Here is a 115,343-nt window from a genome sequence, read left to right as displayed (position 1 = left end):
GGCCGGCATCGACCCGAGCGGCCGCCAGGTGATCCGCCAGGTGGTCCGCGACCTGCGGGCCGAGGGGGTGTGCGTGGTGCTCACCACCCACGACCTCGACGAGGCGGCGCGCCTGGCCGACCAGGTCGTGATCATCGACCACGGCCGCCTGCTGGCCGAGGGCACCCCCCACGACCTCATGAACGACGACGGTGGCGCGCAGGTGCGCTTCGGGGCCCCGGGCGGGCTGGACATCACCTCCCTCTCCGCCCACCTCGACGCCCGGGTCACCGAGGTGACGCCGGGCGAGTACCTGGTCGACGCCCCGCCGGCGCCGGCGACCGTGGCCGCCCTGACCGCATGGCTGGCCGAACACGACGCGCCCCTGGCCGACCTGCGGGCCGGGCGCCAATCGCTCGAGGACGTCTTCTTGCGCCTCACCGCCGACGCCGGCCGCGACCGCGAACCGGACCCGGACCCGGACCCGCCCGGGCGCGGAGCACGACGGAGGTCACGCCGGTGAACGCCCTCACCGCTCAGACCCGCACCGAGCTCACCCTCAGCCTCCGCAACGGCGAGCAGGTGCTGGTCAGCCTGGCCATCCCACTGCTGTTGCTCGTCTTCTTCTCCCTCGTCGACGTGTTGCCCCTCCCCGACGGGGTCGACGAGGCGGTGGCCTTCCTCACGCCGGGCGTGCTGGCCTTGGCCGTCATGTCCAGCGCCATGGTGAGCCTGGGCATCGGCACCGGCTTCGAGCGCCAGTACGGCGTGCTCAAACGCCTCGGCTCCACCCCGCTGGGTCGGGGCCGATGGGTGGCGGCCAAGATCGCCATGGTCCTGGCCCTGCTGGTGCTGCAGGTGCTGGCGCTGGTGGTGGCCGCGCTGTTGCTCGGCTGGTCGCCGGGCGGCACGCCGCCGCTGGCGGTCCCCGCCATCGTGCTGGGGGCGGCGGCGTTCGGTGGCATAGGGCTGTTGATGGCCGGCACCCTCAAGGGGACGGTGACGTTGGCTGCGGCCAACGGGCTGTACCTGGTGCTGTTGCTCCTCGGTGGCATGGTCGTGCCCCTCACCGAGCTGCCCGGCCCGCTGGCCGCCTTCGGTGGAGCCCTGCCCTCGGGGGCGCTGAGCGAAGTGCTGCAGAGCTGCCTGCGCGACGGCGCTCCCTCGGCGGGATCGTCGTGGGTGGTGCTCGGCGTCTGGGCGGTGCTGGCGCCGGCCGCGGCCGTGCGCTGGTTCCGCTGGGAGGCCTGACCGGCGCCGTCCGGGCGTGTTCCAGGGCTGCGGCCGCGGCGGCCTGTGTCGGTGCCACCGCAGGGTGAGCCCCAGGGCCACGACGCGGTCGCGGTGACACTGACGGTCGGCCCCGACGAGGTCGACGGTGTGGCGGTACGCCTCGCGTCCGCACCCGGGCCTGGCGCACCGAACCAGGCCACGGAGACGTGGACCGAGCGCCCGGCCCGCTGCGTGGGCAGGAGGCCGGGACCTGGCTCAGGCGATGGCCCGACTCAGGCGGCGGTTCGAATCGGATCCCCGTCCCGCCCAGATCCGATGTCCGGGGCGGACCCCCCAGTCCGGGTCACGTCCCCGGCTGGGTCGAGGCCTCGACTGGGTCAGGCGCCGGTCTGGCCCGGCTCGACGTCCTGGGCGCCCGGCCACCAGATGCGGAAGGCGGTGAGCATCCCGAGGTACACCAGCACCGCGGTGATGAGCCCGGCGTAGAAGGCCCAGGTGAGGATGGGCTTGTCGAACTTGAGGTGCATGAAGATCCAGGCCACGGCGAAGAACTTGACCGCCATGAGGATGAGCAGCACGGGCACCAGCATCGGGCCGGACCACAGCACGAAGTCGACCTCGACGACGGCGACCTCGAGCGCGGTCAGCACGGCCAGGAAGACGGCCGTGAGCACGTAGACCTTGTCGCGGGAGTACGGCTTCTCTGCGCCGTCGAGCAGCTCGGTGGGGACCGGGTCGTGGGTGGAGACGGTGGTCACTGACGTGCTCCTACGGGATGAGGTAGACGATCGCGAAGATCAGGATCCACACGATGTCGACGAAGTGCCAGTACAGGCCGACGACCTCGACGGTCTCGGACCTGTGCTCGGGGAGGCGCCCACGGATCGAGAGCATGACGAGCACGACCAGCATGATGATGCCGACCGTGACGTGGACCCCGTGGAAGCCGGTGAGCGTGTAGAAGGCGGAGCTGAAACGGCTGGTGGTGAAGCCGAGGCCCTCACGGTAGAAGGCGGTGAACTCGTAGATCTGACCGGCCACGAAGGTCGAGCCGAGCAGCGCGGTGGAGCCGAGCCAGATGCGCATGCGGTGATGGTCGCCCCGCTCGATGGCGGACACGGCGAGCACCATGGTGAGCGAGCTCATCAGCAGCACGAACGACGACGCCGACGTGAAGGGGATGTCGAACAGGTCGGCACCCGAGGGGCCCTCGAGCGGGTTCTTGTACAGCAGGTAGGTGCTGATCAGCCCGCCGAAGAGCAGGCACTCCGAGGCCAGGAACAACCACATCGCCAACTTGGTGTTGGAGATGCCGGTGTTGGTGTCGTGCTCGATGTGGGCCACGGGAGCGTGGGCATCGGCTTCGGCCACGGTGGGATGGGCCGTGAGCGGCTCAGCCAACGGTCTCGACCTCCTTGTCGGCGGCGACCTCGTCGTCGGCCTCTTCGCTCACGTCGGCGGGAGCCACCTCACCGCCGGAGGCGGAGTGGTCGTCGGGGGCGTGGTCGTCGTCGTGGCCGGCATCGGGATCGTCCGGCGGCTCGAGGGCCCAACCGAAGAGACCGCCGACCGTGATCAGACCACCGATGAGTGCCAGCCAGAGGGTGTAGAGCAGGCCGTAGCCGACGATGGGCAGGCCGATGGCCACGACCAGAGGCCAGTAGGAAGGCGACGGCAGGTGGATGCCCTTGCCGTCGGTGCGCTTCTGGACGACGTCGTCGGTGGCGGCGATGCGCACGAGCTGGCCGTCCTTGGTCTCGCCGTACTTGCGGTACCAGAAGTCGTCGACCCGGCTGACGGTGGGGATGGGGTCGAAGTTGTAGAACGGCACCGGCGAGGGGGTCATCCACTCGATGGTGCGCGAATCCCACGGGTCGGCACCCACCGCGGGGAGGGACTTGGCCTTGGCCTTGCTGTAGAAGATGTTGAACAAGAAGATGGCCACGCTGGTCGCCAGGACGAACGACCCGATGGTGGCGACCTTGTTCCACAGCTCGAAGCCGTAGCCCTGGTCGTAGGTGTAGATGCGTCGGCTCATGCCCTGCAGGCCGAGCACGTGCATGGGTGCGAAGGTGAGGTTGAAGCCCAGCAGCATCAACCAGAAGTTCCCCTTGCCGATCTTCTCGTTGAGCAGGTAGCCGAAGACCTTGGGCCAGTAGTAGTAGAAGGCCCCGACGAAGCCGAAGAAGGCGCCGCCGAACAGCACGTAGTGGAAGTGGGCGACGATGTAGTAGGTGTCGGTCTGCTGGGTGTCGGCGGGGGCCACCGCGTGGGTGACGCCGGACAGGCCACCGATGGTGAACATGGTGACCAGGCCGATGGAGAACAGCATCGGGCTGGTGAACTGCAACTTGCCGCCCCACATGGTGGCGGTCCAGTTCAGGATCTTCACACCCGTCGGCACGGCGATGAACATCGTGGTGAGGGCGAAGGTGGTGACCGAGATGGGCCCGATGCCCGAGACGAACATGTGGTGGGCCCACACGCCGAAGCCCATGAAGCCGATGGCCACGCCCGAGAAGACGATGAACGGGTAGCCGAAGATGGGCTTGCGGGAGAACGTGGGCAGCATCTCCGACACCAGGCCGAAGGCGGGCAGGATCATCAGGTACACCTCGGGGTGACCGAAGATCCAGAACAGGTGCTGCCACAGCAGCGGGTTGGCGCCCTTGGCGACGTTGAAGAAGTTGGCGTCGAAGAGGCGGTCCATCATGAGCAGGACCTGGGCGACGGTGAGCACCGGGATGGCGAACAGCAACAGGAACTGGGTGACCAGGGTCATCCAGGTGAACACCGGCATGCGCATGAGGCTCATGCCCGGGGCCCGCAGGTTGAGCACCGTGGTGATGAGGTTCACCGCACCGGTGAGCGACCCGATGCCCGTCATGATGAGGCCGAGGTTCCAGAAGTCGATGCCGTTGCTCGGCGAGAAGATCACGCCGTTGTTGGGGGCGTAGTTGAACCAGCCGCCGTCGGCCCCGCCGCCGAGGAACCAGCTGGTGTTGAGGAAGATGCCGCCGGTGAGGAAGATCCAGTAGCTGAACGCGTTGATGCGCGGGAAGGCGACGTCTCGGGCGCCGATCTGCAGGGGCATCAGGTAGTTGGCGAACGCCGCACCGATGGGCATCACCACCAGGAAGATCATGGTGGTGCCGTGCATGGTGAAGACCTGGTTGTACAGGTCGGCCGAGAGCAGCGTGCCGCGGGGGGCCCACAGCTGGACCCGGATGAGCAGGGCCTCGATGCCACCCACCAACAAGAAGAACAGGGCGGTGGCGCCGTACATGACGCCGATCTTCTTGTGGTCGACGGTGGTCACCCACGACCGCCAGCCCTTGGTGGTGTTGGGGCGGGCGAAGACGCCGCCCGGGCGGTAGGTCGGCTCGCCGCCGCCCGAGGGCAGCGCGAGCTGGGTGGAATCAGACATGGCCATGGGGTGCTCCGGAAGCGGCGAGGGAAGCGGAGGAGGTCGTCGTCACGGTGGGGCGGGAGGTCACGGGCGCTAGTTGAGCGTGTAGAGGTAGGCGACCAGCTTGTCGATCTGGTCCTCGGTGAGCCCGAGGTCGGGCATGCCCCGGCCCTCGTCGGCGGCGGCCGGCTTGAGCGCCGGGGCGTTGCGCAGCCAGTCCTCGAGGATGCCGCGGTTGACCCGCCCTTCGTCGACGGGCCCGCCGGTGAGGGCCTCACCCGGGTCTCCGGGGTTGGCCACCTCTTCGGGGTTGCCGCCGATGGGCTCACCGTCGGGGGCGTAGAGGTTGAAGATCGACCCGGCGAAGGTGCCTCGGGTCATGAGGTGGGTGAGGTCGGGCGCCACACCCGCCACCAAGGGCACGTCCTCGGGATCGCTGACCCCGTCGACGAGGTGGCAGGCGGCGCACTGCTGGGTGAAGATCTCACGCCCCTCGGCAGCGTCGGGATCGGTCGGCTCCGCCGACTTGTCGGTGAGCTGGTTCTCGAGCCAGGCGTCGTAGGTGTCCTGGGACACCGAGCGCACCAGCATCCGCATGTTGGCGTGCGACAGACCGCAGAACTCGGTGCACTGGCCCAGGAAGACGCCTTCGACGTCGGCCTCGAGCTTGATGGGGTTCAAGAGGTTGGGCACGGCGTCCTTCTTGCCGTTGAGGCCCGGGATCCAGAACGAGTGGATGACGTCGTTGGAGGTGGTGACGATCTCGATCTCGCGGCCGACGGGCACCACCAGCTCACCGGCGGTGGTGAGGTCCTCGGGGCCCTCGAAGTTGCCGTCGTTGTTCAGGTCGTAGTGGAAGCTCCACCAGAACTGCTGGCCGACGACCTTGACCGGGATGGCGTCGTCGGCGCGCTTGTCGAGGTTGATGATGGTGATGACCGTGCCCACGGCCACGCCGGCGAGGATGAGGGCCGGGAGGATGGTCCAGCCGATCTCGAGGCCGGTGCGCCCGTGGACCTGCTCGGGGAACTGCTCGGGATCGTCGTCGTCGCGCTGGCGGAACTTCATGATGATGAAGCCGATCGCCCCGAAGACCCCGACGAACACGATGCCGGCCACGAGGAAGACGGGCCACACCAGGTTCTGGATGTCCTGGGCGGCCGGTCCCTCCGGGCGCAGCGTGGTGAGCGGCTTGCCATCGTTGAGGAAGCTGTCGATGATCAGCACCACGAAGAGCACGGTCACGACCACGAGGGTCACGACCTGCAGGATCCGGACGAGGACGGAACGGCGGGGCATTTACTCTCCTCCGAGGGCGGTGACGGCCTCGACGTGGGACGAGGGGATCGGGCCCGAACCAACGACCTCGACACGAGTACGACCGGCGATGACGCAGTTGAAGTGTCGCCCACGGGCCGACTGCCGCGCCATTCCGGGCACGGGTCCGCGGACGCAGAGCGAAGGGGTTGCCGCGAGGACGGTCATGAGGGGCCGACCACCAGCGGAGCCAAGCCGGATTCGGTGGCGCCGCCGGTCTCCTCGGCGCCGTGCTCGCCGCCGTGGTGCTCGAAGTCGCGCTCTCCGGCGACGGCTCCGATGACACCCCCGGCGATGACCAGCAGCGCTCCGGCAACCACGAGGCCGGTGACCACGTAGCGGCCCGACTTCGGCACGAGAGCGAGCAGGATGGTGATGCCGAAGATCACGGTGGCGATGACCGAGAACACGATCACCGAGCCGGTCTTGGAGACCGCCAGCAGCACCCGGGAGACGCCGAGCACGACGATGGCGATGGCGACGACGGACACGATCGGGAGGCGCAGCGGGTCGATGAAGCGGTGGTAGAGCTCGGCGTTGGTGGTGTCGTCGCCGGTGGCCCGCTCGGCCCAGGCCCGCAGCATCCAGGTGAGGCCGACGGCCACGAGGGTGGCGACGGCGGCCAGGGCCAGGCCGGTGTTGGCCGTGCTGGTGCCGATGAGCGCCACGACGACGGCGACCGCGGCGATGGCCGGGAGGTAGTTCATGCCGGCCGGAGCCCGGGTGAGGGGCACGCTCTCGGCCCTCAAGACTTCGGCGTCGGCCTCGGGGTCGGCGTCGCGGAAGGCCACGAGGATGCCGGCGAGCCCGGCGGAGACCCCGAACAGGCCGACGAAGAGGGTGTAGGCGACGTGGTTGCCGACGCCGCCCTTCCAGCCCATGGTGAGCGGGCCGAGCACCCGGTCGATGGGGGCTTGGGCCTCGCTGGAGAAGCCGACCACGAAGGCGGCGACCAGCGAGAAGACCGCCAGGCCGGCGAAGAACCGGAAGGCAGGGGTGAAGGCGCGGGATCGGAGCATCAGTGGCCTACTTGGTGATGTAGATGGCGAGCCAGATGACGAAGAAGATGGCGACCTGTGCGTGCCAGGCCAGGGCGGCGGCGGACACGCCGTCGTGCTGGCGGCTGGTGTACTGGCCGGCCAGGGCCCGGAAGGACATCAGCGCCAGGAAGACCATGGTGCCGATGAGGAACGCCAGGTGGCCGCCGGTGATGGCGTAGAGCAGCACGCCCTGGGGGCTGGCGGCGATCTCGAGCTCCATGATGCTGTAGAGGTAGGTGGTCATCACGATGACCATGAACCCGAAGAGCATGGTGAGGCCGAGCGCCATGTAGGCGTTGATCCGGTCGTCGCGGGCGATGGCGTAGACCGCCCACTGCACCGCCACCGACCCCATGAGCAGGGTGGACAGCATGATGTTGGGCTGGCTCAGCGGGATGGTGACGCCGTCGGGGAGCCAGGTGTCGCCGGCGGCCAGCACGGCGCCGCGCTGGGTGAGGTAGACGCCGAGCATCCCCAGCAGCACCATGATGGCGGCGGCCGAGGCGAAGGCGGTGCCCACCATCAGCACCCGGGGCCGCTGCAGGGGCGGGGCCGGGGGAAGGGCGTGGGTGGCGGCTTCCATGCTCAGGCCTCCTGGGTCTCGGGCGCGTCGAGCAGCGGCTCGGAGGATCGGACGACGGCCAGCTCACCGAAGTTGCCGGGCACGGGGGGTGAGGCGGTGGCCCACTCGAGGGTCTGGCCGGTGCCCCAGGCATCGTCGGCGGGGGTGTCGCCGGATGCGGTGAGCAGGGCGCCGATGGTGGCGAGCAGGGCCAGGGCCATGAGGGCGGCGCCGGCAACGGCGATGCCGTTGAGGGCGTCGGAGGCGTCGGCCAGGCCGTCGAAGCGGTTGGCGAAGCCGAGTACCAGCAAGGGCAGGCCGGCGAGGGCGCCGCCGCCGAGCACGGCGAGGACCGACAGCTTGGCCAGCGCCTCGTTGGCGAAGCGCCCGCGGAGCTTGGGCGACCAGTAGTAGATGCCGGCCATGCCGCCGGCCAGGCCGGCCGCCACGACGAGGGCGAAGTGGCCGGCGGAGAAGGCGCCGGACTGGCGCAGCTCGAGCGGGGTGATGACGTAGAGGGCCCCGGCCACCACGGCGAGGAGGAGCAACAGCACGGCCACGCCGGCGGCGCCCACCGCGGCCTTGGCGGGGGGACGGGCGCCCTTGAGGGTGGCGGCCCAGCCACCCACCAGCAACAGGGTGGGCAGCACGATCAGCAGCGACATGCCGGCCCAGAGGGCCTGGTCGGCGACGTCCGGGTAGAAGAACGGCTGGGCGTAGGCGCCGAAGCTGAGCGCCCCGAAGGCACCGATGCCGAAGAGCACGAAGCCCCGGTTGGCCTGGCGGACGCCGCCGAGCGTGGTGAACACGTCGGTGGTCATGCCGAGCACGGGGATGACGAAGGCGTAGATCTGGGGCTGGCCGACGAGCCAGGAGACCTGGGCCCACTGGTTGTCGGCGAGGCCGAACTCGCTGGGCCCGCCGTAGCGGTGGTCGATGTAGATGAGCAGCACGTTGGCGGCCAGCACCGGGAGGGTGAGCAGCCAGAGCGATCCACCGACGAGGGTGGCCCAGGTGGTGGCGGGGACCCGGTCGAGGCTCATGCCGGGGGTGCGCAGCGTGATGGCGGTGGTGAGCAGGCAGATGGTGGCGACCATCAAGGCGAAGACGAGGCCCAGCAGCGAGGCGAGCATCATGTCGTTGGCTTCGATGCGCCCCCCGCCGAAGCCGCCGTCGATGGTGTTGGCCACGACGAGGACGCCGGCCGAGATCAGCCAGGTCCAGAAGGCCATGGCTGCGGCTCGGGGGAAGGCGAGGGTGTTGGCGCCGACCTGCAGCGGGACCACCAGGGTGGCGATGCCGAGCAGGAGGGGCACGACGACCAGCAGCACCAGGCCGACGCGGCCGAGGGTGAACATGGTGAAGGCGGCATCCGCGCTGAACACGTCGGCGTCGCCGATCTCGTGGACGCCGACGAGGGCGGTGAGGACCCAGCCGGCGATGCCGAGCAGGAGGGCGGCACCGATCCACATGCGCCCGAGGGTCGTGTGGTCGCCGGTGCCGAACACCGTGTTCGGCGATGTCGTGATCGCCGACGCTTCCGCCTCGGGTGCGACCTCGGGTCTCGTGTCGGTTATGGCCATAGCTGTGGGGACCTCGCTCGAGCGACTGCACTCGGGCCGGTTCGGGGACCGGCGGCACCAGACCGAGCGTCCGAGGACGCGGTACGGCGATGGACTCTACACACGGGGATAAGGGCGATCGAAAACGCCTGGGAGCACCCGATGGGGCTCACAGGCCGTTGCGAACCAGCACGTCGAGGGCCATGGCCCCGAACAGCAAGGTCACGTAGGTGATGGAGAAGGTGAACAGGCGCATGGCGACCGCGCTCGAGCCGGTGCGCAGCAGCTGCACGGCGAGGGCGGTGAACACCGCACCGAGCACGACGGCGGACACGACGTAGATCCACCCCACGCCGGCGACGGGCGCGAAGACGAGCGTCAGGGCCCAGACGAGCACCGTGTAGGCCAGGATCTGGATCGAGGTGTCCCGGAAGGTGGCGACCGACGGCAGCATGGGCACGTCCGCGGCGGAGTAGTCGTCCTTGTAGCGGATGGCGAGGGCCCAGAAGTGCGGCGGGGTCCAGAAGAAGATGATGGCGAACAGCACCACGGGGGGCCACGCCAGCGAGTCGGTGACGGCGGACCACCCGATGAGCACCGGTGCCGCGCCGGCGGCGCCGCCGATGACGATGTTGCTGGTCGAGCGGCGCTTGAGCCAGAGCGTGTAGACGAACACGTAGAACAGGCAGGCGGCCACGGCCAGCACCGCGCTCAGCAGGTTCACGAACAGCCAGAGCCAGGCGAAGGCGACCACCTCGAGCCCGACGGCGAAGGTGAGGGCGGCCCGGGGGGTGAGCACCCCGGTGACGAGGGGGCGCTTCGCGGTGCGCTTCATCAACGCGTCGATGTCGCGGTCGACGTACATGTTGATGGCGTTGGCCCCGCCGGCGGAGAAGGTGCCGCCGATGACGGTGGCCGCCATCAGCCACACCGACGGGAGCCCCTCCTCGGCCACGATCATGGTGGGGACGGTGGTGATGAGGAGCAGTTCGATGATGCGGGGCTTGGTGAGCGCCACATAGCCCTGCAGACGCGTACGGAATGAGGCTCGCGCCGCAGTCTTCATCGCACACCGATGGTAGGTCGCCCCCCTCTCGGGCCGACAATCGCGGCGGCGCGGCGAGGTGAGCCCGGCCTGATTGGGGAGCCCCAGGGGCCCTCCCGTACCATCTCGGGCGTGCGCCTGCCGCGTCTCTCCCCCCGGGCCTACCAGCGCATCACCCTGCTGGCGGCGCTGGCTCTGGCCTTCATCATCGTCACCGGCGCGGGTGTGCGCCTGACGGGCTCGGGCCTCGGCTGCTCCACGTGGCCCAAGTGCGAGGAGACGCAGTTCGTCGCCCCGCTCGAGTACCACGCCCTCGTGGAGTTCGTGAACAGGCTCATCACCGGCCTGGTGTCGGCGGCGGTGGCCCTCGCCGTGCTCGGCTCGCTGCTGCGCACCCCGCGCCGCCGGGACCTGACCTGGTGGTCGCTGGGCCTGGTGGCCGGGGTGCTCGCCCAGATCGTGCTCGGTGGCCTCACGGTGCTGTTCCACCTCTCGCCGCCGTTCGTCATCGGCCACTTCCTGCTGTCGATGGTGCTCATGTGGAACGCGGTGGTGCTGCACGAGCGGGCCGGCCACGACGGTTCCAAGGGCCTCCCGCTCGTCCCGCGGCGCGTCCGCATGCTCGGGCGGACGCTGGTGGCGGCTGCCGCCGTGGTGCTGGTGTCGGGCACCATCGTCACCGGCACCGGTCCCCACGGCGGCGACGAGACCGTCGAGCGCCTGCCCTTCGACCTCATGGAGGTGGCCCGCATCCACTCGCTGCTGGTGTGGGCGTTCCTGGCTCTCGCGCTGTGGACCTTGTGGGAGCTGCACCGCAGCGGCGCGCCGCTCGGGGTCGACCGTCGGGCCAAGGTGCTGGTCGGCGCCATCGTGGTGCAGGGGGCGATCGGCTACGTGCAGTACTTCGGGGGCGTCCCGCCGCTCGTCGTGGCCCTGCACATCGTGGGCAGCATCGTGGTGTGGGTGGCCGTGCTGCGCTTCCACCTGGGGCTCACCGCCCACCCGCTCGAGCCGCCCGAGGGCCACCGCCCCACCACCGTCACTCCCCCGACCGACAGCCTTGTCGCTCCCACCGGGTGAGCGCAGGCCTGGCCCGAGCGTCGCGGCTGGGGGAAGATCGTCGGTGATGTCACCCCTCTCGTCGCTCCGTCTCGCCGGCGCGGCTCCGGTGGAGAGCCCCGTCGAGGTCGAGGAGGCCACGCCCGACGACCTCGCCGAGCTCGACCAGCCGTGGGTGGTGCTGGTCTGGAACGACCCCATCAACTTGATGAGCTACGTCACCTTCGTGCTGCAGAAGCTCTTCGGCTACAGCCGCGAGCACGCCGAGTCGCTCATGCTCGACGTGCACGAGAAGGGTCGGGCGGTGGTGTCCACCGGCACCAAGGAGAAGGCCGAGCTCGACGTCTTCCGCCTCCACGAGCACGGCCTGTGGGCCACCATGCAGAAGGACTGACGTGGGCCTGTTCTCCCGACGGCGGGTGCGTGCCGTCGACTCTGACACCTTCACCATCCGTCTCGACGACACCGAACGGGCCGTGCTGTCCGACGTGTGCGAGCAGCTCCGGGTGGCGATCGAGCACGACGACGCCACCCCCGCCCTGCGCCGGCTGTTCCCCATGGCCCATGCCTCCGACGCCGAGCAGGAGGCGCAGTACCAGGAGATGGTGCACGACGACCTGCGCACCAAGCGCCTCGCCGACCTCACCACCTTGATCGACGGGGCCCAGGCCACCCAGCTCGACCGCGAGGCGCTCGAGCAGTGGATGACGGCCATCAACGCCGTGCGCCTGGTGTTCGGCACCACCCTCGACGTCGGGGAGGAGGAGCCGGACGCCCTCGACCCCGAAGACCCCGAGACCCCGGCGCTGATCGTGTACCACTTCCTCGGCGCCCTGCTGCAGGACATCGTAGAGGCCCTCGGCGAGACCCTCTGACCCGTGCCCGGCGGCGACCGTCGGTCGGGCGGCTGGTCAGCGGAAGCAGGTGATGGCCGCTTGGGTGCCTCGTCGTTGGGCTTCGGCCTCGGAGAGCGTCCCGCCGCCCGTCAGCTCGTCGGGGCTGATCTGGGTGGTGAGCTCGCTGGCGAAGCAGGTGGCCTCGTCGATGTCGAGGTGGGCCTCGCCGAGGGCCTGCTGGACGAGCGTGAGGCGCAGGGCGGCGTACTGCACGCCCAGCATGACCCGCTCCCCTGACGGCGTGGTGCCACCGTCGGGCTCGCAGGACCGCAGCGAGGCCCGGTCGCCTTCGAGCCCGGCGGAGGCCGCTCCGGGCGGGCCGGCATCGGCCCAGGCGGTGAACAGCTCGGCCAGCTCCGCGGTGGCGGCCTCGTCGGTGCCGGTGGCCACGATCTCGGTGCACGGTCGGTCGTCGAGGCGGTACGTGGTGGAGGCGTCGCCGGCCCACCCCTCGAGCCCGACGAGCACCTCGCGGGGGTCGAGGCGCTCGGACAGCGCCATCAGCAACGAGATGGCGCCGAAGGGCCCCTCGTCGAGGATCTCCTGGCCGTCGAGGGGAGCAGGGTTGGTGACCTCGACCGGCTCGAAGCCACCGAAGAAGACGGCGGGGTCGAGCAGCTCGGCGTCGGTGGTGGGTGGGTCGGCCAGGGCGTCGTCGACGGCGCCGTTGCCGCCTTCGTCGGCGAGGATGGCCACGAACGGGGGCCCGACCGCGTAGGGCAGGGCGAAGCCGGCCTGGAGCACGTCGGGCACACCGGCCAGGGCGCCCATCGCCGCCGACCCCATCTGGGACATGCGCGCCTCGTAGTCGCGGCGCTCGGCCGAGTCGAGGGTGGCCACGTAGGCGTCTTCGACCCGGCTGGCGTCGCCCTCGGCGAGGGTGCGCAGGTTGGCCGCGGGCTGGTCGTCGAGGTCGTCGAGGCGGTCGAGCCCGAGGTGCTGGTCCTGCCAGGCGTGGGTGAGCTCGTGGACGAGGGTGACCCCGGTGGCGGCGTCGATCTCGGTGCCCCGCACGGTGACGGCGTCGGTCTCGGTGTCGTAGAAGGCCAGGGTGCCCTCGCCCATGAGCTGGTCGTACTGGTCGAGGAGGTCCTCTTCCGCGGTGATGAGGCCGAGCGCCCGGAGCTGGGCGGTGCTCACGTCGAGCGCGGCACGGTCCTCGTCGTCGAGGTCGCCGCTGGCGTCGGTGACGGCGGCTCGAAAGTCGTCGTCATCGAGGAACTCCACGGGAACGGGCTCGAGGAAGGGCCGGCCCCGGAACTCGGCGACGAACTCGGCGAAGACCTCGAGGCGGGGATCCCAGCCGTCGGCGCCGGCGTCGGTGCCCTCGTCGACCCCCCGGGCCACGACCTCGGGGGGTGGGCCCCCGTCGGCGCGCAGGGCCAGCACCGACACGGCGCCGGCGACCACGAGGAGGAGCGCACCCGCGGCCACGGCCAGCGTGGTGACGACCCGCGGGCCCCGGTCGGGATCTCGACCAGGAGGCCCGCTGGGCGAGGCACCCACCGGGGACGGTGGCCCGGGCGGGTACGTCGCGGTCATGGGTTCACCGTACCGACGCGCCGGGGACCTCCGGGGTCGGGCGGGCGACGGGCTCGTCTGGCGAAGGCCGGGGGGCGTGCTGCTATGGTGACCGAGCCCTCACGGCAGAGAGCCCCCATCGTCCAGTGGCCTAGGACGCCGCCCTTTCAAGGCGGTAACACGGGTTCGAATCCCGTTGGGGGTACGCAGTCCCCGGCCGCGAGGTCGGGTTGCAACAGTGGTCCCGTGGTGCAGTTTGGAGTGCACGCCGGCCTGTCAAGCCGGAGGTCGCGGGTTCAAATCCCGTCGGGACCGCCAGTTGCCACACAACTCACGAGGCGTGTGGCGACACCGGGTCGGGTAGCTCAGTTGGCAGAGCGATCGCCTGAAAAGCGATAGGTCACCGGATCGACGCCGGTCCCGACCACCTGCGAAACCCCTGCTCCGCAGGGGTTTCGTTCGTTTTCGCCGACCACCTCCGGCGCCCGATTCGCCCGTCGTCGTCGAGGGTCGGGCCGTGCTCGCAGCCGCCGAACGGAACGGCCGCCTCACACCAGGGCAACTGAAGCGAGCCAAGGCCGACCTCACTGAGCTCGTCGAGGAGATGAGCCTGGTCGAGATCACCGAGGACCTCATCGACGAGGCATCCACGTGGCCAACCCGCTCGATCACTGACCGACGTGGACAACGCTTGCTCCCGTCTCTCCCCGGACTCTGCGTTCCCACGCCAACGATGGAGCCGCGCGCCGGCCGTTTGAGCCCGTCCCCAGGTACGGCCGGCTCGCGGCGTGCGTCAGGCCGAGAAGGCCTCGCGCAGGGCGGCGGCCACCTTGTCCTGGGCGTCGCCGGCGGCGTCGATGCCGGCATCCATGGAGAAGAAGCCGTGGAACATGCCCTCGAACTCGTGGTACTCGGCCTCGACGCCCGCCTCGGTGAGGGCCTCGGCGAACGCCCGCCCCTGGTCGCGCAACGGGTCGTACTCGGCGGTCACCACCACGGCCGGGGCGACGCCCTTCAGGTCGGCCAGGATGGGCGAGTAGCGGGGATGGGTGCGGTCGGCGTCGTCGTTGGCGTAGTGGCCGTGGAACCACTCCATGCCGTCACGGGTGAGGAAGTAGCCCTCGGCGTTGTCGGTCATCGACGGTCGGTCGCAGGTGCCGTCGGTGACCGGGTAGATGAGGACCTGCTGGACGACCTCCACCCGGTCGGTGTCACGGGCGTGCACCGCCACCACCGCGGCCAGGTTCCCACCGGCGCTGTCGCCGGCGACGGCCACCCGGTCGGTGTCGACACCGAGCTCGGCGGCGTTGTCGAGCACCCACTCGAAGGCGGCCACCGCATCGTCGGCCGCCGCCGGGAACTTGGCCTCGGGAGCCAACCGGTAGTCGACGGCCACCACCACGCAGTCGGCCTTGTTGGCCAGCACCCGCGCCAGGTGGTCGTGGGAGTCGAGACCACCGATGACCCACCCGCCACCGTGGAAGAACACCACCACCGGCAGCGACTGGTCGTCGTTGGGCCGGTAGATGCGCACCGGGAGCTCTCCCCCCGGTCCGGGGATGGTGCGGTCGACGATGCTGGCCAGCTCGACGGGGCTGGGGATGGACGCACCCCCGAGGTTCCTCAGCTCGTCGGGCGAGAGGTCGCCCGAGAACGAGAACCCCGTGGAGCCGAGGAAATCGATCACCATCTGAGCCTGCGGATGCAACGGCACGTCTGTCCCCCTGGAAGCGAAACGGCGGCCGGGATCCCCCGGCCGCCGTTCACTCTGCCATGTTCATGGCGTCGCGGAGCGCCGCGATGTGGCTCGGTCGCTGCGCTTCCCCTCGCCACCAGACGGCACCCCGGTGCCGACCCCCCCCCGGGCGGAGCGCCGCGGTGCCTCTACCCCCGGACGACGCCGTCGCGCACGGCGGCCTCGGCGGCGGCGGCGGCCACCAGCGGGGCGACGCTGCGGTCGAACACCGACGGGATGACGAAGTCGGGGGCCAGCTCGGCGTCGGGCACGGCCATGGCGATCGCCTCGGCCGCCGCCAGCTTCATGCCCTCGGTGATGGTGGTGGCACCGGCGTCGAGGGCGCCCCGGAAGATGCCCGGGAAGCACAGCACGTTGTTGATCTGGTTCGGGAAGTCGCTGCGGCCGGTGGCGACCACGCCGCCCACGTGCTGGATGACCTCGGGTCGGATCTCCGGGTCGGGGTTGGCCAGGGCGAACACGATCGGGTCCTTGGCCATGCCCTCGACGTCGGCCACCGAGATGAGGCCCGGGCCGCTGACACCGATGAACAGGTCGGTGCCGGGCATGCACTCGGCCAGGCTGCCGGTCACGTTGTCGGGGTTGGTGTGCTCGGCGAACCACTCCTTGGCCACGTTGAGCCCACCGCGCCCCTGGTAGACGGCGCCCTGGCGGTCGCAGCCCACGATCCAGGGCACCCCGGCCTCCATGAGGATCTTGGAGATGGCCACCCCGGCGGCGCCGACGCCGGCGATGACGACCTTGAGGTCCTCCATCTTCTTGTCGACCAGCTTGAGCGAGTTGACCAGGGCGGCGAGCACCACCACGGCGGTGCCGTGCTGGTCGTCGTGGAACACCGGGATGTCGAGCAGCTCCTTGAGGCGGTCCTCCACCTCGAAGCACACCGGGGCGGCGATGTCCTCGAGGTTGATGCCCCCGAAGGTGGGGGCGATGCGCTGCACGGCCTCCACGATCTCGTCGGCGCTGTTGGTGTCGAGGCAGATGGGGAAGCCGTCGACGCCGGCGAACTCCTTGAACAGCAGGGCCTTGCCCTCCATGACGGGCATGGCGGCCTCGGGGCCGATGTCGCCCAGGCCCAGCACTGCGGTGCCGTCGCTGACGATGGCCACCGTGTTCTTCTTGATGGTGAGCTCGTGCACCTTGGCCGGATCGGCCTCGATGGCCTTGCAGACCCGGGCCACACCGGGCGTGTAGGCCATGGACAGGTCGGCCGCGTCGCGCACGGCGATGCGGCTCACGACCTCGGTCTTGCCGCCGTCGTGGAGGGTGAAGGTGCGGTCGTCCCACTCGAGGACCTCGATGCCGTCGCACGACCGGGCCGCCTCGAGCACCTGCTGCTGATGGTCTTCGCTGGTGCAGTCGACGACGATGTCCTCGTCGAGGAACGACTTCTTGGCCTCGAACCCCTCGAGCGCGGCGATGTTGCCGCCTACCGCGCCGATGGCCGCGGCCAGTCGACCCAGCGCACCGGGCTGGTTGTCGAGGCGCACGCGCAGTCGGACGGAGAACGCAGCAGTGGGAGTGTCAGCCATAGGGACCCAGACGCTACCGGCCTCGCCGCAGCGGGGCGAAGCGATCGGCCGCCGCGGCGGCGCGTCAGGTCGGCGTCAGGTCGGCGGTCAGACGCCCTCGTAGTCGAAGCCCAGCTCGGGGGCGGTGACCATGGCCCGGAAGGCCACCCCTTCGGCGTCGGCCATGGCGGCACAGGTGCCGCCCCGATCGACGAGCACGAGGACCATCACCGGTTCGGCGCCCAGCTCGCGCACCACCCGGAGCGCCTCGATCGAGGAGGTGCCGCGGGTGACGGTGTCCTCGGTGATCACCACCTTGTCGCCCGGCTCGAGGGCGCCGGCCAGGCGCCCGGCCACCCCGTGGTCCTTGGCCTCCTTGCGGATGGTGAAGGACTTCAGCGCCCGACCCCGGGTGGCGGCCACGGCCGCCAGGCCGTAGGCCACCGGATCGGCGCCGACGGTGAGCCCACCCACCGCGGTGACGTCGTCGGGCACCAGGTCCAGACCCACGTCGGCCATGAGCAACAGGCCGTCGGGACGACAGGCCGTCTGCTTGGAGTCGATGAACCAGCTGCTCTTGCGGCCCGACTTCAACGTGAAGTCCCCGGTGCGCACGGAGTGGCGCAGGAGGTGGTCGACGAGGGCCTGCTTGGGATCAACTGTCTCGGTCACGGCCAACGACCGTACCGGAGGGCCGGGTGCGGCCTCCCGAGGCACCGGCGCGACCCGACGGACCTCAGTCCCGGCGGCCGGACCAGCCGGTCAGATCAGGCGGACGGTGCCGTCGCCTTCGATGATGCGACCCAGCTCCATGGCCCGGTGGCCCCGGGCGCGGGCCAGGTCGAGCGCCTTGTAGGCGTCGTCGGGGGGCACCACGACGACCATGCCGATGCCGAGGTTGAACACCTTGGCCATCTCGTCGTCGGACACCTGGCCGAGACGCTGGATCTCGCCGAAGATGCGCGGCGACTCCCACGAGCCCCGGTCGACCTCGGCGGCGGTGCCCGGCGCCAGGACCCGGTTGAGGTTGCCGGGGATGCCACCACCGGTGATGTGGGCCACCGCTCGCACGTCGACCGCCTCGAGCAGCGCGGTGACGGTGGGCGAGTAGATGACCGAGGGGGCCAACAGCTCGTCGGCGAGGGAGTGGTGGGCGCCGTCGTAGGCCGGACCGTCGAGGGGCAGTCCGGCCCGCTCGAGCAGCACCCGCCGCGCCAGCGAGTACCCGTTGGAGCGCAGGTTCGGCGAGGGCAGGCCGATGAGCACGTCGCCCACGCTGACGGTCTGCCCGGTGACGAGGCGATCGCGCTCGGCCACGCCGACGGCGAAGCCGACGAGGTCGAACTCGCCGGGCTCCATGGCGCCGGGGTGCTCGGCCATCTCGCCACCGACGAGCGCGCACCCGGCCTGGCGGCAGCCCTCGGCCACCCCTTCGACCAGCTGCTCGATGTGGTCGGGGTCGAGGCGCCCCACCGCGATGTAGTCGAGGAAGAACAGCGGCTCGGCCCCCTGACACACCAGGTCGTCGACGCACATGGCCACCAGGTCGATGCCGATGGTGGTGAAGCGGTCGGTGGCCTGCGCCACCAGCGCTTTGGTGCCGACACCGTCGGTGGAGGACACCAGCACCGGTCGGCGGTAACGGGCCAGGTCGAGCTCGAAGAGCCCGCCGAACCCACCGATGTCGCCGATGACCTCGGGCCGGAAGGTGGAGCGGACCTTGTCCTTGATGCGCGAGACGGCTTCCTCGCCGGCGTCGATGCTGACACCGGCCGCGGCGTAGGTCTCCCCGGTGGGGTCAGCCACGGGCGGGCCCGTCGTCGAACCCACCGGATCCGTCGGAGATGACCTCGACGCCGTCGCCACCGTCTCGATGGGCGCGGGCCCGGTCGGCCGGGAGCTCGCCCTCGCCCCGCAGCAACGCCGAGAACGTGGACTCGGACACCTCCGCCGCCGCCGGGGCCGCCACCTCGAGCACGCCCTTGGTGAGGCTGACCGGGACCTCGACGGGGTACTCGCCGGTGAGGCAGGCGTCGCAGAACCCGGCCCCCACCGCCCCCGTGGCCGTGATGAGGCGATCGAGGTTCAGGTAGGCGATGGAGTCGACGTTGAGGTACTCACGGATCTCGTCCACGCTCATGTGGGCGGCCAGCAGCTCGGAGCGGGCACCGGTGTCCATGCCGTAGAAGCACGGCCACTTGTAGGGCGGCGACGAGATGCGCAGGTGCACCTCGAGCGCCCCGGCCTCACGCAGCATCGACACCATGCCCCGCGTGGTGGTGCCCCGCACGATGGAGTCGTCGACGACCACCAAGCGCTTGCCGGCGATGTTGTCGCGCAGCGGGTTGAGCTTCATGCGCACGCCGAGGGCCCGCATCTCCTGGTTGGGTGCGATGAAGGTACGGCCGATGTAGCGGTTCTTGACCAGCCCCTGGCCGTAGGAGATGCCGCTGCGGCGGGCGTAGCCCTCGGCCGCGGGGATGCCCGACTCGGGCACGCCCATCACCAGGTCGGCCTCGACCGGGGCCTGCTCGGCCAGCTGCTCGCCCATGCGCACCCGGGCGCCGTGCACGCTGCGCCCGTAGAGGCGGGTGTCGGGCCGGGCGAAGTAGACGAACTCGAACAGGCAGAGGCGAGGATCGACCTGCCCGGCCGGGAAGACCCGCACCGACCGGTAGCCGGTGGCGTCGATGACGATCATCTCGCCCGGCTCGAGCTCGCGCACGAAGTGGGCCCCGAGCACGTCGAGCGCCGGGCTCTCCGAGGCCAGCACCCAGCCCTGGTCGAGCTTGCCCAGGCACAGCGGTCGGAACCCGTGGGGATCGCGCACCCCGATGACGTGGCCCTCGTCCATGGCCACCACGGAGAAGGCGCCCTTCAGGCGACCCAGCACGGCCAACATGGCCCGCTCGAGGGCCCGGCCGTCGGAGGAGGAGTCCGGGTGCTTGCCCAGCTCGGCGGCGATGAGCTCGGCCATGAGGTCGCTGTCGCTGGTGACGGTGCCCGGCAGCATGCCGGCCTCCTCGGCCAGCTCCTCGGTGTTGACCAGGTTGCCGTTGTGGCCCAGGGCGACGGTGTGGTCGCCCATGTCGCGGTAGACGGGCTGGGCGTTGCGCCACGTGCTCGACCCGGTGGTCGAGTAGCGGGTGTGGCCGATGGCGAGGTGACCGTTGAGGGCGGCGAGCGTGCGGTCGTCGAAGGCGTTGGACACGAGGCCCATGTCCTTGACCACGGTGATGGTGTTGCCGTCGCTCACCGCCATGCCGGCGGCCTCCTGGCCGCGGTGCTGAAGGGCGTAGAGGCCGAGGTAGGTGAGGTGGGAGACCGGCTGGCCGGGGGCGTAGACCCCGAAGACCCCGCAGGCCTCCTTGGGGGTGTCGGCGTCGGGGTCGCCGTCGGCCTCGACGGCTGTCGACGGCGACGTGGACGACGGAACGCTCATGCCCTCGGAGCTCACCGCGTCAGCGTAGCGGTGCCGGGAGGGCGGGCCGTCGGGGTGTGACGGGCGTGTCACCCCTGGGTGGTGCCGGCGCCCAGGGCATCGGGGAGGCGGTTCGCCCAGGTCGCCTCGGCCTCGGCCAGGGCGATGTCGAGGAGGCCCTTGACGGCGATGCGGTCGCCACCGGCCACGCCGATGCGGCTGGTGGGGACGCCCGCCTGCTCGCAGACGTTGAGCACGGTGGTGACGTCGTCGGGGGCGACGCACACGACGACGCGTGACGGGCTCTCGCTGAACAGCTCGGCGGCATCGGCGACGCGGGCCACGTTGACGCCCAGCCCGGACCGCACCGCCATCTCGGCGAGGGCCAGGCCCAGGCCGCCCCCGGACACGTCGTGGGCGCCGGCCAGCAGGCCACCGGCCACGAGGGTGCGCACCACGTCGGCCACGGCCAGGTGGTGGGCGTGGTCGAGGCCGGGGAGCTTGCCGCCCCGGTGGCCGCGGGCCCGCGCCCAGCGAGAACCGGACAGCTCGGGCTGGGTGACCCCGATGAGGATCAGACGACCGCCGTCGACGAGGCCGACCCCGGGCGGACGTCGGTCGAGCCGGTCGACGACGCCCAGCAGGCCGATGACCGGTGTCGGATCGATGTTGGCGCCCTGGGCCTCGTTGTAGAGGCTGACATTGCCGCCGATGACGGGCACGTCGAAGGCCTTGCACGCCTCGGCCATGCCGTCGATGGACTCCGACAGCTGCCACATCACCTCGGCGTGCTCGGGGTTGCCGAAGTTGAGGCAGTTGACGACCGCCAGGGGACGGGCCCCCACGCAGGCCAGGTTCATGACGGACTCGGCGACGGTCAGGGCGGTGCCCTGACGGGGATCGACGGCGCACCACCGGTGGTTGCCGTCGGTCGTGAGGGCCAGGCCCCGGCCGGTGTCGGCGCCGGTGGCGGGGTGCTTGAGGCGCAGCACGGCGGCGTCGCCCCCCGGGCCCTCGACCGTGTTGAGGAACAGCTGGTGGTCGTACTGGGACCACACCCAGCGGCTGTCGCCGAGGAGGTCGAGCAGCTCGGCGCCGGCGTCGGCGCTGGCCGGCATGGGCTCGGCGTCGACGGCGGAGACGCGGGTGACCTCGTCGAAGTTCGTGGGGCACACGCAGGGCCGGTCGTAGAGCGGGGCGTCCTCGTGGAGCGACGCCGCGGGGATGTCGGCGAGCACGTCGCCCTCCCACCCGTCGAGGATGCGCAGCCGGCCGCCGTCGGGGTCGCCGGTGGCCGGGCCCGGGGTGACCTTGCCGATGACCGAGGCCCGCACCTCCCAGCGCTCGCAGATCTCGAGCACGCGGTCGAGGTCGGCCGGCTCGACGATGGCGAGCATGCGCTCCTGGCTCTCGGAGGTCATCGTCTCGAAGGGCTCCATGCCCTGCTCGCGCAGGGGCACCGCGGTGACGTCGACGTCCATGCCCATGCCGCCGCGGCTGGCGGTCTCGCTGGTGGCGCAGGTGAGCCCGGCCCCGCCGAGGTCCTGGATGCCGACCACCAGGCCGGCGTCGAGCAGCTCGAGGCACGCCTCGATGAGCCGCTTCTCCTCGAAGGGGTCGCCGACCTGCACGCTGGGGCGCTTCTCGGCGTCGGACTCCTCGTCGGAGAACCCGGCCGAGGCCAGCACGCTCACGCCGCCGATGCCGTCGCGGCCGGTGGTGGAGCCGAGCAGCACCGCCAGGTTGCCGACGCCGGTGGCCTGTCCGAGCACCAGCCGTTCGGTGGGCAACAGGCCGAGGCACAGCACGTTGACGAGCGGGTTGCCCTTGTAGGTCTCGTCGAAGACGGTCTCGCCGCCGACGTTGGGCACGCCGACCGAGTTGCCGTAGCCGGACACCCCGCTGACCACGCCCTCGGCGATCCAGCGGCTGCGGGCGTCGTCGAGGGGCCCGAAGCGCAGCGGGTCCATCAAGGCGATGGGCCGGGCGCCCATGGTGAAGATGTCGCGGAGGATGCCTCCCACCCCGGTGGCCGCGCCCTGGTAGGGCTCGATGGCCGACGGGTGGTTGTGGCTCTCGATGCGGATGGCGGCGGCGATGCCGTCGCCCACGTCGACCACGCCGGCGTTCTCGCCCGGACCCACCAGCACCCAGGGGGCCTCGGTGGGGAGGCGCTTGAGGTGGATCCGCGACGACTTGTAGGAGCAGTGCTCCGACCACATCACCGCGTACATGGCCAGCTCGAGGTGGTTCGGGGCTCGCCCGACGATGCGCTCGATGGCGGCGTACTCGTCGTCGGTGAGTCCCAGTGAGCGGTGGATGCCGTCCTCCATGGCGCCGACGCTACCCGGCCGCGGCAACCTGCCGATCCGGCGCGGCGGCCGTGTCGCGCCGGTGTCGCGACGCGTCTCGGTGAATGGGTTCGCCGCGACGCCACGAGAACGCGAAATGGCGCCGCGGGCGATTCGGAAATGGCCCCGTCGGCATTCACCTCTGACAAGCGGGGGCGACACCCCTGATTGCATCGCGATGAGATGTGTGATGGAGTGCCGGGCATGGCTACCACCAAACGTGGCAGTGACGGGATGTCCGAAGAGCACAAAGCGGCCTTGGCGGAAGGTCGTGCACAGGGGCGAGCAGTGCGTCGATATCTCGAGGCGCTCGAAGCCCACAAACCCAAACGAGGCCGCAAGCGGACCCCGGAGTCGATGCGCAAGCAATTGGACCGCATCGAGTCGGAGATCCCCACCGCAGATCCGTTGAAGCGCCTGCAGCTGATCCAGCAACGACTGGACCTGCAGCGCGACCTGTCGGCCTCGGAGGAGACCGTCGACCTCGACGCCCTCGAGACCGAGTTCGTCGCCGCCGCCAAGGGCTACGGCGAGCGCAAGGGCATCTCCTACGACGCCTGGCGCGAGCTCGGCGTGCCCGCCACCACCCTCAAGGCGGCCGGCATCAGCCGCAGCAGCTGAGGCCGCCCGCACCGCAACGAGGCCGGGCCCCTGCCCGCCGCCGCCGTGGGGTTCAGCCCACGAGGGAGCGCAGCAGGGGCAGGCCGTCGGCGCTGCCCAGTAGCTCGCTCGACGCCCGCTCCGGGTGCGGCATGAGCCCCACCACGTTGCCGTCGGTCGAGCAGATCCCGGCGATGTCGTCGACGGACCCGTTGGGGTTGTCCACGTAGCGGAACACCACCCGGTCCTCGTCGATCAACTGGGCGAGGGTGTCCTCGTCACAGGTGTAATTTCCCTCGAAGTGGTTGATCGGGATGCGCAGCGTGGTGCCGACATGGACCCCTTCGGTCAGAGCGGTGCCGTACCGGTCGACACGCAGTTCGACGGTGTCGCACACGAACTTGAGACCACGGTTCTTCTGCAGCGCACCGGGGAGGAGGCCCGCCTCGGTGAGCACCTGGAACCCGTTGCAGATGCCCACCACGGCACCGCCGTCGCGGGCGAAGTCGGCCACCGCCGGCATCACCGGCGAGAAGCGGGCGATGGCCCCGGGACGCAGGTAGTCGCCGTGGGCGAAACCACCCGGCACGACCACCGCATCGACCCCGTTGACCGTGGCGTCGCCGTGCCACAGCACCTCGGGCTCGCCGCCGACGAGGGCGACGGCCTCGACCATGTCCTGCTCGCAGTTCGAGCCGGGGAACAGGACGACCCCGACCCGGCGGCTCACGAGCCCGTCCCGGCGGTGTCGACGGCCTCGAGCTCGACCACGGCGTCCTCGATCACCGGGTTGGTGAGGAAGCGGCGGCACAGGTCGTCGACCTCGGCGCGCGCCGCGGCCTCGTCGGCGGCCTCGACGGTCAGACGGATGCTCTTGCCCACCCGGACGCCGCTCACCCCGTCGAAGCCCAGGGTGGGCAGGGCCCGTTCGATGGTGGAGCCCTGCGGATCGGCGATCCCGGGCCGGAGCCGGACCTCGACGTGCACCGAGAAGATCATTGGCAGAACCGTAGCTTCTCAGCCCCGCCAGTCCGACAGCTGCCGACCGGTGATCCACTCGTAGGCCCGCACGTAGCGCTCGGACGTGGCCTCGACGACCTCGGCGGGCAGGGGCGGCGGGGGCGGCTGCTTGTCCCAGTCGAGCCCGTCGAGGTAGTCGCGCACCGGCTGCTTGTCGAACGACGGCGGCGTGGCACCGGGCGCCCAGGCGTCGGCCGGCCAGAACCGCGACGAGTCCGGGGTCAGCACCTCGTCGGCCAGCACGAGCTCGCCGTCGACGACACCGAGCTCGAACTTGGTGTCGGCGATGAGGATGCCCCGCTCGGCCGCCCACGCCGCGCCCCGCCGGTAGAGCTCGAGGGACACCGCCCGGGCCCGCTCGGCCATCTCGGCGCCGACGAGGTCGACCGCGGCCGCGAAGGAGATGTTCTCGTCGTGGCCGGCGTCGGCCTTGGTGGACGGCGTGAACACCGGCTCGGGGAGCCGAGCGGCCTCCAGGAGACCGGGCGGGAGGGCCTGGCCGTGCATGGTGCCGTCGGCGCGGTACTCCTTCCACGCCGACCCGGTGAGGTAGCCCCGCACGATGCACTCGATGGGCAGCATCTCGGCCCGCCGGCAGAGCATGATCCGGCCCTCCCACTGCGCCAGCCGGGCAGCCGGGGGGAGGTCGTCGAGCCGGGTGGAGAGGAGGTGGTTGCCCACCACGTCGGCCAGGTGCTCGAACCAGAAGGCCGACATGGCGGTGAGCACCCGCCCCTTGTGGGGGATGGGCTCACCCATCACGACGTCGAAGGCCGAGAGGCGGTCGGAGGTGACGAGCAGCAACCGGTCGTCGCCGGCGTCGTAGATGTCGCGGACCTTCCCCGAGTAGAGGTGGGGCAGCTCGATGGTGCTCACGCAGGCTCCAGAGGTCTCGGTGGGGTCAGAGGATGTCGGCGGGCCGGTAGGCGGCGGCATCGGGGTCGGCCACGACTAGCGCCTCGACGGCAGCGACGACCGCCCCCACCTGCCGGGGAGCGGCCCCCACGAAGTCGAGGGGGCGGGCCATCACGCCGGCCAGCTCGTCGGGGGCCAGCCCCAAGCGGGGATCGGCGGCGAGCCGGTCGAGCAGGTCGTTGCCCTCCGCCCCCTCCTCGCGCAACCGCAGGGCGGCGGCCACGGCGTGCTCCTTGATGGCCTCGTGGGCCTGCTCCCGCCCGACCCCGTGGCGGACGGCGGCCATGAGCACCTTCGTGGTGGCGAGGAACGGGAGGTAGCGATCGAGCTCGCGGGCGATGACCGCCGGGTAGGCGCCGAAGTCCTCGAGGACCGTCAGGAAGGTCTCGAACAGCCCGTCGATGGCGAGGAAGGCGTCGGGGAGCGCGACCCGGCGCACCACCGAGCAGCTCACGTCGCCCTCGTTCCACTGGTCGCCGGCGAGGCCGGCCACCATCGTGAGGTGGCCGCGCAGGATGGCCGTGAAGCCGGCGATGCGCTCACAGCTGCGGCTGTTCATCTTGTGGGGCATGGCCGACGAGCCGACCTGGCCGGGCCGGAAGCCCTCGGTGGCCAACTCCTGGCCGGCCATCAACCGGATGGTGAGGGCCAGGCTGGCCGGACCGGCGGCGGCCTGCACCAGGGCCGACACCACGTCGAGGTCGAGCGACCGGGGATAGACCTGGCCGACGCTGGTCAGCACCGCACCGAAGCCCAGGTGCTCGGCGACACGGGCCTCGAGGGCGTCGAGGCGCTCCTCGTCGCCGTCGAGCAGGTCGAGCATGTCCTGTTGGGTGCCGACCGGGCCCTTGATGCCCCGCAGCGGGTAGCGAGCCAGCAACTCGTCGACCCGCTGGAGCGCGCCGAGGAGCTCCTCGGCTGCGCTGGCGAAGCGCTTGCCGAGGGTGGTGGCCTGGGCCGGCACGTTGTGGGTGCGCCCCGTCAGCACCGTCTCGGCGTGCTCGGCCGCCAACTGGGCCAGGCGGGCCGCGGCCGCCAGCATGCGGCCGCGCACCACCTCGAGCGCGCGCCGCACCTGCAGCTGCTCGACGTTCTCGGTGAGGTCGCGCGAGGTCATGCCCTTGTGGATGTGCTCGTGGCCGGCGAGGGCGCAGAACTCGTCGATGCGGGCCTTCACGTCGTGGCGGGTCACCCGCTCACGGGCATCGATCGAGGCCAGGTCGACCTGGTGGAGCACCGCCCGGTAGGCCGACCGCGCCTCGTCGGGCACCTCGATGCCGAGGTCGCGCTGGGCGTCCATGACCGCCAGCCACAGCTCGCGCTCCAGCACCACCTTGTGCTCGGGCGACCACAACCGGGCCATCTCGTCGCTGGCGTAGCGGGCCGCGAGGACGTTGGGCACGGTGGTGGGTGACATCGTTCTCCTGGGATGGGCCGTTCGGCTCAATCCTGGGCCGATACCGTGCTCCAGGGTAAAGCAACGGGCTCCCCCCGCCGTTGAGTAGGAGAGGAGCATCGCGACACCTTCGTCGCGCCGCCTCCGTCGATCGAGCACCCCATGCCGCTACGCCGCTCCACGCCGACCCGACCCACGCTGATCGACACCCATTGCGTGCGGCACCAGTTCGAAGAGGCGATCGACCGGTGCCGGGTCTGCGACGAGCCGTTCTGCGGCGAGTGCCTCGTCTTCGCCTTCGGCGCCGAACATCCGCCCTACTGCCTCAACTGCGCGCTCTCCGCCGCCGGGGTCCGAGTCCGCGGTGCCCGACCGGCGAAGGTGTCGCGGCGCGAGCTGCGCCGCCGCGAGAAGGAAGCCGCCGCTCGGGCCAAGGCCGAGGCCGAGAGCCCACCGCAGCCCCCGATCGACTGGTCGTTCCCCGGCGCCGAGGAAGGGTCGGCCGACTCCTTCTCCTTCTTCGACGAGCCCTTCGGCTCGTCCGACGACGACCCCAGGTGAGCGCCCGGCCCGGCCCGTCTCAGGGCCGGCGTACGGCCCGGAACCGTCGGCCCCACGACGAGTACCGCACGATGCAGACCACGGCCCGCACCCCGTCGCGCCAGCCGATCTTCTTGCCCTCGTCGTAGGTCCGCCCCGAGTAGGAGATGCCGACCTCGTAGATGCGCCAGCCCCCGGCGGCGACCTTGGCGGTGAGCTCGGGCTCGATGCCGAAGCGGTCCTCCTCGAGCACCAGGTCGTCGAGGACCTCGCGGCGGAAGGCCTTGTAGCAGGTCTCCATGTCGGTGAGGTTCAAGTCGGTGAAGGCGTTGGAGAGCAGAGTGAGGAAGCGGTTCCCGACCGTGTGCCAGAAGTACAGGACGCGATGGGCCTCCCCGCCGCTGAAACGAGAGCCGAACACCACGTCGGCCCGGCCGTCCAGCAGCGGGCCGAGCACTGCGCCGTAGTCGGCCGGGTCGTACTCGAGGTCGGCGTCCTGCACGATGACGAGCTCCGACCGGGCCTCGGCGAACCCCCGGCGCAGCGCCGCACCCTTGCCCTGGTTCACGGGTTGGAGCAGCACCCGGATCCGATCGTCGGCGCCCGCCAGCTCCTCGAGCACGTCACGGGTGCCGTCGGTGGAGCCGTCGTCGACGATGACCACCTCGGCCGTGTACGGGCTGGCCACGACCGCGGCCAGGCACTGGGCGACCGTGGCCACCTCGTCGAAGCAGGGCACCACCACGCTGAGGCACCGCGGCGGGTCGCCCGTCGCTCCCGACGACGGTGCCCGACCGGTGGCCCGACCCGTCCGTTCGCCTGGCGTGCTGCTCACGTGACCACCTTCTCCTCGCGACCCCGGCCCCACCTCCGCCAGGCGGCGTCGACGGCCACCGCCACCAGGAGGTACAGGGGGCCTTCGGCCGTGGAGCGGAAGCGGGTGGCACCGTAGAACACCACGACGGTCACCACGACGACCACCACCGGCGCCAGCAGGGGCAGGACCAGCCGACCCCGCCGGCGCAGGACGACGGCCCCGGCGGCGGCGGCCGCCAGGGTGACCGGCACGGTGACGATGCCGACGGTCGCCACCCACGAGCTGACGCCCTCGGTCTCGGCGTCGAGGTCGCGCTGCTGCCCCGGACGGAAGACCCCGGCCACCCGACCGAGGCGGGCGGCGACCACGACGGGGAGCCGGTCGAGGTTCTCCCGGGCCACCCGCAGGCCCTCGTCACGGGCCACCGCGTCCATGCGCTCGTCGCCGAGCTCGGTGATGCCGGCGGCGTCGAGGACCCGAGGCGCGCAGTTGAAGTCCCAGTACCCGATGTAGGTGCCCTCGAGGGTCGTCTCGCAGTACGACCCCGCCAGGGTTCCGCCCAGGTTCTGGGAGAGCAGCACCGGTTCGTCGAACCGGGCCAGGTTGAAGATCACCCAGGGGGCGATCACCAGCAGCGCCGCGGCCCCCGACGCGGCCATCCAGCCGAGTCGGCGCCACATCGACGGCCCCGTCGACCACCAGGCCAGCGGGGCGACCAGCAGGGGCAGCAGCAACAACAGCTCGGGGCGGGCCAGGGTGGCGGCCCCGATCACCACGCCGATCGCCACCAACAGCCAAGGCTGGTGCAGATCCCAACCGCGGTAGGCCAGGGCCACCACGACCAGCACCAACAAGATCACCGCCACCTCCGACAACAGGGCGCCGTCGTAGCGCCACGTGTTGGGCGCGAAGGCGATGAGCGCGGCGCCGAGCAGGCCGGCCCGGTCGCCGGCGATGCGCCGGCCGGCCAGCCCCCCGACCACGATGGAGCCGATGCCCAGGAGCGATCCGGCGAACAGGTGGGCCGTGACCGAGGTCAGCCCGACGAGCGAGAAGAGCGCCAGGTAGAGCAGGTAGAGCGGGGGGTGGTCGGCGGTCTCCACCGCCCGACCCTCCAGCAGCAGGGCGAACGGGTTCACGAAGCCCTCCCCCTGCGCGAGGAGGTTGGCGCCGTGGTGGTAGTAGAAGCCGTCGTTGAAGACCTCGGCGTGGCGACGATCGAACCAGATGTAGGCCCAGCGCAGCACGGCGCCGGCGAACGCCAGCAGCCCCAGCCCCATCGCGAAGCGTCGGGTGGCCGGCGTCCACCGTGGTGGCGGCGTGGCCCGGGACCCGAGCGTCTCGGGGTTCGTCGCCATGGCCGCCAACGTAGCCAGCGGCCTCACCGGAGCTCGGTTCCGTGCTGCCGAGGGCACCGCCCGGGGGTGGGCCGGGCCACCCTCAGCGCTACGATCCTCACCCCATGTCAATGCCGTCCGTGATCGACGAGGGCACTCGAAGCGCCCCACAGGACGTGGCGGCCGACCCCCCTCCCCGGCCCGCCGGGACGGGCGGTCACCTGCCCCGCAACCGGGCCCTCGACGGCCTGCGCGGCCTCGCCGTGCTCGCAGTGGTCGTGTACCACTTCGAGCCCGAGCTGGTCCCGGGCGGCTACCTCGGCGTCTCCATCTTCTTCACCCTCTCGGGCTTCTTGATCACCAACCTCCTGGTGTCGGAGTGGACCGCCACCAGCTCCATCGACGCCCGGCGCTTCTGGGCCCGGCGGGCCAAACGCCTGCTCCCCGCCGCCTTCGCCGGCATCGCGGTGGCCATCGCCATCACCATCGTCGCCGGCGACGGGCACCAGCTGCGCACCCTCGGCGGCGACGTCACCAGCGCCCTCGCCTACGTGGCCAACTGGCACTTCATCGCCCAGGGCCAGGAGTACGGCGCCAGCTTCGAGAGCCCGTCGCTGCTGTTGCACTTCTGGTCGCTGGCGATCGAGGAGCAGTTCTACCTGGTGCTGGGCACGGCGGCCTGGCTCATCGCCCGCCGGGCCCGACGCAAGCGGGCCTGGTGGATCCTCACCGGCGCCATCGTGGCCCTCTCGGTCGTCTCCACGGTCTGGTTCAGCTGGAACGACGACATCGACCGGGTCTACTTCGGCACCGACACGCGCTCGTTCGAGCTGGCGGCCGGCATGGCGCTGGCCCTCGCCGTCGGTGCCACGTTGCCGTCGCGCCTGCGGCGCCGACACGCCGACGCGGACGCCGACCCCGACGGCGACGGCGAGCCCGACAGCACGGGCCACAGCCGGTTGCTGGTCACCGTCCTCGGCGCCGTGGGCCTCACCGCGCTGGTGGTGGCCATGTTCACCGTCGACGACCGGTCGATCCTGCTCGTGCGGGGCGGGCTCCCCCTCGCGGCCGCCCTCACCGCCACCGTGCTGTTGTCCATCCTCGGCCGAGGTCCGCTGGCCCGGGCCCTGTCGTGGCCCCCGCTCGTCGGGCTCGGCCTGATCAGCTACGGGGTCTACCTGTACCACTGGCCGCTCATGGGCCTCATCGACACCGATCGCACCGGGCTCGAGGGGTTCGGGCTCTTCGCGGCGCGGGCCGCGGCCACGCTCACCCTGGCCCTGGCGTCCTACTGGCTGCTCGAGCAACCGATCCGCCAGGGACGCTGGAAGCTCACCCCGTGGCGGGTGGCTCCGGCGCTCGTCGTCACCATCTCCGCCCTCCTCGTCGGCGGCTTCTGGGCCAACTCCCTGGCGGCATCACGCGACGTCGTCGCCGAGCAGCCCGACCTCCTGGAGGCGGTGGCCCCCGAAGCGGCGGCACCGGTCCCCGGTCCGCTGGTGCCCCTCGAACGGGTCCTCTTCCTCGGCGACTCCCTCGTCCACCAGGGCTTCCCCACCATCGAGCAGGTCCTCGCCGACAGCGGCATCGCATCCATGGCCATCGGCGGCCCCGGCGAGAACTTCCTCACCGACGACGGCGCCTGGCTCGACGACCTGCGACAGGGCATCGAGGCGTTCGACCCCGACGTCGTCGTGCTCGAGGCGTGCTGCGGCAGCGACCTGCGGCGCGGCAACTCCGATCCCGTCACCGACTGGCCCGCCACCGAGGACGCCGCCCTGTGGACCCAGCGGGCCGTCGCGGCCACCGACATCGCCCGCGAGGCCGGTGCTCTCACCTTGTGGATCCTCGCCCCCGACGCCGCCACCAACGGCTTCTACGGCCCCATCGAGGACCGGGTCCGCTACCTCCGCGACTTCTACCGCCACGTGGTGGAGTGCCGTCCGGGGAGCGGCTTCGTCGACTGGGGGCCCATGACACCCGACGGGGTCTTCACCCGCACGCTGCCCGACGCCACCGGCGCCGAGGTGGAGGTGCGCTCCGCCGACGGGCTGCACTTCACCCCCCAGGGCGAGCGCATCCTCGCCGAGATCACCCGCAACGACGTGCAGACGGCGTGGGCCGAGATCCAGCGCGACGTCCCGATCGCCGCGACCGCGTCGGCCGACGCCTGCGCCGACGTGGGCGGGGTCGTGACCCAGCCGCCGCCCGTCGTGCCCCCGTCGGTGCTGTCGGTCCCGGCCACCGTGCGCGCCACCGCCGACGTCGGCGGCTGAGCACCCCCACCCCCACGCCGAAGAGAACGAACCTGTCGGACTGGAGCGCCACCCCCCAGCGCCCAAGTCCGACAGCTACGCGGGGCGGGCCGCGGGCGGGCTCAGGCGGGGTGCTGCGGGCTCGGGGTGGCTACTGCCCGGCGGCGATGTCGGTGCGGTGGTGCAGGCCCGGCCAGGACAGCCGGGCCACGCCCTCGTAGGCCCGGGCCCGGGCCTCGGCGATCGTGGCCGCCTGCCCGGTGACCGCCAACACCCGACCGCCGGCCGTCACCAGCCGACCGTCGGCACCGGCACCCACGCCGGCGCAGAACACGCTGACACCCTCGAGGGCCCTCGCCTCGTCGAGCCCCTCGATGGCGTCGCCGCTGCGGACCTGGCGGGGGTAGCCCTCGGCGGCGCACACCACGGTGACCGCGGCCCCGTCGTCGAAGGTGGGGGCCTCCTCGATCGCACCAGCAGCCGCGGCGGCCAGGAGGGCCCCGAGGTCGCTGGTCATCCGGGGCAGCACGACCTGGGTCTCGGGGTCACCGAAGCGCACGTTGTACTCGAGGACCTTGGGGCCCGCCGGGGTGAGCATCAGCCCCGCGTACAGGACCCCCCGGTAGTCGATGCCCCGGGCCCGCAGGGCGGCCAGGGTGGGCTCGACCGCGTCGCGCATCACCATCTCGACCACGTCGTCGCCGGCCACGGGCACCGGTGAGTAGGCGCCCATCCCGCCGGTGTTGGGGCCGGCGTCGCCGTCGCCGACCCGCTTGAAGTCCTGGGCGGGGGCGAGGGCCACCGCCCGGGTCCCGTCGCAGACGGCGAGGATCGACAGCTCCGGCCCGGTGAGCCCCTCTTCGATGACCACGGTGCGACCGGCGTCGCCGAACGCCTCGCCCGAGAGGTAGTCGCCCACCGCGGCGCGGGCCTCGTCGAGGGAGTCGGTGACGACGACGCCCTTGCCGGCGGCCAGACCGTCGGTCTTGACCACGAACGGCGGCGCCATCGTGGCGAGGAAGGCCAGGGCGGGGTCGAGATCGGTGAAGGTGCCGTGCGCGGCGGTGGGCACGCCGGCCTCGACGAGCACCTCCTTCATCCAGGCCTTGGAGCCCTCGAGGCGGGCCCCGTCGGCGCCGGGGCCGAACACCAGGCGCCCGGCCGCCCGCAGGCGGTCGGCCAGCCCGTCGACGAGCGGCGCCTCTGGTCCGATCACGAACAGGTCGGCGTCGATCTGCTCCGGAGGCGTGCCCACCGAGCCGGGGATGCCCGGGCTGCCCGGGGTGACGACCACCTCGTGATGGCGACCGAGGACGGCGGCGAGCGCGTGCTCCCGGCCGCCGGAACCGACGACGCAGACCTTCATGGCTGGGGGACCTTCCTGGGGGATCGGTGGTTCACGCGTCGAAGTGCAGGAACTGCTCGCGACCGGGACCCACCCCGACCAGGGTGATCGGCACCCCGACCTGCTCCTGGAGGAAGGCCACGTAGTCGAGCGCCTCGGCCGGGAGCTGGTCGCGGCGGGTGATCGACGTGAGGTCGGTGCGCCACCCGGGGAACTCGGCGTACACGGGCTTGGCCTTGTGCAGCACCGACTGGTGGTACGGCAGGTGCTCGAAGCGCTCGCCGTCGAGCTCGTAGGCGACGCAGACCTTCACCGTGTCGAGGGTGTCGAGCACGTCGAGCTTGGTCACCGCCAGCTCCGACAGCGAGTTGAGGCGCACCGCGTGGCGCATCATCACCGCGTCGAACCAGCCCGTGCGCCGACGCCGCCCGGTGTTGGTGCCGAACTCGTGGCCCCGGTCGACGAGGAGCTCGCCGATCTCGTCGTCGAGCTCGGTGGGGAAGGGGCCGGCGCCCACCCGGGTGACGTAGGCCTTGGCGATGCCGATGACCCGGTCGATGTAGCGAGGACCGACGCCGGCTCCGGTGCAGGCCCCACCGGCCACCGGGTTCGAGGAGGTGACGAAGGGATAGGTGCCGTGGTCCAGGTCGAGGAAGGTGGCCTGGGCGCCCTCGAGCAGCACGTGCTGGTCGGCGTCGAGGGCGTCGTGCACCAGGTTGACGGTGTCGGCGATCATCGGCGCCATCCGCTCGGCGCACTCCCCCAGGTACTCCTCGGCGATCTCGTCGGCGTCGAGGGGCAGCTGGTTGAAGACCTTGGCCAGCACGGCGTTCTTCTCGCGCAGGACCCCATCGAGCTTCTCGCGGAAGATCTTGGGGTCGAGGAGGTCCTGCACCCGCAACCCGACCCGGGACGCCTTGTCGGCGTAGGCCGGGCCGATGCCCCGCTTGGTGGTGCCGACCTTGTTCTTGCCCAGGCGGCGTTCGGTGAGCTTGTCGAGCTCCTGGTGGTACGGAAGGATCAGGTGGGCGTTGCCGCTGACCTTGAGCCGGCTGGTGTCGACGCCCTTGGCGGCGAGCACGTCGAGCTCGGCGAGCAGCACCCGCGGATCGACCACCACGCCGTTGCCGATCACCGGGGTGATGTGGTCGTAGAGGATGCCGCTGGGCACCAGCTGCAGGGCGAAGCTCTCACCGTCGACCACGATGGTGTGGCCCGCGTTGTGGCCGCCCTGGTAGCGCACGACGAGGTGCATCTCCTTGGCCACCAGATCGGTGAACTTGCCCTTCCCCTCGTCACCCCACTGGGTTCCGACGACGACGGTGGCTGGCACGGTGTGACTCCTTGATCGGTTCCCTGCAGGACCGCTGGGCGGGCGCGCGGACGCGATCGGCCAGCTGCAGGACGAAGGCGAAACCGTAGTCGGCGACACGGTCGGGCGTCGAAAGCCGCCGCGCTGCTTCGTGACCGGGCCAGCCTGGTAGAACCCGGGCGTGGCTGCCCATGCCCTCCGCCGTCCTTCGGAGGCCGACAGCCCGGCCGAGGCCACCGTCCCCCGCCACCAGGGGCTCGGCTACCGACCCGGGCTCGACGGCCTCCGTGGGCTCGCCGTGGCAGCCGTACTCGTGTACCACGGGGGCTTCGACTGGGCTCAGGGCGGCTTCCTCGGCGTCTCCACCTTCTTCACCCTGTCGGGCTTCCTCATCACCACGCTCGCCCTCGACGAGCGCCTCGAGACCGGCACGTTGTCGTTGCGAGGCTTCTGGCGGCGGCGCTTCCGACGCCTGCTCCCGGCATCGCTGGCCGCCATCGCCCTCGCCGTCGTCATGGCCCTGGCCGTGGGCGACACCGTGCAGCGCGAGAACCTCACCGGCGACGTCGTCGGGGCGCTCGCCTACGTGGCCAACTGGCGCTTCTTGCTCTCCGACCAGTCCTACGCCGGGCTCTTCGCCGAACCGTCCCCGCTGCTGCACTTCTGGTCCCTGGCCATCGAGGAGCAGTTCTATCTGGTGTTCCCGTTGCTGCTCGGTGGTCTGTGGTGGCGAGGACCCGCCCGCTACCGCCGCCGCCGCCACGCCGACCGAGGATCGCGCGACGTCGCCCTGGTGGCCGCCACCTTCGGGGTCCTCGCCGCCGGCTCCGTGGCCCTCACCCTCTTCGGGGGCCTCGACGACCAGGACGTCTACCTCAACACCGCCACCCGCTCCTTCGAGGTGCTGGTCGGCTGCCTGCTCGCCGTCGGCGTGCACCGCGCCACCCGCCGTCGCTGGCTCGACGGCTGGGGCGCCCCCCAGAAGGTGCTGGCCGCCGCCGGCGTGGTGACGCTGGCCGCGGCGATCGCCAGCTGGAGCCTGGTGGCCCAGACCGACAGCCGCCTCTACGACGGCGGGTTGGCGGTGTACGCCCTCGCCTCGGCCGTCACCGTCCTCGCCGCCGCGCTCGCCGCCGGCCCGCTGGCCGTCGGGTTGGCCGCCCGGCCCCTGGTCCACCTCGGGCAGATCTCCTACGGCGTGTACCTCTACCACTGGCCGATCTTCCTCTGGTTGCGCCAGGGCACCGACCTCGGCCCGTGGCCCCGGTTCGGCATCGGCGTCGCCCTCGCCCTCGCCCTGGCCGAGATCTCGGCCCGCTTCCTCGAACGGCCCGTCCGCACGGGGGCCGGCTTCGGACGGGTGCGCCCGTGGCTGGTCGCCCCGCCGGCCATGGCCCTGCTCATCGCCGGCGCGGCGTGGACCAGCGCCACCGCGCCGCCGCCCACCATCGACTTCGCGGCCGCGACCGACGCCTTGAACGAACCCGCCCAACCGCCACCACCGCCGCCGTCCACCACGATGCCCGAGACCACCGCTCCCGAGGCCACCGTGCCCGCGCCCCCGCCGTCGGCGCGGGTGGCCTTCTTCGGCGACTCCACCGGGTTGATGACCGGCTACGGGTTCGCCGACTGGTTGGCCACCACCGGCCGGGGGATCACCGTGCCCGGAGGCGCCACCCTCGGCTGCAGCATCATGGGCCCCGACGAGCTGCGCCTCGGCGAACGCGTCAGCACACCCCCCGGTGGATGCCCTCAGTGGCCCGCCACGTGGGCCGAGGCGGTCGCCGCCAGCCAACCCGGGACCGTGGTCGTCCAACTCGGTGCCTGGGACGTCCAGGACCGGCGGATCGGTGACGACCCCGAGTGGCGCGGCCCGGGCGACCCCGTCTTCGACGAGCGGATGCGCCAGCGCATGCTCGAGGCGGTCGACGTCCTGAGCTCGGGCGGTGCCACGGTGGTCTGGCTGCTGGCGCCGGTTCCGTCCGAGGGGCGCGCCGGGCGGCTCCCGGACCCCGCCTACGACGCCGTCGCCCCTCGGATGGTGCGCATCAACGAGCTCGTGGCGGAGGTGGCGGAGCTGCGCCCCGACGCCGTGCGCGTCGTCGACCTCGCCGGTTGGTTCGAGGCGACCGGTGAGCAGGACCGCCTGCGGCCCGACGGGATGCACTTCAGCCGGGAGACGGCCTTCGAGGTGACCGAGCGCTTCCTGGGCCACGCCGTCCTGGGGCCCGACTGGTGGAACCGACCCACCGAACCGCCGCCGGCCCCGGACGGCACCTGACCACCCGGGGCGGTCGGGTCCTGGCGCCGCCGAGGGCTACGATCACCCGGGGCGAACGCCGGCGCGCGTGGGGTCCCGCACCGGAGGAGCAGCGTTGACCACCACCCGCACCGAGGCATCGCCGCGCGTCGATCGTCGCTGGTGGTTCGGGCTGGCCGCGGTCGCCGCCGCCGCCTTCGCGTGGCGGGCCGTCTACATCCTCGTCTGGCGTCGGGACCACCAGGTGTGGGGCGACGCGTACTTCTACCACCACGGGGCCAACCTGCTGGCCGACGGGTACGGCTTCGTGAACCCGTTCCGGTTCCTCATCGACGGCCTGATCCAACAGGCCGCCGACCACCCTCCCGTCTACACCGTCTACCTGTTCCTCTTCTCCACCCTCGGGGTGCGATCCCCCACCGGCCACATGCTGGCCACCGCCCTGGTCGGCACGGCGTCGGTGGTGCTGGCCGGCCTGATCGGACGACGCATCGCCGGCAACACCACCGGCATCGTCGCCGCCGTGCTGGTGGCCTTCTACCCCAACACCTTCTCCTGGGACGGCATGTTGCTGTCCGAGCCGATGGCGCTGTTCGCAGTGATGCTCACCGCCTTCCTGGCCTACCGCTTCGTCGACGATCCCAGCCTGGTCCGCATCGTGCTGCTGGGTGCCGCCGTGGGCCTGGCCACGCTCAGCCGGGCCGAGCTCGGCCTGCTGGCCGTCTTCATCGTGGTGCCGCTGGTGCTGCGCCGGTCGAACCTCACGAGCTGGCGCTCCCGCATCGGCTGGCTGGCCGCGTCGGGTGCCGCCTGCCTCGCCGTGCTGGCCCCGTGGGTGGCGTTCAACGCCACCCGCTTCGACGAACCGGTGTACCTGTCGTCCGGCTTCGAGATCACCCTGGCCACGGTGAGCTGCGACAAGACCTACTACGGCGAGCTCACCGGCTACTGGAGCCTCGAGTGCGTCTTCGGCTACCTGGAGCCGACCGGCCTGAACCCGCTCAACAGCGACGAGTCCCAGCGGGGCCAGGTGCTCCGCGACGAGTCGATCGACTACATCCAGGAGAACCTCGATCGCCTCCCCACCGTCATCGTGGCCCGCTGGGGTCGGGCCCTGGGCCTGTGGAACTTCGAGCAGAGCGTGCAACTCGACAGCTTCGACGCCGGCCGCACCCTCTGGGTGGCCTGGGCGGGGGCCGTCTCCTTCCTCGTCATGGCCCCGCTGGCCGTGGTCGGTGGCCTGGCGCTGCGGCGCAGAGGGAAGCTGGTGTACCCCCTGGCCGCACCGTTCCTCACCGTGTGGTTCACCGCCACCGTCACCTTCGGCCAACCCCGCTACCGCGCCCTGGCCGAGGGGCCGCTCGCCGTCCTCGCCGCCGTGGGCCTGGTCGCCATCGTCGCGGCCATCCGCCGGCGCACGGCCGGCGGTGACGCCACCCCCGACGGCGACGCGCCCCCACCTCCCGCCGCCCCACCCCTCTCCGGAGCCACCGTCGGCGCCGGCCCCGATCCGAGCCCAGAGACCAGCGACCATGTCTGAGACCACCGCGCCCCCCGACCCGGCGACGGCCGGCACCCCGGTGGAGGCCGACCCGACCACCGAACCACCGGCCACCCGTGGCCTGCGCGAGCCCATCGTCGCTCGCGACCGCCGCTTCTACGCCTGGCTGATCGGCATCACCCTGGCCGGGCTCGTCCTGCGGGTGGCCTACGTGTGGATCTGGCGTCGCGACATGGTCGTGTGGGGCGACGGCTACTTCTACCACCACGCCGCCAACCTCCTCGCCGGCGGCCAGGGCTGGATCAACCCGTTCGCGTACTTCCTGCGCGACTCGGTGAACCAGGCCGCCGACCACCCACCGCTCTACATCCTCTACCTCGGCGGCTTCTCGTGGTTGGGCCGCACCGGGGTGACCTCCCACCTGCTGGCCTCCACCGTCATCGGGGCCGGTTCGGTGTTCCTCTCGGGCCTCGCCGGCCGCCAGATCGGCGGTTGGCGCCTCGGGCTGGTGGGCGCCGGCGTGGTGGCGGTCTACCCCGGCGTGTGGAACTGGGACGGGCTGTTGCTGTCGGAGACGATGGCCATCTTCACCACCGCCCTCACCATCTGGCTGGCCTACCGCTTCTGGCGGGCGCCCGGGCTGTGGCCGGCGGCCGCGGTCGGTGCCGCGGTGGCCCTCGCCGCGCTGAGCCGCGCCGAGCTGCTGCTGCTGAGCGTGTTCGTGATCGTGCCGCTGTGCCTGCTCGCCGGCACGACCCCCTGGCGCGACCGGATCCTGCGGCTGGGCGCGGCGGCCCTGGCCTGCATCGTGGTCCTCGCCCCATGGGTCACCTACAACATGACCCGCTTCGAGCAGCCCGTGCTGTTGTCCAACGGCTTCGAGATCACCCTGGCCACGTCCAACTGCGAGTACACGTTCTACGGGCCGACCACCGGGTACTGGAGCCTGCAGTGCTCCCTCGACTACCTCGAACGCAATGGGTTCGACGAGGCCACCGGCGACCAGTCCGTGCGTGCCGAGATCCTGCGCCGCGAGACGCTCGACTTCATGGGCGACAACCTCGATCGGCTCCCGGTCGTGGTGCTGGCCCGCTGGGGTCGCATCACCGGGCTGTGGAAGCCGACCCAGCAGGTCGAGCTCGACGAGTTCAACGAGCGCATGACCCCGTGGGTCATCCAATCCGCGGCCGTCACCTGGTATCCGGTCGCCGGCCTCGCCATCGCCGGAGCCGTGATCCTGCGCCGGCGACGGGTGCCGATCTCACCCGTGCTCGGTCCGGTGCTGGTGGTGGCCGTGGTGGTCACCATGTTCTTCGGTCAGGCCCGCTACCGCGCCGTCGCCGAGGGGGCCATCGCCCTCATGGCCGCCGTCGCCATCGAGGCGTTGTGGTGGCGGTGGAGGAGCCGGCGGGCGACCTCGGCCCCGGCCGACGCCGACGACGACCCAACCGGCGAACCCATCAGCCACTGAACCCCCGAACGGGTCAGCGGCCTCGCGACGTCGACACCTGATCGAGCAGCCACGGCCAGATCCGCTCGACCGACGTCCGACGGTCCCAGTGCACACCGTCGAAGGTGCCACCGAGCGGCCCGCCGTCGCTCCCCGCCGTCTCGGCCCAGCCCCCGAGGTCAGCGACGACCACCCGCAGCCGATCGCGGGCGATGCGTCGTTGGAGGTCGGCCACCACATCGGTCGCGACGACGATCCGGTGCCAGGCTTCGTCGTCGGGACTCCCGGCGCCGACGTACTCCGAGCGCGTCGGGAGCACCGGCGTGGTCCACACCACCCGGGCGTCGGGGGCGTGAACGGTGATCCAGTCGAGTCGTTCGTGGACCGAACCGGGCCACCAGCGCTGCCACGCCTCGTCGGTCGGCACGGCGAATTCCTCGGGGGCGGCATCGAAGGAGCGGGGGATCCAGACGGTCGCCCCACCGACGATCCACACGACCACGTCGGGCGCGCCGTAGGCGGCCAGGGCCTCGCCCCACCTCGTCGGCCAGTCCTGGCAACGGGGGTTCTCGTCGACGGCGCGACCCTCGTAGCGCAGCTTCACCACGCCGCGGCCGCCCTCGCAGGCGGGCATGGCCAGGTCCACGACGACCATCTCCCCGTCGGAGCCCGCCTGGGGGTAGGCGGCGGTGGGCGCCTCTCGACCCCACAGCAGCTCGTGCTGCGGGTCGCGCCGGCCCGTCACCCAGTCGAGCAGCCCGTGGGCCTGGGAGTCCCCCAACACCCACACCACGGATGGTCCGGCAACCGCAGCGGGCGCGGCGGGCGCCGGGGGTGCAGCTGACTCCGGAAGCGACGCCGCCGCGGCCGCCTCCTCGACCGCCCCGAGCACCGCGCTCGGCGGAGGAGCCCCCGGGTCGACCGCGCCCCCCGCGGTCGACGGGGCCGGCGACTCGAGGTCCCTCGGAGGAACCGTGACGACCGACGAGGCGCTCGATGCGTCACCGGCGCCGAACCCGACGGGCGCGATCGCCACCACGGCGACCAACGACACGGCGACCACCCCCGCGACGAGGGCCCGAGGGGTCGCGACCAGGACCCGACGCGACCGGATCGGCGTCTCGACCAGGCGATAGGAGAGCTCGGCGAGGGCGAGCGTGACGACCACCTTCACCGCGCCGGGCGCGGGCATCCATACCTCGATCGGCCAGTGGACGAGGTAGATGCCGTAGGAGCGCTGTCCCAGCCATCGGGGCACGGCGGTGCCCAGCACCCGGGTGACGGGCACCGACGCCGCCCCGACGATGGCCACCGCCGACACGCAGGCGAACATCACGAGGAAGCCCCGCTGGGCCACGACCTCGTCGTAGTCGAACCACCGCGACGACGCCACGACGGCGACGACGGCGACCGCGCCCATCGTCGCGGCCACCCAGCGCACCACCCGGCCCTCGACCGCGGCCCGCACGCGGTCGACCGGCACCACCACGGCGAGGAGGGCGCCGACCAGGATCTCCGCCGCTCGGGTCAGGGTCGACAGGTAGGCCTCGGCGGGGGCGAGGGCGCCGCTCAGGTTCAGCGCCACCGACCCGGCGAGCAGGACCCCGACGACGACGCCCAGGCCACGTCGCCCCGCCCGCAGGGCCACCACGGCCACGGCCGGGAACACGACGTAGAACTGCTCTTCGATGGCGAGCGACCAGAAGTGCTCGATGGGCGACGGCTGGCTGAACAGCGCCCCGTAGTCGCCTCCGGTGGCGATGAGGTACCAGTTGTAGACGTAGGCCAGCGCGGCGACGATCTCGTCGGCGAGGTCCGCGGGGCTGGTGAGCCAGATGGCCAGCACCGCCACCCCCGCGAGGGTGACGAGGGCGGCGGGGAGCAGCCGCCGGAACCGGCGGCCCCAGAAGGCCCGCAGGTCGACGCGGCCGTGGCGCTCGTGCTCGGCCAGCAACAAGCCGGTGATCAGGTACCCGGAGAGGGTGAAGAACAGCGAGACGCCGAGGAACCCACCGGGCAGGACCTCGGGCCAGAAGTGGAAGACCACCACGAGCACCACGGCCAGGCCGCGCAGACCGTCGAGACCGGACAGGTGGACCCGGCCCGGACCCGCGGCGACCGGTGCGCCAGGCGCCGTGGACTGCCCCATCTGACCGCTCTCCCCCCGGTGGACGACCGAGGCGAGACGGTACTGCGGCGGCGCGGACGAGGTTGCGCACCCCTGCCGGGACCCGGCGAACGGCCCGGACGCGACGGAGGGGAGCCCTCTCGGGCTCCCCTCCTGTCACGGTTCACCGGTCGGGGCTGGCCCCCCGACCGGTGCGGTGCCGGCCGGCGCTACGAGCGGCGGCGCCGGGTGGCCAGCACCAGACCGAAGCCGGCGGCGGCCAGGAGCAGGCCGAGGCCCAGCGTGCGCACCACGTCGCCACCGGTGTACGGCAGCGCCCCGGTGGGGCTCACCGCGGTCGGCGTCTGGGTGACGCCGGCCACCTGGGCCGTGCTGGGGGTGGTGGGCGGGGCCGGGTCCTCGCAGTCCAGGGTGATGGTCTGCGAGCTCAGGACCTCATCGCCGTCGGAGACGGTGATGGTCGCGGTCTCGCCTTCCTCCATGGGGACGAGCACCCGCACCTCGTCGCCGGGAGCGACGACCTCGGTGGCGATGACGGTGTCGCCCTTGCGGACGGTCATCTCCGTGGGGTTGGTGCCCGGGTTGCCGAGGACCACGACCACGCCACCCTCGGCGCACTCGACGCTGATGCCCAGGACCTCGGGCTCGGCGCAGAGGACGGTGACGGTCTGGTCGAAGGACTCGACCACCTCGTCACCCTCGATGACGTCGACACCGAAGGTGTACTCGCCGTCGGCGACGTCGTCGTAGACCACCTCGAGGGACTCGCCCGGCTCGACGGTCACGTCCTGGGAGGTGCCGTCGCGGGGGTCGGTCACCCGGTAGGTGATCGGGAGGTTCTTGGCGTCGACGCCCTCGTTGCCGAGCACGATGGTCACCTCACCGCCGGCGGCGGTGCACTCGACCACGCTGTCGACCTCGGGGATGCCGGGGGCGTCGCAGGCGACGGTGACGGTCTGGTCGACGTCCTCGCCGTCGGCGGTGACGGGGTAGGTGTGGGTGCCGTCGGGCACGGACTCGAAGGTGACGAGCTTCTCGTCACCGGCGGCGACATCGCCTTCCCAGGCGATCTCACCATCGAGGTCACGGACCACGTAGGCGACCGGCTTGGCCTTGCCCGGCGTGCCGGTGTTGGCCAGGGTCAGCGTGACCGTGCCGTCGTTGTCGGCGCACTCCACTGCGGAGGTGACCTGGGCGGTGCCCGGGCCGTCGCAGTCGACGGTCACGGTGACGTCGTCGGGCTCACCGTCGGCGAGGACCGGGAAGGTCCAGGTGCCATCGGCGATGCCGTCGAAGGTGACCACGTGCTCGGCCCCCGGGGCCACGTTGCCGGCCCAGGCGATCTCACCATCGAGGTCGCGGACCACGTAGGCGACCGGCTTGGCCTTGCCCGGCGTGCCGGTGTTCTTCAGGGTGAGGGTGACGGTGCCGTCGAAGTCGACGCACTCCACCGAGTCCTCGATGACCGGGGTGCCGGGCCCGTCGCAGTCGACGGTGACCGTCTGGTCCATGTCCTCGCCGTCGGCGGACACCGGGTAGGCGTGCACGCCATCGGCCACGTCGGCGAAGGTGACGACCTCCTGCTGGCCGGCGGCGACGGTGCCCTCCCACTTCGGGGAGCCGTCGGTGTTCTTCACCACGAAGGCCACCGGCTCGGCCTTGCCCGGGATGCCGGTGTTCTTCAGGGTCAGCGTGACCGTGCCGTCGAAGTCGACGCACTCGACGAGCTTCTCGACCACCGGGGTGCCCGGGCCGTCGCAGTCGACGGTGAGGGCGAGGCTCTCGTCGTCACCGTTGGCGGTGACGGGGACCGTGTAGTCGCCGTCGGCCAGCCCGTCGAACTCGATGATCTTCGTCTCGCCGGCCTCGAGCGAGCCGTCGAAGACGACCGCGTCGGTGACCGGGTCCTTCACCACGAAGGCGACCGGCTTGGCCTTGCCCGGGGTGCCGGTGTTGGCCAGGGTGACGGTGATGGTGCCGTCGAAGTCGATGCACTCGACGTCACCGGCCACCGACGGGGTGCCGGGGGCATCGCAGTCGACGGTGACCGTCTGGTCCATGTCCTCGCCGTCGGCGGACACCGGATAGGTGTGCTCACCGTCGGCGACGCCGGTGAAGGTGACGACCTCCTGCTGGCCGGCGGCGACGGTGCCCTCCCACTTCGGGGAGCCGTCGGTGTTCTCCACCACGAAGGCCACCGGCTCGGCCTTGCCCGGGATGCCGGTGTTCTTCAGGGTCAGCGTGACCGTGCCGTCGAAGTCGACGCACTCGACGAGCTTCTCGACCACCGGGGTGCCCGGGCCGTCGCAGTCGACGGTGACGGTCTGGCTCTTGTCGGTGCCGTCGGCGGTGACCGGGAAGGTCCACTCGCCGTCGGGCACGCCGTTGATGACGACGGGGACGGAGTCACCGGCGGCGACGTTGCCGTCGTAGACCACGGCGCCGCCGAGGTCCTTCACCACGTAGTGGACCGGCTTGGCCTTGCCCGGCGTGCCGGTGTTGGCCAGGGTCAGCGTGACGGTGCCGTCGAAGTCGACGCACTCCACCTTCTCGGTGACCTCGGCGGTGCCGTCGGCGTCGCAGTCGACGGTGACGGTCTGGTTCTTGTCGACGCCGTCAGCGGTGACCGGGAAGACATGGACGCCGTCGGGCACGTCGTCGATGGTGACGACCTGCTGGGCGCCGGGGGCGACCGGGCCGTCGAACACGACGTTGTCGCCGAGGTCCTTCACCACGTAGTGGATCGGCTTGGCCTTGCCCGGCGTGCCGGTGTTGGCCAGGGTCAGCGTGACGGTGCCGTCGAAGTCGACGCACTCGACGTCCTGGAGCACCTCGGGCGTGCCCGGGGCGTCACAGGAGACGGTGAGTCCCTCGATGGTCAGGTCCTCGTCGGGCTGGCCGGCCACCTTGGCGGTGACGGGCACGTCGTAGGTGCCGTCGGGCACGTCGGTGAAGACGACGGTGTCGGTGCCCTTGGCCCCGACGACCTTGGACGTCACCTCACTGGTGACGGGGTTGGTCACGTCGAAGGTGACCTCGCCGTAGCCGGTGTTGTTCAGGGTGACGGTGATGGTGCCGTCGTTGTCGACGCACTCGACCGCGGCACTGGCGCCGGGATCGGGGACGCAGCCCTCAGGGGCGGCGACGGTGAAGTAGGCACCGAGCCCGTTGTTGCCGTTGTGCGGGGGACGCGGCTGCGGCCCCTCGTTCTTGTTGTTGCCGGCCTTGATCCAGACCTCGGCCACGGGGTTGGCCGGATCGTTGGGGATGACGTAGGTCTTGCCGCTGAGGCCGTCGGCCTTCTCGGACGGACCGGTGACGCCCTGCCAGACGATGTTGGACAGGTCCTTGCCGTTGGAGGTGATGGTCACCGTGTCGCAGGTGACGTCGATCGTGAACGTGGAGTAGTCGGACCAGGAGCCCTTGGCCTTGGCGTTGGCGGAGACCGTGCCACCGCCGGCGAAGATCAGCTTCTGGGCGTTGGGGCGCAGGAAGACGCGGCCGCTGGCCGTGGCTTGGCTGACCGTGCCCGTGAGCTCGGCGGGTCCGCCGGGCTGGTCGGAGTAGACGCACACCTGGGCGTTGCCCCCGGTGAGGGTGACCGAGGTGATGGGTGCGGCACCGGCGTCGCAGACGCCGCCGGCGGCAGGGACGATCTTGGTGCCGGCCGGGATGCTGCCGCCGAGCGACAGCGCGACGGGGCCGGGGGCGGTGGACGAGACGTTGTAGACGAGTCCGGTGCCGGCTTCCTCGCTCTGGTCGGCCGGCGCGATGGACAGCGTCGGGGAGGGCTCGGGCACGTCCTGGGCGTTGGCCAGGATCGAGCTGTAGAGGTCGCGCACGGCCTGGTTGTTGCCCGACTGGTTGCCCAGGTCGAGGTTGAACCCGTCGCTGAAGTGCCAGATGGCGGCCTGCACGGCCTTGGCCACGTCCTCGGTGCGGTTGGCCGGCACGCTCGGGTCGTAGTTCTGGAGGATCCAGGTGATCTTGCCGAGGTTCGGCACGGTCGCCTGGTTCCAGGTGCCCTCGGTGTAGGTCTTGTTGTTGGCCAGGTTCGTACCGAGGTCGATGCAGTACGCGTAGGCGTCGACCGAACCGTTGTTGTCGGTGTCGACACCGATCAGCCCGGCGTAGAACGTGCGCTGCTGGCCGTTCCACGTGCCGAACACGTTGCCTCCGACGGAGACGCCCTTGGGCACCACCTCGGAGTTCGCCGAGGCCGGGCTGGCGAACCCGACCATCAATGAGGCCAACAAGGCGAACAGGGCGAAGATCGCTCCCGCCCGTCGCTTGTGCCTCGCGTCCAACTGTGACATCCGCTCGTCTCCCGTTGCATGGTGCACGCGGGCGACGAAATGCCCGCGCGCACGTCCAGGTGCGTCGGGGCCGGGTTCGCTCTAGCTCCTCGCCGGCCTAAGCGACCAATGACGTCCGGCGGATCGTTGCTTCCCCAGGTTTCGATCGGTCCAGGTCACGAAACCCACGAGCACCGTACCAACGGATCTCACGTAGGGGAAGCGGAATCACCACTCTGCGTCCACAATGAACCGTTCGACCCATGACCGTGGAGCCCGTGCCCCGGACGCGCCCGTCGCCCGGGCGGACCCGGACGACGGATGGGGTTGGGGCTCGGCGGCCGTTGCCGGGCCGGGTCAGCGCAGCACGACGGCACCGTCGGCGTCGGTGTCGACCACCACGGTGTCGCCCTCGCCGTAGGTGCCCTCGAGCAGAGCCAGGGCCAAGGCGTCGCCGATGCGGCGTTGGATGACCCGCTTGAGGGGCCGGGCGCCGTAGGCGGGGTCGTACCCCTCGGCCGCGAGGGCGGCCTTGGCCGACGCGGTCACCTCGAGGGTGATGCGGCGCTGGGCCAGACGACGCACCAGCGACTCCAGCTGGATGTCGACGATGCGCTCGAGGTCGCCCTCGGTGAGCTCCCGGAAGCGCACGATGTCGTCGATGCGGTTCACGAACTCGGGCTTGAAGTAGTCCTTGGGCTCGCCCGGCAGGTTCGACGTCATGATCAGCACCACGTTGGTGAAGTCGACCGTGCGACCCTGGCCGTCGGTGAGGCGACCGTCGTCGAGCAACTGGAGCAGGACGTTGAACACGTCCGGGTGGGCCTTCTCGATCTCGTCGAGGAGCACCACGGCGTAGGGCCGTCGGCGCACGACCTCGGTGAGCTGGCCCCCTTCGTCGTAGCCGACGTAGCCCGGGGGCGCACCGATGAGCCGGCTCACGGAGTGCTTCTCCATGTACTCGCTCATGTCGATGCGGACCATGGCCCGCTCGTCGTCGAAGAGGAAGTCAGCCAGGCTGCGTGCCAGCTCGGTCTTGCCCACGCCGGTGGGGCCGAGGAACAGGAACGAGCCGATGGGCCGGTTGGGGTCGGAGAGACCGGCCCGGCTGCGCCGGATGGCGTTGGCCACGGCCACCACGGCCTCCTCCTGGCCGATGACCCGTTCGTGCAGCACGTCCTCGAGGCGGACCAGCTTGGCCATCTCGCCTTCCATCAGCCGGCTGACGGGCACGCCGGTCCACTTGCTGACGACCTCGGCGACGTCTTCCTCGTCGACCTCCTCCTTCAGCATCTTCTGGGCCGCCTGCAGCTCGTCGAGGGCCACGGAGGCCTCGGCGACCTGGCGTTCAAGCTCGGGGAGCTGGCCGTAGCGGATCTCGGACGCCTTCTCGAGGTCGGCCTCTCGCTCGAGCTCGAGGCGTTTGTTCTCGAGGTGCTCCTTCAGCGCCCGGATGCGGTCGATGGCGTCCTTCTCGGCCTGCCAGTGGGCCTTCATGGCCGCCATCTGCTCGTTGAGGTTGGCCAGGTCCTCGTCGAGGGCGTCGAGGCGTTCGGCCGACGCGGTGTCGGTCTCCTTCGCCAGGGCCACCCGCTCGATCTCGAGCTGGCGGATGCGCCGCTCGACCATGTCGATCTCGGTGGGCATCGAGTCGATCTCGATGCGCAGCTTGGAGGCCGCCTCGTCCACGAGGTCGATGGCCTTGTCGGGCAGGAACCGACCGGTGAGGTAGCGGTCCGACAGCACGGCGGCCCCGACGAGGGCGGCGTCCTGGATGCGCACGCCGTGGTGCACCTCGTAGCGCTCCTTGAGGCCGCGCAGGATGGCGATCGTGTCCTCGACGGAGGGCTGCTCGACCATGACCTGCTGGAACCGCCGCTCGAGGGCGGGGTCCTTCTCGATGTGCTTGCGGAACTCGTCGAGGGTGGTGGCGCCGATCATGCGCAGCTGGCCGCGGGCGAGCAGCGGCTTGAGCATGTTGCCGGCGTCCATCGAGCCCTCGGCGGCACCGGCGCCGACCACGGTGTGCATCTCGTCGATGAAGGTGATGACCTCGCCCTCGGCGTCGGTGATCTCCTTGAGCACGGCCTTCAGCCGCTCCTCGAACTCGCCGCGGTACTTGGCCCCGGCGACCATGGAGCTCAGGTCGAGCGAGATGAGGCGCTTGTTCTTGAGGCTCTCGGGGACGTCGCCCTCGACGATGCGCCGGGCCAGGCCCTCCACGATGGCGGTCTTGCCCACCCCGGGCTCACCGATGAGCACCGGGTTGTTCTTGGTCCGGCGCGACAGCACCTGGATGACCCGACGGATCTCCTCGTCGCGGCCGATGACCGGGTCGACCTTGCCGGCCCGGGCCATCTCGGTGAGGTCGGTGCCGTACTTCTCGAGCGCCTGGTAGGCGTCCTCGGGGTTCTGGCTGGTCACGCGGTGGCTGCCGCGCACCTCGGCCAGGGCGCTGAGGAGGTCCTCGCGCTCGACGCCGACCTTGTCGGCCAACGCCACCAGCAGGTGCTCGGTGGAGAGGTACTCGTCGGTCAGCTCGCGCCGGAACTCGTCGGCCCGATCGAAGGTGGCGGTGAAGTCGCGCCCGACGCGGGACTCACCGCCGTAGGCCTTGGGCAGCGCGGCCAGAGCCTCGTCGACCTTGTTGCGCAGCTGGGCCGGTGCGACACCGACCTTTTGCAGGATGGGGAGGACCACGCCTTCCTCCTGGCCCACCAGGGCGGCCAGCAGGTGCTCGGGCGTGACCTCGGGGTTGTTCGCCGTGCGAGCCGCCGCGAGGGCGGTGTTCACCGCGTCCTGGGTCTTGAGGGTCCAGCGGTTCGGGTCGAGGGCCATGGGGGGTGTCGTTCTCCTGACAGTCGTTCAGACCTGCCGCTCGGCAGTCACAAAACCTAACAACGGCATTGTCAACTTTGTTCCGACGACCGGGCCTTCGCCGCTACTGCTCGAGCAGATGGCGCAGCACGCTGGCCGTCTCGCCGTAGCGGACCATGGCCTGGCGCATGGGCACCAGATCGCGCCGATAGGTGCGATGGGTGGCGTCGACCGCCGCGCTGGCCTCGTGGCGGGCCTGGGCCAGCCGTGCCTCCAGGTCGGCGATGCGACCCTCGAGCTCGAGCACCCGCTTCACCCCGGCCAGGTTGAGGCCCTCGTCGGTGAGGGTCTGGATGCGCTGCAACAGGTGGATGTCGTCGTCGCTGTAGCGGCGGCTCCCGCCCACGGTGCGCGCCGGCTCGACCAACCCCTTGCGCTCGTAGATGCGCAGGGTCTGGGGATGGACGCCGGCCAGCTCGGCCGCCACCGAGATGACGTACACCGCCCGCTGGCGCCTCGGGTCGGTCTCGGAGCTGTGCGCGTCGGCCATGAGCGGATCAGACCCCCAGGTGCGTGCGTGGCGTGTCGGGGAACACCGCGGCCAGCGCCTCGACGGCCTGGCGCTGCTCGTCGGTGAGGGTGTCGGGGACGGCGACCTGCACCGTGACCAACAGGTCGCCCGTGGTCTTCTTGGTCTCGACCCCGCGACCCCGCACCCGCATCACCTTGCCCGACGGGGTGCCGCCGGGGAGCTTGAGGGTGACCGTGGAGCCGTCGAGGGTGGGCACGGTGAGGTTGGTGCCGAGGGCGGCCTCGGTGAAGGTGACCGGCACGGTGATCGTGAGGTTGGTGCCGTCGCGTCCGAACACCGGGTCCGGGTCGACGTGCACCAGCACGAACAGGTCGCCTGCGGGGCCTCCGTGGCGGCCGGCACCGCCTCGTCCCTTGAGGCGGATGCGCTGGCCGTCGTCGACGCCGGCCGGGATGCGCACCTTGACCTCGCGGGCCCGCCGCTCGACGCCGGCGCCACGACAGGTGGGGCACGGATCGGTGACCACGGTGCCGGTGCCCCCGCAGTTGGCGCACGGCGTGGAGAACGAGAACAGGCCCTGGTTGTCGTCGAGCACGCCCCGGCCCTGGCACTGCCCACAGGTGGTGGGCACGGTGCCGGGCTTGGCCCCGCTGCCGTGGCAGGTGGAGCACGCCGCGTCGGAGGTCAGGTGCAGGCTGGTGGTGACACCGGTGACGGCCTCACGGAAGGGCAGGTGCAGCTCGGCTTCGAGGTCGGCGCCACGTTGGGGACCAGGACCTCGGGAGGCGCCGCCGCCCGGGCGTCCCCGGCGGCCGAAGAGCCCGCCGAGGATGTCGCCCAGGTCGCCGCCGTCGAAGCCGAACGGGGCGCCACCGGCGCCGGGACCCGGACCGGACCCGGACCCGCCGCCCGGCCCGCCGAAGCCCATGCCCCCCATGGGACCGAGCCGGCGGACCTCGTCGTACTCCTTGCGCTTGGCCTCGTCGCCCACCACGTCGTAGGCGGCCGAGATCTCCTTGAAGCGCTCCTCGGCCGCCTCGTCGCCGGGGTTGGCGTCGGGGTGGAGCTCCCGGGCCAGCTTGCGGTAGGCGCGCGTGATCTCCTTGGCCGTCGCCGTCTCCGAGACGCCGAGGACCTTGTAGTAGTCCTTCTCGAACCACTCACGCTGCGCTGTCACCGGTTCCTACCGTTGCCTTCCTCGTCGTCGTGGGGGTGGACGGGCGGGGTCAGCCCCGCACCTTCACCATGGCGGGTCGCAGGACCCGACCCTTGAGCACGTAGCCGGTGCGGAGCACGTCGACGACGATGGACTCGCCGTCGTCGCCGGGCTCGTGGAGCACCGCCTCGTGCTGGTTGGGATCGAAGGGCTGGCCTTCGGGTTCCATGCGCTCCAGGCCGTCGCGCCCGAGCACCTCGAGCAGCATCTTGGCGATGGGCTCGACATCGGGTGCGCCGTGGCCCATGGCCGCGTCGCAGGCGTCGAGCACCACGAGCAGCTTCTCCACGAGGGACTCGGCGGCTCGCTCGCGCACGTCGCCGGCCTCGCGGGCGGAGCGCTTCTTGAAGTTGTCGAAATCGGCCTTCAGGCGCAGGAGCGTGTCGCGGTACTCGTCGCGCTCGGCGACCAGGGCGGCGACGTCGACCAGGTCGTCGTCGCCGGCCTGCGGGCCGTCGAAGCCGCTCTCGGCAGCCGCGGCCGCCTCGAGCAGATCGTCTTCGAGGTGGTCGTCGTCGGAGGTGGCCGCCGGGTCAGGCCCGGCGGCACCGCCCTCGGAGGAGCTCACTTGTCCTCGTCGTCGACGATCTCGGCATCGACGACGTCGTCGTCGTCGGGAGCCGAGCCGGCGCCGCCACCGGCGCTGGCGCCGGTGGTCTGCTCGCTGGCCGCCGCCTGCTCGTACAGCTTCTGGGTGAACTCCTGGCTGGCCGTCATGAGCGCCTCGGTGGCGGTCTTGATGGCCTCGAGGTCCGAGCCCGAGATGGCCGTCTTGAGATCGGCCAACTTGGTCTCGACGTTGCCGCGCTCCTCGTCGGAGATCTTGTCGCCCTGGTCCTTCAGGAGCTTCTCGGTCTGGTACACGAGCGTGTCGGCCGAGTTGCGCACGTCGGCCTCCTCGCGGCGGAGGCGGTCCTCCTCGGCGTGGGCCTCGGCGTCCTTCACCATCTGGTCGATCGAGTCCTTGGACAGCGACGACTGACCGGTGATGGTCATGGACTGCTCCTTGTTGGTGGCGCGGTCCTTGGCCGAGACGTGCACGATGCCGTTGGCGTCGATGTCGAAGGTGACCTCGATCTGGGGCACCCCGCGCGGGGCGGGCGGCAGGTCGACGAGCTGGAACTTCCCGAGGGTCTTGTTGTACTGCGCCATCTCGCGCTCGCCCTGCAGCACGTGGATCTCGACCGACGGCTGGTTGTCCTCGGCCGTGGTGAAGACCTCGGTGCGACGGGTGGGGATGGTGGTGTTGCGCTCGATGAGCTTGGTCATGACGCTGCCCTTGGTCTCGATGCCGAGCGACAGCGGGGTGACGTCGAGGAGCAGGACGTCCTTGACCTCGCCCTTGAGGACACCGGCCTGGACGGCGGCGCCGACGGCCACGACCTCGTCGGGGTTGACGCCCTTGTGGGGGTCGTTGCCGGTCATCTCCTTGACCAGCTCGACCACCGCGGGCATGCGGGTGGAACCGCCGACGAGCACGACGTGCTCGATGTCGCCCTGGGTCAGGCCGGCGTCGGAGATGGCCTGCTCGAACGGGCCCTTGCAGCGCTCGAGGAGGTCGGCGGTGAGCTCCTGGAACTTGGCTCGGGTGAGCTGCTCGTCGAGGTGGAGCGGACCGTCCTGGGTGGCGGTGATGAAGGGCAGGTTGATCTGGGTGCTCTGCACCTGCGAGAGCTCGATCTTGGCCTTCTCGGCCGCTTCCTTGAGGCGCTGCACGGCCATGTTGTCCTTGGACAGGTCGACGCCGTGGGCGGTCTTGAAGCTCTCGACCAGCCAGTCGATGACGCGCTGGTCCCAGTCGTCGCCACCGAGGTGGGTGTCGCCGTGGGTGGACTTGACCTCGAACACGCCGTCGCCGATCTCGAGCACGGACACGTCGAACGTGCCGCCGCCGAGGTCGAAGACGAGGATCGTCTGGTCGGCGGTCTCCTTGTCGAGGCCGTAGGCCAGCGCCGCCGCGGTGGGCTCGTTGATGATGCGCAGCACCTCGAGGCCGGCGATCTGGCCGGCTTCCTTGGTGGCGGTGCGCTGGGCGTCGTCGAAGTAGGCGGGCACGGTGATGACGGCCTGGTTGACGGTGTCGCCGAGGTAGGCCTCGGCGTCGCGCTTGAGCTTCATGAGCGTGCGCGCCGAGATCTCCTGGGACGTGTAGTCCTTGGCGTCGATGTCGATCTTCCAGTTGGTGCCGACGTGGCGCTTGACCGACCGGATGGTGCGGTCGGGGTTGGTGATCGACTGGCGCTTGGCGACCTCGCCGACGAGGACCTCGCCGTTCTTGGCGAAGGCGACCACCGACGGGGTGGTGCGGCTCCCCTCGGCGTTGGGGATGACGACGGGTTCGCCACCCTCGAGGACGGCGACGACCGAGTTGGTGGTACCGAGGTCGATACCGACGGCCTTGGGCATGAGCGTTGCTCCTGGGGTTCGGGGGTGTGGTTCAGGGACGGTTCCGGGGCGCCAGCAGCACTGCCACACGACACCACCAGGAAACTTGAGTGTGATCGTAACAACTTCTCCGGCCGTTCCAACATTCCCCGGGGCGGGCCCACCCACCGCACCTCGGCGGTGACATCGGCCACGTCCGAGGCGACCCGGCGTCACCGCCAGAGAGGTCGGAGCGCGCCGGCAGCGTCGGGCAGACTGTCGCCATGACCGCACGCCTCGTCCTGCTCCGCCACGGCCAGAGCACGTGGAACCTCGAGAACCTCTTCACCGGCTGGTACGACGCCGACCTCACCGACCAGGGCCGCGCCGAGGCCGAGGCCGCCGGGCCGGCCATGGCCGACGCCGGGATCACGCCGACGGTGCTGCACACCTCGCTGCAGGTGCGGGCCATCCGCACCGCCAACCTGGCCCTCGACGCCATGGGCCTGCTCTGGCTGCCGGTGCGGCGCTCGTGGCGCCTGAACGAACGGCACTACGGCCAGCTCCAGGGCCAGAACAAGAAGGAGGCCACCGAGCAGTTCGGCAAGGAGCAGGTCTTCGAGTGGCGCCGCAGCTACGACACCCCGCCCGAGCCCCTCGACATGGACGACGAGCGCCACCCTCGCTTCGATCCCCGCTACGCCGACCTCCCCCCGGACGTGCTCCCTCGATCCGAGTGCCTCGAAGACGTCGTGGCCCGCATGCTGCCCTACTGGTACGACGGCATCGTGCCCGACCTGCGGGCCGGCCACACCGTGCTCGTCGTGGCCCACGGCAACAGCCTGCGAGCCCTCATCAAGCACCTCGACGGCATCTCCGACGCCGACATCGCCGAGGTCAACCTGCCCACGGGCGTCCCCATGCTCTACGAGCTCGACGACGCCATGATGCCCGCCGAGGCCAAGGCCCTCCCCGACCGCTACCTCGGCGACGCCGAGGCGGCCAAGGCCGCCGCCGACGCCGTGGCCCGCCAGGCCGGCTGACACCACCGACCGCTCGAGGGGCACCACCGCCCGGACGCGAGGAGGGCCCGGCCTGACGGCCGGGCCCTCCTGCGTGTCCAGGGGGCCGATGGACGGCCCGGTGGCTCAGAGAGCGTCGTCGCCGAGCTCTCCGGTACGGATGCGCTGGACCGACCCGACGGCCGTGGTCCAGATCTTGCCGTCACCGATCTTGCCGGACTGGGCGGCGGCGGAGATGACCTCCACCACCGCCGCGGTCTGGGCCTCGGCGACGATGACCTCCACCTTCACCTTGGGGAGCAGATCGACGGTGTACTCCGCTCCTCGGTAGGTCTCGGTGTGGCCGCCTTGGCGGCCGTGGCCCTTCACCTCGGTGATGGTGATGCCGGTGATGCCGCTGTCGATGAGGGCGGCCTTCACCGTGTCGAGGGCGTGGGGACGGATGACTGCGGTCACGAGTGTTGCCATGTGATCGATCTCCTAGCTCTTGGCCGAGCCGACGAGCATGTCTTCGCTCATGCCGGCCAGGGAGTCGGGTGCGTAACCGGGGGAACCGTGCTCGGAGAGGTCGAGACCCTCGATCTCCTCGGCGGGCGAGACCCGGAAGATGCCGGCGGCCTTGAGCACGCCGAACAGGATGCCGGTCGTGACGGCCACCCAGGCGAGGATGCCCAGGGCACCGAGCAGCTGGGTGCCGAGCAGGCTGGCCCCGCCGCCGTCGAAGAGGCCGTCTTCGATGGCGAACAGGCCGGCGGCGGTCAGACCCCAGAAGCCGGACACGGCGTGCACGGCCACGGCACCGACCGGATCGTCGACCTTGAGGACCCGCTCGATGAAGAGAGCGGCGGGGACCACGACCAGCCCGGCGACGAAGCCGACGATGATGGCCGGGACCGGGTTGACGTTGCCGACGATGGCGCAGATCGACACCAGGCCCGCCAGCAGGCCGTTGCCGGCCATGGAGACGTCCGGCTTCTTGAGCAGGAGCCAGGCCGAGATCATGGCGCCCACCGCACCCGCACAGGCGGCGAAGAGGGTGAGGACAGCCACGATCGGCACCGACATGTCGGCCTGGAGGGCCGAACCGGGGTTGAAGCCGAACCAACCGATGAAGAGGATCAGCACACCGGTGAGGGCCAGCGGGATGCTGTGGGCCGGGATGGCCCGAGGCTTGCCGTCCGGACCGAACTTGCCGAGGCGAGGACCGAGGATGAGCGCACCCATGAAGGCGGCGACACCACCCGTCATGTGGACCAGACCGGAGCCGGCGAAGTCCATGAAGCCCCGCTCGGCCAGCCAGCCGCCGCCCCACTGCCAGGAGACGACCACCGGGTAGATGAAGCCGGTGATGGCGATGGTGTAGACGATGTAGGCGACGAAGCGGGTCCGCTCGGCGACCGCACCGGCCACGATGGTGGCGGCGGTGGCGGCGAACGCAGCCTGGAAGAAGAAGTCCGTGGACACGCTCAACGGATAGAAGCCGTCACCGAGGGCCGAGAGGTCCGGTGACAGGTCCATCAGCCCCGGCACACCCCAACCGGCGAAGCCGATGAAGCCACCGCCGTCGAAGCCCGGGTAGGCGAGGCCCCAGCCGACGAGGGCGAAGACCAGCACGCCGAGGGCGGCGTCCATGAGGCTCTTCATCATCATGTTGGCCGAGTTCTTGGCCCGGGTGAGCCCCGAGGCCAGCAGGGCGAAGCCCAGCTGCATGAAGAAGACCAGCACGCCGGAGATGAAGATGAAGATGTTGTCCAGGATCACGGTCTGGGCCACGTCCTGGGCGGTGCCCGTGAACCGGTCGAGCAACTCGGCCTCGACGACGACCACGTCGGGACCGGATCCTTCCTGGGCGAGGGCCGGGACGGCGGCGAGCACGAGCAACGCTGCGACCAGACCTCCTCCCGTGAGCAATTTCCTGCGCATGCTTCCTCCTGTTGGGGGTGTTTCGGACACTTGTTGGGTGGGGAGCCACCGGTCGACCACCCGATCCACGCCGACCGGGGGGCTCCTTGTCTGACTCGTTCATGACCGTACGGACGAGTCGTTTCCCGACTGTTTGCTGACTGTTACGTGTTGCCGTCGCGTTTGTGTCGGGCCTGTTTCGGAGCCGCCGTCGCCCGCCTCACGCCGAGGTCCGAGCCGCCAGGGCGGCCCCGGACTCCACGCCTTCGAGCAGGTAGCCCCGAGAACGGATGGTGCGGATCACCAGTGCGAGCGGGGCGATGCGCCGCCGCACCCGCAACATGTGCACGTCGAGGGCGTTGCGGCCCGGGGCCCCCTGCGGCCAGCCGGCCCGGGCCAGCTGCTCCCGGCTCACCACCGCCCCGAAGCGGCCGAGGAGCGCCGACATCAGACGGGCCTCCACCGGGGGCAGCGAGACCCACGCGTCGCCGTGGCGCAGCACACCGTCGGGGTCCAGGGTGGGACGACCTTCGAGCGGACGACCGCTGCGGTGCAGCAGGGTCCGCACCCGGGCTTGCACGTCGTCGTCGCTGGCCGGCAGGCGGACCCAGTCCTCGACCGGGTCGGTCACCACGGGGGGCGGTTGGTCCGGGTCCACGAGCAGCAACCTCGGGAGCCCCTGGGAACGCAGGTCCTCCCGACGCTCCTGCTCGTGCGGCCAACGCAGGAGTTCGACATCCACGACGGCGACCGTAGGAACCGGCTGTTACCGGATTGTTTCGCGGTGGTGAAGAGACGGGGGCCACACCACCGCACCGGCCGCTCCGTACCGCGAGCACCGCCCGCCGGCCGAACCTATGCTGCCGCCATGGCACGTGACGCATGGCTCACCCACCTCGCCCAGGTCCCGATGTTCGCCCACTGCTCGAACAAGGAGCTCCAGCAGGTGGCCCAGGCCACCATCGAGCTGGAGGTCAACGACGGCAAGGTGCTGGTCCGCGAGGGCGAGCCCGGCCACGAGTGCTTCATCATCGTCGACGGCCAGGCCGAGGTCGTCCGCAACGGCCAGCAGGTCGCGGTGCTCGGACCAGGCGACGTCGTGGGCGAGCTGGCCCCGCTCACCGGTGGGCCTCGCACCGCCAGCGTCACCGCGGTCGGACCCCTCCAGCTGCTCGTCATCGGCCAACGCGAGTTCGCCGGGTTGCTCGAGGAGATCCCCGGCTTCGCCAACCGGGTGCTGCACGACCTCGCCGGGCGCATGCGCGAGCTCGACGAGAAGGCCTACGGCTGACCCGGCCGCGGTGCCCTCCCAGGGCTCCGCTGAGCGGCTCCGACGAGCCGGTTGGGTCCCCGCTCGCCCCTCGCGAGTACGTTGGGCGACCGTATGGACGCCAAGAAGACCCGCCTCAAGGCCCCCCATCTCGTCCTGATCATCGGTATCGCCTTCGCGGCGGTCACCGGGATCTCGGGCATCGCCTCCGCGGTGTTCGACCAACACGACGACTCCACCGTCACCCGTGAGGTCTTCGGGGGCATCCCGTCGGCGGTGAAGATCACCTTCTACGTGATCATCCCCGTGCTGTTGGTCTACGGGGCGGTCCTGTTCAGCCACCGGGTGCAGAACTGGACGCGGGGCAAGCCCGACAACCGCAGCACCACGTCCAAGAACGTCAAGCGCCGCCTGGCCGACTTCCGGGCCGGCGTCTACATGCAGACGCTGCTGCGCGACCCGGCCGCGGGCATCATGCACTCGCTCATCTACTTCTCGTTCCTGATCCTGCTGGCCGTCACCACCGTCCTCGAGATCAACCACCAGCTCCCCGGGAGCTGGAAGTTCCTCAACGGCCGCGTGTACCAGGGCTACTCCTTCATCGGCGATGCCGCCGGCCTCATGCTGCTCGTCGGCGTGGTGTGGGCCATCGTGCGCCGCTACGTGCAGCGCCCGTACCGCATCCGCATCAAGACCAAGCCCGAGCACGCCATCATCCTCGGCGTCTTCCTGGCGCTGGCCGTCACCGGCTTCCTGGCCGAGGCCTACCGCATCGCCCTCGACGGCACCCCCGACTTCGAGAAGTGGTCGTTCGTCGGATACCCGCTGGCGCTGCTGGTGGACGGGTCGTCGAACATCGCCGGCTGGCAGCAGTTCTGGTGGATCGTCCACGTGCTCAGCTTCGTGGCCTTCCTCGTGATCCTGCCCGTCACCATGCTGCGCCACATGTTCACCTCGCCGCTGAACATGTACCTGAAGGACCGCGATCGGCCCAAGGGCGCCATGAAGCCCATGCCGAACCTGATGGAGACCGAGCTCGAGAGCTTCGGCGCCTCCACCATCGAGGACTTCACCTGGAAGCAACTCCTCGACACCGACGCCTGCACCATGTGCGGTCGCTGCACCGCCGTGTGCCCCGCCCAGAACACGGGCAAGGCCCTCGATCCCCGCGAGATCGTGCTCAAGACGGGCGAGGTCATGGCCGCCACCGGCACGCCGCAGGTGTCGCCCCCCATCGGCACCGACCCCGACATCATCATCTCGGCCAACTCGGTGTTCGAGCGCATCACCCCCGAGGAGATCTGGGCCTGCACCTCCTGCAAGGCCTGCGACGAGAACTGCCCGGTCAACATCGAGATCCTCGACAAGATCCTCGACATGCGCCGCTACCTGTCGCTCATGGAGTCCAACTTCCCCACCGAGCTCGGCAACGCCTACCGCTCGATGGAGAACTCCGGCAACCCGTGGGGCATGAGCCAGAACGAGCGGGCCGACTGGGCCGACAAGATCGAGGGCATCGAGATCCTCGACGGCACCAGCCCCCTCGAAGCCGACTATCTGTACTGGGTGGGCTGCGCCGGGTCGTTCGACGACAAGAACAAGAAGGTCACCCAGGCCATGGCCCAGCTGCTGCAGCGGGCCGAGGTCTCCTTCGCCATCCTCGGCCCCTCCGAGATGTGCACCGGTGACCCCGCCCGGCGCTCCGGCAACGAGTACATCTTCCAGATGCTCGCCATGCAGAACGTCGAGACCCTCAACGGCATGGGCGTCAAGAAGATCATCACCCAGTGCCCGCACTGCTTCAACACGCTGGCCAACGAGTACCCCGACCTGGGCGGCCACTACGAGGTCGTGCACCACAGCCAGTTCCTCGAGTGGCTCATCGACCAGGGCAAGCTCGACCTGTCGACCGCCAAGCTCGAGGAGCGGATCGTGTACCACGACTCCTGCTACCTCGGCCGCCACAACGACGTCTACATGTCGCCGCGCAACGTCATCGGTTCGCTGGCCGGCATCGAGATCGTCGAGGCCGAGCGCAACGGCACCAAGGGCATGTGCTGCGGCGCCGGCGGCGCCCGCATGTGGATGGAGGAGCACACTGGCAAGCAGGTGAACGTGGAGCGCTCCCAGGAGCTCATCGCCACGGGCGCCAGCAAGATCGCGGTGGCCTGCCCCTTCTGCTACATCATGATCGACGACGGCGTGAAGGGCGAGGGCCTCGAAGAGGGCGAGGTCGAGGTGGCCGACATCTCCATGCACATCCTCGACGCCATCGAGGCCGGGGAGAAGGCCACGACCGAGGTCCCCGCCGGTGTCGTGGACGACTGAGGCCCCCAAGGTCCTGGTCGTCGCCGACGACCGAGACGCCGGCGAGCTGCTCTCCCGGCTGATCGATCGGGCCGGCTGGCGCTCCGACCTGGCCTTCTCCATCGACGCCGCCGTCGAGGAGCTGGCCGACGCCTCGCCCGCCTACGTGGGCATCGTGGTCGACATGGCCGCCGACGCCGGCGCCGGCAACCTCGAGATGCTGCACCGCACCCGGGGTGTCCCCGGCGCCGCCGGCGCCACCCCGCTGGTGATCTGCAGCTGGCGCGACGACATCCGGGCCCAGGCCTGGATCTCGGGCACCGACGGGTTCCTCACCCGGCCCTTCCGGGCCGACGACCTGATCGAGCAGCTGCGCGCCGCCGTCGACCGGCCCGCCGCCGAGCGCGACGGCCATCGCCAGGGCCAGATCGGGCTCACGGTCCCCGACGCCCCCGCCTGACCCTCCGCTCGACGGATGGTCGACGGATGGCCCGAGCAGGCGTGGGCCTAGAAGTTCTCCCAGTACCGGCTGGGCCGAGGGCCGACCTGGCCCTGGTACTTCGAGCCGACCGAACTGGAGCCGTACGGGTGCTCGGCCTCGCTGGTCATGCGGATGAAGCTGATCTGGCCGATCTTCATGCCCGGGTAGAGGGTGATGGGCAGGTTGGCCACGTTGGAGAGCTCGAGCGTGAGCTGGCCGTCCCAACCGGCGTCGACGAACCCGGCGGTGGAGTGGATGAGCAGACCCAGGCGACCGAGGCTGGACTTGCCCTCGAGGCGGGCCACCAGGTCGGCGGGGAGGCGCACCCGCTCGCTGGTGGAGCCCAGCACGAACTCGCCGGGGTGGAGGATGAAGACGTCCTCGGCGTTGATCTCGACCAGCTCGGTGAGGTCCTCGAGGTTGGCCTTGACGTCGATGTAGCCCATCGTGTGGTTCCGGAACACCCGGAAGTAGCGATCGATGTGCAAGTCGACGGAGGAGGGCTGGATGCACGTCTCGTCGAGCGGGTCGATCTCGATGCGCCCGGCGGCGAGCTCCTCGCGGATGGTGCGGTCGGAGAGGATCACGTTGGGGCACGCTACTCGCCGTCGGCGGGTCGGCGGCGTGGCACCCTGGGGCCACGAAGGGGGACCACGACCGTGACCGACGAGACGACCAGCGACACGACCCGCCCCTCGACGGCCGAGGCCGTCGAGCAGATCACCAGGGACGGCTACACCATCCTCGAGCGGGTGGTGCCCGACGACCTGGTGGCCGAGCTGGTGGAGCGGGTGGACGTCGCCATGGCCCGCCAGGGCACCGCCTACGGCACCAACACCTTCCTCGGCCACCACACCCGGCGGCTGTTCAACCTGCTGGCCCGCGATCCGGCGTTCGCCCGGGTGCCGGTGTTCGAACCGGTGCTCGACGTGGCCTCCGGCGTCCTCGACGAGGGGCTGCTGGTGTCGTCGATGACCGCCATCGAGATGAACCCGGGCCAGGCACCCCAGCCGTTCCACGCCGACGACGGGTCCATCCCGCTGCCCCGCCCGCACGTGCCGATCACGTGCGTGGCCATCTGGGCGCTCACCGACTTCACCGAGGAGAACGGGGCCACCCGCCTGGTGCCCGGTTCGCACCGGGCCGACCGCATCCCCCGCAAGGGTGAGCAGCCCGACGAGCTGGTGGAGGCGACGATGCCGGCCGGCAGCGTGCTCGTCTACAACGGGTCGGTGTGGCACGGGGGCGGCGAGAACCGCTCCGATGCCCGCCGCATGGGCCTCGTGTCGAACTACTGCGCCGGCTGGGTGCGCCACGAGGAGAACCAGCTGCTGGCCCTCTCACCCGAGCAGGTGGCCGCCTTCCCGCCGCGGCTGCGGCGCATGGTGGGCTACGGGATCTACCGGGGGCTGATCGGCCACGTCGACCAGGTCGACCCGGCCACCTGGCTGGACCCCGACACGGCCAGCGACCTGGTCTGGGACCGCATCCGCTGAGCTCGACGGTCGCGCTCCCCCGGCCCCCGGCCGACCCTGACGGGTCGGCCCCCAGCCGGGCTCCGCGACCGCTCAGGAGTCGCCGACGCCGGGCATGTTGTGCACGTAGGACTTCTCCTCGGCGCGGTGCTTGATGCGCCAGCCGTCGGAGGTCCGCACCATCTCGTCGACGTACCAGAGCCCGCAGTAGAAGACCTGCACCTTGTCGTCGCCGAGCTTCATGACCATCGGGTTGTGGCAGATGGTCTTGACGTGGGCGGTGTCGCCGTCGATCTCGATCTTGGAGGTCGACACCATGTGCTGGAAGGAGCTGAACATCGGCATGGCCTCGGCCAGGAACGCCTTGGTCTCGGCCACGTTCCCGGCGCTGCCCCCGAAGGCCGTGTAGTCGATGTGGGCGTCGGGGGTGAAGATCCCGTCGAGGGCGTCCCAGTCGCGGGTGTCGATGGCGTAGCTGTAGGCCACCAACAGGTCCTGGATCTCCATGCGGTCGGAGATCTCCTGCAGGCTCATGGTCATCGGTGCGCTTCCCCCGGGTGTGTGTGTGGTCGGTGGCGACACTCTAGGGATCGTGGCGGAGCGACGACCCGCCCGGTCACCGGGTGCGGCGCTGGCTCCGACCACAGGAGGGTCGTCTAGAGTTGCGGCGTAGGTCGTCGCCACGGCGACACCCGCGGGTGTAGTTCAGAGGCAGAACATCAGCTTCCCAAGCTGAGAACGCGGGTTCGATTCCCGTCACCCGCTCCATCCATTGTGATGTCGCGAGACATCGAGGACAGTCCGGACCTGCATCACGGTCCGGGCTGTTGGCAGCGGGTCGACCCAACGAGTCCTCTTGACTCCGATCGCTGTCACGCCGCGCCGTGTCACCGTGGCGCAAGGCTCCTGACGCGCCCGCACCCCGTTCGTTCCGCCGCCCAGCGGGGCCCGACCACGGCGGGGCGAGCGCGAGATCAGTCCTGGAACTCGGGTGGGCGGCCTTCCTTGCGGGCCCGCACGCCCTCCTCGAAGTTCTTCGTCGTGAGGCGCACGAACAGCTGGGTGTGCGTCTCCATCTCGATGGCGGCCCGCAGGCTGCCCATCTCGAGGCCGGCCCACATGGCCCGCTTGGTCAGCGAGATGCCCTGGGTGCTCCAGCCGTTGATCCGGTCGGCGAGATCGAGCGCCTCGGTCATCAGGTCCTCGTCGGGGACCACCCGAGACACGAGACCGATCTCGGCCGCCTCGTGGGCGTCGATGTCACGCCCGGACAGCATGAACTCGAACGCCCGCGACGACCCGATGGCCCGGGGCAACAAGAAGCTGAGACCGAGCTCGGTCGCGGTCAGGCCGTTGTTGATGCCCGCCGCACGGAAGTAGGCGGACTCGCCGGCGAGGCGGATGTCGGCGCCCAGCGTGAGGCACATCCCCCCGCCGATGGCGGCGCCGTTGACCGCGCAGATCACGGGCTGCTGCATGCGCTGCATGGCCGGCACCAGGTCGGCCAGCAGCGACATCGACTTGGTGGCGATGCGGGTGAGGGTCAGGCCGTCGATGTTGGGGGGCGGGCCGCCGTCGTCGCTGGTGTCGGCTCCGGAGCAGAAGCCACGACCGGCACCGGTGAGGATCACGCAGGTGGTGTCGTTGTCGGCCCCCACCTCCTCGAGCGCCTCGGCGAAGGGCACCATCAGCTGGAAGGCCATCGAGTTCATCCGCTCGGGCCGGTTCAGCGTGATGACGGTGGTGTGGGGCCGCGGCTTGTCGATCAGGACGAGGTCGTTGCGATCAGCGCTCATGGGTGCGACACCGTAGACACGCTTCCCGTTGCGACGCACCGACGACGAACCAGCTCGGGCGGCTGTGCCGAGGACCACCAGGGACGCCGCCACGCTCCGGGGCTGCACTCAACCCGGCGGCGCGGCGCGCCGATGTCAAGGAACGCGTCACATGACCTTAGGAGCCCCCTTTTGATGGACTGGCAACCGGCCGCCGACATCGACGTCGGCCACCCGCGCACGCTCGAGGACCTGGGCGTTCCGGAAGCGCTGGTGCACGACATCGTGCTCCGCCAAGCAGTGGCCATGGGCCGGACCTCCACCACCCGGTTGAGTGCCAAGCTGCGGATCGGGCCCTGGCTGATGACCAAGGTGGTCGAGGAGCTGCGCGACCTGCAGTTCGTCGAGGTGCAGGGCATCGACGGCCGCGACTACCTGCTCGCGCCGACCATCGCCGGTCGCCAGCAGGCCAACGACCGCATGCAGCTCTCGCGCTACGTCGGGCCCGTCCCGGTGCCCCTGGCGGCCTACACCGACGTGATCCGCAAGCAGCACGCCAGCCCCAAGGTGGACCTGGCGGCGTTGAGGACAGCCTTCTCGGACCTCGTCATCAGCGACGACCTCCTGCGCGAGCTGGGACCCGCCGCCATCGCCGGCGGGGCGATGTTCCTCTACGGCCCACCCGGCACCGGCAAGTCGTCCATCGCCGAGCGTCTCCTGCGGATCTACGGAGACCTCGTCCTCGTCCCCCATGCCGTCGAGGTCGACGGCCAGATCATCACGGTGCTCGATCCCGTCGTGCACACACCGGTCGATCCCCAGCCCAGCGGCATCGACCCCCGTTGGGTCCTGTGCCACCGCCCCTGCCTCATCCTCGGAGGCGAGCTCGGACCGGAGATGCTCGACCTCAAGTACCAGCGCGACAGCGGCACCTACGTGGCGCCGGTGCAGATGCAGGCCAACAACGGGATCCTGGTGATCGACGACTTCGGCCGCCAGGCCCACCTCAGCCCCGAGGCGCTGCTCAACCGCTGGATCGTCCCCCTCGACCGCCAGCGCGACCACCTGATGCTCGACCACGGCGTGAAGTTCGACATCCCCTTCGACGTCAAGATCGTGTTCTCGACCAACCTCCAGCCCGAGACGCTCGGCGACGAGGCGTTCTTCCGCCGCATCCAGTCCAAGGTGCTGATCCCGTCCATCGACGACCAGGCGTTCGACGAGATCCTGCGCCGCGTCTGTGACCACACCGGGGTCACGCTCGCCCCCGGCGCCGCCGAGCACCTCCGCCGCACCAGCCGCGAGCTCGGCGACGGCGACCTGCGGCCCTACCTCCCGGCGGCGGTCTGCAAGATCCTCAGCTCGATCTGCAGCTTCGAGGATCTGCCCCTCGAGCTGCACGCCGAGATGATCAACCGCATCGCCCACATGTACTTCACCCACACCGACGACCGGGGTGGCGAGATACCCGTGGCGGCGTCGGCGCGGCGGCCCGTCACCATGCCGGCGTTCCTGCAGGATTCCACGATCTCACCCGCCGAGCGCACACCCGCCCAGCGCCGCGAGCAGGTGGCCGCCGCGATCGAAGCCAGCGTCGCCGCCAACAGAGCCTGAGCCACGGTCCCACGGGGCCCGTGCCCGACATCTGCGACGACCTGGACTGGGCCGGTGTTTCAGAATGGCGCGCAACGCGCCGACGTCTCATTGCATGGAGAGGCCAGGACCCTACGAGCGACGAATCGGAGAACGCGTTCCGATCGAGCCCATCGAGGTCACCTGGCTCGTCCCCGCCGAGGAGTCCGGACGGTTCGGTCGTCGCCGCCGCGTCGTCAGGGAGCAGTCGGGGCGAGTGCTCGACGTCTCCATCACGGGTGCGGCCATCGAAGGACCGGCCGAATCAGGTCTGCGCACCGGTGCCGAGGTGACGATTCGAGCCTGTGGTGGCGACTCGGTCGTGCGGATCCGGCGCGCCCAGGAGACCGAGCGGTCAGGAATCCTTCGGTACGGCGTCGAGTTCGTCGCCCTCGACGGTGGCCTCAAAGGCGAGGTGAGCTCCATCCTGCAACGCGGTCGGCCCGGCGAGTCCACGTGGCGCCGCTCGCTCTAGCGGCCGCCGTCGGTCAGGACCACCGCTCTCACGGGCAGTCGGTGGGGCTCCGCCCGGACCCCAGCCTCAGACGACGAGCGCGTCGCCGTTGAGCACGAGCGCCACGACCGCGCTGACTGCGGTGACGAGCGTGAGCGACCATGCGGCGCGCTCACGTCCCGTCAAGGCGGCGACCACGACGGCGACGAGAGCGACGGAGCCCACGGCCAGCAGCGCAGCGGTGCCGGCCGACGGGCCATCCGGGGGCCCGACGGCGATCAGCGCCAGCGCCACCCCGAGCAGTCCGGCGCCGATGAGCAACCCGCCGAGGTAGGAGATCCGCTGGGGCAGGCCGCGGACGCCCGTGCGAGCGTCGGACTCCCGATCGGCCAGGCCGTTGACGAAGTGGGCACCGGCACCCATGAGGGCGGCAGCGACGGTGGCCCAGGCGGGAGGCCAGGGGTGGCCGGGCAGCCCGAGCGTCACGAAGGCGGGCAGGAGCCCGAAGGCCACGAGGTAGCACGCGGCACTGGCCACCGTCCGCTTCAGCCCCAGGTTGTAGGCCCACGCGGCGAGGACGGCGGCGACGTGCACGACACCGGCCCGCCACCCCGAGAGCATGGACAACGGCACGGTGAGCACGAGGGCGATGATCGCTGCTCGTCCCACCGTGGTGGACGCCACCGCACCGGCCACGATCGGCTTGTCCCGGCGACCGGCCCTGCGGTCCCGGTCACGGTCGGCCCAGTCGTTGCTCCACCCCACCGACAGCTGCCCCGCCAGCACGGCAGCCACCACCGCCGCCACACCCGGAGCGCCCCGTCCGACGATGGACGCCAGCGTGGCGGTAATGGCGGTGACGACGACGGTGGGCTGGAAGTGGCTCGCCCGCAGCAGGCCTCGCACGCCGGCGAGTATCCCCCAGCTCCGGCGGCGCGAGCGGTCCCGCCGACCGAATCGGGCCGTCGGCCCGGCACCGACGACGCGGGGCGGTGATACTCGGCGGATGAGCTCGACGAGAGCTGCACCGGTACGACCCCGCAACGACCTGCGCCAGTACGACGACCTGGCCGAGACGTGGTGGGACGGCGGCGGCCCCTTCGCGGCCCTGCACTGGCTCGCCGAAGCCCGTGGGCGCCTGGTGCCCGCCCCCGAGCCCGGCGCGGTGGCCGTGGACCTGGGCACGGGCGGCGGCCTCATGGCCGCGCATCTCGACGGCTACCACCACATAGGCCTGGACCTCACCCGTTCTGCGCTCCACGTCGCCCGACGCAGGGGGGTGATGGCGGCCCAGGCCGACGTGCGCGCCGTGCCCCTCGCCACCGCCTCCGCCGACGTGGTCCTGGCCGGCGAGCTGTTCGAGCACGTGCGGCCCCTCGAGCCGGTCGTCGCCGAGATCGCTCGCGTGCTGCGCCCCGGCGGCACCGTCGTGTTCGACACCCTCAACGACACCAGGTTCGCCCGGACGGCGCTGGTCACCGTCGCCGAACGCCTGCCGGGAGGGCCCCCGCCCCGCATCCACGACCCAGCCCTCTTCGTCGCTCCCGACCGACTCCGCGCCCTCTTCGCCGACCACGGCGTCGACGTCACCATGCACGGCTTGCGGCCCTCGGTGCCCGAGTACCTGCGCTTCCTCGTCCGACGCCGAGGCCGGGTGACCATGGTCCGAACGAGGTCGCTCAACGGGGTCTACGCCGGGACCGGGCGGAAACGGTGACCGCGGTGACCGACGAGGAGCTCGCCGAGCGGGCCGCAGCCGTGGCCCGCCAGCTGGCGGAGCGAGCCGCACACCACGACGCCACCGCCGGCTTCCCCGCCGACGACGTCGAAGACCTGCGAGCCGCCGGCCTCCTCGGGCTGATGGTGCCCACGGAGATGGGCGGGCTCGGCGCCGGGTTCGCCCAGTACGTCGCGGTGGCCATGGTCCTCGCCGAAGCCAGCCCGGCCACGGCCCTGCTGTTCAACATGCACGTGTCGGTCACCGGTGGCCTCGCCGGGCTCACGCCCGAGGTGGCCGCCGCCTTGGGTGCCGACGAGCACTTCAGCGACCAACGCGAGCAGGCCCTGCGGCGCGCCGCCGACGGGTCCTTCCACGCCGTCGCCATCAGCGAACCGGGCATCGGCTCACGGCTGTCGCAGGTCCGCACCACCTACGAACCCCACCCCGACGGCTACCTGCTGCAGGGGGTGAAGTCGCCGTCGTCGGGGGCGTCGCACGCCGACGCCTACCTCGTGGCAGCGAGATCCCGGAGCGACGAGCCCCGGAAGATCTCGTACTTCCTGGTCCCCGCCGGCGATGGGGTGGAGGTGGCAGGGGTATGGGATCCGCATGGGATGCGCGCCACCGAGAGCCTCACCGTCACCCTCGACACCGTGGTGCCGCGTCAGGCGCTCCTCGGCGTCGAGGGCGTCGCCGTGGCCCTGGCCCACCTGATGCCCCAGTGGCTCGTCGCGTCCTATGCCGCCGTCTACGCCGGCGTGGCGCTGGCCGCCGTGCGCCTGGGCGCGGAGGAGCTGACGGACCGCCCCGGCGTCAGCAGCGCCGTCCGCTCCCGACTCGGCCGCGCCGATGCCTCGGCTCAGGCGGCCGTCCTGGCCGTCGAACGAGCGGCGCTCGCCGTCGACCGGGCACCCGGCGAGCCGGAGACGAACCGCTGGGTCTACCGGGCCAAGCTGCTCGCCGGCGATGCCGCCATGGACGCGGCCGGATCGGTGGCCGAGGCCTGCGGGCTCCGGGTGCTGCAGCGGGGCCACCCGCTCGAGCGGATGCTGCGCGACGCCCGCCTCGGCGCCGTCATGCCGCCCCGGAGCGACGTCTGCGCCGACCACCTGGGAACCCTCGCTCTCGGTCTGGATCCCGCCACCACGCTGGAGGATCCCCCGTGGTGAGGGGCACCGTCACCGGCTTCGGTTCGGCGTTCCCCCCGTCGACCGACCAGGGCGAGCTGTGGGACCGGTTCTTCGCGGCTCGCTTCGGCGAGCGCCGTGGGGCCGAGCAGGTCTGGGCCAACTCCGGGGTCGAGGCCCGGGGCGGCGTCGTCGTACCGACCGACACCGACGTGAGCACCTGGGGCACCGGCGCCCGCATGGAACGGTTCATGGAGGAGGCGATGCCGCTCGGGGCCGAAGCGGTGCAGGGCTGCCTGGCCGACGCCGGCCTCGAGCCGACCGACGTCGACCTGTTCGCCGTCGTGTCCTGCACCGGCTACGGCACGCCCGGGCTCGACATCAGGCTGGCCGACACCCTCGGCATGGACGTCTCCACCCAGAGGGTCCACATCGGCCACATGGGCTGCTACGCCGCCATCCCGGGACTCGCCACCGTCGCCGACGCGGCCACCGCACGGGGCAAGACGGCCGTGCTGCTGTGCCTCGAGCTGTGCAGCCTCCACGTGCAACCACCTTCCGACCAGCTCGATCAGGTCGTCGCCCACGCCCTCTTCGCCGATGCGGCCGCCGCCGTCGCCGTGACGCCCGGAGGCTCCGGGTTCGAGATGGTCGACGTGGTGGCCCGCACCGACTCCACCCGGGCCGACCAGATGACCTGGGACGTCACCGACCACGGCTTCCGCATGGGCCTCTCCCCCCGGGTCCCGGCGGCGCTGGCCCGCCACGTCGCCGACGTCGTGAGCGAGCTGCTGTCACCGCACGCGCTGGCCGTCGGTGACGTCGCCGGCTGGGCCATCCACCCCGGCGGGCCCAGGATCGTCGACGTCGTGGGCGACCGGCTGGGTCTGGACCCGGACGACCTCGCCGCATCGCGCCGGGTCCTCCGCGACCACGGCAACTGCTCGTCCCCGACCGTGCTCGTCATCCTCCAAGAGCTGGTCGACACGTCCTCGTTCGACGACGGCGACCACGTGGTGGCCATGGCGTTCGGCCCCGGCCTCACCCTCTACGCCGCCCTCCTCCGCCGGCGCTCGTGATCGACCTCCGCTGACACCCGCGTCGCGGTCGATCGGGGGCTGCACCTCGTGGTGGCGCTCCTAGAACAGCTCGTCGGTGTAGGCATCGGTGCCGTGCTTCGTGGGGACGAACGCGGCCTGCACGGCGAGGGCCCCGACGCCGCCGGCCGCGATGCGGGCCTCGCTGTCGGCGAAGTGCTCCTCCCAGCACTCGCGCGGGTCGACGTCGAGGAAGTGCAGCACCGCCACGACGTGCTCCACCCCTTCGAGCTCGGCGACGTGGCCCAACTTGTCCGGCGGGAGCGGGCGCGGTCCGAAGCGCGTCGACAGCGCCACCGGCCCGCCGACGACAGTGGGGAGGTGCTCCTCCGCCAGCCAGCGGTCGAGGGCCGGCCGGTCGCCCCCGACGGCGTCGATCACCTCGACCACGAGCCCTCCATAGGGCTGGACGAGCGCATGGACGTCGCGGGGCACATCGTCGTCGCGGTAGACGGGCCCGAGGTAGTCGTGGAACGCAGTGAAGACGTGGCGCCGCTCCTCCGTGGGATCGTGACCAGCGCCCCGGTAGCTGCCCCGTCCGTCGGCGTGGAGGCGGTTGTTGGTACCGAGGGACCACTGCTGGTGGTCATCGATGCGCCCCTCGTTGATCCAGTAGATCCCGATGTACTTCCCCGCTTCGAGCGGCACGGCCACCCGGGAACCGGACGGGCCGCGCAGGTGCTGGAGCCAGCGCGGCGCCACCCAGCGGCGACACGAGAACATCCACGGCATGGCCATGGCGCCGGTGATCATGTGATCGTCCTCGTACCAGCGGTTGTAGCCGACGACGTGCTCCGGCATCGGTTCCACCCAGGTGATCAGCGCACCACCGAGCCGCGGCGCATACGGCCCGACCCCTGGCAGCCGGCGGTAGGCCTCGTCGGGCTCGGTCGAAGCGTCGTCCATCGGTCTCCTCCACGTCGTCGCCTTCGATCAGGCGTCGCACCCCGGCAAGTGGGAGAACCGCCGGGGACGCTCGCGGCGAAGAAGGGTAGGTCCACCGGGATGGGTGACTCCGACACCGCCGGTGCAGGGCCCGCCGGGAGCGACGAGGCAGGACCACCACGAACGGCGTCGCGACGGTCCGGGCACGTGCCGCTCCGCGAACGGCCCCCGTCGGACCGGGAGCTGCTGGCCGAGCGCATCGCCGCCGAGCTGGACGTCCCCGTCACGGTGGCCGGGATCCTGCTGGTGCTCATCGTGGTCTCGGAGGGGCTCACTCCCGCAACGGCCGAGTGGCGCTGGGTGTTCGACGTCGCCAGCTGGGCCCTCTGGTCGCTGTTCGTGGTGGAGTTCCTGGCCCGCATGGTGGTCGCCCCCTCCACGGCCGCCTTCCTTCGACGCAACTGGTGGCAGGTCGTCTTCCTGGTGCTGCCGTTCCTGCGCTTCCTACGCGCCCTGACCCGCAGTGCACGGGTGGGGCGGGCCGTGGCCACCTCGGTGCGCGGCACCCGGACCGCCGGACGCACGTTGGGCAGCCGCGTCGCCTACCTCGGTGCCGCCACCATCGGCATGGTGCTCGGCGGCAGCCAGATCCTCTACGAGTACGGCCCCGGCGTCACCTACGCCGAAGCCCTCCACGACGTGGCCTTCGCCACCATCAGCGGAGAGCCCTTCGGCTTGGACGGAGCGGTGGCCGGCACACTCGAGCTGACGTTGGCGCTGTACGCCACGATCCTGTTCGCCACCCTCGCCGGCTCGCTCGGCGCCTTCTTCCTCGAACGCACCGGCGAGCGCCAACGTGGGAGGTGACGCCGGCGCGACGTCGCCGTCGGCGATCTCGGCGAGGAGGCGATCCCGGCTGTGCGCCCTCCGCGTCCGGTGGGAGGTGCTCAGCTGCGTCGACAGGAACCGAAGGTCGAAGCCGTCCGGTCAGCCTCGAACCCGGAGCGCACCGATCAGGTCCGCCTTGCGCATACCGGAGCGCCCGGGGATCTCGGCCTCCCCGGCCATGGCGCTGAGCCGGTCGACGTTCAGTTCCTCCAACCCGTCGACGGGCGCGCACAGGTCGGCGATCTCACCGGCGCGGAGCTCGTCGCCCAGGGCCTGCCACGTGTCCCAGTAGCGGCCGAGACGATCCACGAACGCACCGGGCTTCTCGGCGTAGAGCCGGGGCCCGAGGCTCCGAGCGGCAGCCTCGAGGGCCATCCGCCGGCCCCGCAGCACGATGAGAGCGCCTTCGATCTGCTCGTCGCCGCCGAACTCCTCGGGGCTGGTCGTCAGCTGCCGCTCGAGGACGGCCAGGTCGTGGGCATCGCCGAGCGCGTCAGCCAGATCGTGGAACCGCTCACCCAGCGGCACGAGCACCGAGGGGGCAGCGCGTTCGACGAGGCGGACGTGGTACCAGGTGTACTTGGCGCGCTTGCGCCACTCGTGGAAGTTCTCGGGCGACGGTGCGTCGGCGATGCTGGCGATGGCCTTGCGGCCGCGGGCGTAGGTCTTGGCGAGCCCGGGGCCGATGGCATCCCAACCGTCGTCGGCCAACGACCAGCCGTCGATCGCATCGCGCCCCTCTTCGAGGAGCCGACGGGCCCGCTGCACCCGATCGTCGTCGCCCTCGATCTCGGTGGTGGCCGCGACCGCGCGCCGGCGCAGCCCGGCGCGCACTGCGGGGAGCCCACCGTCGGGCAGCTGGTCAGAGCTGGCGGCGACGACGTCGTCGAAGGTGCCGAGCAGCGACTGGGCATCCCGGATGCTGCTGAGCTCGCGGGCTGCGTCGCGGAAGACGGCGTTGGCCTCCCCGTACTGGCTGCCCATCGACGGGCGGACGAGTCGCACGAGCCCACGAAGCTTCTTGCAACGCTTCCGGCAGTCGTGGACCGCCTCGACCGGGCCGATCCGCCCCAGGTCCCGAAGGTCACCGAGGGCCTTGTCGACCTGCTCGGCGGCGGCGGCTCGCACCGACTCCTCGACTGTGTTCTCGCGTTCGATGGCGTAGGCCATGGCCCCATCCCGATGGTTCGTCGTGTCTCGGTGCGCTCGTACCCGATGATGCGCCCGCCCATACTCCCGGTGTGTCGCGAGGCGGCACCGGGTACGGATCATGCCCACGGCTCCCCGGATGAGGGGCGGCGCCGTGACGTGGGCGCCGTGACGTGATCGGATGACGACGCCGCGGGCAGGGAGACGGAGCACCATGGGCACCGAGATCGAGCGCAAGTTCCTGGTCGAGGACGACGACTGGGACGCCAACGAAGAGACCAGCGCGGACGAGATCGACCAGGGGTACTTCGGCCCCGACGTCGAGATCCGCGTCCGTCGCTACGGCGACCACCACGTGGTCACCTGGAAGGCAGGCAAGGGGCGCAGCCGCACCGAGGTGGAGATCCCGGTCGACGCCGAGACCTTCGACCAGCTGTGGGAGCTCACCGCCGGCAGCCGTCTGCAGAAGGTGCGGCACCGGGTGCCGATCAGCGGAGGCCTCGTCGCCGAGCTGGATCGCTACCGCGGACGTCTCGAGGGGCTGAGCGTCGTCGAGGTCGAGTTCGACAGCGACGAAGCCTCCCGAGCCTTCACCCCACCTCCCGGCTTCGGCGCAGAGGTCACCGACGACGAGCGCTTCGCCAACGCCAAGCTGGCCGTGGCCGACAGCCCACCCGCCGCCCCCGCTGGTTGACGCCGCCTGAGGTCGGAGCCCCCGCCTCGCGTGCTCCGCCGCCCTCGGGTGGGTGACTACGGTGAGTCCGCATGGGAGGGCGGCGCGCGGGTGAGCTGGGTTCCGTCGCTGCGCTCCTCGCAGTGGCGATGGCCGGTGGCGCCCTCGCCGCGCTGATCACCGCCGGCTTCATCTGGCTCTACGAATCGGGCCTCGACCTGGTCTGGGACACACTCCCCGACCGGGCCGGAGTCGACCCGTACTCCTCGTGGTGGCCGTTCGCCATCCTCATCGGGGGCGGGCTCGTCGTCGGGCTCGGCCAGATGCTGCTCGGCAACCAGCCGGAGTCCATCGAGCGGGTCGTGGCCAAGTGGAAGAACCACGGGCAGGTCGAGCCGAGGACGATCCCGGCCACGATGCTCAACTCGTTGTTCGCCCTCGTCGCCGGCGGCCCCGTCGGGTTCGAGGCGGCCCTGGCCGGCCTTCTCGGCGGGTCGGCGACCTGGATCAGCGACCGCGTGCACGGGGCTCGTCGCCTCGTCCGCCAGGCCTTCGGGGCCGAGAACGACGACGCTCTACCTCGCGCCGTGCGCCAGCTCCCCTACTGGCTGGCTGCCGTCGCCGGGCTGGTCACGTACCGGTGGCTGCCCTTCGGTCAGCTCGACACCAGCTTCCGCTTCGGCACGTTCGACGGCGACCTGGGCGTCGGCGTGGTGCTCGTCGCCTTCGGCTTCGGCGCGCTCGCCGCGCTGCCCATCGCCTGGGGCGCCCACATCGCCAACCGGGCAGAGGAGGCCGCTCGCTTCCGACGGGCGCCCATCCCCTTCGCCATGGTCGCCGGCTTGCTGTTCGCCCTGCTCGCCCTGCCCACCCACCTCGTGTTGTTCTCGGGCCAGACCGGCTACCAGTCGCTCCCGGAGCTCGGCTACGGCACCCTCGCCTACCTCGTGGTCGCCAAGTGGGTGGCGCTGGTGATCGCCCTCGGTGCCGGCTGGCGCGGCGGCCCGGTCTTCCCGCTGTTCTTCTCGGTGTCCGCCGCCGCAGTGCTCCTCGCCGACGGGCTCGGACTCGAGACCGACATCGTGATGGTGGCGGGCACCGCAGCGGTGAGCGCCGTGTTCCTGAAGGGACGCATCGCCGCCGCGTTCCTGCTCACCATGTACGTGGCCCCGCCGTCCTACGCCGTCGTCATCCTCATCGGCGCCGCCGGCGCCGCGGCCGCGCTGGCCCTCGCCGGGCCGGCCCGTCTGCTCCCGCCGGAGCCGACTGCCACCGGCGGCGAGCCCGCCGGCGACGCCACCAGCGGCCGCTGACGATCGCGTCGGGCCCCGGAGCCGGCCAGACATCCGCCCGGGGCATCCGTCGCGGAGTGGGGGCACTGGCGCGCCACGACCCACGGCGCCCGTCGGACCCTTGCGAGGAGACCCCATGCCTGCGCCGATGCCCGTGCCCGATCGACTCGACGAACGCCTCGACCTCGAGGGCATCGGCTTCGACGCCTTCCGCGACCACCCGCTCGACGACACCGATGGCTGAGCACCGTGCCCCGCCTCGGTCGACCGGGAGCGGCGCCGGTAGGGTCGTCGCGTCCCGGCCCCGGGCACGCGCTCTCTCCCCATGTCTCCTCCACCAGCCACCGGCGACGCCGATCTCATGCACGCCGTCGTCGACGGCTCCGAGGCCGCGTTGCGCGAGGTCTACGACCGTCACGCCGGCGCCATGTACGCGCTCGCCCGGCGGGTGCTCTCCGACGAGCACCGGGCCGAGGAAGTCGTGCAGGAGGTGTTCCTGCGCCTCTGGACCGAACCCCGGCGCTACGACCCGACCCGAGGGGCCTTGCGGTCCTTCCTCTACCGCGAGACCCAGAGCCGCTCCATCGAGCGCATCCGATCGGAACAGGCGCGAGCCCGGCGCGAGGACGACGACCACCGGCGCGACCCCGTGAACCTCCAGCACGACGACGTCGACCGCGAGGTCTGGGCGCTCATCCGTTCCGAGATCGTGCGCGACGCGCTCGCCGAGCTCTCCGACGGGGAACGGCAGGCCATCGAGCTCGCCTACTTCGGTGGCCACACCTACCGGGAGGTGGCTGCGATGCTGTCGTTGCCCGAAGGCACGGTGAAGAGCCGCATCCGTCTGGGCCTCAACAAGCTCAGCAACGCCCTGTCCGACGCCGGCCTGGGGACGACGCCATGACCCCCGACATCCCACGATCCTCCGACGACGGCTCCGCCGACGAGATCGACGACCTGCTCGGCGCGTACGCCCTCGACGCCCTCGACGCCGACGAACGAGCCGCGGTCGAGGCCCGCCTCGCCCACGACCCGGACGCCCGCCGCGAGGCCGACCGCCTCACGCACGCCATCGACGAGCTGACCGCGGCACAGGCCGTGGAGCCGCCTCCGGCCCTGTGGGACCAGATCGCCGCCAGCCTTCCGCCCCGGGACACCGCCCCCGAGGTCACGACGACCCCTGAGGACCCGCCCGCGACGCCGACCGTCGCGAGCACCCCGACCGGGTCCGACGCCGTCGCACCCCCGGCCGCCCCGACCGGCACCCCCGCCCCTCTGGCCGCCGACCGCACCGACGAGCTGGCCCAGCGACGAGCCCGACGCGCGGGAGCGTCACCCACCACGACACGCGTCCTCGCCGCCGTCGCCGGCGTCGCCGCCGCGGTGGCCCTCGTGCTCGGCATCGTGGTGGTCCGCGACGAGGGCTCGGGCAACGGCGATCTCGCCCAGCGCCTCACCGCGGCCGCCGAACGGGCCGCCGAGGAGCCAGGAAGCCGACGCGGCGTGCTCGAGGGGGCCGACGGGGCCGAGATCGAGGTGGTGGTCGACCCCGACGGACGGGCCTTCGTCCTGGGCGACGACCTGCCCGCGCTGGCCGACGACCGCACCTACCAGCTCTGGTCGGTGGACGGTGCCACGCCGGTGTCGCTGGGCCTGCTCGGCGCGAACCCACAGGTCGCGGTGGTGGCGGCCGGGTCCAGCCGGCAGCTGGCCATCTCCGAGGAGCCCGTGGGGGGCAGCACCGCCCCCTCCAGCACCCCCATCGCCTCCGGCAGCCTGGCCTGACCCCGACGGCGGCCCACCACCGGTCGTCAGACGGCGAGCACGTTCAGGCGATGCGCTCGTCGCTGCTCTCGATCGGGCGTCCGTCACGCACCCACTCCGGGTAGCCGACGTCGAGGCGGCGACTCGAGATCCCACGAGCGGTGAGAAGTCGGACGGCGTCGTCGGCGTACACGCAGTACGGACCGCGGCAGTAGGCGATCACGTCGCGATCGTCCGGCAGGTCGTCGACCACGTCGGCCAGTCGGTCGAGAGGGATCGAACGGGCCCCGGCGATGTGCCCGGCCTGGTACTCCGTCGTGGGGCGGACGTCGATCACGATCGCCCGGCCTCGGCGGACGCGTCGCGCCAACTCGTCGGCGGTGACCTCCTGCACCTCGTCGCGCGCCCCCAGGTAGGCCTCGGCGAGCACCTCGATGTCGGCGACGTGGGTGGCGGCCACGTCTCGCATGGCCGCCCACAGCTCGGCCACCCGGTCGCTGGCGAGGCGATAGATGATGCGCTGTCCGTCACGGCGCGATCGCACCAGACCGGAGGTGGCCAGGCTGCGCAGGTGGTGGGAGGTGTTGGCCACGCTCTGGTCGATCTCGCGGGCGACCTCCTCGACCGATCGTTCGCCCTGGGCCAGCAGGTCGACGATCTCGACCCGGCGCCCGCTGCTCAGGGCCTTGGCCACCGATGCGAAGGCGTCGAACAGCTCGTTCTTGGCCTCCCTCCTCGGATGCTCCGACATGTCCTCAAGTTATCGTTTGATTCTTCGCCGCTCCACCCTTATCCTCAAACCATCATTTGAGCATCAGGAGGCTGACGTCGATGGCCGCATGGGTCGGAGGACACCGCGTCGGGGGCCGGCGATGACGATTCCCGCCACCCCGGCGCCGGGCACGGGCCCGCGGCCCGGCATCCGCCTCGGCCTCCGGGAGAACCTGGGCCAGTTCCTCCTCCTCGTCGCGGTGAACGCCCTCGTGGGCGGCATGATCGGCCAGGAGCGCACCGTCCTGCCCCTGTTGGCCGAGGAGGCCTTCGGCCTCACCGCCTTCTCCACGACCCTCACGTTCATCATGGCCTTCGGCCTGGTGAAGGCCATCACCAACTTCTTCGCCGGCACCCTCTCGGACCGCTTCGGCCGCAAGCCGGTCCTCGTCGTCGGCTGGATCATCGCCATCCCCGTGCCGTTGATGATCATCTGGGCACCGTCGTGGGGCTGGGTGGTGTTCGCCAACGTCCTGCTCGGCATCAACCAGGGGCTGACCTGGTCGACCACCGTCATCATGAAGATCGACCTCGTCGGCCCCGCCCGACGAGGTCTGGCCATGGGCTTCAACGAGGCCGCCGGCTACGGCGCAGTGGCCTTGGCGGCCCTGGCCACCGGGTTCATCGCCGCCGAGTACGGGCTTCGCCCGGAGCCCTTCTACCTGGGCATCGCCTTCGCCGCGCTCGGCCTCGGGCTGTCCGTGGCGTTCGTGCGCGAGACCCACGGCCATGCCCGCCACGAGGCCGCCAACCACACCACCACGAACAGCGAGCTCCACGATGCGCTCACCACCCGGCGCATCTTCGTGCTCACCTCGTTCCGCGAGAAGGCGCTGTCGTCCTGCTCGCAGGCCGGGTTGGTCAACAACCTCAACGACGGCCTCGCCTGGGGGCTGTTCCCCCTCTACTTCGCCGCGGCCGGGCTCTCGGTGGGTCGCATCGGCGTGCTCGCCGCCCTCTACCCCGCGGTGTGGGGCCTCGGGCAGCTGATCACCGGCGGGTTGTCGGACCGCATCGGCCGCAAGCCGCTCATCGTCGGCGGCATGCTCACCCAGGCCGTGGCCATCGGGTGGATCGCCGCCACCGAGGGCTTCGGGCCCTGGGCCGCCGGAGCCATACTGCTCGGCGCCGGCACCGCCATGGTGTACCCGACGCTGCTGGCCGCCATCGGTGACGTGGCCCACCCCACCTGGCGGGCCCGCGCCGTGGGCATCTACCGGCTCTGGCGCGACATGGGCTACGCCGTCGGTGCCCTGATGGCCGGCATCCTCGCCGACGTGTTCAACGTGCGGATCGCCATCTGGGCCGTCGCCGCCCTCACCGCCGCCTCGGGTGCGGTGGTCCTGGTCCGCATGTACGAGACCCACCCTCGCCACGAGCGGGTGCCGCTGCCCACCGACGTCGACCTCGAGAGCTGAGACCCGCGCCCGCTCAGCGGTACTGGAGCAGCTGGGACACCGAGGCCGTGGCGAACACGCCCTGGCTGTCGCTCAGCGCAGCCGACGACACACCCCGGCCCATCGCCGGGTTGAACCGGGTGTCGCCGGTGACGGCGATCCAGTCGTCGACGGGGGCCCGCAGCACGTGCGCGGTCACGTCGGGGTTGATCATCGTCACCGTCGGGACGTGGTCGTTCACCCCGATGAGGTTGGCGAAGTCGAACCCCACGGTGAGCCGTGACGTCGACCGGATCGGCTCACCGGCCACGACGCTCGCCTCGAGGCGCACCCAACTCCCGAACGACGTGCCGTCGACCGTGGGCGCCCGACGCAGGTCGATGCCCTGGAGGAACCCCGGCAGGTAGCCCGGACCGTCGGGGTGGGCCTCTCGAGGGCCCGACACCGCTTCCACCGGCACGAGCGCGTCAGCCGGGCGGGCATCGGTGGTGCTGGCCGGGAGACGACCGCCGGTCAGGTCGGCGTCGCGCAGGCGCAGGACCGTGGCCCGGACGTGCTCCACCTCTCCGACGAGCAGCTGCAGCTCCACCACCTGGATCTTCTTGCCCTCCCGCCGGATCGATGTCGTGACCCGCAACGGACGGCCCAGCGGCACCGGACGAACGAGATCGGCGGTGAAACGACTCACGGTCATCGGCACCAGAGTGGGGACGTCCTCGAGGCAGTGCCCGAGCAGGGCCAGCACGGCGGCCCCGTTGGCTTCGTCGGGGTTCCACCCGCCTTGGATGAGGTTGGTGCCCACGAAGGCGTCGCCGTCGGGCAGGTACAGAGCAGGCTCTTCCACCCGGTCACCTTGGCCGCGACCACGAGACCCCCACAAAAGGCAGGCGTCGGGTCCCACCCCTCCCACCCCGCGGAACCCCACCCACCGTGGCTGATCGGTAGCGTCCCGGGTCATGCAGGCCTTCACGGTGGCGGTACCCGACCCGGTCCTCGACGATCTCCGGGCCCGCCTCGCCCGGACCCGGCTGCCGAACCAGGTGGAGGGCGTCGGCTGGGAGCAGGGCACCGAACGCGAGTACCTGGGGTCGCTGCTCGAGCACTGGCAGAGCCGCTACGACTGGCGGGCCACGGAAGCCCGGCTCAACGCCTTCCCCCAGCTCGTCACCGAGGTGGAGGGCCAGCGCGTCCACCTGGTCCACACCCGGTCCTCCAACCCGGAGGCCGTGCCGCTCCTGCTCACGCACGGGTGGCCGGGCTCGGTGATGGAGTTCCTCGACGTGCTCGACCCCCTCACCGAGGACTTCCACGTGGTGGCGCCGTCGCTGCCCGGGTTCACGTTCTCGGGCCCGACCACGCGGCGAGGCTGGCATCCGCGCCGCATCGCGGCCGCCTTCGCCCAGATCATGGAGCGCCTCGGCTACCCCCGCTACGGGCTGCAGGGCGGCGACTGGGGCTCGATGGTGTCGGCCAACCTCGCCGACCTGCACCCCGAACGGGTGGTGGGCCTGCACCTGACCATGGTGGCGGGGGTTCCGGTGCTGCGCGACGTCGAGCTCACGGCCGAAGAGCAGGCCATGAAGCAGCGGGTACGCGAGTGGCGTCGCACCGGGCAGGGCTACCAGGAGATCCAGGGCACGCGGCCGCAGTCGCTGGGCTACGGCCTCGAGGACTCACCTGCCGCGCTGGCGGCGTGGATCGTCGAGAAGTTTCGCGAGTGGAGCGACGCCGACCTGGAGGGGGCCTTCACCATGGACCGCCTCCTCGACAACATCACCGCCTATTGGGTGACGGCCACCGCCACCTCGTCGCTGCGGATCTACTGGGAGGCCCGCCAGGCCGGCCCCGGGGCCTCGCCGCAACGACGGATCGAGGTACCCACGGCGGTGGCCCAGTTCCCCGGGGAGATCAGCTACCCACCCCGCGCCTGGGTGGACGCCGCCTACGAGGTGGTGCGCTGGTCCCACCCGGCACGCGGTGGCCACTTCGCGGCCATGGAGGCACCGGCGGTCTTCGTGGACGACGTGAGGGCGTTCTTCGCCGAGCTCGGCTGACAGGATCATCGTCGCCGGTCAGCGTCGCGTCCCGCCTGCCCGAGGAGGAGGCGCTCGGCCTGTCGACGAGACGTGGCCGCCGACCATCACTCCTCGGTGCGGCCGCGGCGGAGGCCGACCATGGCCACGCCGGCCCCGAGCGACAACAGCAGCACCCCGACCAGGATGAGCGGCGTGGGGTCCGACGAACCGGTGTAGGCAAGCGTTCCGGCTTGTTCGCGGCCCTCACCGGTGTCGTCCTGGGCTCCGGTCGATCCGACGTCGGGGCCCGGCGCCACGGGCTGGGCCGGGTCGGTCGGACCGGGGTCGTCCCGGACGCCCGGATCGCCCGGGTCGCCCGGATCGGTCGGGCCCGGCTCCGTGGGGCCCCCCGGATCCGTCGGGTCGGCTGGACCACCCGGATCGGTCGGATCGGTCGGATCGGTCGGATCGGTCGGATCGGTCGGATCGGTCGGATCGGTCGGATCGGTCGGATCGGTCGGATCGGTGGGATCGGTCGGATCGGTCGGGTCGCCGGGACCTCCGGTGGCGCCCAGCGGGATGTACTGGAGGTCGGTGGTCTGGGTGGCCACGAACGACCCCACCACGGGGGCACCGTGCCCGGCGCCGGTGACGGCCTGGACCACCACGGGCACCTCCTTGCCCGGGGCCATGGCCGGGATGGGCAGGACCACCTCGGTCCCGTCGGGGCCGGCGCCCACGCTGAGGCCCAGGTCGGACTGGATGCGGTAGCCGACGATCTGGCGACCGCCGTCGTCGGCCGGCGGCGACCAGCGCACGAGCGCCCCGCCCTCGACCTCGGTCACCTGGAGGCCGGTGGGGGCCGAGGCCGGATCGGCGGCGGGGGCGGTGAAGGTGTCCACCACGATCGTCTCGCGGGGGATGCCGTCCTGCATCACCACCGCCACCAGCTCCCGCTCGGAGGCCGCAGGGGAACCCCCGGGCGTGAACTCGATGGTCCCCTCCTCGTAGCCGTCCACCGAGGCGATGCCCATGCCCCGAGGCTCCCCCGGCTGGGTGCTGGACGGGCCCAGAGCGCCACCCTCGGCCTTGATGCCCCCGACGACCGCCTGGTACTCGTCGTCGGGGTCGGAGCTGCGCTCGATGAACAGCACCTCTTGGCCGTCGATGCGACCGACGCTGTATCCCACCCGCACCCGGTCGTCCTCCTGGGTGAGCTGGGTGTCGACCTCGACGTCCGGGAGCACCGCGGAGGTCACCACCTCGGCGGCCATCGGCGAGCCGTCGCGCCGCTCGAGGAGCCAGATGCCTTCCTGGGGGTCCTCGATGAGGACGTGCTGACCTTCGTCGTCGCGGACCAGCAGGTGGCCCTCGCGGTCGAAGTCGCCGGTCGTCGGGTTCTCGTAGCGGGTGCCGTCCGGGGCGATGACGGCGTAGTCGGGCACGCCGTCGTCGGTGAAGATCTGGATGCCGATGAGGGGTTCACCGGGCCCGACCTCGAAGCGGTGGGTGACCTGCCCGGAGGCGACCCCCGACCGTCCCTCCGGCAGGTCGGCGGTGGACGCGAGCGACACCCCGGCTGCGGGATCGAAGACGTCGTCGTTGAACACGCCGACGATCTCGTAGCGACCCATGTCGCAGCGGAAGCGCAACGACCGGACGGGCCGGTCCCAGTAGAAGCCGCCGCCGATCCGGTGGTTCTGGCCGAGGTAGGCACAGGCGCCGAGGCCGACGTTGTTGATCAACACGGTGCCGCCGGCGGGCCCGAGGCCGAAGGCGGTGACCTCCACCGTGCCCTCGGCCTGGAAGCCGACCCCGGTGAGGGGCTGACCGGTGTCCGGGTTGGTGAGGTCCATGTTGTTGGCGTTGAACACCGCGGCCCGGACCATGCCGAGGATCTCGATCTGCTTGATCGGCTTGGCGCTCACCCGGCCACCGAACCCGGCGTAGCCCCGGGTGTCGATGTCGATGTAGCCGCCAGCGGTGACGGGCAGACCGAAGAAGGTGGCGTTGGCCCGCAACAGGAAGCGGAGCCACTGGGCCTGGTACTCGTCGTAGGGGGTCGACGGGTCCCAGTCGGGCTGCTCGGAAAACTGCAGCGAGCCGTCGAGCTGCATGAAGGGCACCGCCGGCGGCCCCACCCTCGCACCCATCGAGCCGGTCATGATCAGGTTCGGGTCCTTGGAGAACCCGGCCCCCACGCTGTCGAGGGTGACCCCGGTGAAGAGCGGGATGCCGAGCCCCGTCGCCGACAGCGACGCCCCGACCAGGCGGTTGTCGCGGATGGTGACCGACCCGGCGATGCCGACGGGGTTGGGGGTGGGCAGCTCGATGGCGAGGGCGCCCTCCCAGACGTCGCCGAAGCCGTCGCAGCCCTCCCGGGTGGAGCCGTCGGGGCAGTAGCTGATGTAGAAGGCCTTGAGGGGAAAGACCGCCAGGGTGCCGTTGCCCGAGGCCGGGACGTTGTTGCCGGTGGGCATGTCCGGGTTGCCGTCCCCATCGGCGTCGAAGCCGAGGGCCCCGCCGGTGAGGCGCTGGCCATCGGTCTCGATGGCGACCACGATCGAGGGACCGCTCGGGAGGTCGTCGAGGGCGGTGCTCACCGAGCCCTCCCAGCCACCGTCGGGGCTGAAGCCGATCGAGAAGGCCTTGATCGGCAGTGCGTCGAAGAACAGCAGGTTGTCCGCCGCCAGCGAGCCCCCGACGAGACGCCCCCGTTCGAACTCGAGCTCCACATCCATGCTGGAGGTCTGCCCACCGATGGTCTTGACCCCGCCCGAGCCGCTGAGCTCGAGCCCCTCGGCGGTGTCGGCGAAGGCCAGTTGGAGATCGGAGATGGTGACCAGCCCGAACACGGGCAGCTGCGACACCGTCACCGATCCGGCCACGATGCGCCCGTCGTCGACGGTGACCGATCCGCTGCCCCCGATGGTGTTGCCGTCGGGGCCGCTCACCGCCAGGCCCGCACCCCAGGTCGAGGTGCCGTCGAGGTCCTGGCCGAGGGAGAACTCGAGCAGCTCGAGGGTGACGGGACCGAAGGGCACGCCGCCCAGCTTCAGGCCCCCGCCCACCAGCCGGCCGTCGTCGAAGGTCATGGACCCGTAGAAGGTGACCAGCTCGTCCTCCAGCCCGAGGCGACCACCGAGTCGGAAGGATCCCTCCTGGGTGAGGGCGAGGCGGACGTCCTCGAGGCGCACCATGTCGCCGACGGGCAGGCAGGCGATCGTGAGGTCGAACGCCGAGAGGCGGCCGTCGTCGAGACCCAACGAGCCGCGAGCGGCGTAGGTGTCGCCCTTGTGGGTGACGCTGGCCGACGCCGCGAAGTAGGCCTCGGAGCCCTCCGTGGTGGGCGGTCCGGTGGGGACGTTGATGGCACTGCTGGGGATGGAGGAGCACTCGGGCGTGCCGGTCAGGGCGAACCCGGTGCCCTCACCCACCTGCGGGAGGGACTGGGGCGCCCGGCGTCCCACGTACTCGAAGGAGAGGTCGTCGAGGGTGGTGAGGTTGCCCAGCGGGAGGTTGGCCACCTGGAACCCCCCGGCCACGGCCACACCCCGGTCGACGATGAGGGCGCCCGTCAGCTGGGTGCCGTCGTCGCCCGGGCGGGCCACGTCGGCGGCGACGAACCACTCGCTGGCCTGGCGAGAGCCGTCGTAGGTGATCTCGAGGTCGCGCAGGTCGAGGATGTCGCCGAGGCGAAGACCGCCGGCTTCGAGGGCGAACGAGTCCAGGCGTCCCTCGTCGAGGCCGAAGGCCACCGACGCCGAGGCGAGGGCCCCGTCGGTGTTGCGCAGGCTGGCCCCGCCACTCCACCGCTCGACCGGATCGCCGGGCGAGGGGCCCGTGTAGGCGAAGTGGGCGTCGTCGAGCACGGCGATCTCGGCGATGCGGATGCCACTGCCGCAGGCCGAGCCGCCGGTGAGGCGGCCGCCGTCGATGGTGAAGTGCCCACCCAGCGACGCGGTGGTGCCGTCGCCGTGGCCGACCGTGGCGGACAGGGCGTAGGTGACCGCGCCGCTGGCCGAGGCCGGGACGGTGGCGCCACAGGATTCGAGCTCGTCCTCGGTGACGGCGAGGGCGAACTGGTCGAGGGCCAACGGACCGAACTGCACGCCCTCGGCGGTGAGCGACCCGCGGGTGGGGCGGCCGTCGACGAAGGCCAGCGAGCCCGACAGCGCGGAGAGCCCGCCCTCGTGACGGACCGAGCCACCGGCCGCCCAGCCGTCGAGGCCCGAGACCGTGGCCGGGTAGGTCAGCTGGAAGCTCTCGAGGGCGAGTCCCTGGCTGAGCGGGACCGTGCCCAACCCGAGGTCGGCCGCCACCAGGGTGCCCTCCTCCCAGCTCATGGCCACCTGCCCCGAGATGGTGGTGCCCCCGCTCGTCACCTGGGCGGCGCCGGTCCAGCCGAGCTGTTCGTCGCGGATGTCCACGGCGAGCTCGAGCTCGTCGATGGTCACGAGGCCTGCCACCTGCACGCCGGAGATGGCGAGGCCTCCTTCGGCGACCTGGCCGCCCTCGAGACGGAGCAGTCCGGAGAGGCTGCCGGGCTCGCCGCCGCTCACCGACACCGACGCCGCTGCGGTCCAGAACCGGTCGCCCGGAGGACCGGCGGTGGTCGTGAGGGTGAAGTCCTCGAGCGCGAACAGCCCACCCCACGCCACGTTGCCGGCGGTGATCTCGCCGTCGACGAGGCGCCCTTGGTCATCGATGAGCAGGTCGACCGAAGCGGTGGGGGCGCCGCCGCCTCCGCCTCGGGTTCCGGCCACGCTGCCGGTGCCGGACCACTGGGCCGACCCGCTGTCGGGGTCGAGGTCGTAGGCGAACGAGAGGTCCTGCAACAGCAGCTGGTCGTAGATCGGCAGGCGCGGGATGGTGAGCGAGGCGGACTGGAGCCGGCCGTCGGCGACGGCGGCGGCGCCGTCGATGCCGTAGGTCTCGCCGTCGGCCACGGTGACCTCGCCACCGATGCCCCACGAGGTGGCACCGTCGTCGTCGAGGTACTCGACGGCGAAGCGGTCCAGGGTCATGGGGCCGACGGGGAGGTCGAGGATCTCGACCGACGCCTCGAGCACCCGCCCGCCCAGGCCGGCGGCGGCCAAGCGGAACGAGCCCTCCACCGCGGTGGTGCCGCCCTCGTGGAGGGCCGCGCCGCTGAGGGCGAAGGTGGTGTCGCTCTCGCCGTCCCAACGACCGGGCTGGGCGTAGTCCACCCGGAGCTGGCGCAGCTCGACGCCGCCGACGAGCGGGAGGGTCCCGATACCCACGCCGAAGCTCTCGAGCCCTCCGTCCATGACGGTGGCCTGACCACCCACCACGAGGGGGTCGTTGGTGCCGGCGATCACGGTGGCGGACACGTCGAGCGTCGTGCGGGTGAGGACGCGGTCGGTCCCCTCGAGGGGGACCTGCTCGAGGGAGTCGTAGGTGAGGCCGACGTCCTCGAAGCGGAAGAGATCGGTGAGCTGCACCGAGCCGAGTTGGATGTCGGCGGCGACGAGGACGCCGTCGTCGATGCCGACGCACCCCGACACCGGCACCTGGTCCTGGCCGACCGTGGCGCTCAGGGCCCAGATGCGCAGGTCGGGCCGGTCCGGGTCCGGCACCGGGCCCTCGAGGCCCGGGCACGTGGTGAGCGGGTCCACGGCGTCGGTGGTGAGCAGCAGGTCGGTGAGCGTGAACAGGCCTCCGAGCGGCAGCCCGTCGGCGGCCACCGACGCGTCGACGATGCGCCCGTCGCGCAACGACACCGAGAACGAGGCATCGACCGGCCCGAGGTCGTCGGCGGTGGCCAGCTCGGCGCCGCCGGACACCGTGGCCAGGTCGTCATCGGCGTCGTAGGAGTAGCCGAGCTCCAGGTCGCGCAGGTAGGCCAGCCCACCGATCTCGAGGAACGGCACCTGCATCTCGAAGCCGGTCACCCGCCCATCGCGCAGCGTGAGCCGGCCGGCCACCGGTTCGGGATCGGCCGTGGGGTCCCTGTCCGGTTCGATGGTGACCGGGGCGTCGACGACGCCCGAGACCGCCCACTGGCCGGTGCGGTTGTCGTCGCCGGTTCGGCGCAGGAGGGACAGCTCGAGGTCCTCGATCGACGCGGGGCCGAGTGAGAGGCGACCGAGGGCGAGGTGGGCCGCGACCACTTCGCCGTCGTCGACCTCCAGGCTGCCGGCCACCGTGTTCAGCGGCCTGCCGTCGCCGCCGACGATGGAACCGGCGAGGGACCACAGCCCACCGACCTCGAACGCCATCTCGAGGTCGGTGATGGTGGCCAGCTCGCCGACCGGGAGCAGCGGGATGCCGAGGCGACCGGAGTCGAGCGCCCCGGTCGGGGTGAACACCAGCTCGCCGTCGAGGGCGCGGGCCCCGTCGAAGGCGGGCCCGACCAGCGAGCCGCTCAGAGCCAGCCGGCGGTCGATGGTGGCGTCCACGGTCATGGTGAGGTCCATGGTGGCGATGGGGCCGAGCTGGGCCCCGTCCACGTGCAGCTCACCGGAGACGAGGCGGCCGTCGAGCAGATCGAGCTCCCCGGTCACGGCCACGTCGGGGGTGGCCAAGCGGCCGTCGACGAGCCACTCCTCGGCCACCCCGTCGTACACGAGGTGGAGCTCGGCCACGCTGAGCCAACCCCAGGAGGCCACGGGGGACCCGTCCTCGCCGTCGGGGCCGAGGTGCACCTCGGCCCCCACGAGGCTGCCGTCACGCCAGGCCAGCTCGAGGTGGCGCAGCGCGCCGGAGCCGGCGTCGATGCGGGCCTCCCAGCGCTCGACGTCGCCTTCCCGGGTGAGGGTCAGCTGGGCGGCCGGAACGGTGACCAGGCCCTCGAGGGTGGCCTCGGGGGTCACCAGGACCGCCTCCTCGATGCGCCCCTCGACGAGGTGGAGGCGGCCGGTCACCTCGGCGTCGTCGTCGCTCTGCTGGGCCAGTCGGGCCGTGAGGTCGAAGGCGGTCCCGTCTTCCTCGGGGGCGATGTCGAGCACCACGGAGGTGAGCTGGGCGAACCCGAAGCAGAGGCCGTCGGCTTCGAGCCGACCGGCGGTGGGACCGCCGGCGGACAGGCGCAGCGATCCGAAGATCTCGCTCTGCCCGCCCCCACAGGTGAGAGTGGCGCTGCGCGCGCCGTCACGACCGGTGAGGAGCCAGTCGGGGCTCTCGGCCGGATCGAAGGAGAGCAGGCCGTCGAGGCCGGCGAGCTCGCCCAGGGCGAGGTCGGCGTCGAGCTCGGCCCGCGCGGTCTGCCCGCCCTGCATCACGAGGTAGCCGGTCAGCGTGCTGGTCTCACCACCGCTGTGCACGGTGCCGTCGAGGAGGTAGAGGTCGGAGCCCTCGGCCAGCTCGGTGCCGTCGGGGAGCACCTCGGCGTCGGCCACGTAGCTGAAAGCGAACGGTTCGACTCGCCCCAGCGGCCCGAGGGAGGCCACGAGGGTGAGCTCGACGGTGCGCACCTCGCCGTCGTCGACGTCGAGCGTGCCGCTGAGGGTGCCGCCACCGTCGAGGGTGGTGACCGAGCCGCTCACCGCCCAGCTGGAGCCAGCCCACGACAGCATCAGGTCCTCGACGGTGGCGACGCCGAGCTCGAGGCCGGCGAGCTCGACGCTGCCGGCCACCAACGAGGTGCCGTCGGTGGTGAGCTCCACGGACAGGCGCTCGCCCGAAGGGACCACGTAGAGGCCCGACCACGTTCCCTCGGTGCGGTCGAAGGTGAGGGTGACCTCGGCGTCGGGGTCGCCCATGCCGGCCACCGTGAGGCCGGACACGACGAGGGTGCCGGCGGAGAGACCGCCGTCGTAGGTGACCTGGCCGTCGATGGCGAACGGGTCGCCCACCGCCGACACGATGGCCCAGGTGGTGTCGCCCACCCAGGTGAGGGCGAGGTCGCGGAGCCCGCCGAGCTCGGCGAGGACCGCCTCGGCGATCCCCTCGACACCGAGGTCGGCGGGGTCGAGGCCGTCCGGAGCGATCGGGGCCACCAGGTCGGCGCGGCCGCCACCGAGGACGTCGGGCAGACCGAGCGAGGCCGCGAGGCGCCAGGCCCCCTGCTCCACCCAGAGCTTCACCCCGTCGGGAACAGGGACACCCAGCAGGGCGCCCACCGCGTCGAGGTCGATGATCTCGGCGAGGTCCCAGTCGATGCCGAAGGTGCCGAGGTCGATGGACGCGGGTCCCGATGCAGGGCCGGACGTCCCCTCGACGGCGGCACCGTCGTTCCCGGCCCCCAAGATGGGCACGGTGACCGACGCTTCGCCCAGCTGGGCCTCGTCGGCCCGCAGCACCGAACGCAGGGTGGGTGCCGCGGGGTCGCGCAGGTCGAGGAGCAGCGCCGCCGACGCCGAGGGCTCGATCACGATGCCCCCGATCCCCGGAAGGGCCCCGTCGGGGGCGGCCACGATGCCGGCGACGTAGGTGCCGTCACCCCTGTCGGCCCAGCAGCCCTGCAATCCGAGCCCCACCACCGACGGCAGATCACGGGTGCACTCCGGATCACCCGGATCACCCGGATCACCCGGATCACCCGGACCGCCCGGATCACCCGGATCACCCGGATCACCCGGACCGCCCGGACCGCCCGGACCGCCCGGATCACCGGTGGAACCCACCACCCAGATGCCATCGCCGCGAAGCTCGGCGTCGGCGACGTCGGCCCCGGGGCCCTGCAGCACGACCGAACGAACGTCGCCTTCGACCGACCCGGCCGCGACCAGACGACGCTCCTCGTCGGCGGCGAGCGCGGTCTCGAGCGTGGCGCGCAGGGTCGACCCGTCGTCCAACGAGAGATCGCCGAGGACTTCGAGGCCCCCCTTGCCCTCGACGATCGCCACCTCACCGCCCGGGCGCACGGTCACGTCGCCCCGGACCCGCAGGAACGGCGGCTGGGTGAAGTCCACCAGGCGATCGAGGGGGAGCACACCCTCGACCACGAGGTCTCCCTCGAACACCGACTCGCCGAAGCCCATGTCGAGCGCGGCGTCGACCGGGAGCACCAGCGGCGTGGACGAGCCGAGGACGGATTCGAACGTCGTGAGGGCGAAACCACCGCCCGGTCGGTCGCCCAACGTGCCGGCGACCAACAGCTCCGAGCCGTACACCTCCAAGCGGTCGACGGCGAGGTCGCCCGGCCAGGCCGCGGTCGCGGAGAACGCGGTGAGGTGCCCCACCTCGGCCAGACCGGCGTAGGGCGTCGGAGCTCCACCCGAGGAGACCTGCGCGGCAGCACCGGTGAGGGTGAGACGGTCGATCGATCCGACCGGCTCATCGAACCGCAGGGGCCCCTCGACCTCGAGGGCCACGTCCTCGAGGTGGTCGTCGCCACCACCCAGCGCGGCCATGTCGGTCAGGTTCAGCTCGCTGGTGTCGCGCACCCGGATCGTGGCGGGCGTGGCGGAGGTGCCTCGCCCGGCCACCGACCACCCGATCGTCACCCGACCGTCACCGCCGTTGCGGTAGACGTCGAGGTCGCGAGCGCCCAGCGTGGCGCCTCCGTCGCCCACGACCAGGTCGACCCGGCCGTTGATCCGGGCATCGTCGACCTCGAGCACGTGACCGCCCGCGGCGAGCAGCGTGGCGTCGGCCGGAAGGCCGGCGGTGGGCGGGCCGATGCGCAGGTCGTCGACGAGCAGGCGTCCACCGACGACCGCCACGTCCGCGCCGTCGTCGAGGCGGACCTCGCCGTTGTTGCCGTTGCTCACCTGCAGGGTGCCGCCCAGCTCGAGGGTGCCGCCCTGCAGGGCCAGGTTGACGCCCGCGCTGGCGAGGATGCGTCCCCCCGAGCGCAACGCGAGGGTCCCACCGTCCATGTGGACCCGCTGCGCGTCGAACTCCCCGAGGACCTCGAGATCACCGGACGCCATCGACAGCACCGCTTCGGTGATGCCCGCCGGCGCGTCCAGGGAGCCCACCGAGGGCTGGGATCCGGCGACGGTGACCGGCAGGTTGTGGCGGGCGTGGATGCAGGCGGCGTCGGAGGCCTGCGGCAGGCGAGGGGTCGGGTCACCCTGTCCGTCGACGAGCACGGGGGCCCAGTTGCGGACGTCGCCCCAAGCGTCGCCGGCGGCCCCCGTCCACGCGATGGTGCAGCGCACGGCATCGGCACCCACGATGACGACGGGGCCACGAAGCAGTCCGGCCTGCTGGCCCTCCATGATCGCCCGCACCTGGTAGGCGACCTGCTGGCCTTCGGGCACCGACGGATCCACCAGCTCCCTGACGTCGCCCGGCCCGGTGGCCACCACGGTCGTGGTGATGCCGACCACGCGCACGAGCTCGATCGTCTCGGGGGTCGCCGACGGCGTCGGCCACGTCACCCGCACCGCCCGGCTCCCGTCGGTGCCGACCTCGATGGCGGCGACGGTGGGCACGTCGCCCTCGCCCCACGTCGAACGGCTACCGCCCGCCACGCCCGCCACGAGTGACAGCACGCCGACTGCGGCCAGCGCCGCGAACGCCCACCAGAGGCGGGCTCGAGCCCCTCGGGCGCGCGCGGTCAGGTCACGGGCTGGGTCCAGGGGCTCCACGTGACGGGATGGTACGGACGCGCTCCGCCGCGGTCATGGGGACATTCTTCCCTTCCTCCACCCCCCCGTCGGCGGAGACCGGGGAGCCTCCTCGTCGAGTCGGGACCTCAGCGCGAGAGGTAGCGGTGGGCCGCCTCGGTGCGCGACGACACCCCCAGCTTGCGGTAGACGCGGGACAGCTGGTTGGCCACCGTCTTCGGACTGAGGTGGAGTCGCCTGGCGATCTGGTGGTTCGTCGCCCCATGGCTGACCTCCACGAGGATCCGCAGCTCCGCGGGGGTCAGGGATGCCAGCCCGGGATCCTCCGCACGCCCGACCCCGTCGTCGACCTGCGCCTCCCAGGCGTCGGCCCCCAAGCGGCGGAACGCGTAGCGAGCCTCCATGGCCGCGGCGTCGGAATCGGCGACCCCTGAGCGCGAGCGCGCCCGGGCCAGATCGAGGAGGGCACGGGCGCGATCGAAGGCATCCACCGTCGCGTCGAACGTTCTCACCGCCTCCTCGAACGCCTCGACCGCGGCCCGGGGGTCGTCGCCCTGCGCGAGGAGTCCCCGGCAACGGGCGGCCGCCGCGCGCGTCCAGCGGGCGGTCCCGGGGGCCGCGGTCGCCTCGAGGAGGCCCACCGCCGCGGAGCGGGCGAGGTCGTCTCGTCCCAGGGCGATGTGGGTCTCGACCAGATCCGGAACCCAGCGGCCCAGGTTGGGGGACAGCGGCCCGGCCGCCTCCTCGAAGAAGCGGCACTCCTCGAGGTTCTCGCGCGCCGACAGGTGGTCCTGTCGCGCCAGCGCGGCCAGGCCGGCCGCTCCGAGCAGGAAGTACCGGGCGCCCGGCACCGAGAACTCGTCGGCGAGGCCGAACCCGGCGTCGAGATCGCCACGGGCGCCGGTCGCGTCGCCGCGGATCGCCCGGACCCGGGCCCGCAGGGCGTACCAGAAGGGAGCGAAAGCTCGCTGGCCGGTCGCCACGCTGAGCGCCAACGACTCGTCGAGGGCGGTGACGGCTTCGTCGTAGCGGCAGGACCGCACCAACACGTCTCCGAGCGTCCCGTAGGTCATGGCCAGCGAGGCGCGCGCCCCCTCGCCCCGCCCCCGGGCGATGAGCGCGGTCAGCATGTCGACCCCGGCAGGGCAACGTTCGGCCAGGCCCTGGGCTCGCCCCAGGTGGAGCCCGAGCTGCGGGTCGTGGTCCACCGCGGCGAGCGCGTCGAGCTCGGGCAGCCCGGCCACCAGCGGCGCGCCTCGGCCCTCGTCGAGCGACACCACCGCATGGGCGTGGATGACGGTCGCGACCTGGTGGGCGACGGAACCGGCGTCGAGGACGTCCATGGCCAGCGAGGCCTGGGCCTCGACCTCGCCGACGAGGCCGAGCATGCCCAGCGGCACCGCCATCGACGTGAGCACGGACCCCAGCTCCGCGCCCGTCGCCAGCGTGGCGCACTCGCGCAGACGCTGCCAGGCGCCGAAAGGGTCGCCCTGCAGCGCCTCGAGGCGCGCCAACTGCACCTCGGCGCCCACCGAACCCGGGCCGGGGACGGCCACGACCGCCTCCAGGTGCTCACGGGCGGCACTGGCCGCGCCGGACAGCGCGAGCACTTCGGAGGCCTCGACGCGCAGCACCCGGCGTCGGGCGTCGTCGCCGGTCAGCACCACTGCCCGTTCGAGCAGCCGGGCGGCGGCTTCGACGCCCCCTCGCTCACGCCACCCCTTCGCTGCGTCCACCAGGGCATCGACCAGGTCCTCGTCGGGACCGGCGACGGCGTGAGCTCGGTGCAGGAGACGGGTGCTGTCGGGGAGCGATGCCACGTCCGCCAACCGCCGGTTCAGGCTCCGTCGTCGATGATCGGACATCGCGGCGATGGCGGCCGACCGGACGAGCGGATGGGTGAAGACGAGCTTCCCGTCGACCAGCCGACCGAGGCCGCCGGCCTCGACCTCGCCCAGGGCCTCACCGGCCCGGCCGTCTGTGGCCGCCTCGATCGCGGTCCAGCCGCCGTCGGCGCTGACCGCCGCCAGCTCGACGAGGTCCCGGGCGGGCCGGGTGAGGCTCGCGAGCGGCCGCTCGAACGCCACCCGGAGGTCGCCGGCGATCGGGACCGGCTCGGGGAGCAGGCGGGTCCCGTCGAGGTGGGCGGGCTCGAGCAGGTTCGGCAACGTCCGCAGGGCGAGCGGGTTCCCCTGCGCCACCGCCAGCAACCGGCGTTCGACGTCGGGAGCGATCGAGCGACCGGCGCTCTCGCGCAGGAGCCGACGGGCCTGCGGTGTCGCGAGGGCGGACACCTCCATGGCCGGGAAGCCCTCGGTGAAGCGCAGCACCGGCTCGACCGGCCGACCGGCGACCACCGCGAGCAACCGCGGGGCCTGCACCCCGCGCAGGGCCAGGCTCAGGGCGGTTCGGCTCGCCGGGTCCAGATCGTGGACGTCGTCGACCAACAACGCGAGAGGGCGGCGGCGGCTCGCTCGCTCCAGTGCGTCACGCAGGCAGTGGCCCGCCGCCACCGGCTCGACCTCGTCGACTGAGAACGACTCCGCCTCACCCGGTTCGGCGGGGTCACCCAGGAGCTGTCGGCACAGGTCTTCGACAGCCGCCAGCGGGCGACACAGGTCGCCACCCCGACCGACCACCCACACCACGGGGGCCCGGTCGTCGCCCCCGACGTGGCGCGCCAGATGAGAGAGGAGTGTCGACTTGCCGATGGCGGCGCCGCCGAGGAGGGCGAGGGTCGTCCCCTCACCCCGTCGCGTTCGATCCCAGGCCATCTCCAAGGACCGGGTCAGCGACTCGCGTCCCACGAAGCCGGTGGACGAGCACGCCGAGCCCCCGGCCGCGGGTCCGGACCGCTGTGCCGTGTCGCTCACGGCGTCGATCGTCCCACACCGCCGACGCGTGCCCGACCGTCGGACGAGGACCTTTCCCTCCCCGGAATCGTTGCCCGGGTAGCGTCGGTCGCTCCTCGCACACACGGAGAGAGGTGGAGGCGTTGATCGCATTCCAGGGGTTCGAGGGACCAGGCGTCGTGCTGGGCCGTGCCCAAGAACTGAGCGGGCCGGTGCTGGCCGCGGTCGACGCCGGCACGGTGGTGCTGTGGGTGCTGCTCTTCCCCATCGCCGGCACTGCGGTCACCTGGCTCGGAGGTCGCCTCCTCGGGGCCCGTCGCGGCTGGCTGGCCCTGCTCGCGTCCGGTGTCGCCGGGTTCACCGTCGGGCTGGTGCTGGCCGGGGCCATGACCGACTGGCTGTGGCGCAGCTGGGAGATGGTCGGGCTCACCATGGTGTTCGGCACGCTGCTCACGATGGTCTTCGCGGTGGGACAGGACCTCATCGCGGCACCCGGCACCCTCGCCCAGGGCAACGCCGCCGGCCTCATCGCCATCGGGCGCAAGCGACGGATCTCGACCGCCTGGTCCCCCGTGAGCCGCTATCGCGAGCTCGTCGGGCTGGCCCGGCGCAACGGGTTGCTCTCGCGCCGCATCGACCTCACCGACCCGACGTCCGCCACGTGGATGGGTCCCGCGCTGCGGGCCACCCTCGAACAGGCCGGCGGGCTGTTCGTGAAGATCGGCCAGGTCGCCTCCACCCGCTCGGACCTGCTGCCCCCGGCGCTGTGCGACGAGCTGGCCCAGCTCCGCTCCGGCGCGGAGCCCGCCCCCACCGAGGTGGTCCGCCCCGAGGTCGAGGCCCACTTCGGCCGGCCGGTCGAGGAGGTGTTCCCCGGGTTCGTGTGGGAGCCCCTCGCCAGCGCCTCCATCGCCCAGGTCTACGCGGCCACCCTGCCCACCGGCGACGAGGTCGTGGTCAAGGTCCAACGCCCGGGCCTCGACACCCTGATCGAGCGCGACACCATCGCCCTCATGCAGCTGGCCGGGCTGTTGGAACGGCGCACCACGTTGGGGCTCAACCTCAGCCCCACCGGCCTGGCCGGCGAGTTCCTCGACGGCATCCGCGCCGAGCTGGACTTCACCGCCGAGGTGGCCAACGCCCTCGCCCTCGCCGCCGCCACCCCCGACGACTGCGGGGTCCGCATCCCGGCCGTGTACCCCACCATGAGCGACCGCACGCTGCTGGTCGAAGAGCGCGTCCACGGCTACTCCATCGACGACACCGCCGCCATGCGGGCCGCCGGCCACGACCCCGCCCTGCTGGCCCGTCGGCTGCTGTCCACCACCTTGCACCACCTGTTCCGAGCCGGCGTCTTCCACGCCGACCCGCACCCGGGCAACGTGCTCGTCGAGGACGACGGCACCATCGTCCTCATCGACCTGGGGGCCATGGGCCGCCTCACCAAGCAGCAGCGCGACGTGGTCATGCAGGTGCTGATCGGCGCCACCACCGGCGATCCGTCGTTGATGCGCCAGTCACTCGAGGCAGCCGGCGTGGTCGGCGACGGCGTCGACCTGGCCGCCCTCGACCGGTCCATCGACGAGTTCATCGCCGTGCACGCCGCTGGGGCCGGAGGGCTCGACGCCGGCTTGTTCGAGGACCTGCTGACCATGCTCGCCCGCTACGGCATGCAGCCTCCGCGCTGGATGGCATCGCTCGGCCGGATGTTCGTGACCCTGGAGGGCACGCTCACCACCGTCGACCCGTCGTTCTCGCTGGTCGATGCGGCGATGGACGAGGCCAAGGACATGCTGGGCCCCGACCTCGACGTCAGCTCGCTGCGCCGGGTGGCCGAGGCCGAGGCGCTCACCCAGCTCCCGCGCCTGCGTCGGCTGCCCCAACGCATCGACGACCTGCTCGGCCAGGCCGCGCAGGGGAGGCTCTCGTTGCGCATGTCGCTGCTCAACGACCAGCGCGACGTCGACACGATCACCTCGCTGGTGAACCGCACCGTTCTGGCGGTCCTGGCGGCGTCGCTCGGCATCGGCTCGGTGCTGTTGTTGAGCGTCGAGGGCGACGGCAAGGAGCTCGTGCTCGACGAGGTCCTGGGCTACATCGGCCTGGCCGTCGCCGCGGTGCTGACGCTGCGCATCGTGGCCGGCGTGCTCCGCGACGGTCGAACCTAGAAGAGGTTGGAGCTGCCTCCTGCGGGGCAGTGCCGATCCGGAGGCGCCCCTCGCGACCGATGGCACGGCACCGCTCGACGGTGCGTGGCATCGACGTCGCCCGTGAAGGCCGACGGTCTGCGGCGATGCCCCGATGGACAGAGGAGGCCGCAGGAGACCTCTCGGGGTCCACGCTCGATCTCGTGATCCGGATCCTCCGGTGGCCGCGGAGTGGGACCAAAGCCCCCCCCCAACACGGAGGATCACCCCATGAAGCGAAACGGTCTACGAATCGTCGGCGTCGCAGCCGCCCTGTCCCTGGTCGGCGCCGCGTGCGCCAGCGAGAGCGACGACGCCGCCAGCACCACCACCACGGTGGCCAGCGAGAGCAGCACCACGATGGACGGGATGGACATGGACGCCTTGCCCATGGGCATCGACACGGGTGCGTCGGAGTTGCGCAGCGCCCTCACCAACCTGCTCCAGGAGCACGTCTACCTGGCGGGCATCGCCATCAGCACCGCGGTGGGCGACGGCCTCGAGGCCCCCTCCACCACGGCCGCCGTCGAGACCCTCGACGCCAACTCGGTGGCCCTGTCCGAAGCCATCGCCGGCATCTACGGCGACGAAGCCGGAGAGCAGTTCCTCGCCCTGTGGCGTGACCACATCACCATGTTCGTCGACTACACCGCCGCCTCCGCCGGTGGCGACCAGGCTGCCGCCGACGAGGCCAAGGCCGAGCTCGACAGCTACAAGGACGAGTTCGCGGCGTTCATCGACAGCGCCACCGACGGCGAGCTCGCCGCCGAGACCACCTCCGAGAACCTGCAGATGCACATCGACACCCTCGTCGCCGCCATCGACGCCGTCGTCGCCGGCAGCCCCGAGGCCTTCGGCCTGCTGCAGACGGCCGCCGGGCACATGTCCACCACGGCTGCGGCCCTGTCCGGGGCGATCGTGACCCAGATGCCCGACGAGTTCGACGGTGAGGTCGACGCCCCCGCCGCCGAGCTGCGGGCCGGGCTGACCGCGCTGCTCCAGGAGCACGTCTACCTGGCGGGCATCGCCATCAGCACCGCGGTGGGCGACGGCCTCGAGGCCCCCTCCACCACGGCCGCCGTCGAGACCCTCGACGCCAACTCGGTGGCCCTGTCCGAAGCCATCGCCGGCATCTACGGCGACGAAGCCGGAGAGCAGTTCCTCGCCCTGTGGCGTGACCACATCACCATGTTCGTCGACTACACCGCCGCCTCCGCCGGTGGCGACCAGGCTGCCGCCGACGAGGCCAAGGCCGAGCTCGACAGCTACAAGGACGAGTTCGCGGCGTTCATCGACAGCGCCACCGACGGCGAGCTCGCCGCCGAGACCACCTCCGAGAACCTGCAGATGCACATCGACACCCTCGTCGCCGCCATCGACGCCCTCGTCGCCGGCAGCCCCGAGGTGTTCCCGGAGCTGCGGACCGCGGCGCAGCACATGCCCTCCACCGCCCAGGCCCTGTCCGGGGCGATCGTGGCCCAGATGCCCGACCAGTTCGGTAGCTGATGACGCCGCTGCTGAAGCGTTCGATGGCCGCGACCTTCCTGGTCGCGGCCATCGGCCTCGGTGGGTGCGCATCCGATGACGCCACCTCCACCGACGCCACCACCGGTGACGACTCGGCGACGACCGTCGCAGAGGTCACCATCGACACCTTCATCTTCAGCCCCGACCCGCTGGAGGTGGAGGCGGGCACCACCGTCACCTTCGAGAACCTCGACGACACCACCCACACGGTGACCGCAGGGACGAGGGACGAGCCCGCCGACGACTTCGACCACGATCTCGCCCAGGGCGAGAGCGTGGACGTCACCTTCGACGAGCCCGGCACCCATCCCTACTTCTGCGCCATCCACAGCGGCGAGGGCATGACCGGCGAGATCGTCGTGCAGTGACCTCTCCCGAACGCGACACCGCCGCCCCCTCGACGGGGGCGGCGGTCGTGGTGGAAGCCGGTCAGTCGCTCACCACTCGTGCATGAACTCCTGGACGACCCAGACCCGCCCGTCGGCGCTGACGTGCACGCCGGTGCCGATCTTGTTGTAGGTGCGGTCCACGATGTTGGCCTTGTGCGTCGGCGAGTTCATGAAGGCGTTGTGGACGCCCTCGATGCTGTAGGCCACACCGACGTTCTCGCCCAGCTTGGTCCAGGTGGTCGACCAGTTGGCATCGGCCAGCCGCGAGTGCGACAGACGGCCCTGGCTGGCCATGTGCCCGGCCCAGCCCTGAGCCTTCAGGTAGAGCATGGTGTTGAACTGCAGCGCCGGGAGGCCGTTGGAGGCCCTCGTCTGGTTGACCAGGTTGGCGGCGTGGTTGGCCTCGGGGGTGCACGCGGCACCCAGGCCGAGCAGCAGGGCCACGCCGGCCGCAGCAGCGGCGGTGCGGACGGTGCGGCGGTGCGGTGAGCGCTTCGTGGTGGTGGTGGTTGTGGGAGCAGCCATGACCGGCCTCCTCGGGCGGGATTCGGACTTCGTGTCCCGGGCCCTTGCGGCCCGTGGTGTACCTGAGGTATCGACACGATCCGTGGCGGCCTACACACGATCTGTGGGGCCTTTGGTCACATCCGCGATCGAGGGCATCGATCGGACCCGTCCGACGCACCGCCTGCACCCAGGTCCCCCGACGTCCGAGCCGGGGTAGGAGAGCGGCGTGCCACTCCCAGGAGGCCTCGTGGCGGACGCCCATCTCCCCTCAGCTCTGTCGGACCCGACGCGACCGTCGGCCCCGGCCCGACCGGCCCGCTTGCCTGCGCCCCGCGGACCGCTCACCGCCTCGCTGTTCGAGCTCTGGCTGGGCCACCCACCGAACGGCGCGCTCCCCCCGCTCCCCTCGCTCGCGGTCGACGACCCTCTGAGCGACGATGACCTGCAGCTCGCCCTCTACTGCTGCTGGGAGCTGTCCTACCGGGGCTTCGCCGGCGTGCACCCGGGGTGGGAGGAGAGCACCACGACCTTCGAGCTCCGGCGCGACCTCGGCGGACAGATCGAAGGGGCCCTGCGGGAGCTCACCGCCGCGGCCGGCACCGATCCGCTGCGCTACCTCGACGAGCTCACCAGCGGCGGCGACGGCCCCTCCCTGTCGGCCCACCTGCTGGCCGCCGAACGCCTCGACTGGTTCCTCGAGTTCCTGGCCCACCGGGCCCCCTACCAGTCCAAAGAGGCCGACCCCCACAGCTGGGGGTTGCCCCGGCTGGCCGGGCTGCCCAAGGCGGCCATGGTCGAGATCCAGAGCGACGAGTACGGGGAGGGGCGGCCCGGGCAGGCACACGCCGACCTCTTCGCCGCCACCCTGCGCTCCGCCGGCCTCGACGACGCCTACGGGGCCTGGGTCGACCACGTCCCCGCGGTCACCCTGGCCACGACCAACCTGATCTCGCACCTGGGTTCGGCCCGCCGGCTCGTCCCCGCCCTCGCCGGGCACCTGGCCCTGTTCGAGATGACGTCGGTCGGGCCCATGGGCCGCTACGCCGAGCTGTGCGACCGTCTGGCCCTCGGACCCGAGGCCCGACGCTTCTTCGACGTGCACGTCCAGGCCGACGACCACCACGGGCCCCTGGCCCGCAACCACCTCGTGGGGGGCCTCCTCGCCCAGGACCCCGGCTGCGGTGCCGAGATCGTCTTCGGCGCCGCCGCGCTCGACCTCGTCGAGCGCCGGCTGGCCGAGCACCTCCGAACCGCCTGGGACCGAGGCCGCTCGAGCTTGCGGATCCCGCTGGGAGCCCCTCACCGACACGGCTCCGGGCACCCGGAGGTCGCCGGTGCCGCCCGCGCCACCACGTTGGACCCGGGAGCCGCGGTCGCCGGGTCAGCCTGAACCCTCCGTCGCGGCCGGGTGCCGGTCGGGCGGTCGTGACCAGGTGCGGCCGGCTGGGCCCTGCGAGGCGCCGCGCCGCTGCTCGGGTCGCCCTGAGCCCCGGATCACTCGGAGGCGGCCAACAGGTGCAACACGACGGCGTCCGGCTTCGACTGTGCCAGGAAGGGCGCGGCCGTGCCGTGCAGGGTCATCGCCACATCGCTGTCCCGATCGTGGAGGCGCACCAGGCGGGAGAGCCCGAACTTGGTGATCTGCACCTCGGTCGACGAGCGCGGGAAGCTGGCCACCACCGGCTCGAGCTCGCCATCGGGGTCGCGGTTGAGCACGTGGATGGTGGACGGGGTGACCGCCACCAGCAGCTGCAGGGTGATGCCCTCGGCCTTGCAGGCCGCCAGCTTGGCCGCGTAGCCCCCCAGGGCAGCCCCGACCGCCATCCCGGCCGTGCCGGCCACGAGGTCACCCCCGAGGGCTCCGACCGTGCCGCCCCCGACCTGGGCCCACATCAGATCCTGCAGGCCGAACACCCCGGCCGCCAGCACCTCGTCGTCACCGGGGCGGGCCGCCGTCAGCACCCGGGTGGCCTCCGCGGCCAGGGCCGCTTCGTCGCCTCTCGACATCCGTCTCTCCGTTCGGATCGGGACCGGCTCGGCCGCCGGCGGGGGAGCGGCAGCCTGCCACGCGCCCGGCGTCGCGCGGCGCACGGTACGTCGAGGTCCGCCGCGCCGAGGACGACAGCGGGCGGCGTTAGCGTCGTCCGCCGTGCCCACCGATGCCCTCGCCGTCGACGCGACCGTCCCGTCCGGGCGCTCGGGTGACGTCCTCGCCCCTCGGCGGTGGGCCCGCCACGAGCGCACCGCGGCATGGATCGTGGCCCTGCTGGCCCTCGCCCCCTTGGCCGTCACGACGGCCGCGAGCATCGGCATCGACTGGCGGGCCGCCGGCGACTGGGCCGTCATCGAGCTGCGCACACGCGACGTCGGAACCACCCTCACCCCCCTGCTCGGCCCCTACTCCCGCTACGGGTGGAACCATCCCGGCCCCTGGTTCTTCTGGCTCCTGGCCGGCCCCTACCGCCTGCTCGGCTCGAACCCGTGGGGTCTGCTCACCGCCGCCGCCGCCGTCAACCTGGGCGCCGCCTCCGCCATGCTCTGGTTGGCCTGGCGTCGCGGCGGGCTGGCCGCCGTCGCCCTGCTCTCGGCCGGTGTCGCCGTGCTCGCCGCCAACCTCCCCGCCGGGCAGCTGTGGGACCCCTGGAACCCCTGGTTGACGCTGCTGCCCTTCGGCGTCGTCGTGGTGGCCACCTGGGCGGCGGTCGACGGCGACCGCGCCGGCTTGGCGATCGCCGTCGCCGCCGGTTCGTACATCGTGCAGGCCCACGTGGGCTTCGGGGTGCTGGTGGCCGGGCTCCTGGGCCTCGCCGTGGTGGCGACCGCGCGGCAGCGGCGCGGCGAGCGGTGGTGGGCGGTGCCCGCCCTGATCCTCGCGATCGCCTGGATCCCGGTGCTGCTCGACCAGCTCTTCGGCGTCGGCAACGCCGTCGACCTCGCCGAGCACTTCACCAGCGGCTCCGATGAGCCCCTCGGTTGGGGCCCGGCCGTCGAGATCACGAGCCGCGAGCTGGCCGGTTGGCGTCCGCCCTGGCTCGGCGGGGCTGAGCCCACCAACCCGGTGGGCGGCGGCACGCGGGGCCGAGAAGCGGTTGCCCTGCTGGGGCCGATCGCCGTCGCCGTCGCCACCGTCGCCCTCGCGGTCTGGCGGGAGTGCACCACCGCCCTGCGGTTGCTCGGCGTGGTCGCCCTCGCCACCCTGCTCGGCTGGGTGTCGGTCGCACGCCTCACCGGGGAGCCCTTCGACTACCTCCTTCGGTGGTGGTGGATCATCGCCATGCTCGGCACCGTGGCGGTGGCCCTCACGCTGTGGGGCGCCCTGCCCGACCGGTTCCGGGTACCGGTGGTGCTGGCCGCCGCCTCGCTGGTGGTCGTCGTCCCGGCCGGTCTGTCCACGGTGCGGGCCATCGACCGGGACGCCGTGCCCAACGGTGACTTCGTGCCGGCGATCCTCTCCGTGTCCGATCCCATGGTCGCGGCGCTCCGCGACGACGACGTCGACAGCGTCACCCTGTCGGGCACCGGGCCGCTCGCCGGGTGGCTCACCGACGCCGTCACCGCCGTCCTCGACGATGCCGGCATCGAGGTGCGCACCCCGCCCGAGCAGCGCCACAAGTTCGGAACCCAGCGCTCCGAGCCCGCGCCACCGGGCACCCCGGAGCTCGTCGTGGCCACCGGGCCCACCATCGACGAGGCCCTGGCCCGACCCGACGCCGTGGCCATCGCCCGATGGGATCCCCTCCCCCCGTCGTTGGCCGAAGAACGGGCGGAGGTCACCGCGACGCTGCGAGCCCAGTTGCTGGCGGCCGGGCGCGACGACCTGGTCGCCGTCCTCGACGACGGCAACGGCCTCTGGGAGGCGACCGTGACCCCCGGGGTCGACCCCGACCTGGTGGCGCGCCGGGACGAGCTGCAGCGCGACGGGGTGCCCCTCGCGATCGTGATGGTGCCCCCGGCCGGCGACTGAGCGCACCCGGCGCCCACCGCCCGCACCTCGGGCGACCACGACGCTCGGCACCGAGGGGCGCAGACCCGCGGAGCGGCCGGTTGACGCACCACGGCGCCGAACGAGGGAGAATGGTGAACAGAAGGTGTCGGAACCGCCACGGCTCGCCCGCACCGCACGTCGATCCACCATCCGCGCGAGGGCCTCTTGCTCGTCCGACTCCTCCGAACCCACCTGCGCCCGTACCGCCGGCTGCTGGTGCTGATCCTGCTCCTCCAGGCCGGGCAGGCCGCGGCCAACCTGTTCCTGCCCCGCATCAACGCGCTGATCATCGACGACGGCGTGCTGACCGGGGACACCGACTACATCTGGCGCATGGGCGGCTTGATGCTGGCCGTCTCGCTGGCCCAGATCGCGGTCTCGATCACCGCGGTGTTCGTGGGCGCCCGGGTGGCCATGGGCTTCGGGCGCGACGTGCGCCGCGACCTCTTCCACCGGGTCACGTCCTTCTCCCAACAAGAGGTCGACCTGCTCGGCGCCCCGTCGTTGATCAACCGCATCACCAACGACGTGCAACAGGTCCAGATGCTCGTGGTCATGACCATGACCATGGCGATCGGCGCCCCCATCATCGCCATCGGCGGCATCGTGATGGCCATCACGACCGACGTGGGCCTGTCGTCGCTGCTGATCGTCAGCATCCCGGCGCTGCTGGTGGTGCTGCTGTTCATCATCTCGCGCATGGTCCCGCAGTTCCGGCTCATGCAGACCCGCATCGACGGGGTGAACCGGGTGCTGCGCGAGCAGATCACCGGCATGCGGGTGGTGCGGGCCTTCGTGCGCGAGCCCGAGGAGTCGGCCCGCTTCGCCGACGTCAACGACAAGCTCACCCACACGTCGTTGATAGCCGGCCGGTTGATGGCGCTGATGTTCCCGGTGGTGATGCTGGTGGTCAACGCCTCCACGGTCGGGGTGATCTGGTTCGGGTCCATCCGGGTCGACTCGGGGGACCTCTCGCTCGGCGACATGATCGCCTTCATCAGCTACTTCACCATCATCTTGATGTCGATCATGATGGCGACGTTCGTGGCCCTGCTCGCCCCCCGAGCGGCCGTCAGCGCCGAGCGCATCGTCGAGGTCCTCGACACCGACACCTCGGTCCGCCAGGCCGCCGAGCCGGTCCGCCAACTCGACGAGCACGGCCTCGTCGAGTTCCGCGCCGTGAGCTTCTCCTATCCGGGCGCGGCCGAGCCCGTGGTCTCCGAGGTCAGCTTCCGCTCCCTGCCGGGCCGGACCACGGCGGTCATCGGCAGCACCGGCTCGGGCAAGAGCACGCTGCTCAACCTGGTCCCTCGCCTCTACGACGTCACCGGCGGCGCGGTGCTCCTCGACGGCGTGGACGTGCGCGACCTCGACACCCAGCTGCTCTGGGACCGGGTCGGCCTGGTGCCCCAGAAGCCCTTCCTCTTCTCGGGCACGGTGGCGTCGAACCTGCGCTACGGCAAGCCCGATGCCACCGACGACGAGATGTGGGCCGCGTTGGAGGTGGCCCAGGCCGCCGACTTCGTGGCGGCCATGGCCGGGGGCCTCGAGGCCCGCATCGCCCAGGGCGGCGGCAACGTCTCGGGCGGGCAACGCCAGCGTCTGGCCATCGCCCGGGCGCTCGTCCGCCGCCCCGAGGTCTACCTGTTCGACGACTCGTTCTCGGCCCTCGACCTGGCCACCGACGCCCGGCTGCGCGCCGCGTTGCGTCCCTGGACCCGGGACGCCACCGTGATCGTGGTGGCCCAACGGGTGTCCACCATCGCCGACGCCGACCAGATCCTGGTGCTGGAGGAGGGCCGCACGGTCGGGTTGGGGACCCACACCGAGCTCCTCGAGACCTGTCCGACCTACCAGGAGATCGTCGAGTCCCAGGCGGCACAGGGGGTGGGGGCATGAGCGGCGACGAGCCCGGCGTGAAGGCCCCACCGCCCACCGCAGGCGACAACTCCCCGCTGTCGCGCCCTCGGGGCGCGGGGGTCCCCGTGGAGGAGATCCGCGACTTCGGCTCGGCCACCCGACGCCTCTTCGGCCGCCTCCGACGCCAGCGCACCCCTCTCATGGTGATCTTCACCCTCACGGTGCTGGCCGTGGGCATGCAGGTCGTGGGGCCCCGCATCCTCGGCGCCGCCACCAACGTGCTGGTCGACGGCGTCACCGACCCCGATGGCGGCATCGACTGGGGAGCGTTGCACGCCTGGCTGGGCCTGGCGCTGGGTCTCTACATCGGCGCATCGGGCCTGAACTACCTGCAGGCGTGGTTGTTGGCCGGGGTCGTGCAGGGTGCGATGCGCGACCTGCGCACCGACGTCGAGCACAAGCTCGACCGGCTCCCCCTCTCCTACGTCGACCGCACGCCGCGCGGCGATCTCTTGAGCCGCGTCACCAACGACATCGACAACATCGCCCAGAGCCTCCAGCAGACGCTGAGCCAGATGGTCGTGGCCGTCCTCACGCTCGTCGGCGTGATCTCGATGATGGTCCTCATCTCGCCACTGCTGTCGCTGGTCGCCATCATCACCATCCCGGTGTCGATCGGCGTCGTGAAGTTCATCGCCGCCCGTTCGAAGAAGCGCTTCGTGCGCCAGTGGGGCCACACCGGCTCGCTCAACGCCCAGGTCGAGGAGTCGATCACCGGCCACGCCGTGGTGAAGGCCTTCGGCCGGGCCCCGGAGGTCGAGGAGCGCTTCCGCCAGACCAACGACGAGCTCTACCAGGCCAGCTGGAGCGCCCAGTTCATGGCCGGGATCATCCAGCCGATCATGTTCATGATCGGCAACCTCAACTTCGTGATCGTCGCCGTCCTCGGCGGGCTGCAGGTGGCGTCGGGCCAGCTCAGCCTGGGCGGCATCCAGGCCTTCATCCAGTACTCCCGCCAGTTCTCGATGCCGCTCACCCAGGTGGCCTCGATGTTCAACGTCTTCCAGTCGGGCATCGCGTCGGCCGAGCGCGTCTTCGACCTGCTCGACGCCGAGGAGCAGAGCTCCGACGCCACCGCTGAGCCGCTCGCCGGGCCGGTGCGGGGCCGGGTGGTGTTCGACGACGTGTCCTTCTCCTACCTGCCCGACACACCCCTCATCACCGAGCTCTCGCTGGTGGCCGAGCCGGGTCAGACGATCGCCATCGTCGGCCCCACCGGCGCCGGCAAGACCACCTTGGTCAACCTGCTCATGCGCTTCTACGAGCTCGACGGGGGCCACATCACCGTCGACGGGCGCGACATCGCCGGCATGCGCCGCCACGACCTGCGCTCGCAGTTCGGGATGGTCCTGCAGGACACCTGGCTCTTCGGCGGCACCATCCGCGAGAACATCCGCTACGGCAACCCGGCGGCCACCGACGACCAGGTGCTCGAAGCCGCCCGCGCCACCTACGTCGATCGCTTCGTCGGCTCGCTCCCCGACGGCTACGACACCATCCTCGACGACCAGCACGGCAGCGTGAGCGCGGGAGAGAAGCAGCTCATCACCATCGCTCGGGCGTTCCTGGCCGATCCCGCCATCCTCATCCTCGACGAGGCCACCTCCTCGGTCGACACCCGCACCGAGGTCCTCATCCAGCACGCCATGGCCGCCCTGCGCTCGGATCGCACCAGCTTCGTGATCGCCCATCGCCTGTCCACCATCCGCGACGCCGATGCCATCTTGGTCATGGAGGACGGCCGCATCGTCGAACAGGGCGACCACGACGAGCTGCTGGCCCGCGAGGGGGCCTACGCCACGTTGTTCATGGCTCAGTTCGCGGCGGCCGTCACCGACGTCGACGCCGACTGACCGTCGCGGCGCCGGGGCCGGCGTCGCCACGCCGCCACGAGCGCGCCCTCGACCCGTCCGGCACCGACGAACGCCGCCCAGCCGGCGGCGAGGCCGAGCCCGGTCAGCACCCATGGCCCGACGTCGCCGCGCAGCTCGCGCAGCACGGCGAAGTGCACCAGGTAGATGTAGAGCGACGCAGCCGCCACGGCAGCCACGAGGCGGTCGAGGCCCCGCAGGACCGGCAGGTGGGGCACCCAGATGAGGGCGAGCACCCCGACCAGCACCACGGCGTCGTGCTCCACGCCGTAGAAGAACCCGCTGATCGACCACCAGGCGATGGCGCTGAGGGCCAGTCGAGACCACAGGCGGGACGTCCGCTGGGCGGCCCATCCGAGCGCGAAGCACCACACCAGGGTGTCGGTCATGTGCATCGCCTCGACGTGACGGTCGAAGGTGGCCTCGACGGCGAACCGCAACGCCAGGCCGGCCGCCAGCACCCCGAAGGCGAAGGCCTCGGGGTGACGCCGTTCGAGCGCCCGCACCCGAGCGAAGGCGAAGACCAAGGTGAGCACCACGAGCAGCTGCAGGAGCACCTCGACGTACCAGTAGACCCAGAACCCGCTGCCCAGGTAGTTGTTGGCGAAGAACAGCCTCGACGGCCGGAAGGCCTCCGCATAGGTGACCTGGAACGCGGCCCAGAGCCCGACGGGCACCGCGATGCGGGCGATGCTGGCCAGGGCCTTGCGGGTGGGATGGGTCACCTCGACGGCCGGGAGGCGGAAGCGGGCGAAGTTGAACCCGGCGATCACCAACAGCACGTGGGCTCCGCCGAGCACGAGGTAGCTGCCGGCGTGCGAGCCCACGACCAGTGCGATGGACAGGGCCCGGAGCACCACGTTGGTCTCCATGGCGTGGAACCAGCGCGGCCCCGTGGCCGGCTCGGCCCCCGCGCCGATGGCCTCGAGCTCGGCCACCGGCAGGAGGTGCCACGCCTCGGGGAGACGGCCGAGGGCGCCCTCGAGGGCGACCGACACCTCCACGTAGCTGAGGGAGTCGCCGCCGAGGGCGACGAACGTGTCGTCGGGGCCGATGTCGTCGGGGCGCAGGTCGAGGGCCTCGGCGAGGACGGCGCGCACCGCGGTGGCCGCCGACGGCGAGGTCGCACCGGTTCCGGCCGCCGATTGCTCGGGCTCGACCGCCGGTCGGGCGGCGGCCCGGGCCCGGATGCCGACGTGATCGGGCTTGCCGTTCGCCAGGCGGGGGAGCTCGTCGACGACCCAGGCCGTGACCGCCGAGCGGGGCAGGCCGACCTCGGTGACGACCGTGGCGACCGCTGCTCGGGCCTGGGCCTCGCAACCACCTTCGAGGGCGATCACCAGCCCGTCGTCGTCGCCGGTGCAGACCGCCGACAGACCGGCGTCGGCCAGGAGCCGCTCGACGCGATCGAGGTCCACGCGCAGCCCGAAGAGCTTCAGGAAGCGGCTGGCCCGCCCGGTGATGCGATAGAGGCCGTCGTCGCCGAGCCGGGCCAGGTCGCCGGTGCGCAGCTCGTCGAGCTCGGGGCCTCGGGCCAGGTCGGCCGGGGTCTCGGCGTAGCCCATCATGACGTTGGGGCCTCGGTAGACGAGCTCACCGCTGGGCGACGCCTCGTCCGGCCCCGACGTCTCGTTGGGCCCAGCTGGGTCCTCGGCGCCGGGCTCGAGGTGGAACGAGCCGCCGGGGACGGCGATACCGATGGCGTCGGGTGCGGTGGTGGCCAGCTCGGGCGGCAGGTAGGCCATGCGGGCCGTGGCCTCGGTCTGGCCGTACATGACGAAGAGCTCGAACCCCCGGCGCCGGCCCAGCTCGGCGTAGGCCCGCACCTTCTCGGGGCTCATGCGGCCCCCCGCCTGGGTGAGGTACCGCAGGTGGCCGAGGTCCATGTCGGCGAAGCCCACCCGGTCGAGCATGTCGAACGTGTAGGGCACCCCCGCCAGGCCGGTCACGCGTGCCTCGCGGGCCTGGGCCCAGAAGCACGGATCGGTGACGGAGAGGTCGGTGAGGGCCACCGCGCCCCCGACCAGGAGGTGGCTGTGCAGGACCGAGAGCCCGTAGCAGTAGTGCAGCGGCAGCGAGGTGATCGACCGGTCGTCCGGCCCGAGGCGCAGGTACCGGGCGATCGACGCGGCGTTGGCCTCGAGGTTGGTGTGGCTGAGGCGGACCAGCTTCGGGGAGCCGGTGGACCCGGAGGTGGTGAGCAGCAGCGCCAGGTCCGGGTGCAGCTGGTGCTCGACGCCCGCACGCTCGGTCGGCGCCCACTGCGCGGCGGCGACGGCCCCCACGTCCGGCTCCCACACCGCCGCGAGCGGCTCGACCCGGTCCGGCGGCGCCAGCAGCACCGGGTGACCACCGGCCAGGGCGGCCAGGTAGGTGACCACGGCACCGAGGTGGTTGCCGCCCTCCACCAGGACGACGCGACGCGCTGCTCCCAGCTCGTCCGCGACCGCGGCCACCCGCTCGGCGAGCTCCACGTAGCGAACCGGCCCGTCCGCGGTGAACAGGGCCGGGCGGTTCCCGTGATCGGCCAGGGACGCGGCGAAACGCACCGGCCGCCGGGTCCGCACGTCTGTCGCCACTGGGGGTGTCACCGCAACCGTCGTCTCCCTGGCACCACCGACCCATGGGCGCCTACGGAAAGATGTTAGGTAGACCTATCCAATTTCGCCAAGTGTGGCGACGACGGTGGCCTTGCTCCCCCTGACATCGCGGCGGACGGGGCCCCACTGGGTGAGAACGGGACCCTCGGCCCTTGTGACATCGGTGACATGGCCGCAGCATCGAGGGGTGGCCGACAACCTCAGCGCCCTCGACGCCAGCTTCCTCGCCGCCGAACGGCCGGAGGTGCCGTTGCACATCGGCGGCGTGGCCCGCTTCGAGGGCGGCCCCCTCCTCGACGACGACGGCCGGTTGCGCCTCGACGACATCCGGGCGGTGGTCGAGGCCCACCTGGCGGCCATCCCCCGCTTCCGGCAACGCCTCCGCCCTGCCGCCGGCGGGCTCGGACTGCCCCGCTGGTGCGACGACGACGGCTTCGACATCACCGAACACGTCCGCACCCGCCGGGTGCCGGCACCCGGCCTCGAGGACGACCTCCACCGCCTGGCCATGGCGCTGCAGGCCCAGCCGTTGCCACGCGATCGTCCCCTCTGGGAGCTGACCTTCGTCGACGGGCTGGCCGACGGCTCGGTGGCGCTCGTCGACAAGGCCCACCACGCGCTGGTCGACGGCGTCTCCGGCTCGGAGTCGTTCATCACCATGCTCGACCGCGACCCGGCAGCACCCCCAGCCGTGCCGGCCCCGTGGGCACCCAGCCCGGCCCCGGCCACCGCCCACCGGCTGCTCGACGAGCTCCGCCGAGCCGCCCGCCTGCCGGTCGACGCCGCCCGGGGCACCGTCGACCTGGTGCGCGACCCGGCCGCCCTCGCCGCTCTCCTGGGCACTGCGGCCGAGACGTTGCGCACCCGGCGTCCTGCGCCCCGGTGCTCGCTCAACGCGGCAGTCGGTGCCCGGCGGGACCACCGGGTGGTGCGCTGGTCGCTGGCCGATGCCAAGCACATCGCCCACGCCACGGGCACGACGGTGAACGACGTGGCCCTCACCGCGGTGACCGGCGGCCTGCGAGCCCTGCTGGCCGGCCGGGGCGAGCTGGCCGGCCTCGACCACCTCACGGCCCTGGTCCCGGTGTCCACCCGGGGCGCCGACGAGATGCTCGGACTGGGCAACCGCGTGAGCGGCGTGCTGGCCACCCTCCCGCTCACCCACGTCGACCCCCTCGAGTGCCTGCGCCAGGTCCGGGCGGACATGGACGCCCACAAGGAGGGCCATGAGGTCGAGCTGTTCGCGGCGCTGCTCGGCACCGCTGATTGGCTCCCGCTGCCGTTGGTCACCGTGCTGAGCGAGCTGACCGTGAACCGCCAGCCCGTCGTCAACCTCGTCGTCACCAACGTGCGCGGCTCGCCCACGCCGCTCTACCTGCGTGGCGCCCGGATGCTCGAGTTCCAGCCCTACGTGCCGCTCGGGGCCAACACCACCGTGGGCGTGGCCATCTTGTCCTACGACGGCCAGCTCGACGTCGGCGTCACCGTCGACCCCGACGCCTGCCCGGACGCCGCCGTGCTCGTCGACGGGATCGAGGCGGCTTTCGCGGCCCTGCTCGACTCGACGGGCTGATCCGTCACCGACCGGCCGCGGTGGGGTTCACCCCGGCGAGGGCGTCGAGCACCTCGCCGATGTCGGGGTTGACCAGCACCGAGCCACCCACCACCACGGTGGGCACGGTCTCGGAACCGATGCGGTCGTTCAGGAAGCGACGGGCCTCGTCGTCGTCCCAGATGTTGCGCACCACCGGGTCGAGGTCGCGCGTCTGGAGCTGGCGGAAGAGCCGGGAGCAGAACCCGCAGCCGGGGCGCCAGTAGACGGTGAACTCGGGCGCGGCAGGGTTGGTCTCGCTCATGGGTCCTGCAACCCCACGGTCCCGCCGACCCTTCCCGGAGGCCGGGACCTAACCCCATGACGTCGGGCACACCGACGGCCGGGCCGGCTCAGGTGCCCGCCGGCCGGTCGCCGATGACCCCGGCCTCGGTGAGACGGCCCAGCTCGGCGTCGTCGAGGCCCAGGAGGCCGCCGAGGATCTCGGAGTTGTGCTCCCCCATGGTCGGTGCCGGCCGGGTGATCCAGTGGCCGACCCCGGACATGCGAAACGGCATGGAGAAGAGCTCGAGGCTGCCCTGGGTGACGTGGGGGACGGTCTCGATGAAGCCCCGGTCGACCAGGTGGGGGTGGGTGTGCACCGATCGCGGGTCGGCCAGGGTGGCCGCGGGCACGCCCGCCGCCACCAACTCGTCGACCGCCACCGCCGAGGGGCGGGTCTCGATCCACGCCCGGAGGCCTTCGTCGAGCTCGTCGTGGCGGGCCCGCCGGCCGGCGAGCGTGGCCAACGCTGCGTCGGTCGCCCAGTCGTCGCGACCGATCAGACGGCACAGGGTCGACCACTGCTCGTCGGTGGCGACGGACACCGCCACCCAGTCCTCGCCGCCGGGAGTGTCGGACCGGCCGTGGTCGGCACCGGGGTAGATGCCCTGTGGGGCGCAGTGCGGCGACCGGTTGCCCTCCCGACCGAGCAGACCTCCGTTGCTGGTGTACTCGACGACCTGTTCGGCGGTGAGGTTGAGCGCCCCTTCGATCAGCGGCACCTCGACCAGCAGGCCCTCCCCGGTCTGCTCCCGGCGAGCGAGCGCAGCCAGGGTGGCGAAGGCGGCATGGGCCCCACCGAGCGGATCGCACGGCCCGCGCGGGACGAGAGGCTCGGCGTCGGGATGACCGGTGACAGTGGCCATGCCCGACATCTGCTCCATGTTCTGGGCGAAGCCCAGACGTTCGGCCCAGGGGCCGTCGAGACCGAAGGCCGGCATCCGCACCATGATCGCCCGGGGGTTCAGCGCGTGGACCACGTCCCACCCGAGGCCGAACTTGGGCATGACGCGCGGCGTGTAGTTCTCGACCACCACATCGGCCCACTCGATGAGGCGCTCGGCCAGGGCCACGCCCTCCGGGTCGCCGAGATCGAGGGTGATGCCCCGCTTGTCGGTGTTGATGGTGAGGTAGAACGAGCTGAGCTCCCACCACCGCTCGCGGTCGAGGAACATCACCGCGGCGGCGTAGCGCATCGGATCGGGGTGGGCGATCGACTCGACGTGCACGACGTCGGCCCCGAGGGCGCCGAGCAGCTGGGTGTTCGAGGGACCGGCCCACCAGAAGGTGACGTCGAGGACCTTGAGGCCCTCGAGGGGGAGCCGCGCCGGGCCGTCGGGCTCGGTCGGCTCCGGTCGGTCCCGGTCGGCCACGGCTCCGTCGTCGGCTCCCACGCCCGGAACCGGTCGACCGGTGGGCGGTCGTTCGCCGTCGAACAGGTAGTGGGGGCTCGGCGCCCGGAAGTCGCCGTTCGCCGAGGGGCGGAAGAAGTCACGAGCGACGAGCTGCTCCTCGTCGAGGATCGTGCGGGCGTCGTTCACCCGCGCCGCAGGCACCCGGAGGGCGGCGGCGGCATCGAGCACCTCGGCCGTGGTGCGCACCGAGGTCCACTCGTTGACCCAGCTCTCGAAGGTCGCCCGGTCGGCCATGCGCTGGGCGGCGTTCACGAAACCGTCGTCGATGAGCTCGGGGCGCTCGATGAGGCGGAGGAAGGCCTCGGCGTGGTTGGGTCCGTTGGTGTTGAACCCCACCCACCCGTCGGCCGTGGGGTGGATGGACGGCGTCTCCACGTTGCGGGGGACCATGGGCGGGACCATGCCCATGATCGAGAACATGGGATCGGCGAACAGGTTGGTGGAAAGGGTCATGGCCTCCACCCAGGAGGCGTCGATCACCGCGCCCTCCCCGGTGCGGCGGGCCTCCCCGATCGCGGCGAGGGCGGCCGGCGCGCCGTAGAGCCCGCCCGCCCACTCGGCGATGCGGCCCCCGGCCTGGACGGGGGGTCGCTCGGGGGCGCCCCGCGCCGCCAGCGACCCGCACTCGGCCTGCACCGTGAACTCGGTGGCCGGGCGCGATGCATAGGGGCCGGTGCGGCCGTAGGGCGTCACGGTGAGCACGACGAGGTGCGGGTGGCGGGACCGCACGGCCTCGACGTCGACCTCGCCACCATCGATGAAGAGGTCGGCCGAGGCCAACAGGTCCTCCACCCCGGGGTCGCCGACAGCGCCCACGACCGACCGCTTGCCGGCCGCCAGGTGCTGGAACAGGGCGCCGTCGGCGCTCCCCAGCTCGGCGCCCGTGGCCGACCACCGCCGCAGCGGGTCGCCGCCCTCGGGCTCCACCTTGATCACCTCGGCCCCGGCATCGGCGAACAGCTTCCCGGCGTAGCCGCCGGCGATGCCGAGCGCCCCCTCGACGACCCGCAGATGCCCGAGCGGCGCCGCCGCTCCCGATGGCCAGGTCGTGCCCTTGGTGGTGTCGCCCACGTGGTCCCCCTTCGCTGGCCGTCCCCCGACGGCCCCTGGGCATCCGATCACGAACCGGGGCGTCGTGCCACCGTCCTGACGACACGGCCGCGCCCGGGCCGCGCCTCAGCAGCGCGACCAAATGAGCGTTAGGGTGGATGGGCGGTGGCGGAACCCGCCGCCCACACCGACGACGAGGGGGACACCGTGCCCGAATCCGTGGACCTGTTGCTCACCGGGGCGACGCTGGTGGATGGCACCGGAGGCCCGGCCCGACCGGGCGACGTCGCCGTGCGCGACGGCCGCATCGTGGCCGTCGGCCCCGATCTCGACGTGGCCGCGACCGAGACCGTCGACCTCACCGGGCTGGTGCTCAGCCCCGGCTTCATCGACCCCCACACCCACTACGACGCCCAGGTCCTGTGGGATCGCGACGTCACCCCCTCCTCCTGGCACGGCGTCACCACCGTGATCATGGGCAACTGCGGGTTCGGCATCGCGCCGACCCGGCCCGAGCACCGCGAGATCATCCTGCGCACGCTGGAGAACGTCGAGGGGATGACGTTGTCCGCCCTCGAGGAAGGTCTGCCGTGGACGTTCGAGACGTTCCCGGAGTACCTCGACGCCCTCGACGCCGCCCCCACGCGGCTGAACCTGGCCGCCCTGTTCGGGCACACGCCGCTGCGCTTCTACGTGATGGGCACCGACGCCACCGAACGGGCCGCCACCCCCGAGGAGGTCGAGCAGATGCGAGCGCTGCTGGCCGAAGGCATCGACGCCGGGGCCGTCGGCCTGTCCAGCTCACGAACCGAGTCCCACATCGGCGCCTACGGCAAGCCCGTCCCCAGCCGCCTGGCCGACCTCGACGAGATCCGCACCCTCGCGGGGGTCCTGGGCGACAAGGACAAGGGCACCTTCGAGTCCACCTGGGGCCCGGACCTGTTCGTGGAGGAGTTCGCCGAGATCGCCAAGGACATCGACCGTCCGGTGTCGTGGGCGGCGCTGATGACCGTGAAGGAGAACCCCGCCTACACCGACGACGTGGTGGCTCGCGTGGCCGCCGCCGGTGGGCCGGTGCACCCCCAGGTGTCGTGCCGGCCGATCATGATCCAGCTCCAGCTGTCCGATCCGGCCCCGTTCGCCAACGTGCCCGCGTTCGAGGAGATCCTCGGCCTCGAGCGCGCCGACCGCCCCGCCCTGTACGCCGACGCCGCCTGGCGCGACCGGGCGTGGGAGGGGATGCAGGCCCGCTGGGGCAACAAGCTCCTCGACGTCACGGTCGCCGAGACCTCGGTGCACCACGAGCTCGTCGACGGCCCCACCCTCGGCGAGATGGCCGCCGAGGGCGACGGCAACCCGGTGTCGGTCATGGCCGACCTCGCCCTCGCCGAGGACCTCCAGACCCGTTTCCGCATGATCATGGTCAACGACGACGACGACCAGATCGCCACGTTGCTGCAGAACCCGACCTTCCTGCTGGGGCTCTCCGACGCCGGAGCGCACACCAGCCAGCTGTGCGACGCCAACTTCTCCACCCACCTCCTGGCCGAGTTCCACCGCGCTCGCGGCGACCTCACCCTCGAGCAGGCCGTCTGGCGCCTCACCGGCCAACCGGCCGAGGTCTACGGGCTGGCCGACCGGGGCCGCATCGCCGAGGGCCGGGCGGCCGACCTGGTCGCCTTCGACCCCGCCACCGTGGGCACCGGCCCATCCGAGCGCGTCACCGACTTCCCCGGCGGAGCCGACCGCCTGGTGGCCCACAGCACCGGCATCGAGCACGTGTGGGTCAACGGGACCGCCATCCGGCGCGACGGGCGCGACCTCGACGGCGTGCGCCCGGGCGGCCTGCTGCGCGACTTCGCCTGAACCTCCGCCCTGGCACCACCGGCCCCGCACGACGACCGGTCCGGGTCGCCGTGCGGGCATCGGTGGGAGGCCGCGGCCCGGAGCCGGTCAGTCGACCTCGAGAGGGTCGCGCCGCCACCAGGCGACGACGGCGACCACGCCGCCGCCCATCATCAGGGCCAGGGCCACCAGCAGCACCGGGACGGTGCCCGAGGAACCGGTGACGACCAGGTCACCGGAGCTCCGGCGAGCCTCGGCCGGCATCGACAACGGGCCGCTGCTCCCCGTCGGAGGCGTCTCGCCCAGGGCGAGCTCGTCGGGCCCGGGGACCCGGGGGGCGCCCCCACCGGCCGGTGGGTCACCGGGGGCCGGTGTCGACGGGCCCGGGTCGGTGGGCCCCGGAACCGTCGGGTCGGTCGGATCGGTCGGATCGGTCGGATCGGTCGGATCCGTCGGATCGGTCGGATCCGTCGGGTCGGTGGGGTCCGTGGGGTCGGTGGGGTCCGTGGGGTCGGTGGGGTCGGTGGGGTCGGTGGGGTCCGTCGGATCGGTGGGCTGGCTCGTGGCCAGGGAGATGTACTGCAGCTCGGTGGTCTGGGTGGCCACGAAGCTCGTGATGGCCGGCTCGCCGAACCCTGCACCGGTGACCGCCTCGACGGCCACGGGCACCTCCTTGCCCGGGGCCATGGCCGGGACGGGCAGGAAGACCTCGGTCTGGTCCGCCTCGGTGCCGACGCTGAGCCCGACATCGGACTGGATCCGGTAGCCGAGGACCAGCCGGCCCCCGTCGTCGGTCGGCGGCGACCAGCGCACCTGCACCCCGCCCTCGACCTCGGTGACCTCCAGATCGGTGGGGGCACCCGCCGGGGTGGCTGCCGGCGCCGTGTAGCTGCCGACCACCACCTCCTCGCGCGGGATCCCGTCCTGGGAGATCACCGCCACGACCTCTCGTTCGGAGGCCTCGGCCGACCCGGTCGGCGTGAA

86 protein-coding genes and 4 tRNA genes (2 of these 90 cut by a window edge) are annotated in these 115,343 nt (G+C 71.7%); 41 read left to right on the top strand and 49 right to left on the bottom strand.

All coding sequences use genetic code 11. From position 1 onward, the window contains the following. Together LUW87_RS19285 and LUW87_RS12065 are read left to right on the top strand one after the other, a co-directional pair. On the top strand, positions 1-502 hold the 3' portion of the coding sequence (locus tag LUW87_RS19285) for an ABC transporter ATP-binding protein (RefSeq protein WP_232671426.1). Its footprint begins 491 nt before the window's first position; the window shows 502 of its 993 coding nt (coding positions 492-993); the start codon falls outside the window, past its left edge; the stop codon is at positions 500-502. Further along, positions 499-1,230 (top strand): ABC transporter permease, encoded by a 732-nt coding sequence (locus tag LUW87_RS12065; RefSeq protein ID WP_232671425.1) that lies wholly within the window; start codon positions 499-501, stop codon positions 1,228-1,230. The genes LUW87_RS19285 and LUW87_RS12065 overlap by 4 nt, the downstream gene beginning before the upstream one ends. 359 nt (positions 1,231-1,589) lie before the next feature. Here the strand turns inward: LUW87_RS12065 and LUW87_RS12060 are convergent, their stop codons facing one another. The 8 genes from LUW87_RS12060 to LUW87_RS12025 form a co-directional block, all read right to left on the bottom strand. Then, positions 1,590-1,970, bottom strand: coding sequence for a cytochrome C oxidase subunit IV family protein (locus tag LUW87_RS12060; protein WP_232671424.1), 381 nt, complete (start codon positions 1,968-1,970; stop codon positions 1,590-1,592). A gap of 10 nt (positions 1,971-1,980) precedes the next feature. Further along, a complete protein-coding gene (locus LUW87_RS12055) occupies positions 1,981-2,613 on the bottom strand; it encodes a cytochrome c oxidase subunit 3 (protein ID WP_232671423.1) in 633 nt (210 codons plus the stop codon). Further along, positions 2,606-4,639 (bottom strand): cytochrome c oxidase subunit I, encoded by a 2,034-nt coding sequence (gene ctaD / locus LUW87_RS12050; protein ID WP_232671422.1) that lies wholly within the window; start codon positions 4,637-4,639, stop codon positions 2,606-2,608. The genes LUW87_RS12055 and ctaD overlap by 8 nt, the downstream gene beginning before the upstream one ends. 75 nt (positions 4,640-4,714) lie before the next feature. Continuing rightward, positions 4,715-5,920 carry a cytochrome c oxidase subunit II gene (gene coxB, locus LUW87_RS12045; RefSeq protein WP_232671421.1) on the bottom strand — a complete coding sequence of 402 codons (1,206 nt, stop codon included), beginning with the start codon at positions 5,918-5,920 and terminating at the stop codon, positions 4,715-4,717. A 182-nt stretch (positions 5,921-6,102) separates the two neighbouring features. Next, entirely contained in the window at positions 6,103-6,957 is an 855-nt protein-coding gene (locus LUW87_RS12040; protein WP_232671420.1) for a hypothetical protein, read from the bottom strand. A gap of 7 nt (positions 6,958-6,964) precedes the next feature. Further along, a complete protein-coding gene (locus LUW87_RS12035) occupies positions 6,965-7,561 on the bottom strand; it encodes a cytochrome c oxidase subunit 3 (protein WP_232671419.1) in 597 nt (198 codons plus the stop codon). Positions 7,562-7,563: 2 nt separating this feature from the next. After that, on the bottom strand, positions 7,564-9,123 hold the full coding sequence (locus LUW87_RS12030) for a cbb3-type cytochrome c oxidase subunit I (RefSeq protein ID WP_232671418.1): 1,560 nt from the start codon (positions 9,121-9,123) through the stop codon (positions 7,564-7,566). A 148-nt stretch (positions 9,124-9,271) separates the two neighbouring features. Next, positions 9,272-10,168 carry a heme o synthase gene (locus tag LUW87_RS12025; RefSeq protein WP_232671417.1) on the bottom strand — a complete coding sequence of 299 codons (897 nt, stop codon included), beginning with the start codon at positions 10,166-10,168 and terminating at the stop codon, positions 9,272-9,274. A 111-nt stretch (positions 10,169-10,279) separates the two neighbouring features. Here LUW87_RS12025 and LUW87_RS12020 point away from each other — a divergent pair, with 111 nt between their 5' ends. From LUW87_RS12020 to LUW87_RS12010, 3 genes are all read left to right on the top strand, one after another. Then, complete coding sequence (locus tag LUW87_RS12020) at positions 10,280-11,227, top strand: COX15/CtaA family protein (protein WP_232671416.1); 948 nt, start codon at positions 10,280-10,282, stop codon at positions 11,225-11,227. 88 nt (positions 11,228-11,315) lie between these two features. Next, positions 11,316-11,600, top strand: a complete 285-nt coding sequence (clpS, locus tag LUW87_RS12015; protein WP_346742558.1) for an ATP-dependent Clp protease adapter ClpS — start codon at positions 11,316-11,318, stop codon at positions 11,598-11,600. Position 11,601: 1 nt separating this feature from the next. Then, positions 11,602-12,081 (top strand): DUF2017 family protein, encoded by a 480-nt coding sequence (locus LUW87_RS12010; protein ID WP_232671414.1) that lies wholly within the window; start codon positions 11,602-11,604, stop codon positions 12,079-12,081. A gap of 36 nt (positions 12,082-12,117) precedes the next feature. Here LUW87_RS12010 and LUW87_RS12005 read toward each other — a convergent pair whose 3' ends face one another. Then, complete coding sequence (locus LUW87_RS12005; RefSeq protein ID WP_232671413.1) at positions 12,118-13,644, bottom strand: DUF6782 family putative metallopeptidase; 1,527 nt, start codon at positions 13,642-13,644, stop codon at positions 12,118-12,120. Between the two features lie 111 nt (positions 13,645-13,755). On the opposite strand from LUW87_RS12005, the gene LUW87_RS12000 reads away from it, so the two are divergent. The 3 genes from LUW87_RS12000 to LUW87_RS11990 all read left to right on the top strand — a co-directional run bounded on the left by LUW87_RS12000 (position 13,756) and on the right by LUW87_RS11990 (position 14,050). Then, a tRNA-Glu gene (locus LUW87_RS12000) sits at positions 13,756-13,828 on the top strand. Positions 13,829-13,863: 35 nt separating this feature from the next. Further along, positions 13,864-13,941: transfer RNA gene (locus tag LUW87_RS11995), tRNA-Asp, on the top strand. A gap of 36 nt (positions 13,942-13,977) precedes the next feature. Then, positions 13,978-14,050, top strand: a tRNA-Phe gene (locus LUW87_RS11990). A gap of 366 nt (positions 14,051-14,416) precedes the next feature. Here the strand turns inward: LUW87_RS11990 and LUW87_RS11985 are convergent. The 6 genes from LUW87_RS11985 to purL all read right to left on the bottom strand — a co-directional run bounded on the left by LUW87_RS11985 (position 14,417) and on the right by purL (position 22,644). Next, complete coding sequence (locus LUW87_RS11985; protein ID WP_249420288.1) at positions 14,417-15,313, bottom strand: alpha/beta hydrolase; 897 nt, start codon at positions 15,311-15,313, stop codon at positions 14,417-14,419. A 194-nt stretch (positions 15,314-15,507) separates the two neighbouring features. After that, complete coding sequence (locus LUW87_RS11980; protein WP_232671411.1) at positions 15,508-16,911, bottom strand: NAD-dependent malic enzyme; 1,404 nt, start codon at positions 16,909-16,911, stop codon at positions 15,508-15,510. 87 nt (positions 16,912-16,998) lie between these two features. Further along, positions 16,999-17,562, bottom strand: coding sequence for an orotate phosphoribosyltransferase (pyrE, locus tag LUW87_RS11975; protein WP_232671410.1), 564 nt, complete (start codon positions 17,560-17,562; stop codon positions 16,999-17,001). A gap of 90 nt (positions 17,563-17,652) precedes the next feature. Further along, positions 17,653-18,696: a phosphoribosylformylglycinamidine cyclo-ligase gene (purM, locus tag LUW87_RS11970; protein WP_232671409.1), complete on the bottom strand. Its 1,044-nt coding sequence runs from the start codon at positions 18,694-18,696 to the stop codon at positions 17,653-17,655. Then, on the bottom strand, positions 18,689-20,332 hold the full coding sequence (purF, locus tag LUW87_RS11965) for an amidophosphoribosyltransferase (RefSeq protein ID WP_249420286.1): 1,644 nt from the start codon (positions 20,330-20,332) through the stop codon (positions 18,689-18,691). Before purF ends, purM begins: the two co-directional genes overlap by 8 nt. Before the next feature lie 68 nt (positions 20,333-20,400). After that, on the bottom strand, positions 20,401-22,644 hold the full coding sequence (purL, locus tag LUW87_RS11960) for a phosphoribosylformylglycinamidine synthase subunit PurL (protein ID WP_232671407.1): 2,244 nt from the start codon (positions 22,642-22,644) through the stop codon (positions 20,401-20,403). 306 nt (positions 22,645-22,950) lie between these two features. On the opposite strand from purL, the gene LUW87_RS11955 reads away from it, so the two are divergent. After that, positions 22,951-23,283, top strand: a complete 333-nt coding sequence (locus LUW87_RS11955) for a hypothetical protein (RefSeq protein WP_232671406.1) — start codon at positions 22,951-22,953, stop codon at positions 23,281-23,283. Positions 23,284-23,335: 52 nt separating this feature from the next. Here LUW87_RS11955 and purQ read toward each other — a convergent pair whose 3' ends face one another. The 4 genes from purQ to purB are packed head-to-tail and all read right to left on the bottom strand — an operon-like array spanning position 23,336 to position 26,614. Beyond that, positions 23,336-23,992: a phosphoribosylformylglycinamidine synthase subunit PurQ gene (gene purQ / locus LUW87_RS11950; RefSeq protein ID WP_232671405.1), complete on the bottom strand. Its 657-nt coding sequence runs from the start codon at positions 23,990-23,992 to the stop codon at positions 23,336-23,338. Continuing rightward, a complete protein-coding gene (gene purS / locus LUW87_RS11945) occupies positions 23,989-24,261 on the bottom strand; it encodes a phosphoribosylformylglycinamidine synthase subunit PurS (RefSeq protein ID WP_232671404.1) in 273 nt (90 codons plus the stop codon). The genes purQ and purS overlap by 4 nt, the downstream gene beginning before the upstream one ends. An 18-nt stretch (positions 24,262-24,279) precedes the next feature. After that, entirely contained in the window at positions 24,280-25,158 is an 879-nt protein-coding gene (locus tag LUW87_RS11940; protein ID WP_232671403.1) for a phosphoribosylaminoimidazolesuccinocarboxamide synthase, read from the bottom strand. Positions 25,159-25,183: 25 nt separating this feature from the next. Next, on the bottom strand, positions 25,184-26,614 hold the full coding sequence (gene purB / locus LUW87_RS11935) for an adenylosuccinate lyase (RefSeq protein WP_232671402.1): 1,431 nt from the start codon (positions 26,612-26,614) through the stop codon (positions 25,184-25,186). A gap of 141 nt (positions 26,615-26,755) precedes the next feature. Here purB and LUW87_RS11930 point away from each other — a divergent pair, with 141 nt between their 5' ends. After that, the gene (locus LUW87_RS11930; protein WP_232671401.1) at positions 26,756-27,154 is read left to right on the top strand and encodes a hypothetical protein; all 399 of its coding nucleotides are present in this window, start codon (positions 26,756-26,758) and stop codon (positions 27,152-27,154) included. A gap of 19 nt (positions 27,155-27,173) precedes the next feature. Here the strand turns inward: LUW87_RS11930 and LUW87_RS11925 are convergent, their stop codons facing one another. Continuing rightward, positions 27,174-27,878, bottom strand: a complete 705-nt coding sequence (locus LUW87_RS11925; protein WP_346742557.1) for a glycosyltransferase family 2 protein — start codon at positions 27,876-27,878, stop codon at positions 27,174-27,176. Between the two features lie 86 nt (positions 27,879-27,964). Continuing rightward, positions 27,965-29,308 (bottom strand): glycosyltransferase family 39 protein, encoded by a 1,344-nt coding sequence (locus tag LUW87_RS11920; protein WP_232671399.1) that lies wholly within the window; start codon positions 29,306-29,308, stop codon positions 27,965-27,967. 104 nt (positions 29,309-29,412) lie between these two features. Between LUW87_RS11920 and LUW87_RS11915 the strand changes: the two genes are divergently transcribed. After that, positions 29,413-31,563: an acyltransferase family protein gene (locus tag LUW87_RS11915; RefSeq protein WP_232671398.1), complete on the top strand. Its 2,151-nt coding sequence runs from the start codon at positions 29,413-29,415 to the stop codon at positions 31,561-31,563. Between the two features lie 130 nt (positions 31,564-31,693). Here LUW87_RS11915 and purD read toward each other — a convergent pair whose 3' ends face one another. Beyond that, a complete protein-coding gene (purD, locus tag LUW87_RS11910) occupies positions 31,694-32,908 on the bottom strand; it encodes a phosphoribosylamine--glycine ligase (protein ID WP_232671397.1) in 1,215 nt (404 codons plus the stop codon). 31 nt (positions 32,909-32,939) lie between these two features. Beyond that, complete coding sequence (locus LUW87_RS11905; RefSeq protein ID WP_232671396.1) at positions 32,940-34,220, bottom strand: adenylosuccinate synthase; 1,281 nt, start codon at positions 34,218-34,220, stop codon at positions 32,940-32,942. Between the two features lie 160 nt (positions 34,221-34,380). On the opposite strand from LUW87_RS11905, the gene LUW87_RS19280 reads away from it, so the two are divergent. The 3 genes from LUW87_RS19280 (at position 34,381) to LUW87_RS11890 (ending at position 39,431) form a co-directional block, all read left to right on the top strand. After that, positions 34,381-36,480, top strand: coding sequence for a DUF459 domain-containing protein (locus LUW87_RS19280; RefSeq protein WP_232671395.1), 2,100 nt, complete (start codon positions 34,381-34,383; stop codon positions 36,478-36,480). Between the two features lie 94 nt (positions 36,481-36,574). Further along, positions 36,575-37,999, top strand: a complete 1,425-nt coding sequence (locus tag LUW87_RS11895; RefSeq protein ID WP_232671394.1) for a glycosyltransferase family 39 protein — start codon at positions 36,575-36,577, stop codon at positions 37,997-37,999. Beyond that, positions 37,992-39,431: an ArnT family glycosyltransferase gene (locus tag LUW87_RS11890; RefSeq protein ID WP_232671393.1), complete on the top strand. Its 1,440-nt coding sequence runs from the start codon at positions 37,992-37,994 to the stop codon at positions 39,429-39,431. The genes LUW87_RS11895 and LUW87_RS11890 overlap by 8 nt, the downstream gene beginning before the upstream one ends. 13 nt (positions 39,432-39,444) lie before the next feature. Here the strand turns inward: LUW87_RS11890 and LUW87_RS11885 are convergent, their stop codons facing one another. From LUW87_RS11885 to dnaK, 7 genes are all read right to left on the bottom strand, one after another. Beyond that, the gene (locus LUW87_RS11885; RefSeq protein WP_232671392.1) at positions 39,445-41,559 is read right to left on the bottom strand and encodes an acyltransferase family protein; all 2,115 of its coding nucleotides are present in this window, start codon (positions 41,557-41,559) and stop codon (positions 39,445-39,447) included. Positions 41,560-41,747: 188 nt separating this feature from the next. Continuing rightward, positions 41,748-45,854, bottom strand: coding sequence for a Cys-Gln thioester bond-forming surface protein (locus tag LUW87_RS11880; protein WP_232671391.1), 4,107 nt, complete (start codon positions 45,852-45,854; stop codon positions 41,748-41,750). A 336-nt stretch (positions 45,855-46,190) separates the two neighbouring features. Further along, positions 46,191-48,671, bottom strand: a complete 2,481-nt coding sequence (locus tag LUW87_RS11875; RefSeq protein WP_232671390.1) for an ATP-dependent Clp protease ATP-binding subunit — start codon at positions 48,669-48,671, stop codon at positions 46,191-46,193. Between the two features lie 103 nt (positions 48,672-48,774). Continuing rightward, the gene (locus tag LUW87_RS11870; RefSeq protein ID WP_232671389.1) at positions 48,775-49,200 is read right to left on the bottom strand and encodes a heat shock protein transcriptional repressor HspR; all 426 of its coding nucleotides are present in this window, start codon (positions 49,198-49,200) and stop codon (positions 48,775-48,777) included. Positions 49,201-49,207: 7 nt separating this feature from the next. Next, entirely contained in the window at positions 49,208-50,359 is a 1,152-nt protein-coding gene (gene dnaJ, locus LUW87_RS11865; RefSeq protein ID WP_232671388.1) for a molecular chaperone DnaJ, read from the bottom strand. Positions 50,360-50,408: 49 nt separating this feature from the next. Then, on the bottom strand, positions 50,409-50,966 hold the full coding sequence (locus tag LUW87_RS18430) for a nucleotide exchange factor GrpE (RefSeq protein WP_232671387.1): 558 nt from the start codon (positions 50,964-50,966) through the stop codon (positions 50,409-50,411). Beyond that, complete coding sequence (dnaK, locus tag LUW87_RS11855; RefSeq protein ID WP_232671386.1) at positions 50,963-52,804, bottom strand: molecular chaperone DnaK; 1,842 nt, start codon at positions 52,802-52,804, stop codon at positions 50,963-50,965. The genes LUW87_RS18430 and dnaK overlap by 4 nt, the downstream gene beginning before the upstream one ends. Before the next feature lie 242 nt (positions 52,805-53,046). Here dnaK and LUW87_RS11850 point away from each other — a divergent pair, with 242 nt between their 5' ends. Further along, positions 53,047-53,805: a phosphoglyceromutase gene (locus tag LUW87_RS11850; protein WP_232671385.1), complete on the top strand. Its 759-nt coding sequence runs from the start codon at positions 53,047-53,049 to the stop codon at positions 53,803-53,805. Between the two features lie 105 nt (positions 53,806-53,910). On the opposite strand, the gene LUW87_RS11845 is transcribed toward LUW87_RS11850, so the two are convergent. From LUW87_RS11845 to LUW87_RS18840, 3 genes are all read right to left on the bottom strand, one after another. Beyond that, positions 53,911-54,252, bottom strand: a complete 342-nt coding sequence (locus LUW87_RS11845) for a P-II family nitrogen regulator (RefSeq protein ID WP_232671384.1) — start codon at positions 54,250-54,252, stop codon at positions 53,911-53,913. A gap of 12 nt (positions 54,253-54,264) precedes the next feature. Beyond that, positions 54,265-55,707, bottom strand: a complete 1,443-nt coding sequence (locus LUW87_RS11840) for an ammonium transporter (RefSeq protein ID WP_232671383.1) — start codon at positions 55,705-55,707, stop codon at positions 54,265-54,267. A 199-nt stretch (positions 55,708-55,906) separates the two neighbouring features. Further along, complete coding sequence (locus LUW87_RS18840) at positions 55,907-56,428, bottom strand: winged helix-turn-helix domain-containing protein (protein ID WP_232671382.1); 522 nt, start codon at positions 56,426-56,428, stop codon at positions 55,907-55,909. Positions 56,429-56,554: 126 nt separating this feature from the next. Between LUW87_RS18840 and LUW87_RS11830 the strand changes: the two genes are divergently transcribed. The 3 genes from LUW87_RS11830 to LUW87_RS11820 all read left to right on the top strand — a co-directional run bounded on the left by LUW87_RS11830 (position 56,555) and on the right by LUW87_RS11820 (position 59,723). Next, the gene (locus tag LUW87_RS11830) at positions 56,555-56,977 is read left to right on the top strand and encodes a cyclic nucleotide-binding domain-containing protein (RefSeq protein ID WP_232671381.1); all 423 of its coding nucleotides are present in this window, start codon (positions 56,555-56,557) and stop codon (positions 56,975-56,977) included. A gap of 93 nt (positions 56,978-57,070) precedes the next feature. Then, positions 57,071-59,284, top strand: a complete 2,214-nt coding sequence (locus LUW87_RS11825) for a heterodisulfide reductase-related iron-sulfur binding cluster (protein ID WP_232671380.1) — start codon at positions 57,071-57,073, stop codon at positions 59,282-59,284. Beyond that, positions 59,268-59,723, top strand: coding sequence for a DNA-binding transcriptional response regulator (locus tag LUW87_RS11820; protein ID WP_232671379.1), 456 nt, complete (start codon positions 59,268-59,270; stop codon positions 59,721-59,723). The genes LUW87_RS11825 and LUW87_RS11820 overlap by 17 nt, the downstream gene beginning before the upstream one ends. Positions 59,724-59,770: 47 nt before the next feature. Here the strand turns inward: LUW87_RS11820 and dcd are convergent, their stop codons facing one another. Continuing rightward, entirely contained in the window at positions 59,771-60,331 is a 561-nt protein-coding gene (gene dcd, locus LUW87_RS11815; RefSeq protein ID WP_232671378.1) for a dCTP deaminase, read from the bottom strand. A gap of 72 nt (positions 60,332-60,403) precedes the next feature. Here dcd and LUW87_RS11810 point away from each other — a divergent pair, with 72 nt between their 5' ends. After that, positions 60,404-61,240 (top strand): phytanoyl-CoA dioxygenase family protein, encoded by an 837-nt coding sequence (locus LUW87_RS11810; RefSeq protein ID WP_232671377.1) that lies wholly within the window; start codon positions 60,404-60,406, stop codon positions 61,238-61,240. Between the two features lie 72 nt (positions 61,241-61,312). On the opposite strand, the gene LUW87_RS11805 is transcribed toward LUW87_RS11810, so the two are convergent. Further along, positions 61,313-61,759, bottom strand: coding sequence for a nuclear transport factor 2 family protein (locus LUW87_RS11805; protein WP_232671376.1), 447 nt, complete (start codon positions 61,757-61,759; stop codon positions 61,313-61,315). 154 nt (positions 61,760-61,913) lie between these two features. On the opposite strand from LUW87_RS11805, the gene LUW87_RS11800 reads away from it, so the two are divergent. Further along, a tRNA-Gly gene (locus LUW87_RS11800) sits at positions 61,914-61,987 on the top strand. Between the two features lie 206 nt (positions 61,988-62,193). Here LUW87_RS11800 and LUW87_RS11795 read toward each other — a convergent pair. Next, positions 62,194-63,015 (bottom strand): enoyl-CoA hydratase, encoded by an 822-nt coding sequence (locus LUW87_RS11795; RefSeq protein WP_232671375.1) that lies wholly within the window; start codon positions 63,013-63,015, stop codon positions 62,194-62,196. 174 nt (positions 63,016-63,189) lie between these two features. Here LUW87_RS11795 and LUW87_RS11790 point away from each other — a divergent pair, with 174 nt between their 5' ends. Both LUW87_RS11790 and LUW87_RS11785 read left to right on the top strand, forming a co-directional pair. Next, entirely contained in the window at positions 63,190-64,608 is a 1,419-nt protein-coding gene (locus tag LUW87_RS11790; protein WP_232671374.1) for a hypothetical protein, read from the top strand. Between the two features lie 94 nt (positions 64,609-64,702). Beyond that, positions 64,703-65,101: a PilZ domain-containing protein gene (locus LUW87_RS11785; RefSeq protein ID WP_232671373.1), complete on the top strand. Its 399-nt coding sequence runs from the start codon at positions 64,703-64,705 to the stop codon at positions 65,099-65,101. Between the two features lie 66 nt (positions 65,102-65,167). Here LUW87_RS11785 and LUW87_RS11780 read toward each other — a convergent pair whose 3' ends face one another. Continuing rightward, a complete protein-coding gene (locus tag LUW87_RS11780) occupies positions 65,168-65,986 on the bottom strand; it encodes a UbiA family prenyltransferase (RefSeq protein ID WP_232671372.1) in 819 nt (272 codons plus the stop codon). A gap of 100 nt (positions 65,987-66,086) precedes the next feature. Between LUW87_RS11780 and LUW87_RS11775 the strand changes: the two genes are divergently transcribed. From LUW87_RS11775 to LUW87_RS11765, 3 genes are read left to right on the top strand one after another with little or no spacing between them, the layout of a single operon-like run. Then, entirely contained in the window at positions 66,087-66,797 is a 711-nt protein-coding gene (locus LUW87_RS11775; protein WP_232671371.1) for a methyltransferase domain-containing protein, read from the top strand. 5 nt (positions 66,798-66,802) lie between these two features. Next, on the top strand, positions 66,803-67,969 hold the full coding sequence (locus tag LUW87_RS11770; RefSeq protein ID WP_232671370.1) for an acyl-CoA dehydrogenase family protein: 1,167 nt from the start codon (positions 66,803-66,805) through the stop codon (positions 67,967-67,969). Beyond that, complete coding sequence (locus LUW87_RS11765; RefSeq protein ID WP_232671369.1) at positions 67,966-69,006, top strand: type III polyketide synthase; 1,041 nt, start codon at positions 67,966-67,968, stop codon at positions 69,004-69,006. Before LUW87_RS11770 ends, LUW87_RS11765 begins: the two co-directional genes overlap by 4 nt. Positions 69,007-69,066: 60 nt before the next feature. Here LUW87_RS11765 and LUW87_RS11760 read toward each other — a convergent pair whose 3' ends face one another. Continuing rightward, positions 69,067-69,930, bottom strand: a complete 864-nt coding sequence (locus tag LUW87_RS11760; RefSeq protein ID WP_232671368.1) for a hypothetical protein — start codon at positions 69,928-69,930, stop codon at positions 69,067-69,069. Positions 69,931-70,116: 186 nt separating this feature from the next. Between LUW87_RS11760 and LUW87_RS11755 the strand changes: the two genes are divergently transcribed. Beyond that, the gene (locus LUW87_RS11755) at positions 70,117-70,776 is read left to right on the top strand and encodes a hypothetical protein (RefSeq protein WP_232671367.1); all 660 of its coding nucleotides are present in this window, start codon (positions 70,117-70,119) and stop codon (positions 70,774-70,776) included. A 120-nt stretch (positions 70,777-70,896) separates the two neighbouring features. On the opposite strand, the gene LUW87_RS11750 is transcribed toward LUW87_RS11755, so the two are convergent. Continuing rightward, the gene (locus LUW87_RS11750) at positions 70,897-71,967 is read right to left on the bottom strand and encodes a CHAD domain-containing protein (protein WP_232671366.1); all 1,071 of its coding nucleotides are present in this window, start codon (positions 71,965-71,967) and stop codon (positions 70,897-70,899) included. 193 nt (positions 71,968-72,160) lie between these two features. Here LUW87_RS11750 and LUW87_RS11745 point away from each other — a divergent pair, with 193 nt between their 5' ends. The 4 genes from LUW87_RS11745 to LUW87_RS11730 all read left to right on the top strand — a co-directional run bounded on the left by LUW87_RS11745 (position 72,161) and on the right by LUW87_RS11730 (position 75,696). Then, positions 72,161-72,640, top strand: a complete 480-nt coding sequence (locus LUW87_RS11745) for a CYTH domain-containing protein (protein ID WP_232671365.1) — start codon at positions 72,161-72,163, stop codon at positions 72,638-72,640. Positions 72,641-72,711: 71 nt separating this feature from the next. Continuing rightward, positions 72,712-73,932, top strand: coding sequence for a chloride channel protein (locus LUW87_RS11740; RefSeq protein ID WP_232671364.1), 1,221 nt, complete (start codon positions 72,712-72,714; stop codon positions 73,930-73,932). 304 nt (positions 73,933-74,236) lie between these two features. Then, on the top strand, positions 74,237-74,815 hold the full coding sequence (locus LUW87_RS11735) for a sigma-70 family RNA polymerase sigma factor (RefSeq protein ID WP_232671363.1): 579 nt from the start codon (positions 74,237-74,239) through the stop codon (positions 74,813-74,815). Continuing rightward, positions 74,812-75,696: an anti-sigma factor domain-containing protein gene (locus LUW87_RS11730; RefSeq protein WP_232671362.1), complete on the top strand. Its 885-nt coding sequence runs from the start codon at positions 74,812-74,814 to the stop codon at positions 75,694-75,696. Before LUW87_RS11735 ends, LUW87_RS11730 begins: the two co-directional genes overlap by 4 nt. Positions 75,697-75,739: 43 nt before the next feature. On the opposite strand, the gene LUW87_RS11725 is transcribed toward LUW87_RS11730, so the two are convergent. Next, the gene (locus LUW87_RS11725; protein ID WP_232671361.1) at positions 75,740-76,426 is read right to left on the bottom strand and encodes an ArsR/SmtB family transcription factor; all 687 of its coding nucleotides are present in this window, start codon (positions 76,424-76,426) and stop codon (positions 75,740-75,742) included. Between the two features lie 121 nt (positions 76,427-76,547). Between LUW87_RS11725 and LUW87_RS11720 the strand changes: the two genes are divergently transcribed. Further along, on the top strand, positions 76,548-77,864 hold the full coding sequence (locus LUW87_RS11720; RefSeq protein ID WP_232671360.1) for an MFS transporter: 1,317 nt from the start codon (positions 76,548-76,550) through the stop codon (positions 77,862-77,864). Between the two features lie 13 nt (positions 77,865-77,877). On the opposite strand, the gene LUW87_RS11715 is transcribed toward LUW87_RS11720, so the two are convergent. Then, on the bottom strand, positions 77,878-78,687 hold the full coding sequence (locus LUW87_RS11715; protein WP_232671359.1) for a thioesterase family protein: 810 nt from the start codon (positions 78,685-78,687) through the stop codon (positions 77,878-77,880). 112 nt (positions 78,688-78,799) lie between these two features. Between LUW87_RS11715 and LUW87_RS11710 the strand changes: the two genes are divergently transcribed. Then, positions 78,800-79,897 (top strand): epoxide hydrolase family protein, encoded by a 1,098-nt coding sequence (locus LUW87_RS11710; protein ID WP_232671358.1) that lies wholly within the window; start codon positions 78,800-78,802, stop codon positions 79,895-79,897. 86 nt (positions 79,898-79,983) lie between these two features. On the opposite strand, the gene LUW87_RS11705 is transcribed toward LUW87_RS11710, so the two are convergent. Then, on the bottom strand, positions 79,984-90,360 hold the full coding sequence (locus LUW87_RS11705) for a fibronectin type III domain-containing protein (RefSeq protein WP_232671357.1): 10,377 nt from the start codon (positions 90,358-90,360) through the stop codon (positions 79,984-79,986). 107 nt (positions 90,361-90,467) lie between these two features. Next, positions 90,468-93,212 (bottom strand): AAA family ATPase, encoded by a 2,745-nt coding sequence (locus LUW87_RS11700; protein ID WP_232671356.1) that lies wholly within the window; start codon positions 93,210-93,212, stop codon positions 90,468-90,470. A 122-nt stretch (positions 93,213-93,334) separates the two neighbouring features. Here LUW87_RS11700 and LUW87_RS11695 point away from each other — a divergent pair, with 122 nt between their 5' ends. The 3 genes from LUW87_RS11695 (at position 93,335) to LUW87_RS11685 (ending at position 97,272) form a co-directional block, all read left to right on the top strand. Then, positions 93,335-95,359 (top strand): ABC1 kinase family protein, encoded by a 2,025-nt coding sequence (locus LUW87_RS11695; protein WP_232671355.1) that lies wholly within the window; start codon positions 93,335-93,337, stop codon positions 95,357-95,359. A 249-nt stretch (positions 95,360-95,608) separates the two neighbouring features. Next, a complete protein-coding gene (locus tag LUW87_RS11690) occupies positions 95,609-96,883 on the top strand; it encodes a hypothetical protein (protein ID WP_232671354.1) in 1,275 nt (424 codons plus the stop codon). Continuing rightward, positions 96,883-97,272, top strand: a complete 390-nt coding sequence (locus LUW87_RS11685) for a cupredoxin domain-containing protein (RefSeq protein WP_232671353.1) — start codon at positions 96,883-96,885, stop codon at positions 97,270-97,272. Before LUW87_RS11690 ends, LUW87_RS11685 begins: the two co-directional genes overlap by 1 nt. Positions 97,273-97,341: 69 nt before the next feature. On the opposite strand, the gene LUW87_RS11680 is transcribed toward LUW87_RS11685, so the two are convergent. Then, complete coding sequence (locus LUW87_RS11680) at positions 97,342-97,818, bottom strand: CAP domain-containing protein (RefSeq protein ID WP_232671352.1); 477 nt, start codon at positions 97,816-97,818, stop codon at positions 97,342-97,344. A 301-nt stretch (positions 97,819-98,119) separates the two neighbouring features. Between LUW87_RS11680 and LUW87_RS11675 the strand changes: the two genes are divergently transcribed. Then, positions 98,120-99,190 carry an iron-containing redox enzyme family protein gene (locus tag LUW87_RS11675; RefSeq protein WP_232671351.1) on the top strand — a complete coding sequence of 357 codons (1,071 nt, stop codon included), beginning with the start codon at positions 98,120-98,122 and terminating at the stop codon, positions 99,188-99,190. Positions 99,191-99,294: 104 nt separating this feature from the next. On the opposite strand, the gene LUW87_RS11670 is transcribed toward LUW87_RS11675, so the two are convergent. Beyond that, positions 99,295-99,807, bottom strand: a complete 513-nt coding sequence (locus tag LUW87_RS11670) for a hypothetical protein (protein ID WP_232671350.1) — start codon at positions 99,805-99,807, stop codon at positions 99,295-99,297. Between the two features lie 142 nt (positions 99,808-99,949). Between LUW87_RS11670 and LUW87_RS11665 the strand changes: the two genes are divergently transcribed. The 3 genes from LUW87_RS11665 (at position 99,950) to LUW87_RS11655 (ending at position 105,558) form a co-directional block, all read left to right on the top strand. Next, a complete protein-coding gene (locus tag LUW87_RS11665) occupies positions 99,950-101,764 on the top strand; it encodes a hypothetical protein (RefSeq protein WP_232671349.1) in 1,815 nt (604 codons plus the stop codon). Positions 101,765-101,950: 186 nt separating this feature from the next. Further along, complete coding sequence (locus LUW87_RS11660) at positions 101,951-103,684, top strand: ABC transporter ATP-binding protein (protein ID WP_232671348.1); 1,734 nt, start codon at positions 101,951-101,953, stop codon at positions 103,682-103,684. Beyond that, a complete protein-coding gene (locus LUW87_RS11655) occupies positions 103,681-105,558 on the top strand; it encodes an ABC transporter ATP-binding protein (protein WP_283251055.1) in 1,878 nt (625 codons plus the stop codon). Before LUW87_RS11660 ends, LUW87_RS11655 begins: the two co-directional genes overlap by 4 nt. On the opposite strand, the gene LUW87_RS11650 is transcribed toward LUW87_RS11655, so the two are convergent. Further along, positions 105,519-108,125, bottom strand: a complete 2,607-nt coding sequence (locus LUW87_RS11650; protein ID WP_232671347.1) for an AMP-binding protein — start codon at positions 108,123-108,125, stop codon at positions 105,519-105,521. The two genes, LUW87_RS11655 and LUW87_RS11650, sit on opposite strands and share 40 nt — an antisense overlap. A 238-nt stretch (positions 108,126-108,363) precedes the next feature. Between LUW87_RS11650 and LUW87_RS11645 the strand changes: the two genes are divergently transcribed. Further along, entirely contained in the window at positions 108,364-109,749 is a 1,386-nt protein-coding gene (locus tag LUW87_RS11645) for a wax ester/triacylglycerol synthase family O-acyltransferase (RefSeq protein WP_232671346.1), read from the top strand. A gap of 4 nt (positions 109,750-109,753) precedes the next feature. Here the strand turns inward: LUW87_RS11645 and LUW87_RS11640 are convergent, their stop codons facing one another. Together LUW87_RS11640 and LUW87_RS11635 are read right to left on the bottom strand one after the other, a co-directional pair. Further along, positions 109,754-110,032: a glutaredoxin family protein gene (locus tag LUW87_RS11640; protein ID WP_232671345.1), complete on the bottom strand. Its 279-nt coding sequence runs from the start codon at positions 110,030-110,032 to the stop codon at positions 109,754-109,756. A gap of 88 nt (positions 110,033-110,120) precedes the next feature. Next, complete coding sequence (locus LUW87_RS11635) at positions 110,121-112,535, bottom strand: CaiB/BaiF CoA transferase family protein (RefSeq protein WP_232671344.1); 2,415 nt, start codon at positions 112,533-112,535, stop codon at positions 110,121-110,123. Positions 112,536-112,679: 144 nt separating this feature from the next. Between LUW87_RS11635 and LUW87_RS11630 the strand changes: the two genes are divergently transcribed. Then, the gene (locus LUW87_RS11630; RefSeq protein ID WP_232671343.1) at positions 112,680-114,380 is read left to right on the top strand and encodes an N-acyl-D-amino-acid deacylase family protein; all 1,701 of its coding nucleotides are present in this window, start codon (positions 112,680-112,682) and stop codon (positions 114,378-114,380) included. An 87-nt stretch (positions 114,381-114,467) separates the two neighbouring features. On the opposite strand, the gene LUW87_RS11625 is transcribed toward LUW87_RS11630, so the two are convergent. Beyond that, positions 114,468-115,343, bottom strand: the 3' end of a protein-coding gene (locus tag LUW87_RS11625) for a fibronectin type III domain-containing protein (RefSeq protein ID WP_232671342.1). It continues 9,453 nt past the right edge of the window; the window shows 876 of its 10,329 coding nt (coding positions 9,454-10,329); the start codon falls outside the window, past its right edge; its stop codon occupies positions 114,468-114,470.

It is taken from the genome of Rhabdothermincola salaria (assembly GCF_021246445.1).
Taxonomy (GTDB): Bacteria; Actinomycetota; Acidimicrobiia; order Acidimicrobiales; family Acidimicrobilacustridaceae; genus Rhabdothermincola_A; species Rhabdothermincola_A salaria.
The sequence above is the reverse complement of the archived record's forward strand: the minus strand, read 5'-3'. Positions and strand labels throughout refer to the sequence as shown.

What these genes read in the sequence shown, in the direction of transcription:
- ctaD (WP_232671422.1), bottom strand. Translation starts at nt 4,639, where the DNA reads ATGTCTGATTCCACCCAGCTCGCGCTGCCCTCGGGCGGCGGCGAGCCG.
- coxB (WP_232671421.1), bottom strand. Translation starts at nt 5,920, where the DNA reads ATGCCCCGCCGTTCCGTCCTCGTCCGGATCCTGCAGGTCGTGACCCTC.
- LUW87_RS12040 (WP_232671420.1), bottom strand. Translation starts at nt 6,957, where the DNA reads ATGCTCCGATCCCGCGCCTTCACCCCTGCCTTCCGGTTCTTCGCCGGC.
- LUW87_RS12035 (WP_232671419.1), bottom strand. Translation starts at nt 7,561, where the DNA reads ATGGAAGCCGCCACCCACGCCCTTCCCCCGGCCCCGCCCCTGCAGCGG.
- LUW87_RS12030 (WP_232671418.1), bottom strand. Translation starts at nt 9,123, where the DNA reads ATGGCCATAACCGACACGAGACCCGAGGTCGCACCCGAGGCGGAAGCG.
- LUW87_RS12025 (WP_232671417.1), bottom strand. Translation starts at nt 10,168, where the DNA reads ATGAAGACTGCGGCGCGAGCCTCATTCCGTACGCGTCTGCAGGGCTAT.
- LUW87_RS12005 (WP_232671413.1), bottom strand. Translation starts at nt 13,644, where the DNA reads ATGACCGCGACGTACCCGCCCGGGCCACCGTCCCCGGTGGGTGCCTCG.
- LUW87_RS11985 (WP_249420288.1), bottom strand. Translation starts at nt 15,313, where the DNA reads ATGGTGATCGATTTCCTCGGCTCCACGGGGTTCTCGTTCTCGGGCGAC.
- LUW87_RS11980 (WP_232671411.1), bottom strand. Translation starts at nt 16,911, where the DNA reads ATGGCTGACACTCCCACTGCTGCGTTCTCCGTCCGACTGCGCGTGCGC.
- purF (WP_249420286.1), bottom strand. Translation starts at nt 20,332, where the DNA reads ATGAGCGTTCCGTCGTCCACGTCGCCGTCGACAGCCGTCGAGGCCGAC.
- purL (WP_232671407.1), bottom strand. Translation starts at nt 22,644, where the DNA reads ATGGAGGACGGCATCCACCGCTCACTGGGACTCACCGACGACGAGTAC.
- purS (WP_232671404.1), bottom strand. Translation starts at nt 24,261, where the DNA reads ATGATCTTCTCGGTGCACGTCGAGGTCCGGCTCCGGCCCGGGATCGCC.
- purB (WP_232671402.1), bottom strand. Translation starts at nt 26,614, where the DNA reads ATGTCACCCACCACCGTGCCCAACGTCCTCGCGGCCCGCTACGCCAGC.
- LUW87_RS11930 (WP_232671401.1), top strand. Translation starts at nt 26,756, where the DNA reads ATGCCGCTACGCCGCTCCACGCCGACCCGACCCACGCTGATCGACACC.
- LUW87_RS11920 (WP_232671399.1), bottom strand. Translation starts at nt 29,308, where the DNA reads ATGGCGACGAACCCCGAGACGCTCGGGTCCCGGGCCACGCCGCCACCA.
- LUW87_RS11915 (WP_232671398.1), top strand. Translation starts at nt 29,413, where the DNA reads ATGTCAATGCCGTCCGTGATCGACGAGGGCACTCGAAGCGCCCCACAG.
- purD (WP_232671397.1), bottom strand. Translation starts at nt 32,908, where the DNA reads ATGAAGGTCTGCGTCGTCGGTTCCGGCGGCCGGGAGCACGCGCTCGCC.
- LUW87_RS11890 (WP_232671393.1), top strand. Translation starts at nt 37,992, where the DNA reads ATGTCTGAGACCACCGCGCCCCCCGACCCGGCGACGGCCGGCACCCCG.
- LUW87_RS11885 (WP_232671392.1), bottom strand. Translation starts at nt 41,559, where the DNA reads ATGGGGCAGTCCACGGCGCCTGGCGCACCGGTCGCCGCGGGTCCGGGC.
- LUW87_RS11880 (WP_232671391.1), bottom strand. Translation starts at nt 45,854, where the DNA reads ATGTCACAGTTGGACGCGAGGCACAAGCGACGGGCGGGAGCGATCTTC.
- LUW87_RS11875 (WP_232671390.1), bottom strand. Translation starts at nt 48,671, where the DNA reads ATGGCCCTCGACCCGAACCGCTGGACCCTCAAGACCCAGGACGCGGTG.
- LUW87_RS11870 (WP_232671389.1), bottom strand. Translation starts at nt 49,200, where the DNA reads ATGGCCGACGCGCACAGCTCCGAGACCGACCCGAGGCGCCAGCGGGCG.
- dnaK (WP_232671386.1), bottom strand. Translation starts at nt 52,804, where the DNA reads ATGCCCAAGGCCGTCGGTATCGACCTCGGTACCACCAACTCGGTCGTC.
- LUW87_RS11850 (WP_232671385.1), top strand. Translation starts at nt 53,047, where the DNA reads ATGACCGCACGCCTCGTCCTGCTCCGCCACGGCCAGAGCACGTGGAAC.
- LUW87_RS11845 (WP_232671384.1), bottom strand. Translation starts at nt 54,252, where the DNA reads ATGGCAACACTCGTGACCGCAGTCATCCGTCCCCACGCCCTCGACACG.
- LUW87_RS11840 (WP_232671383.1), bottom strand. Translation starts at nt 55,707, where the DNA reads ATGCGCAGGAAATTGCTCACGGGAGGAGGTCTGGTCGCAGCGTTGCTC.
- LUW87_RS11830 (WP_232671381.1), top strand. Translation starts at nt 56,555, where the DNA reads ATGGCACGTGACGCATGGCTCACCCACCTCGCCCAGGTCCCGATGTTC.
- LUW87_RS11825 (WP_232671380.1), top strand. Translation starts at nt 57,071, where the DNA reads ATGGACGCCAAGAAGACCCGCCTCAAGGCCCCCCATCTCGTCCTGATC.
- LUW87_RS11805 (WP_232671376.1), bottom strand. Translation starts at nt 61,759, where the DNA reads ATGACCATGAGCCTGCAGGAGATCTCCGACCGCATGGAGATCCAGGAC.
- LUW87_RS11795 (WP_232671375.1), bottom strand. Translation starts at nt 63,015, where the DNA reads ATGAGCGCTGATCGCAACGACCTCGTCCTGATCGACAAGCCGCGGCCC.
- LUW87_RS11790 (WP_232671374.1), top strand. Translation starts at nt 63,190, where the DNA reads ATGGACTGGCAACCGGCCGCCGACATCGACGTCGGCCACCCGCGCACG.
- LUW87_RS11785 (WP_232671373.1), top strand. Translation starts at nt 64,703, where the DNA reads ATGGAGAGGCCAGGACCCTACGAGCGACGAATCGGAGAACGCGTTCCG.
- LUW87_RS11775 (WP_232671371.1), top strand. Translation starts at nt 66,087, where the DNA reads ATGAGCTCGACGAGAGCTGCACCGGTACGACCCCGCAACGACCTGCGC.
- LUW87_RS11760 (WP_232671368.1), bottom strand. Translation starts at nt 69,930, where the DNA reads ATGGACGACGCTTCGACCGAGCCCGACGAGGCCTACCGCCGGCTGCCA.
- LUW87_RS11750 (WP_232671366.1), bottom strand. Translation starts at nt 71,967, where the DNA reads ATGGCCTACGCCATCGAACGCGAGAACACAGTCGAGGAGTCGGTGCGA.
- LUW87_RS11745 (WP_232671365.1), top strand. Translation starts at nt 72,161, where the DNA reads ATGGGCACCGAGATCGAGCGCAAGTTCCTGGTCGAGGACGACGACTGG.
- LUW87_RS11740 (WP_232671364.1), top strand. Translation starts at nt 72,712, where the DNA reads ATGGGAGGGCGGCGCGCGGGTGAGCTGGGTTCCGTCGCTGCGCTCCTC.
- LUW87_RS11735 (WP_232671363.1), top strand. Translation starts at nt 74,237, where the DNA reads ATGTCTCCTCCACCAGCCACCGGCGACGCCGATCTCATGCACGCCGTC.
- LUW87_RS11730 (WP_232671362.1), top strand. Translation starts at nt 74,812, where the DNA reads ATGACCCCCGACATCCCACGATCCTCCGACGACGGCTCCGCCGACGAG.
- LUW87_RS11725 (WP_232671361.1), bottom strand. Translation starts at nt 76,426, where the DNA reads ATGTCGGAGCATCCGAGGAGGGAGGCCAAGAACGAGCTGTTCGACGCC.
- LUW87_RS11720 (WP_232671360.1), top strand. Translation starts at nt 76,548, where the DNA reads ATGACGATTCCCGCCACCCCGGCGCCGGGCACGGGCCCGCGGCCCGGC.
- LUW87_RS11710 (WP_232671358.1), top strand. Translation starts at nt 78,800, where the DNA reads ATGCAGGCCTTCACGGTGGCGGTACCCGACCCGGTCCTCGACGATCTC.
- LUW87_RS11690 (WP_232671354.1), top strand. Translation starts at nt 95,609, where the DNA reads ATGAAGCGAAACGGTCTACGAATCGTCGGCGTCGCAGCCGCCCTGTCC.
- LUW87_RS11685 (WP_232671353.1), top strand. Translation starts at nt 96,883, where the DNA reads ATGACGCCGCTGCTGAAGCGTTCGATGGCCGCGACCTTCCTGGTCGCG.
- LUW87_RS11680 (WP_232671352.1), bottom strand. Translation starts at nt 97,818, where the DNA reads ATGGCTGCTCCCACAACCACCACCACCACGAAGCGCTCACCGCACCGC.
- LUW87_RS11670 (WP_232671350.1), bottom strand. Translation starts at nt 99,807, where the DNA reads ATGTCGAGAGGCGACGAAGCGGCCCTGGCCGCGGAGGCCACCCGGGTG.
- LUW87_RS11655 (WP_283251055.1), top strand. Translation starts at nt 103,681, where the DNA reads ATGAGCGGCGACGAGCCCGGCGTGAAGGCCCCACCGCCCACCGCAGGC.
- LUW87_RS11640 (WP_232671345.1), bottom strand. Translation starts at nt 110,032, where the DNA reads ATGAGCGAGACCAACCCTGCCGCGCCCGAGTTCACCGTCTACTGGCGC.